This is a genomic window from Paenibacillus sp. 4624 (assembly GCF_050435065.1).
In the GTDB taxonomy this organism is placed as follows: Bacteria; Bacillota; Bacilli; order Paenibacillales; family Paenibacillaceae; genus Paenibacillus; species Paenibacillus amylolyticus_D.
This window is the reverse complement of sequence record NZ_JBNDJR010000017.1, coordinates 1-93327: the sequence shown is the minus strand read 5'-3', so window position 1 is coordinate 93327 and position 93327 is coordinate 1. Positions and strand designations below refer to the sequence as shown.

Annotated in this window: 83 protein-coding genes and 1 riboswitch; of the genes, 66 read left to right on the top strand and 17 right to left on the bottom strand. The window is 46.7% G+C overall.

What is annotated here, in order from left to right:
* The 6 genes from ABIE27_RS27970 to ABIE27_RS27945 all read left to right on the top strand — a co-directional run.
* Positions 1 to 1938 (top strand): S-layer homology domain-containing protein (locus ABIE27_RS27970; RefSeq protein WP_429352054.1); only part of this gene is annotated, 1938 nt, incomplete at its 5' end.
* Between the two features lie 316 nt (positions 1939 to 2254).
* The gene (gene kduI / locus ABIE27_RS27965; RefSeq protein WP_123065889.1) at positions 2255 to 3094 is read left to right on the top strand and encodes a 5-dehydro-4-deoxy-D-glucuronate isomerase; all 840 of its coding nucleotides are present in this window, start codon (positions 2255 to 2257) and stop codon (positions 3092 to 3094) included.
* A 23-nt stretch (positions 3095 to 3117) separates the two neighbouring features.
* Positions 3118 to 3876, top strand: a complete 759-nt coding sequence (locus ABIE27_RS27960) for a DeoR/GlpR family DNA-binding transcription regulator (RefSeq protein WP_123065888.1) — start codon at positions 3118 to 3120, stop codon at positions 3874 to 3876.
* A gap of 80 nt (positions 3877 to 3956) precedes the next feature.
* The gene (gene kduD, locus ABIE27_RS27955; RefSeq protein WP_123065887.1) at positions 3957 to 4709 is read left to right on the top strand and encodes a 2-dehydro-3-deoxy-D-gluconate 5-dehydrogenase KduD; all 753 of its coding nucleotides are present in this window, start codon (positions 3957 to 3959) and stop codon (positions 4707 to 4709) included.
* A gap of 40 nt (positions 4710 to 4749) precedes the next feature.
* Positions 4750 to 5595 (top strand): sugar phosphate isomerase/epimerase family protein, encoded by an 846-nt coding sequence (locus ABIE27_RS27950; RefSeq protein WP_123065886.1) that lies wholly within the window; start codon positions 4750 to 4752, stop codon positions 5593 to 5595.
* A gap of 351 nt (positions 5596 to 5946) precedes the next feature.
* Positions 5947 to 7254, top strand: coding sequence for a homocysteine synthase (locus ABIE27_RS27945; protein WP_123065885.1), 1308 nt, complete (start codon positions 5947 to 5949; stop codon positions 7252 to 7254).
* 164 nt (positions 7255 to 7418) lie between these two features.
* Here the strand turns inward: ABIE27_RS27945 and ABIE27_RS27940 are convergent, their stop codons facing one another.
* The gene (locus ABIE27_RS27940; protein WP_123065884.1) at positions 7419 to 8486 is read right to left on the bottom strand and encodes a LacI family DNA-binding transcriptional regulator; all 1068 of its coding nucleotides are present in this window, start codon (positions 8484 to 8486) and stop codon (positions 7419 to 7421) included.
* 455 nt (positions 8487 to 8941) lie between these two features.
* Between ABIE27_RS27940 and ABIE27_RS27935 the strand changes: the two genes are divergently transcribed.
* From ABIE27_RS27935 to ABIE27_RS27905, 7 genes are all read left to right on the top strand, one after another.
* Positions 8942 to 9877 carry an ABC transporter permease gene (locus tag ABIE27_RS27935; RefSeq protein ID WP_429352056.1) on the top strand — a complete coding sequence of 312 codons (936 nt, stop codon included), beginning with the start codon at positions 8942 to 8944 and terminating at the stop codon, positions 9875 to 9877.
* Positions 9878 to 9892: 15 nt separating this feature from the next.
* Positions 9893 to 10774 carry a carbohydrate ABC transporter permease gene (locus ABIE27_RS27930; RefSeq protein WP_123065883.1) on the top strand — a complete coding sequence of 294 codons (882 nt, stop codon included), beginning with the start codon at positions 9893 to 9895 and terminating at the stop codon, positions 10772 to 10774.
* Between the two features lie 56 nt (positions 10775 to 10830).
* Positions 10831 to 12438: an ABC transporter substrate-binding protein gene (locus ABIE27_RS27925; protein WP_123065882.1), complete on the top strand. Its 1608-nt coding sequence runs from the start codon at positions 10831 to 10833 to the stop codon at positions 12436 to 12438.
* Between the two features lie 93 nt (positions 12439 to 12531).
* A complete protein-coding gene (locus ABIE27_RS27920; RefSeq protein ID WP_123065881.1) occupies positions 12532 to 14013 on the top strand; it encodes a glycoside hydrolase family 32 protein in 1482 nt (493 codons plus the stop codon).
* A 19-nt stretch (positions 14014 to 14032) separates the two neighbouring features.
* Positions 14033 to 14965 (top strand): ROK family protein, encoded by a 933-nt coding sequence (locus tag ABIE27_RS27915; RefSeq protein WP_123065880.1) that lies wholly within the window; start codon positions 14033 to 14035, stop codon positions 14963 to 14965.
* 416 nt (positions 14966 to 15381) lie between these two features.
* Positions 15382 to 17532 carry a heavy metal translocating P-type ATPase gene (locus ABIE27_RS27910; protein WP_429352055.1) on the top strand — a complete coding sequence of 717 codons (2151 nt, stop codon included), beginning with the start codon at positions 15382 to 15384 and terminating at the stop codon, positions 17530 to 17532.
* 181 nt (positions 17533 to 17713) lie between these two features.
* Positions 17714 to 18523 carry an alpha/beta fold hydrolase gene (locus ABIE27_RS27905; RefSeq protein ID WP_429352053.1) on the top strand — a complete coding sequence of 270 codons (810 nt, stop codon included), beginning with the start codon at positions 17714 to 17716 and terminating at the stop codon, positions 18521 to 18523.
* Between the two features lie 215 nt (positions 18524 to 18738).
* On the opposite strand, the gene ABIE27_RS27900 is transcribed toward ABIE27_RS27905, so the two are convergent.
* Positions 18739 to 19470 carry a ZIP family metal transporter gene (locus tag ABIE27_RS27900; protein WP_090924449.1) on the bottom strand — a complete coding sequence of 244 codons (732 nt, stop codon included), beginning with the start codon at positions 19468 to 19470 and terminating at the stop codon, positions 18739 to 18741.
* 257 nt (positions 19471 to 19727) lie between these two features.
* Between ABIE27_RS27900 and trxB the strand changes: the two genes are divergently transcribed.
* Both trxB and ABIE27_RS27890 read left to right on the top strand, forming a co-directional pair.
* The gene (gene trxB / locus ABIE27_RS27895) at positions 19728 to 20669 is read left to right on the top strand and encodes a thioredoxin-disulfide reductase (protein WP_090924450.1); all 942 of its coding nucleotides are present in this window, start codon (positions 19728 to 19730) and stop codon (positions 20667 to 20669) included.
* A gap of 124 nt (positions 20670 to 20793) precedes the next feature.
* The gene (locus ABIE27_RS27890; protein ID WP_056693307.1) at positions 20794 to 21024 is read left to right on the top strand and encodes a glutaredoxin family protein; all 231 of its coding nucleotides are present in this window, start codon (positions 20794 to 20796) and stop codon (positions 21022 to 21024) included.
* Between the two features lie 232 nt (positions 21025 to 21256).
* Here the strand turns inward: ABIE27_RS27890 and ABIE27_RS27885 are convergent, their stop codons facing one another.
* Positions 21257 to 21454, bottom strand: a complete 198-nt coding sequence (locus ABIE27_RS27885) for a hypothetical protein (RefSeq protein WP_123065878.1) — start codon at positions 21452 to 21454, stop codon at positions 21257 to 21259.
* Positions 21455 to 21607: 153 nt separating this feature from the next.
* A complete protein-coding gene (locus ABIE27_RS27880) occupies positions 21608 to 22771 on the bottom strand; it encodes an ROK family protein (RefSeq protein WP_429352052.1) in 1164 nt (387 codons plus the stop codon).
* A gap of 214 nt (positions 22772 to 22985) precedes the next feature.
* Between ABIE27_RS27880 and xylA the strand changes: the two genes are divergently transcribed.
* From xylA to ABIE27_RS27840, 8 genes are all read left to right on the top strand, one after another.
* The gene (gene xylA / locus ABIE27_RS27875; protein ID WP_123065876.1) at positions 22986 to 24302 is read left to right on the top strand and encodes a xylose isomerase; all 1317 of its coding nucleotides are present in this window, start codon (positions 22986 to 22988) and stop codon (positions 24300 to 24302) included.
* Positions 24303 to 24798: 496 nt separating this feature from the next.
* Positions 24799 to 26292, top strand: coding sequence for a xylulokinase (gene xylB / locus ABIE27_RS27870; protein WP_123065874.1), 1494 nt, complete (start codon positions 24799 to 24801; stop codon positions 26290 to 26292).
* A gap of 223 nt (positions 26293 to 26515) precedes the next feature.
* Positions 26516 to 27304 (top strand): glycosyltransferase family 2 protein, encoded by a 789-nt coding sequence (locus ABIE27_RS27865; protein ID WP_240037049.1) that lies wholly within the window; start codon positions 26516 to 26518, stop codon positions 27302 to 27304.
* Positions 27305 to 27327: 23 nt separating this feature from the next.
* Positions 27328 to 29589: a glycosyltransferase gene (locus ABIE27_RS27860; RefSeq protein WP_429352051.1), complete on the top strand. Its 2262-nt coding sequence runs from the start codon at positions 27328 to 27330 to the stop codon at positions 29587 to 29589.
* A gap of 993 nt (positions 29590 to 30582) precedes the next feature.
* Positions 30583 to 31224, top strand: coding sequence for a bifunctional 4-hydroxy-2-oxoglutarate aldolase/2-dehydro-3-deoxy-phosphogluconate aldolase (locus ABIE27_RS27855; protein ID WP_123065976.1), 642 nt, complete (start codon positions 30583 to 30585; stop codon positions 31222 to 31224).
* Positions 31225 to 31428: 204 nt separating this feature from the next.
* Entirely contained in the window at positions 31429 to 32391 is a 963-nt protein-coding gene (locus ABIE27_RS27850; RefSeq protein WP_429352050.1) for an alpha/beta hydrolase, read from the top strand.
* A gap of 211 nt (positions 32392 to 32602) precedes the next feature.
* Positions 32603 to 34987 carry a YcdB/YcdC domain-containing protein gene (locus ABIE27_RS27845; protein ID WP_161556992.1) on the top strand — a complete coding sequence of 795 codons (2385 nt, stop codon included), beginning with the start codon at positions 32603 to 32605 and terminating at the stop codon, positions 34985 to 34987.
* A gap of 442 nt (positions 34988 to 35429) precedes the next feature.
* Positions 35430 to 36557: a transglutaminase domain-containing protein gene (locus ABIE27_RS27840; RefSeq protein WP_429352049.1), complete on the top strand. Its 1128-nt coding sequence runs from the start codon at positions 35430 to 35432 to the stop codon at positions 36555 to 36557.
* A 258-nt stretch (positions 36558 to 36815) separates the two neighbouring features.
* Here the strand turns inward: ABIE27_RS27840 and ABIE27_RS27835 are convergent, their stop codons facing one another.
* Positions 36816 to 38306, bottom strand: a complete 1491-nt coding sequence (locus ABIE27_RS27835) for an amino acid permease (RefSeq protein ID WP_123065870.1) — start codon at positions 38304 to 38306, stop codon at positions 36816 to 36818.
* 113 nt (positions 38307 to 38419) lie between these two features.
* Positions 38420 to 38639, bottom strand: a riboswitch (Lysine riboswitch).
* Positions 38640 to 38809: 170 nt separating this feature from the next.
* The gene (locus ABIE27_RS27830; RefSeq protein WP_429352048.1) at positions 38810 to 39952 is read right to left on the bottom strand and encodes a virulence factor; all 1143 of its coding nucleotides are present in this window, start codon (positions 39950 to 39952) and stop codon (positions 38810 to 38812) included.
* 254 nt (positions 39953 to 40206) lie between these two features.
* On the opposite strand from ABIE27_RS27830, the gene ABIE27_RS27825 reads away from it, so the two are divergent.
* Positions 40207 to 40623 (top strand): hypothetical protein, encoded by a 417-nt coding sequence (locus tag ABIE27_RS27825; RefSeq protein WP_123065868.1) that lies wholly within the window; start codon positions 40207 to 40209, stop codon positions 40621 to 40623.
* Positions 40624 to 40705: 82 nt separating this feature from the next.
* Here the strand turns inward: ABIE27_RS27825 and ABIE27_RS27820 are convergent, their stop codons facing one another.
* Positions 40706 to 41404, bottom strand: a complete 699-nt coding sequence (locus ABIE27_RS27820) for a response regulator transcription factor (protein WP_123065867.1) — start codon at positions 41402 to 41404, stop codon at positions 40706 to 40708.
* Between the two features lie 390 nt (positions 41405 to 41794).
* Here ABIE27_RS27820 and ABIE27_RS27815 point away from each other — a divergent pair, with 390 nt between their 5' ends.
* The 6 genes from ABIE27_RS27815 to ABIE27_RS27790 all read left to right on the top strand — a co-directional run bounded on the left by ABIE27_RS27815 (position 41795) and on the right by ABIE27_RS27790 (position 50659).
* The gene (locus ABIE27_RS27815) at positions 41795 to 44593 is read left to right on the top strand and encodes an ATP-binding protein (RefSeq protein ID WP_429352047.1); all 2799 of its coding nucleotides are present in this window, start codon (positions 41795 to 41797) and stop codon (positions 44591 to 44593) included.
* Between the two features lie 376 nt (positions 44594 to 44969).
* Complete coding sequence (locus tag ABIE27_RS27810) at positions 44970 to 46316, top strand: cytochrome ubiquinol oxidase subunit I (RefSeq protein ID WP_090924468.1); 1347 nt, start codon at positions 44970 to 44972, stop codon at positions 46314 to 46316.
* Positions 46313 to 47347, top strand: coding sequence for a cytochrome d ubiquinol oxidase subunit II (locus tag ABIE27_RS27805; RefSeq protein WP_429352046.1), 1035 nt, complete (start codon positions 46313 to 46315; stop codon positions 47345 to 47347). Before ABIE27_RS27810 ends, ABIE27_RS27805 begins: the two co-directional genes overlap by 4 nt.
* A gap of 7 nt (positions 47348 to 47354) precedes the next feature.
* On the top strand, positions 47355 to 47627 hold the full coding sequence (locus ABIE27_RS27800) for a hypothetical protein (RefSeq protein WP_123065864.1): 273 nt from the start codon (positions 47355 to 47357) through the stop codon (positions 47625 to 47627).
* Between the two features lie 92 nt (positions 47628 to 47719).
* Entirely contained in the window at positions 47720 to 48775 is a 1056-nt protein-coding gene (locus ABIE27_RS27795) for an MBL fold metallo-hydrolase (protein ID WP_123065863.1), read from the top strand.
* Positions 48776 to 49033: 258 nt separating this feature from the next.
* Positions 49034 to 50659: an ABC-F family ATP-binding cassette domain-containing protein gene (locus ABIE27_RS27790; protein ID WP_123065862.1), complete on the top strand. Its 1626-nt coding sequence runs from the start codon at positions 49034 to 49036 to the stop codon at positions 50657 to 50659.
* A gap of 110 nt (positions 50660 to 50769) precedes the next feature.
* Here ABIE27_RS27790 and ABIE27_RS27785 read toward each other — a convergent pair whose 3' ends face one another.
* Complete coding sequence (locus ABIE27_RS27785) at positions 50770 to 50958, bottom strand: hypothetical protein (RefSeq protein ID WP_090924473.1); 189 nt, start codon at positions 50956 to 50958, stop codon at positions 50770 to 50772.
* A 245-nt stretch (positions 50959 to 51203) separates the two neighbouring features.
* On the opposite strand from ABIE27_RS27785, the gene ABIE27_RS27780 reads away from it, so the two are divergent.
* Positions 51204 to 52133, top strand: a complete 930-nt coding sequence (locus tag ABIE27_RS27780) for a cation diffusion facilitator family transporter (RefSeq protein WP_123065861.1) — start codon at positions 51204 to 51206, stop codon at positions 52131 to 52133.
* Positions 52134 to 52237: 104 nt separating this feature from the next.
* On the opposite strand, the gene ABIE27_RS27775 is transcribed toward ABIE27_RS27780, so the two are convergent.
* Both ABIE27_RS27775 and ABIE27_RS27770 read right to left on the bottom strand, forming a co-directional pair.
* The gene (locus ABIE27_RS27775; RefSeq protein WP_123065860.1) at positions 52238 to 52732 is read right to left on the bottom strand and encodes a hypothetical protein; all 495 of its coding nucleotides are present in this window, start codon (positions 52730 to 52732) and stop codon (positions 52238 to 52240) included.
* A 376-nt stretch (positions 52733 to 53108) separates the two neighbouring features.
* Positions 53109 to 53273: a DUF1328 domain-containing protein gene (locus ABIE27_RS27770; protein WP_090924476.1), complete on the bottom strand. Its 165-nt coding sequence runs from the start codon at positions 53271 to 53273 to the stop codon at positions 53109 to 53111.
* 221 nt (positions 53274 to 53494) lie between these two features.
* Between ABIE27_RS27770 and ABIE27_RS27765 the strand changes: the two genes are divergently transcribed.
* The 11 genes from ABIE27_RS27765 (at position 53495) to ABIE27_RS27715 (ending at position 65761) form a co-directional block, all read left to right on the top strand.
* Entirely contained in the window at positions 53495 to 54004 is a 510-nt protein-coding gene (locus ABIE27_RS27765) for a DUF948 domain-containing protein (RefSeq protein WP_123065859.1), read from the top strand.
* Positions 54005 to 54075: 71 nt separating this feature from the next.
* On the top strand, positions 54076 to 54609 hold the full coding sequence (locus ABIE27_RS27760; protein ID WP_429352045.1) for a hypothetical protein: 534 nt from the start codon (positions 54076 to 54078) through the stop codon (positions 54607 to 54609).
* A 93-nt stretch (positions 54610 to 54702) separates the two neighbouring features.
* Positions 54703 to 55047, top strand: coding sequence for a general stress protein (locus ABIE27_RS27755; protein WP_090924479.1), 345 nt, complete (start codon positions 54703 to 54705; stop codon positions 55045 to 55047).
* A 365-nt stretch (positions 55048 to 55412) separates the two neighbouring features.
* Positions 55413 to 56582 (top strand): PP2C family protein-serine/threonine phosphatase, encoded by a 1170-nt coding sequence (locus ABIE27_RS27750; protein ID WP_123065857.1) that lies wholly within the window; start codon positions 55413 to 55415, stop codon positions 56580 to 56582.
* A complete protein-coding gene (locus tag ABIE27_RS27745; RefSeq protein ID WP_429352044.1) occupies positions 56579 to 60304 on the top strand; it encodes a response regulator in 3726 nt (1241 codons plus the stop codon). The genes ABIE27_RS27750 and ABIE27_RS27745 overlap by 4 nt, the downstream gene beginning before the upstream one ends.
* Positions 60305 to 60373: 69 nt before the next feature.
* Entirely contained in the window at positions 60374 to 61246 is an 873-nt protein-coding gene (locus ABIE27_RS27740) for a CheR family methyltransferase (RefSeq protein ID WP_090924482.1), read from the top strand.
* A 16-nt stretch (positions 61247 to 61262) separates the two neighbouring features.
* Positions 61263 to 62939, top strand: a complete 1677-nt coding sequence (locus ABIE27_RS27735; protein WP_123065855.1) for a response regulator — start codon at positions 61263 to 61265, stop codon at positions 62937 to 62939.
* 87 nt (positions 62940 to 63026) lie between these two features.
* On the top strand, positions 63027 to 63365 hold the full coding sequence (locus ABIE27_RS27730) for an STAS domain-containing protein (protein ID WP_090924484.1): 339 nt from the start codon (positions 63027 to 63029) through the stop codon (positions 63363 to 63365).
* An 18-nt stretch (positions 63366 to 63383) separates the two neighbouring features.
* Positions 63384 to 63836, top strand: a complete 453-nt coding sequence (gene rsbW / locus ABIE27_RS27725; RefSeq protein ID WP_123065854.1) for an anti-sigma B factor RsbW — start codon at positions 63384 to 63386, stop codon at positions 63834 to 63836.
* Entirely contained in the window at positions 63833 to 64606 is a 774-nt protein-coding gene (locus ABIE27_RS27720) for a sigma-70 family RNA polymerase sigma factor (protein WP_090924486.1), read from the top strand. Before rsbW ends, ABIE27_RS27720 begins: the two co-directional genes overlap by 4 nt.
* A 135-nt stretch (positions 64607 to 64741) precedes the next feature.
* Positions 64742 to 65761: a magnesium transporter CorA family protein gene (locus ABIE27_RS27715; RefSeq protein WP_429352043.1), complete on the top strand. Its 1020-nt coding sequence runs from the start codon at positions 64742 to 64744 to the stop codon at positions 65759 to 65761.
* A 23-nt stretch (positions 65762 to 65784) separates the two neighbouring features.
* Here the strand turns inward: ABIE27_RS27715 and ABIE27_RS27710 are convergent, their stop codons facing one another.
* The 4 genes from ABIE27_RS27710 to ABIE27_RS27695 form a co-directional block, all read right to left on the bottom strand.
* Complete coding sequence (locus ABIE27_RS27710; protein WP_123065852.1) at positions 65785 to 66150, bottom strand: DUF5665 domain-containing protein; 366 nt, start codon at positions 66148 to 66150, stop codon at positions 65785 to 65787.
* A gap of 83 nt (positions 66151 to 66233) precedes the next feature.
* A complete protein-coding gene (locus ABIE27_RS27705; RefSeq protein ID WP_123065851.1) occupies positions 66234 to 66641 on the bottom strand; it encodes a YtxH domain-containing protein in 408 nt (135 codons plus the stop codon).
* 64 nt (positions 66642 to 66705) lie between these two features.
* Positions 66706 to 66963, bottom strand: a complete 258-nt coding sequence (locus ABIE27_RS27700; protein ID WP_090924488.1) for a GlsB/YeaQ/YmgE family stress response membrane protein — start codon at positions 66961 to 66963, stop codon at positions 66706 to 66708.
* 131 nt (positions 66964 to 67094) lie between these two features.
* Complete coding sequence (locus ABIE27_RS27695; protein WP_429352042.1) at positions 67095 to 67796, bottom strand: phosphatase PAP2 family protein; 702 nt, start codon at positions 67794 to 67796, stop codon at positions 67095 to 67097.
* Between the two features lie 179 nt (positions 67797 to 67975).
* On the opposite strand from ABIE27_RS27695, the gene ABIE27_RS27690 reads away from it, so the two are divergent.
* Positions 67976 to 68980, top strand: a complete 1005-nt coding sequence (locus tag ABIE27_RS27690) for an asparaginase (RefSeq protein WP_123065849.1) — start codon at positions 67976 to 67978, stop codon at positions 68978 to 68980.
* A gap of 150 nt (positions 68981 to 69130) precedes the next feature.
* Positions 69131 to 69868: a pirin family protein gene (locus ABIE27_RS27685; RefSeq protein ID WP_123065848.1), complete on the top strand. Its 738-nt coding sequence runs from the start codon at positions 69131 to 69133 to the stop codon at positions 69866 to 69868.
* 160 nt (positions 69869 to 70028) lie between these two features.
* On the opposite strand, the gene ABIE27_RS27680 is transcribed toward ABIE27_RS27685, so the two are convergent.
* On the bottom strand, positions 70029 to 70250 hold the full coding sequence (locus ABIE27_RS27680; RefSeq protein WP_123065974.1) for a DUF1128 domain-containing protein: 222 nt from the start codon (positions 70248 to 70250) through the stop codon (positions 70029 to 70031).
* A gap of 213 nt (positions 70251 to 70463) precedes the next feature.
* On the opposite strand from ABIE27_RS27680, the gene yyaC reads away from it, so the two are divergent.
* From yyaC to ABIE27_RS27655, 5 genes are all read left to right on the top strand, one after another.
* A complete protein-coding gene (gene yyaC / locus ABIE27_RS27675) occupies positions 70464 to 71021 on the top strand; it encodes a spore protease YyaC (protein ID WP_429352041.1) in 558 nt (185 codons plus the stop codon).
* 60 nt (positions 71022 to 71081) lie between these two features.
* Positions 71082 to 71873, top strand: a complete 792-nt coding sequence (locus tag ABIE27_RS27670) for an alpha/beta fold hydrolase (RefSeq protein ID WP_123065847.1) — start codon at positions 71082 to 71084, stop codon at positions 71871 to 71873.
* Positions 71874 to 72079: 206 nt separating this feature from the next.
* Positions 72080 to 72817 (top strand): DUF6483 family protein, encoded by a 738-nt coding sequence (locus ABIE27_RS27665; RefSeq protein WP_123065846.1) that lies wholly within the window; start codon positions 72080 to 72082, stop codon positions 72815 to 72817.
* Between the two features lie 156 nt (positions 72818 to 72973).
* Entirely contained in the window at positions 72974 to 74215 is a 1242-nt protein-coding gene (locus ABIE27_RS27660; RefSeq protein WP_429352040.1) for a class I SAM-dependent methyltransferase, read from the top strand.
* Positions 74216 to 74587: 372 nt separating this feature from the next.
* Entirely contained in the window at positions 74588 to 77071 is a 2484-nt protein-coding gene (locus ABIE27_RS27655; protein ID WP_429352039.1) for an O-antigen ligase family protein, read from the top strand.
* Here ABIE27_RS27655 and ABIE27_RS27650 read toward each other — a convergent pair.
* Positions 77040 to 77414: a dehydrogenase gene (locus ABIE27_RS27650; RefSeq protein ID WP_429352038.1), complete on the bottom strand. Its 375-nt coding sequence runs from the start codon at positions 77412 to 77414 to the stop codon at positions 77040 to 77042. The genes ABIE27_RS27655 and ABIE27_RS27650 overlap by 32 nt on opposite strands.
* 132 nt (positions 77415 to 77546) lie before the next feature.
* Between ABIE27_RS27650 and ABIE27_RS27645 the strand changes: the two genes are divergently transcribed.
* The 16 genes from ABIE27_RS27645 (at position 77547) to ABIE27_RS27570 (ending at position 91196) form a co-directional block, all read left to right on the top strand.
* Positions 77547 to 78164 (top strand): DedA family protein, encoded by a 618-nt coding sequence (locus ABIE27_RS27645; RefSeq protein ID WP_123065842.1) that lies wholly within the window; start codon positions 77547 to 77549, stop codon positions 78162 to 78164.
* The gene (locus ABIE27_RS27640) at positions 78164 to 78733 is read left to right on the top strand and encodes a thioredoxin family protein (protein ID WP_429352037.1); all 570 of its coding nucleotides are present in this window, start codon (positions 78164 to 78166) and stop codon (positions 78731 to 78733) included. The genes ABIE27_RS27645 and ABIE27_RS27640 overlap by 1 nt, the downstream gene beginning before the upstream one ends.
* A 5-nt stretch (positions 78734 to 78738) precedes the next feature.
* Positions 78739 to 79371: an MBL fold metallo-hydrolase gene (locus ABIE27_RS27635; protein ID WP_429352036.1), complete on the top strand. Its 633-nt coding sequence runs from the start codon at positions 78739 to 78741 to the stop codon at positions 79369 to 79371.
* 769 nt (positions 79372 to 80140) lie between these two features.
* Positions 80141 to 80668, top strand: coding sequence for an RNA polymerase sigma factor SigY (gene sigY, locus ABIE27_RS27630; RefSeq protein ID WP_123065972.1), 528 nt, complete (start codon positions 80141 to 80143; stop codon positions 80666 to 80668).
* A gap of 1 nt (position 80669) precedes the next feature.
* Entirely contained in the window at positions 80670 to 81008 is a 339-nt protein-coding gene (locus ABIE27_RS27625) for a YxlC family protein (protein ID WP_123065838.1), read from the top strand.
* The gene (locus tag ABIE27_RS27620) at positions 81001 to 81225 is read left to right on the top strand and encodes a sigmaY antisigma factor component (protein ID WP_123065837.1); all 225 of its coding nucleotides are present in this window, start codon (positions 81001 to 81003) and stop codon (positions 81223 to 81225) included. The genes ABIE27_RS27625 and ABIE27_RS27620 overlap by 8 nt, the downstream gene beginning before the upstream one ends.
* 162 nt (positions 81226 to 81387) lie before the next feature.
* Positions 81388 to 81771 (top strand): ATPase, encoded by a 384-nt coding sequence (locus ABIE27_RS27615; RefSeq protein WP_090924503.1) that lies wholly within the window; start codon positions 81388 to 81390, stop codon positions 81769 to 81771.
* 173 nt (positions 81772 to 81944) lie between these two features.
* A complete protein-coding gene (gatC, locus tag ABIE27_RS27610) occupies positions 81945 to 82232 on the top strand; it encodes an Asp-tRNA(Asn)/Glu-tRNA(Gln) amidotransferase subunit GatC (RefSeq protein WP_123065836.1) in 288 nt (95 codons plus the stop codon).
* Positions 82233 to 82259: 27 nt separating this feature from the next.
* A complete protein-coding gene (gene gatA, locus ABIE27_RS27605) occupies positions 82260 to 83717 on the top strand; it encodes an Asp-tRNA(Asn)/Glu-tRNA(Gln) amidotransferase subunit GatA (RefSeq protein ID WP_123065835.1) in 1458 nt (485 codons plus the stop codon).
* A gap of 26 nt (positions 83718 to 83743) precedes the next feature.
* Positions 83744 to 85183: an Asp-tRNA(Asn)/Glu-tRNA(Gln) amidotransferase subunit GatB gene (gene gatB / locus ABIE27_RS27600; RefSeq protein ID WP_429352035.1), complete on the top strand. Its 1440-nt coding sequence runs from the start codon at positions 83744 to 83746 to the stop codon at positions 85181 to 85183.
* Between the two features lie 133 nt (positions 85184 to 85316).
* The gene (locus ABIE27_RS27595; RefSeq protein WP_123065833.1) at positions 85317 to 85784 is read left to right on the top strand and encodes a GNAT family N-acetyltransferase; all 468 of its coding nucleotides are present in this window, start codon (positions 85317 to 85319) and stop codon (positions 85782 to 85784) included.
* Between the two features lie 33 nt (positions 85785 to 85817).
* Positions 85818 to 86528: an MgtC/SapB family protein gene (locus tag ABIE27_RS27590; RefSeq protein ID WP_090924508.1), complete on the top strand. Its 711-nt coding sequence runs from the start codon at positions 85818 to 85820 to the stop codon at positions 86526 to 86528.
* 149 nt (positions 86529 to 86677) lie between these two features.
* Positions 86678 to 87280 (top strand): hypothetical protein, encoded by a 603-nt coding sequence (locus ABIE27_RS27585; protein WP_123065832.1) that lies wholly within the window; start codon positions 86678 to 86680, stop codon positions 87278 to 87280.
* A gap of 32 nt (positions 87281 to 87312) precedes the next feature.
* Positions 87313 to 88734, top strand: a complete 1422-nt coding sequence (locus tag ABIE27_RS27580) for a DUF4097 family beta strand repeat-containing protein (RefSeq protein ID WP_429352034.1) — start codon at positions 87313 to 87315, stop codon at positions 88732 to 88734.
* A gap of 159 nt (positions 88735 to 88893) precedes the next feature.
* Entirely contained in the window at positions 88894 to 89319 is a 426-nt protein-coding gene (gene perR / locus ABIE27_RS27575; protein WP_090924521.1) for a peroxide-responsive transcriptional repressor PerR, read from the top strand.
* A 146-nt stretch (positions 89320 to 89465) separates the two neighbouring features.
* Entirely contained in the window at positions 89466 to 91196 is a 1731-nt protein-coding gene (locus ABIE27_RS27570) for a glycosyl hydrolase family 18 protein (protein WP_429352033.1), read from the top strand.
* Positions 91197 to 91440: 244 nt separating this feature from the next.
* On the opposite strand, the gene ABIE27_RS27565 is transcribed toward ABIE27_RS27570, so the two are convergent.
* Positions 91441 to 91818: a DUF2614 family zinc ribbon-containing protein gene (locus tag ABIE27_RS27565; RefSeq protein WP_123065829.1), complete on the bottom strand. Its 378-nt coding sequence runs from the start codon at positions 91816 to 91818 to the stop codon at positions 91441 to 91443.
* 131 nt (positions 91819 to 91949) lie between these two features.
* Between ABIE27_RS27565 and ABIE27_RS27560 the strand changes: the two genes are divergently transcribed.
* Positions 91950 to 92828, top strand: coding sequence for a nucleotidyltransferase-like protein (locus ABIE27_RS27560; RefSeq protein ID WP_240037044.1), 879 nt, complete (start codon positions 91950 to 91952; stop codon positions 92826 to 92828).
* Positions 92829 to 93327: the final 499 nt, after the last annotated feature.

Sequence of the window (93327 nt, the reverse complement as noted above, 5' to 3'; positions counted from 1 at the left end):
AACGTGACGACAGATACCGCACCAAGCGTGCCGCTCACCGACTTTGCGAATACGGCGAAGACGAGTACAACGGCAAGCTTTAGCTGGACAGCAGCCAGCGGGGCAACTGGGATCGTGATCGAACAATCGCCAGCGGGCACGAACACGTGGACAACATCGTCCACAAGCGGAGCCCTTGCGTCCAATGCCACAAGTGCCACGGTAACAGGATTGAACCCGGCCACGTCATACGATTTCCGCCTTGTGGTCACTGGCGGTACGAACGCTGGCACATCGAATGTGGTCTCGAACATCACGACGGATAATGCATCAAGCGTGCCGCTCACGGATTTTGCGAATACGGCGAAGACGAGTACAACGGCAAGTTTTAGCTGGACAGCAGCCAGCGGGGCAACTGGGATCGTGATCGAACAATCCCTAGCGGGCACGAACACGTGGACAACATCGTCCACAAGCGGAGCCCTTGCGGCCAATGCCACAAGTGCCACGGTAACAGGATTGAACCCAGCCACGTCGTATGACTTCCGACTCGTGGTCACTGGCGGTACGAACGCTGGCACATCGAATGTCGTTTCGAACATAACAACGGATAATGCACCGACCGTGCCTAACATCCCTAACGTACCAAGTTCGCCGACTAGTCCGGTAATTAGTGGTTCTGGTAGCAGCGCTCCTTCAAGCGGCACTACTGGGGTAGACATTCTTGTTAACGGAAAAGTGGAGAGCGCAGGTACGGCCACGGCATCGCAACGCAATAACCAAAGCGTAACCACGATATCCGTCGACCAGAACAAGCTGGACAACAAGCTTGCATCGGAAGGCTCTGGAGCCGTAGTGACTCTACCAGTTAATACGAAATCGGATATTGTGATTGGTGAATTGAACGGTCAGATGATTAAAAATCTGGAAAGCTATAGTGCGACATTGGAGATTAGAACAGCCCGAGCAACATATACCTTGCCAGCTCAACAAATAAATATTAATGCCCTATCCGCCCAATTGGGTAAAGAGTTGAACCTGCAAGACATCAAAGTTCGCATTGAAATCGCCGCTCCAATCACGGATATGATGCAAGTGGTAGACCAAGCGGCAGGGAAGAATGGGCTCACGCTCGTTGCTCCACCGACGGATTTCAAGATTAGCGCAACATATGGAAGCACGGCCATTGACGTATCAAAATTTAACGCATATGTTGAAAGAAGCGTTGCTCTTCCGAACGGTATTGATCCGAATAAGATTACAACAGGTTTGGTGGTAGAGCCGGATGGATCGGTAAGGCATGTACCAACCAAAGTGATTTTCAAGGAGGGAATGTATTACGCTCGGATCAACAGTTTAACAAACAGCACTTATACCGTTGTCTGGCACCCGCTAGAATTCAGTGATGTTGCAAAGCACTGGGCTAAAAAAGCTGTGAACGATATGGGTTCCCGAATGATTGTCAACGGTACCGGCAATGAGCAGTTCAGTCCCGACCAAGATATTACACGTGCCGAATTCGCAGCCAGCATTGTTCGAGGACTGGGACTTAAACTTGAGAACGAGACTACGCCTTTCTCGGACGTTAAGTCTTCCGATTGGTATAGCAGTGTAATTAGTACGGCGTATGCATACGAATTGCTTGATGGTTATCCAGATGGTACCTTCCGTCCGATGGATAAGATTACACGTGAACAGGCGATGGTGATCCTTTCCAAGGCAATGATTCTGACCAGATTGAAGGAAAAGCAGCCTGTACAATCGACAGATGGAATACTTCAATCATTTCAAGATGCGTCTAGTGTTTCTCATTGGGCACAAAGTAGCGTTATGGAAAGTGTACAAGCAGGCATCATATCTGGCAGAAGTGCCACAGCACTTGTACCTAAGGCTTATATTACAAGAGCTGAGGTAGCCACGATTATCCAGAAGCTTCTTCAAAAGTCTGAATTGATCTAATGTATATATAGTTCAATTCATCAAGTGATCTTAAAAAAGAGAGTTGACTAAAAAAGGGTGATTTCTGCATCTTGCAGAAATCATCTTTTTTTAGTGGTAAGTTGTGTGTAACTGGAGCCGTAAGTTTTACTCAAAATAGCCAACACGGTCCAATGATTTGGTTGAATCATAAAATAAGGGTACACAAATGATAGGAAATGAACTAAAATGAACTTATATGAACTTTAATAAACATAGTGAACTTCATTGAAAGCCAGAAAGCGACAATGAGCTCAACTCTAAACTTAATTCACAAGACGAAAGGAATGGATTACAAATGGAAAACCGTTATGCAGCCCACCCGAATGAAGTGAAAACGTATGATACAGCTCGTTTGCGTGAGGAATTCCTTATGGAGCAATTGTTTGCCAAAGACGAACTCGTGACTGTGTACTCCCATGTGGATCGTTACATCGTAGGAACTGCGGTGACACAAAGCAAAGACATTACCCTTGAAGTCAACTTGAAAGATATCGGAACAGATTTTTTCCTGGAGCGCCGTGAAATCGGTATAATCAACGTGGGTGGACAAGGTACAGTAACAGCGGACGGAGAAGCGTATGAAATTGGAGCCAAAGAATGCCTCTATATCGGTAAAGGCGTTAAGGAAGTGGTATTCAAGAGCAATGGCACAGAGCAGGCGGCTCAGTTCTACTTTGTTTCTACACCAGCTCACCATACCTATCCAACGGTAAAAGCAACTCAGGAGCAAGCACAGCCGAACCACCTCGGCAGCATCGAAACCTCCAACGAGCGTACGATCTACCGTTACATTCACCAAGGTGAAGGCGGAATCAAGAGCTGTCAATTGGTTATGGGGATTACTGAACTGAACAAAGGTAACATGTGGAACACGATGCCGGCACATACGCATAACCGCCGTTCCGAAGTTTACTTGTACTGGAACCTGCCTGAAGATGGCGTTGTATTTCATATGATGGGCGAGCCAACTGAAACGCGTCACCTCGTTGTACGTGATCGTCAGGCGATCATCTCTCCAAGCTGGTCTATTCACAGCGGTGTGGGCACAAGCAACTACACTTTCTGTTGGGCAATGGCTGGAGAAAACCAAACGTTCGAAGACATGGACGGCGTAGCGATGAAGGATCTGAAATAAGAAAGAAATAGGAAGTTGATTAGATGAATCCATTGAAACGACATGAAAAGATAATGGAGGCTCTGCTGGAGCGCCAGGAGGTCACGGTTAGTGACCTGAGCGAATTGTTGCAGGTGACTGGCAAAACGGTGCGAGAGGATCTCGACAAGCTGGAGAGTATGGGATTGCTTGTGCGTGTACACGGCGGAGCCATGCTGGCCCAGAATGATCAATATGGGATTCTGAACAGCCGCGGGGCACTGGAGAAACACCAGTCCGAGAAAACCGAGATTGCCGAACGAGCACTTGCGTACATTAAGCCCGGAGATATTGTAGCACTGGATGGTGGCAGCACCACGTTAGAGATGGCCAAGCGGCTCGATAATCAGCCGCTGACGGTGATCACAAGTGATTTGTACATCATTGCTGAGCTGACGAAAAAGGAACAGGTGCGACTGGTCGTTCCTGGTGGAGCGCGTGTGCGTAATATGCTGGTAGGTGAAGATACGGCGGCATTTATCTCCGGTCTGAACATTCACAAAGCCTTCATTTCAACAACGGCACTTCATCCTGAATTTGGCCTTTCCATCTATACAGGGGATTTGGTTCCACTGAAAAAAGCAATGATCGCTGCCGCACAGCAGGTGTTTGGCGTAGTGGATCATTACAAATTCGGGCAATTTGCACTCCGTACCTTCGCACAGTGCTCTGAACTGGATTATATTATCAGCGACCGGAATCTGGATGAAGAGACTGCGGCTTTATACAGGCAGAGCGGTGTCGATGTGGATTACAAAAGTTAACTTCATGTATTTTTAACGGAATGAAATAACGAACAATACAGTTGTTGTTTGCATATCAAAGACATGTGGAGGAAATGTTCATGAACCCATTTGATTTAAGCGGACAAGTTGCAATGGTGACAGGTACTTCAGGAGGACTCGGGCAAGGAATGGCAGTTGGCCTCGCTGAAGCGGGGGCAGATGTGGTGCTGGTGTCTTACTCCAAACCGGCAGAGACGGCAAGTGCAATTGAAGCACTGGGACGTAAAGCGTATATCATCGAAGCTGATCTGAGCAAGGAAGAGGAATTGTCAGCTGTGTTTGAAAAAGCACTTGCGTTCCAAGGAAGAATTGATATTCTCGTCAACAATGCGGGTATCATTCGCCGCACTCCAGCAGCGGATCACGGACATCAGGACTGGCATGATGTGATTGCTCTGAACCTGAACAGTGTGTTTTTCCTTAGCCAGCTGGCGGGTAGACATATGATTGAACGTGGAAGCGGCAAAATCATTAACATTGCATCGATGCTTTCTTACCAAGGCGGCATTAATGTTCCAGGGTATACGGCTAGTAAACACGGCGTTGCCGGGTTGACGAAAGCTCTGGCTAACGAATGGGCTGGCAAAGGCATTCAGATTAACGGTATCGCTCCAGGTTATATGGAAACGGATAATACAACCCAAATTCGTGCGGACGAGAACCGTTACCGCGATATTACGGCGCGTATTCCAGCAGGTCGCTGGGGAACACCAGAGGATTTGAAAGGTCCGGTGGTGTTCCTGGCTTCTGCCGCATCGGATTATTTGAATGGTCACGTACTTAATGTGGATGGCGGATGGATGGCACGTTAAACCATCATCTGAGATCCGTTTTGCAGAAGGAGGCAATGAGATGAAACTTGGTGTTCTGGCCCATACGTTTGGTAAACGGCCTACAGCTGAGCTGGCGCAAATCATTGCGGACAACGGATTCAACTCCGTGCAACTGGCTCTTGCCAAAGCATTGTCGGACATGGATTCAGCGAACGGCAAATTGAGTCCTGGATTCGCTAATGAGGTAGGAGAACAATTTGCCAGCCGCGGGGTGAAAATTGCCGTTCTAGGCTGTTATATCAACCCGATTGATCCTGATCCTGTGAGCCGTCGCGCAGACATTAACCGGTTCAAGGAACATCTGCGATATGCCCGGGATTTCGGGTGCAGTATGGTGGCAACAGAAACAGGAGAACGAACGACTTATCGGGATACCTATCCAGACACGTACGATGAAAAGTCATGGAGTGTTCTGAAAGATACGCTGGAGGAAATCACGGAGGAAGCGGAAAAGTGGGGCGTACATGCTGCCATTGAACCCGTGGCGACACATACGCTTCATACGCATGAACATATGACTCGTTTGTTTGAAGAGATTCCGTCATCCAATCTGGGCATGTTGTTTGATCCGTGCAATCTGATTAAACAGCATCATACTGAAGATCAAGGAGCTTTTCTGCGCGAAGTCATGGAGAAACTGTATGAGAAGATTATCGTGATTCATGCAAAGGACGTAGCTTTCAACGCACAGGGTGAGAAGTATAATCCTGTTCCTGGATCGGGCATCCTGGATTATCCGTTGTTCTTCGAATTGCTCAAAACGTATAAACCCCACATTGATATTTCGCTGGAGGGTGTGAATGCAGAGGAGGCTGTGCCTGCTGCCAAGCACCTGCGTGAGGTATGGAACGCCGTGAAGGTTTAATAACAAGAGGGTTGAACGACTATTAGAGAATCGGTCAGCGGTCCGTTCCTCTAGCGGATGAAAAATGTTATGCTGAATGATGAAACTACAAAAATGCAATGAGAGCTTAGTAGAAGTTCTAACGACGAATGAACTGAAAAACCTTTGCTACGGCAAAGGTTTTTTTAATACAGCAAGATTGTATTTTACATATTAATATTTCTTATCGGAAAAATCGGAAATAACTCTTTTCAAAACCGACATCTTGTGAGAGAATATGGAAAACATAAGCTGCCATGAGAAGACATCAAGAAGCCAAAAGTTGAGATCAGGATGCACAAGAATGCATATATCAAGGGAGGATTCAGAATTATGTCAAACGAACGTGAGCTTTCATTTGAAACATTAGCTATTCATGCAGGTCAAGAGATTGACCCAACAACTCAATCTAGAGCTGTACCTTTGTACCAGACAACATCTTATGGATTCCGTGATACGGAGCATGCTGCTAATCTGTTTGGTTTGAAAGAGTTTGGCAACATCTATACACGTCTGATGAATCCAACAACGGATGTATTTGAGCAGCGGATTGCGGCTTTGGAAGGTGGAGCAGGGGCATTGGCTACAGCTTCGGGTCAAGCGGCCATTACGTTCTCTTTGCTGAATATTGCCGGTGCTGGAGATGAGATTGTGTCCTCAGCAAGTCTGTATGGAGGGACATATAACCTGTTCTCAACCACGTTGCCGAAATTAGGCCTTGATGTGAAATTTGTAGATTCCAGTGATCCTGAGAACTTCCGCGCGGCGATTACGGAGAAAACAAAAGCGTTGTACGCTGAAACGATTGGTAACCCGAAAGGTAACGTACTTGATATTGAAGCCGTGGCAGCAATTGCCCATGAGCACGGGATTCCTCTGATCGTGGATAACACGTTCCCAAGCCCGTATCTGCTTCGTCCAATTGAGCATGGAGCGGATATCGTTGTTCACTCAGCGACGAAGTTCATTGGTGGACATGGTACATCCATTGGTGGTGTCATTGTAGACAGCGGTAAATTCGACTGGAAAGCAAGTGGTAAATTCCCGGGACTGACTGAACCAGACCCAAGTTATCATGGGGTTGTGTATACAGAAGCGGTTGGACCAATTGCTTATATTATTAAAGCGCGTGTACAGTTGTTGCGTGATCTGGGTGCGTCGATCTCTCCATTTAACTCATGGTTGTTACTGCAAGGACTGGAAACATTACATCTTCGCGTGGAACGTCACAGCAGTAACGCTCTGGCCGTAGCGGAATATTTGGAGAAACATGAGGATGTTCTTTGGGTGAGCTATGCCGGTCTGCCAAGTCACCCATCTTATGAGCTTGCACAGAAGTATCTTCCAAGAGGGCAGGGTGCAATCTTAACATTTGGAATCAAAGGTGGCGTAGAAGCAGGACGTAAATTGATCGAAAATGTAAAACTATTCTCTCACCTCGCCAACGTGGGCGATTCCAAGTCATTGATCATCCACCCTGCAAGCACAACCCATGCCCAGCTGACAGAGGAAGAGCAAACAGCAGCTGGCGTAAATCCGGAATTGATCCGTCTGTCCATTGGTACGGAGAATGTTCAGGATATCATCTACGACCTGGAGCAAGCGATTAAAGCGAGCCAAGGTGCAAGTGTAGGGGCGTAAAAAGGTTTAAGTTTAATGTGTAGTTTAATCATTGAGGTACAATAAAAGTTGCGAAGAAGTGAGCATCCCTCTGTTGGATGCTCACTTCTTTTTTTATTCCACCAGCTCAAAGAACGCGATATTAAAGGTGGATTGAGTTAAACGAGAGTACATTACGTGTGCCTTTATTGGCTTACAAGCGTCAGTTTGTCCGGCAAAATACCAGGTGTAGATTCTCTCATAATAGGTGTAGTCACAATATGTGAGATCTGGTAAGGCTGCTCGGGGTTGTCGATTCGGGACAACAGCATCTCTGCCGCCTTAATTCCCATCTCGTTGCTGTAGATATGAACCGTCGTTAAAGGAGGCTCAATGATTCTTGATTCAGGCGCGTTATCGAATCCACATACCACAATATCCTGCGGAACCGTCACTTCTCTAGATTTAAAGGCCCTGATTAGCTCAACCGCAATGAAGTCATTGGCACATACATACGCCGAAGGAAATGTCTCCAGTGCAGAAACCCGCTCCTTCATCCAACCGGGTTTTGAGAAGAACAGCTTATCATCATCTGTAATGCAGTGGGAGAGATCTACCTGCAGTCCTGATTCCAGCATCGCACGGTGATATCCTATCCATCGTTCATTAAAGCTTTTACAGTGATTGTAATCCCCAGCAAAGCCGATACTCTTGCAGCCGCTATCAATTAGTTTTTTGGTTAATTGGTAGATACTATGTTCATTCTCCATAAGTAACAGATCGGCATGGAAATCCGGATAACAAATATTGGCTGCACAATCGATAAAGATCGTAGGAATCCCGAGCTCTGTAATAAGGCGGGTGTATTCCAGATTAAATAACTCGATGCAAATGATGCCGTCCACTTTTGAAACATCAAAATTGTTTGGTAATGTCAGGCCATCCTGATCAACTTCACGAACGATATGGATTGAAAGATTATACCCCTCTGCACTGATTCTTTTCTCCAGTCCGCTGATTAACAATGATCCAAAGTGAGACGTATTAGGAAGGTTTTCTGTTAACAGGGCGATATTGCCCGGCGTTTTGCTGAGAATCTGTTCACTCTCCACGTAAGCAAATTGTTTATATTTTAACTCAATCGCCTTTCTAATAACCCGATTCCGTGTCTCTTCTGGAATGTTTCCGCTATCATTAAGGGCTTTGGAAGCTGTATTTCTGGAAATGCCCAAAGCATCCGCGATATCCTGTATCGTCACTTTCTCTTTTGCCATGTCATATCTCACCTCAAATGGTCAATTCATCATCTCAAATATGTTCTAAACCAAATGTATAATATATCAGGGCAAATAGCAATTGTATATTTACAAATGAACAATTTTAATTTTCGTTTGTAAACTTATTTTTGTCGCATTCTGCGAAAGTATCATTTCTTGTTATTGCGATGTAAATCAAAATCAGGCACGGTTATTAGGTATTTAAACACCTCGTACGGTGGGGTTTTTGAGCTATAAATCTGTCTATTATACAATTAGTTTCGCACTGAAAATTGAGCATATGCACATTAAATTTTCACATTATGTATTGACGAAGTAAGGTTTATCCTGATAAATTGTAAAATATAAAAGTTGCAATTGTAAACATTGTAAGCCCTTACTATGAACGATTGTAAATTACATTCATGAACGGAGGTCATGTGTTGGACAAAACAGTGAACACGAATAAAAGGATGGCGAACGGCCTCAAAGAGAGAAACTCTCTTTTTCACCCACTGCAGCAAATGAAAAAGAATTATTTTTTGTATGTATTGCTTGCACCAGCGCTCATCCTGACTTTGATCTTTAAGTACATTCCGATGTATGGAGCTATTATCGCGTTCAAGGACTTCAGTCCGATCAAGGGCATCATGGGTAGTGAGTGGGTGGGTTTTAAGCATTTCGAGAAATTTTTGGCTTCACCCAATTTTGATGTCATTTTTATGAATACGCTTAAACTCAGCTTTTTGGGATTGATTTTCAGTTTCCCTGTACCTATTCTGCTGGCTATCATGCTGAACCAGGTGCGAAAAGCTGCTGTGAAGAAGAATATTCAATTGTTTCTATACGCACCTAATTTCATATCCGTTGTCGTTGTTGTGGGCATGTTGTTTATCTTTTTATCCCCGACAGGTCCCATTAATCAATTAACCACGTGGATTACAGGTCAGCCGGTCATGTTTATGTCCGAACCTGAATATTTCCGCTGGATTTACATTTTGTCCGATATTTGGACTGGAGCAGGCTGGGCCTCGATTATATACGTTGCAGCTCTGGCCAATGTCGATCCAGAGCTTCACAATGCGGCCAATCTGGATGGTGCCAATCTTCTTCAGCGTATTCGCCACATTGACCTCCCGACCATTCGTCCGATTATGGCAATCGTATTTATCCTTGCTGCGGGCGGAATTATGTCCATCGGATTCGAAAAGGCGTACCTGATGCAAACATCCATGAACCTGCCATCCTCCGAAATTATTGCTACCTACGTTTATAAAGTGGGATTGCAATCCGGGGATTATGCCTATTCTGCGGCAGTTGGATTGTTTAACTCTTTCATCAATGTCATTCTGCTTATTACTGTGAATCTGATCGTGAAGAAATTAAACGAAGGTGAAGGACTTTATTAGAATGGAGTGTTAGGCATGACTATTAAACCGACAGGGCTGGATCGATTGATCCTTGCACTGAATGCCATTTTTCTTACGTGTGCTGTACTCGTAGTGGTGGTTCCTCTCATTTATATCGTTATCGCTTCTTTTATGGATCCAACGGTACTGCTTAATCAAGGTTTGTCTTTTAAAGTATCGGACTGGAGTCTGGACGGCTATCAGATGATTTTATCCAATCCGGCCATGATTCGAGGTTTCGCGAATGCGGTGCTATACTCCGTTTCCTTTGCCTTCGTGACCGTTGCGGTCTCAATCTGTGCTGGTTATGCATTGTCTGAGGAAAGACTGGCAGGAAGAGGTTTCTTCATGGTGATATTTATCATCACGATGTTCTTTGGCGGCGGTCTCATTCCCACTTATCTGCTCGTACGCAATCTCGGGATGCTCGATACGATATGGGCGATCATTATTCCTGGAGCGGTTAACGTGTGGAACATCATTCTATCCAGAACGTTTTTCAAAGGTGTCCCAAGGGAACTCAAAGAAGCTGCGAACGTTGATGGTGCTTCGGATATGAAGATTTTCTTCCAGATTGTCATTCCGTTGTCTAAACCCATCATATTTGTCCTCGCCTTGTATGCGTTCGTCGGACAATGGAATTCATATTTCGATGCCATGATTTATCTGGATAATCCCAATCTGCACCCCTTACAGCTTGTTCTGCGTTCCATATTGATCCAGAATCAGGCTGCGCCGGGCATGATCAGTGATCAGCTTGCTATGGCAGAGCTCAAACGGCTTTCCGAGATGATTAAGTACTCTGCGATTGTTATCTCGAGTCTGCCGCTGATTATCATGTATCCGTTTTTTCAAAAGTATTTCGAGAAGGGTGTCATGGTAGGTTCGCTGAAATAGTGAACGGCCTGAGATATCGCTAGTCGGTTTCAATCCTATAAAGTGGAGGTCACGTCATGAAAAAAATGAAAAAGTCCAAAAGAGCCATTACAACGCTTTCCGTTTCGATGTTGTCTGCTATGCTGCTGCTCTCGGCTTGTGGTGGGAGCGGGGGAGGGGCAGCAAGTGAAGCTCAGTCTCCGGATGGGAAAGTGACATTGAATTTTATAACGCAGAGCTCGCCGCTGGCTCCGGCCGATCCCAACGAGAAGCTGATTAACAAAAGGCTTGAGGAAAAGACCAATGTGCATATCAACTGGAAGAACTATACAAGTGATGTGTTTGCCGAAAAAAGAAATCTGGCGGTAGCCAGCGGGGATTTGCCCGATGCCATTTTTGACGCGGGTTACGGGGATTATGATCTCTTGAAGCTGGCCAAAGACGGGGCTATTATTCCGCTTGAAGACTTGATCGATCAATATATGCCCAATCTGCAAAAGGTATTAAAGGAAGCTCCGGAATACAAGAGCATGATCACAGCACCGGATGGACATATTTATTCTTTTCCATGGATCGAGGAGTTGGGAAGCGGCAAGCAACGGATACAAGCGGTGGATAATTTGCCCTGGATCAATGTGGAGTGGTTGAACAAGCTTGGACTGAAGATGCCGACTACCACGGAGGAATTGAAAAAGGTGCTGATCGCATTCAAAACGCAGGATCCGAATGGGAATGGGAAGGCAGACGAAATTCCGTTGTCGTTCATTAACAAGCCGGGCGGTGAAGACCTGACTTTTCTTTTTGCGGCATTTGGACTTGGCGAGAACTGGGACCATACTGTAGTGACGAACGATGGAAAGGTGGTCTTTACCGCAGCGGATGACGGCTACAAGGAAGCCGTGAAATTCATCCATGAGCTTGTGAAGGAAGGCCTTGTTGATGTGGAGGCTTATCAGCAGGATTGGAATACGTATCTAGCCAAGGGCAAGGACCATAAGTATGGCATGTATTTCACTTGGGATAAGGCCAACATTACAGGAATGAATGATGCGTATGGTGTTTTGCCACCGGTTGCCGGTCCCAACGGAGAGAGAAATGTGACAAGAACTAACGGAATCGGACTTGACCGAGGGCGTATGGTCATCACGAGCAGCAATAAAAATCTGGAATCTACAGCAAAGTGGGTGGACCAGCTATACGAACCGCTCCAGTCGATCCAAAATAACTGGGGAACGTACGGAGATGAAACCCAGCAAAATATTTTTGAATTCGATGAAGCCAAAGGCATGCTGAAGCATCTGCCGCTGGAAGGGGCAGCGCCTGTCGAACTGAGACAAAAAACAAGCATTGCCGGACCGCTGGCGATTCTCGACAGTTATTACGGCAAGTATACAACCAAACCGGAAGATGCTGCATGGCGCATGGAGCTTCTTGATCGGGTTATGGTTCCACATATGAAAGCAGATAACGTTTACCCAAGCGTATTTTTCTCCATCGACGAGCTTGACCGACTGTCTACCATTGAAACCGACCTGTTCGCCTATGTACTACGCATGCGCACGGAATGGTATCAAAACGGAAAGATTGAGCAGGAGTGGAGTGCCTATCTGAAAGAGCTGGATCGTCTTGGATTACAGGAATGGCTTCAAATCAAACAAGCAGGATACGACCGCAATACCCAATAAACGAACCGGACACGGAGACTTTGACTTCGAGTGGCAACCTGCTTAGACATCAGAGTCTCTGGCAAACCGGTCTATGTAGAGGAGAGAATCAGCATGTCTACAATTTCAACAACCGATTACCGCAGTACCTATCATTTCTCGCCAAAAGAGAAGTGGATGAATGATCCTAACGGAATGGTTTTCTTCAAAGGTGAGTACCACCTGTTCTATCAATATCACCCGTACGGTAATACATGGGGACCCATGCATTGGGGACACGCTGTGACCAAGGACCTCTTTACCTGGGAAGAGCTGTCTGTGGCTTTGGCGCCCGATGAACATGGCATGATCTTCTCGGGGAGTGCTGTGGTAGATTGGAAAAATACTTCCGGTTTCTTTGATGAGGAGCCAGGACTAGTAGCCATTTTCACTCACCACTTGGAAGTACCGAACGATCAGCCGGTTCAGCGGCAAAGCATTGCGTACAGCAAGGACAATGGCCGCACATGGGACAAATATAAGGGAAATCCGGTACTGCAGCATGAGTCATTCGTAGATTTTCGCGATCCCAAGGTGTTCTGGCATGAGCAGACGAAGGAATGGGTGATGATTATTGCTTGCGGCCAGACCGTGTGCCTGTACCGTTCTCCCAATCTGAAGGAGTGGACTCTCGGGAGTGAATTCGGTGCAGGCATCGGTTCACATGACGGTGTGTGGGAGTGTCCTGATCTGTTTCCGCTAGCAGTGGATGGAAATAATGAGCATATAAAATGGGTTATGCTTGTGAGCATTGGCGCAGATCCTGCGTTTAAGGAAGGTTCGCGAACTCAATACTTTACCGGGGAGTTCGATGGTTCGACCTTTGTCCCGGATGAAGCTTCCCACACTGTGCGCTGGCTTGACCATGGACGGGACAACTACGCGGGGGTCAGTTGGTCCGATATTCCGGCAGAAGACGGCAGGCGGCTGTTTATGGGCTGGATGAGCAATTGGATGTATGCCAACCAAACGCCTACAGAAGGTTACCGCGGCGTCATGACTATAGCCCGTGAACTCAGTTTGGAAACGATAAACGGAAAAATAACGTTGGTTCAGCGCCCTGCCCGTGAGCTTGAACTAGCCCGGAGACCGATATTGTCTTTGCAGAACGTAACAGTCAAAGAGGCTAGAACTCACCTTACTAACCTGCAATTGGAGAGCTATGAAGTCGATGCGAAGTGGATATCCGAGCAATCCGTTCACTTTAAATTGCGAAGCGGCGCAAATCATCAAACCGTCGTTGGAATCGATGCGAGTCGGCAAGAAGTGTACGTTGATCGCGAGCGATCAGGCATCGTCGATTTTCATGAGCATTTCGGGGGACGTCATGCAGCAAGCATTCAGTCAGAGAATGGAGATCATCATCTGCGTATTTATGTAGATTCTTCATCGGTTGAGGTATTTGCCAATGGGGGGCAGGCCGTTATTACCGATCTGATCTATCCGGATGCGGAAGCGAAACGAATCACGGTAGATGCCGGTGACGACAACGTAGTCTTTTCCTCACTTAATATCTACAAGTTGACTCCAGTAAAAGTGGTAATTAATGAAAAATAGAGAGAAGGAGGGCGGGGTGATGCGTATAGGTGCGATTGAAGCAGGCGGAACAAAATTTGTATGTGGAATAGGTAATGAACAAGGACATCTGGAGGACTGGTGTAGTTTTCCGACGGAACATCCCGAGACTACACTCGCCAAGGTTAGGGATTATTTTCGGGGGAAAGGCGTGGCTGCGATCGGCATTGGCTCCTTTGGTCCGCTCGACCTGCAACCGGATAGCCCTTCTTACGGTTGTATTACGACAACCCCAAAGCCGGGATGGAGCAACTGCAATGTGGTTGGCATCTTGAAGCGTGAATTCGGGCTTCCTATCGGGTGGGATACGGATGTGAATGCCGCTGCACTGGGTGAAGTCACATGGGGAGCTGCGCAGGGCCTGGACAACTGTGTGTATTACACAATTGGCACCGGGGTTGGCGTCGGACTCATCGCCGGAGGGAAAAGGGTACATGGGTTATTGCATCCCGAGGGTGGACATATTCGGACTAGGCGTCATCCTCATGATCACTTTGTTGGCCTATGCAACTATCATGGAGATTGTCTGGAAGGGCTGGCCGCAGGACCGGCCATCGAAGCACGCTGGGAGAGGCCCGGCAGTGAGCTGCCGACCGACCACCTGGCGTGGGAGATCGAATCCTTCTACATTGCAGAGTCCATCACAACATCGATCCTGCTGCATTCGCCGCAGAAGGTCATCCTGGGCGGTGGAGTCATGCAGCAAACGCATCTGTTTCCCATGATTCGGGAACGGGTTGTCCAGAATATCAATGGTTATGTGAAGGCATCCGAACTGCTACAAAATATCGATCGATATATTGTTCAACCAGGCTTGGGACAGCAAGCAGGTTTATATGGTGCACTCGTCTTGGGTATGGAGGCGCTGGAACTCGCAACAACGGAATCATCATATTCAGATTCTGAAAAGGACGGATACCTATCCACTTCGTAGTTGGAATAGTGCACCGTTCCGATAAACACCCATTTACAAATGAACGGCACAGGCATATAATTAAGCAAAAGTTGTATTGAGTAAAAATAATTGCATAAGTACAAAAATGATTATCATTCTCACTGGATCTTTGATCCTATGAGAAGACAAAATCATCTCTAAACCATGCTGCTGCGGGATTCCCGCAGCAGCATGTGCCATTTTTAGGGCAATAACAATGGCTCTCATTCTCAATACAATTTGGGTGAAGGCAGCCAAAAAGAAGAAGACAGGAGAACAGCCTAGGCGTTGGAACTAACGAAGTAAAAGCACTTGTAGAAGCGAAAGCAAAGCACTCGTAGAAGTAAAAGCACGAATTGGAGAAAGCTGAAGTGACGTCATTACACTCAAATTCATACGAAGGGAATGTGATTTATATGCAAGCGATACATCAGCCTTTACAAGGAAAACAGCAAGCCAAACAGAAGTCCGCCCAAACTCCTGGCCCCAACCGGGGCAAGAAACCGAACTTCCGCGCGATGCTGCAGAACAAGGAGATGCAGGCGGCGCTGGGCAGCGGCATTATGATGCTCATTGCATGGGGAATGGCTCCTTATTTTTCCACCTTGTCTGTAATACTCTACATCGCCGCTTATGCCATTGGTGGCTGGACAAAGGCCAAGGAAGGCGTCGAAACCTTGGTTAAGGATCGCGATCTGGATGTCAACCTGCTGATGATTGCCGCATCACTCGGGGCAGCAACGATTGGCTACTGGAATGAAGGCGCGATGCTGATCTTTATTTTTGCTCTCAGTGGTGCATTGGAAAGTTACGCGACGGAGCGCAGTCACAAAGACATTTCTTCTTTGATGGCACTGAAACCGGAGACAGCACTGCGGCTCGAGGATGGGCAGATGAATGTGGTGGCTATTGAGGAATTGAAGTCGGGTGATCTGCTGCTGGTAAAACCGGGGGAGCTGATTCCTGCGGATGGTGTAGTCTATCGGGGAAGTTCTTTTATTAACCAATCGTCGATTACCGGTGAATCCATGCCAGTGGATAAAAGTGAAGGCGACGAAGTTTACGCAGGCACCGTGAACGGTGAAGGGGCATTATATATCGAGGTCACGAAGTCGGCTGCAGGATCTTTGTTCGGGAAAATCATCAAATTGGTGGAGGAAGCGCAAGCCGAGGTGCCGGATTCACAGCGTTTTATGGAACGTTTTGAAGGCATCTATGCACGCATTGTAGTAGGGGTTACACTCCTTGTTATTGTAGGAACCCCGCTGCTCTTGGGGTGGACGTGGAATGAGGCTTTCTACAAAGCGATGGTTTTTCTTGTGGTGGCTTCCCCTTGTGCGCTCGTGTCGTCCATCATGCCTGTCATGCTGTCTGCAATGTCCAGCAGTGCCCGCCGCGGTATTTTGTTCAAGGGAGGGGCACATATGGAGAATATCGCTCAAACCAAGGTGGTTGCTTTTGACAAAACAGGTACACTCACTATGGGAACGCCGCAAGTAACGGATATTCTGACCACTTCTAACGTAAGCAGAGAACAATTATTATCTGCGGTGGCGTCCATAGAGAATCTCTCGATGCATCCTCTTGCCCAGGCTATTGTGGAGCGGGCCAACAAGGAGAACTTGCCTCTACAAGAAGCAGAGCAGGTTCAATCCATTACGGGACATGGTATTGAGGGAACCGTAAACGGCGTCGTATGGAAGATTGGCCGACTGGATGGAGCAACGTGGCTTCAATCGATACAAGGTACACAAAAGATGCAAGAGATGCAGGAGAAGCAACATAATCAAGAGAAAAATGGAATGCAAGAGGTACAGGAATCAGAGATGATGCAAACGACGGAAAAGAGAGAAGCTACGGAAACACTGGCTGTAATGCCAGAATCCAAGAGAGAGACTGCCTTGGAGACCACAGTCGATGAAGTAACCGTAAACAGTGCCGCGGACTGGGAAGCGGTATGTACCCAACTGGAGCAGGAAGGGAAAACGATATCTGTTGTAACGCTCAATGGTGAGTTTGCGGGGTTGATTGCGATGCGGGATATGATCCGTCCACAGGCGGCTGCTGCCGTGCAAAAGCTGGAGAGTATGGGCGTCAAAGTAGCGATGTTAACCGGCGACCGCGCTCGTTCAGCCTCGGTCATTGCTCGCGAAACCGGGGTTAGCCTGATCTATGCGGACTTGCTGCCTCAAGATAAGGTCAAACAGGTGCAGGCGCTTCGCGAGCAATATGGTCATGTGCTCATGGTTGGTGACGGGGTCAATGATGCGCCAGCACTTGCAGCAGCAACGGTGGGGATGGGCATGGGATTGTCAGGCAGTGGGACAGCAATCGAGGTAGCTGATGCGGTGCTTATGAATGACAATATCGAAGAGATTGCGTGGGTAATCGGGCAGGCTCGGCGAGCAGAACGCACGGTGAGACACAATATGTGGTTTGCCATTACGGTCATTCTGGCGTTAATCGCAGGCAATTTCCTGCAAGATGTTGCTTTGCCGCTTGGTGTCATTGGTCATGAAGGTAGTACGATTCTGGTAATTTTGAATGGACTTCGGCTGTTGCGTTAAGTTGAGCTGAAAGAGCATAACGAGTATCCGTGTAAAAGCATGAACATGTGAATCACATTGAGGTTTAATTGATACAGTCTGGCAGCTCCGTTTGAACCTGTGGTCAGAGGGTAAATAGTCGAAGAGACAATATAACGTTTCTTATTAACGATCATTACTAATGATAAGGGAGCTGTGAACAATGGACCGTTACGTACAAGTTGAACCAAATGTAAAAGTATATGTTGAAGATATTGGTGAAGGGACTCCGGTACTGTTTTTGCACGGCTGGCCTGTCAATTATAAAATGTTTGAATACCAATTGAATGTGTTGCCGAACCACGGAATTCGCACCATTGCAATGGATTTCAGAGGTTACGGTTTATCCGATAAGCCATCTATTGGATATGACTATGACCGCATGGCAGACGATGTTCGTGCTGTTATTGACGATCTGGGACTGACAGATGCCGTACTCGCTGGTTTCTCCATGGGTGGTGCTATCGCGGCACATTACATGGCGCGTCATGAGGGGCACGGGGTATCGAAGCTGGCTTTGCTATCGGCAGCGGCTCCTGTATTTACACAGCGTGACGGGTATCCGTACGGCTTGACGCCAGATGAGCTGAATGAGCAGATTATTGAGCCGATTTTTACAGATCGGGCGAAGCTGCTGGATACGTTCGGCGGGATGTTTTTTGCAAAAGAACACAGCCAGCCATTCATGCAGTGGTTCCATGCACTCGGCATGGAGGCTTCGTCTTATGGCACGATCAGCAGTGCGATGGCGCTGCGCGATGAGGATTTGCGCGGGGAACTAGAAACAATTCAGGTGCCTACAGCCATTTTCCACGGTAAAAAAGATGAAATCTGCCCGTTCGAATTCGCTGAAGAGATGCAAAAAGCGATTCCTGCGGCCGAATTGGTTGTGTTTGAAGAGAGTGGACACGGTGCATTTTATGATGAATTGGAAAAATACAATGCCGAACTGATTCGATTTATTCAATCTTGATCGTTTGGATAAAAAGAAAATATAAATTGCCTTATAGATGATTTCAGCAATTTCAGCAATTTCATGGAATCTTCATTTGTGGCTAAAAAAAGAACCCAACTTCAGCATGAGCTGTGGTCTGGGTTCTTTTGCTTTACATATTGTATTGCGTAATTTCTTGTTCGCTATCTGCAGAATCTTTTAGCTTTTTTTAGCTGCTCACCTTGTGCACCAATTTAAAATAGCTCGGTTAGTCCGATCATCGTAATCAGACCAAACAGGAAGGAGATTGTTGCTGCGCGTGCATTGCCGTCACCGTGACTCTCAGGGATGAGCTCTTTGTACACGATGAACATCATCGCGCCTGCTGCAAAAGCAAGACCATATGGCACCAGCCCAGCAACGAGACTACTGAGCGTATATCCGATCATGGCCGTTATAATCTCTACAGCCCCAGTCAGTGTTGCGATGCCAAGTGCCTTGAAGCGACCGATGTTCTGATTGACGAGAAAGAGAGCGACCAGAAATCCTTCCGGTGCATTTTGTAATCCTATGGAAAAGGCGATCAGATTTCCTAAGTTCTCATCCGTACTAGCGTAACTTACACCGACGGACAAGCCCTCCGGCAAGTTATGCATCGTAATAGCTGCGATAATCATAAAGGCTTTGCCTTCAATTTTGAAAGGCATCTTTTCGGGATTCTCCAGATCTACGTGCGGAATACGCATCTCCAGCACCAGCAGAACCAAGCTACCGAGCATAATGCCAAAAGCAAGAACAAATAGATTAGATTGTCCCAGTGCTTCGGGAATGAGATTGTACACCGAGGCCGAGGTCATAATACCCGCTGCGTAAGCGAGTAAAATGTCGCGCAGACGATGTGATATTTTACGCATAAATAAGATCGGTACGGCCCCAAGTCCGGTAGACATGGCCGAAATAATACTGCCGAGTAGAGCGTCGTTCATGCTTCCATTTTCCCTCCTGATGAAGACTTCTTCATAATCGCTGCCGAGCATTGACACCGTACATAAAAGAGATCATAATGAACAACAGATTAGAATGATTATAAATTAGAATTCCGTTTCTGCATAGGCAAATCGTCATATTCGCAGGCAGCTCTGATGGACATGATGTGGGCTATCCGTTCTAGTGTATGCAAAGGCTCGCGCTTTTGATGCCGGAGGGCTTGATCTTTTTGCAGAACATGGGGGAGGAACTATACATGTATAAATCAATTATTATTGGAACAGGCCCTGCAGGGCTGACAGCAGCAATCTATCTGGCACGCGCCAACTTGAACCCACTCGTTATTGAAGGACCGCAACCTGGCGGACAGCTGACAACAACGACAGAAGTGGAGAACTTCCCGGGTTTCCCTGATGGCATCATGGGCCCTGAACTGATGGACAATATGCGTAAGCAAGCAGAGCGTTTTGGCGCAGAATTCCGTACGGGCTGGGTAAACAACATCGACATGAGCGAGCGTCCTTTCAAAATTCAAGTCGAAGGTATGGGAGAACTTGTATCCGAAACGTTGATCTTGTCTACAGGCGCATCTGCTAAATATTTGGGTATCCCAGGAGAAGAAACAAACGTGGGCCGCGGTGTCAGCACTTGTGCGACATGTGACGGATTCTTCTTCCGGAACAAAGAGATTATCGTTATCGGCGGCGGCGATTCCGCATTGGAAGAAGCAAGCTTCTTGTCCCGTTTCGGTTCCAAAGTAACGCTGGTGCACCGTCGTGAAGAACTGCGCGGCTCCAAAATCATGCAAGATCGTGCACGCAGCAACGAGAAAGTAGAAATGGCGCTGAACCGCACGCCACTTGAAGTGATTGCTGGCGACAACGGCGTAACTGGCTTGAAAGTGCTCAACAATGCAACCGGTGAAGAAGAAGTGATTCCGGCAAGCGGCGTATTTGTAGCGATTGGTCACACACCAAACACTGGTTTCTTGGGTGGTCAGATTACTACAGACGAGCATGGTTACATTTTGACAACTCCAGGTACTTCTGAAACAAACATCCCAGGCGTATTCGCATGTGGTGACGTTCAGGATACACGCTATAAACAAGCGATTACAGCAGCAGGAAGCGGATGTATGGCTGCGATGGACACCGAGAAATTCATTGAAAGCCTGGAGCACAGCGCAGTAGCGTTGTAATTCGGAGTTGGCATTAAAGGACTTTGGATTAAAAAGCTGTAACTCCAGTGTTTGAACAGTGCTTTTTTAAGCTTATTAATAATTAACGATATAAATCAAATAATCATTATGAGGTGAATCGAACATGGAAAACGTAATTGTATACACATCCACCAACTGCCCGAACTGCAAATCCGTGAAGTCTTTCCTGGCTGATAAAGGCATTGCTTACGAAGAGCGCAACATCGAGACAAGCGACGAGTTCGCACAACAAGTATGGGATATGGGCGTACGCGCAGTTCCTTTGACTGTAATCGGTGAACACCGCATTCTGGGTATGAACAAAACACAATTTGCTAAAGCGTTGGACGCTTAATTCATGCTTGGCTAGCTATGGTTGCTGGCTATGTAGTTTAACAGAATTGAAGCTATTCCGGTTCGCGCGAGCCGTTTGAATATAGAAGTGAAGAGAAGAAAAACCGTACCTGATGAGGTACGGTTTTTCTGTTTTTACATTTTTAGAAGGAATGTAAAAGTAACAAAAAAAGAAGACGCGTAAGGCAACGTCTGAATGTAAGGACATTGCGCATAAGCGTCTTCTTTTTGAGCTAGAAAAAAATACTCATACACGTCTGAAATACGACATACACCAGTAAACCTGACAACATGTACATGAAACCAGCCTTCTTTTTGCTCTGAAAAAATCGAAGTATGCCCAGGCTGAACAGGGGCGCAAGCACAATCAGGAACAGGAGTACGGTGACAAATACTGGCGCCGAGATATCTGATGTATCCACGTAGGTCACGAGTTTTCACTCCGTTTCATTATCGGATAACACGGCAACGAGAACGCTGCCATGACAAAAATCACATAATCTCATTATACCTCTGGATTTCTTTAACAAAAAGGGAGGAAATGGGGCGAAATCTTGTCAATTTTAATGATTTTTAGCTAAATATTAAACAGAAACCCTTACATTTCCTAAAAATTGGGATATTGCTGAATATGCTGCCCCTATTCGAGTTGAACGGCTACCGAGTGCAGCCCATTCGACTTGCAGACTTCGACGGTGATAAGGCAGCGTACGTTCCTCGACCACCTGTTTGAGTGCGGATTCAATCCAAGGTTTAGCCTCCGAAAGCGGCCCTCCAATAATAATACGTTCCGGGTTAAAGCTATTAACGATGTTGGTAATACCCACACCTAGCTTGCGTCCAATGATGTCGTATAAGGCTATCACGTCCTGGTGTCCATTCTGGGCGTGTTCAATCAGTTCTTTGGTCGTATATGCAGGCAGGTGCTGCTGATCCGGGTGTTCGTATACTTTTTCCGAGGCATATAACTCCCAGCATCCCCGATTTCCGCAAGAACAAGGCAGACCCTCTGCTTCAATGGACATATGTCCAGTCTCACCAGCGTATCCCCAAGCACCCTTATATAATTCACCATCAACCATAATGCCTGAACCAATCCCGATCCCTGCACTGATATAGATCAGATGACGCACACCAACACCTGCACCGAAATTCAATTCACCACGCGCTCCCGCGTTGGCCTCGTTATCTATGGTGACAGGCAAGTTGAAGCTTTCTTCCATCATGGCTCGCAAGGGTACCATCTCCCACTTCAAGTTGGGCGCAAACAGCACGGTGCCTTGTTCATCCACCATCCCTGGAACGCCGATGCCAATGCCTATGACGCCGTGTGGAGAGGGGGGAGCCTGCTTCATCAGGTGACTCGCAGCCAGCTTTAATTGTTCAAATACAGACGCTGCGTCATGCTGCTCCAGATTAAGGGCATATTCGGCGACGATATGGCCTTCAAGATCAGTGAGCACACCTTTCAAACGGGTTACGCTCAATTCCAGGCCAACCGCATATCCAGCCGTACCTCGGAAAAGCAACATTAGAGGTTTGCGTCCACCGCTGGATTCTCCGGGTCCAATCTCCTGCACTAACTCATCGCTGATCAAATCCGCCACCAGATTGGAAACCGTTGCTTTGTTGAGGCCGGTCACTTCAGACAATTTGGCCCGGGAAAGGGGGGCGTGACGGCGAATCGTATCCAGTACGATCGACTTGTTTATTTTTTTGACCAGCATCTGGTCTCCGGTAATTTTCATATCGTTAAGGCACTCCTATTCTTTGTAACAAAGGATTTCATGTATATCCGCTAAGAAGCTATTCGACTATTATAGCGTAAACGAACCGGGAAAAAACAATTTTATTTTTACTTTGTTTAACCAATAGACAAAGTAAAATGGATGTGTTAGGATAACGGTGTAAACGATTTCTTAAACAAACTCTTTTTAAAACTTTTGAGGAGGCATTTATCACATGGCCTATTTTGAATCCGTTAATAAGATTGCATTCGAAGGTAAAGATTCCAAGAATCCATTTGCTTTTAAACATTATAATCCACAAGAAGTTGTCGCTGGCAAAACGATGGAAGAACACTTCCGTTTCGGTATGGCTTACTGGCATACATTAACTGCAGGCGGCAGTGACCCGTTCGGTGCTGAAACAGCGGTACGTTCATGGGATAGCTACTCCGGTCTGGATAAAGCGAAAGTTCGTGTAGAAGCGGCTTTTGAATTCATGGAAAAAATGAATCTCCCATACTACTGTTTCCACGATGTAGACGTGGCTCCAGAAGGCGCATCACTGCGTGAATTCTACAGCAACATCGATACGATCGTTGATCTGTTGGAAGAGCACATGAAAGCAAGCGGCAAAAAGCTGCTGTGGAACACGGCTAACATGTTCTCCAACCCACGTTTCATGTTTGGTGCAGCATCCACTTGCAACGCAGATGTATATGCTCACGCAGCAGCACAGATCAAAAAAGGCCTGGAAGTAGGTAAACGTCTCGGTGCAGAAAACTATGTCTTCTGGGGTGGTCGTGAAGGTTACGACACATTGCTGAACACGGATATGCAACTGGAACAAGACAACATTGCTCGTATGTTCCACATGGCTGTTGATTATGCAAAAGAAATCGGCTTTGACGCTCAGTTTCTGATCGAGCCTAAACCTAAAGAGCCAACGAAACACCAATATGACTTTGACGCAGCAACTTCCATTGCATTCTTGCAAAAATATGATCTCGACAAACAGTTCAAGCTGAACCTTGAAGCGAACCATGCAACGCTGGCTGGTCACACATTTGACCATGAAATCCGCGTAGCACGTATCAACGGCATGCTCGGTTCCCTGGATGCAAACCAAGGCGATCTGCTGATTGGCTGGGATACGGACGAGTTCCCGGTTGATATGTATGATGCTACTCTGACCATGTATGAAGTGTTGAAAAACGGCGGTCTGGGCAAAGGTGGCGTAAACTTTGACGCTAAAGTTCGCCGTGGCTCCTTCGAACCTGAGGATCTGTTCCTGGCTCACATCGCAGGTATGGATACGTATGCGAAAGGTCTGAAAGTAGCTTCCAAGCTGATCGAAGACCGTGTATTCGATGAATTCATCGAGCAACGTTACAGCAGCTTCAACGAAGGCATCGGTGCAGATGTTGTTGCAGGTAAAGCTACACTTGCTTCTCTCGCTGAGTATGCACTGAACAACGAAAATCCACGCAAAAACCAATCCGGACGTCAGGAATTGCTGAGAGCAAAACTCAATCAATACATCCTGGCTGACTAATAGCAGTCTTTAATAACAGTCTTAGAGGAAGAGTAGATTCATGTCCGAACGAACTGCCTATGACTAGATCATTGCCGCAGATAAAATAGGAATCATACCTCTTCCTACTCGGTGCAAAAGTATGTTGCACCCTGGACGTTGAATAAGCGTGACATTCAAACCGTCCCCGCTTTCCTCTGGGAAGGCGGGGACGGTTTGTTGTCATTGAAGCCCAATTTGCCGCAAACGAGTACGGTTGTACCGTTTGAAAGCAACGTTACAAGGGGCATGCAGAAACGGAGTGGGCAGAAAAGACCCGGAGAAGCGGAGCTGAAAGCTTTCAGGAGGAAAGCTGACATCGTAAGCATATGCTACGCATTTACAACCGGATTTCACCCTTGAAAAGGGGGAAGTGAGGAAATCCGGGGGTAAGGGAGATCGAAGGGCTTTCTGCACACGGAGTGACCTTCCATGTCCACTAAGGTTTCAATCCTGTATAAACGAAAGGAGTATACTTATGAGTTATGTAATTGGCGTCGATCTCGGAACAAGTGCAGTCAAGACCGTTTTGGTCAATCGAGAAGGTAAAGTGGCATTTGAAGCATCGGAGGCTTATCCGTTGTATCAGCCTAAAGCTGGATATAGTGAACAAAATCCAGAGGATTGGGTGGAGCAGACGATTTTATCGCTTCGCAAGCTATTGGAAGTATCGGGCGTGCAACCTTCCGAGATTGAAGGATTAAGCTTCTCCGGTCAGATGCACGGGCTGGTGCTGGTGGATGCAGAAGGTAAACCACTGCGCAATGCCATCCTGTGGAACGATACCCGAACGACAGCTCAGTGCCGCCGGATTGAGAAGGTGCTTGACAGCAAGTTGCTCAGCATTGCCCGGAACCGTGCATTGGAAGGTTTTACGCTGCCTAAAATCTTGTGGGTGCAGGAAAATGAACCTGAATTGCTGGAACAAGCGTCCTTGTTCTTGTTGCCAAAAGACTACGTCCGTTATCGCCTGACTGGCGATTACGCGATGGATTATTCCGATGCAGCGGGTACGTTGCTGCTGGATGTGGCAGGCAAACAATGGAGCACGGAGATCGCATCGGCATTTAATCTGCCGATGTCACTTTGCCCGCGCCTAGTTGAATCTTTTGACGAAGTCGGCACCTTATTGCCTGAGATTGCAGAGCAAACAGGCTTGGCGTCAGTAACTAAAGTATTTGCTGGCGGTGCCGATAATGCTTGCGGTGCAATTGGCGCAGGCATACTAAGTGAAGGACAGACGATGTGCAGCATCGGTACGTCTGGGGTCGTTCTCTCGTACGAAGAACGTAAGGATCTCGATTTCGAAGGAAAAGTGCACTTTTTTAATCACGGGGAGAAAGATGCCTTCTATATTATGGGTGTAACGCTTGCGGCGGGATACAGTCTCTCCTGGTTCAAAGACACCTTTGCAGCAGACAAATCATTCGATGTGCTTTTGCAGGGAATCGACCAGATTCCGGCAGGAAGCAACGGTCTGCTGTTCACGCCATATATCGTAGGGGAGCGCACACCTCACCCTGATGCGAATATTCGAGGCAGTTTTATCGGCATGGATGCCGGACATAAGCTGGAGCATTTTGGACGTGCTGTAATGGAAGGCATCACCTTCTCGTTACGTGAGTCGATTGATATTTTGCGTGGTGCGGGCAAGACGGTCAATGAGGTGATCTCCATTGGCGGCGGAGCGAAGAACGAAGCTTGGCTGCAGATGCAAGCGGACATTTTCAATGCAACGATTGTGAAGCTGGAGAGTGAGCAAGGTCCGGCGATGGGGGCAGCCATGCTGGCGGCTTATGGCAGTGGCTGGTTCCCGACGTTGCAAGAGTGTGCGGCGGCATTTATTCGTCCAGCGAAGTCCTACGAACCAAATCCGGAGACGGTAGCGGTCTATGACGGATTATTTGCCATTTATCAAGAGGTGTACGGACAGACACGTGGCTTGAATGATCGTTTGGCGGCATATCGTTAAATCGCCATGGAGAAGCAGGAGCAATCCTATTTCCAGAACAAGCCTATAAAAGCATAAGCTGTGATAAAAGAAACATTAGAGAAGCATTCGCGCAGGCGAGTGCTTTTTTGTTTTGTTTACTCTATGGACCTCACATTTGCCCTGCATAACCGGATTCCAGCTTAGCATAGATTGGATATAGAGGGTTTGCGTCTACAAGAACCGGAAGCATGGGGGTGTGGGGTTGGAAGAGCAGGAGCAACAGGAGCAGGAACAGGAACAGGAGCAAGAGCAAGAGCAACAGAATCATGGGCAGGGAAAGGAACAACTGGTAAATCAAAGGCCACATATCACCTTATCCATGATTGTATGCAACGAGGAGAAGCGATATCTTAGGCAGGCACTTGTAACACATCGTCCATGGATTGATCGGGCTGTCATTATTGATGATGGAAGTACGGATGGGACGGCCGCCATGTGCAGAGAGCTTTTACAAGGTATTCCTCTTGTACTAGTGCAGAATCCGGTCTCGCGTTTTTCCGATGAGGTGACTCTGCGAAAACAACAATGGGAGGAGACCCTCTCAACGAACCCGGAGTGGATTCTTAATCTGGATGCGGACGAGGTTTTAACACCGGATTTTGGGATTTTGCGGGATGACATCTTAAGCGGATGGGAAGAAGCTATTTATTTCCGTTTATATGATATGTGGAGTGAGACTGCGTACCGTGAGGATGCATACTGGCAGGCACATATGTATTATCGGCCTTTTCTCATCAAGTATCGTCCCGGGATGGTGTATGAATGGAAGGAAACACCGCAGCATTGCGGACGATTCCCGTTGAGCATTCAGCATCTGCCCTATGCCTGTCATACCCCGCGAGTGAAGCATTATGGCTGGGCAAGAGAAGAAGATCGTGTTCGCAAATATGAGAGATACCAAACACTGGACCCCGAAGCACAGTATGGCTGGAAAGAGCAATATGAATCGATATTGGATGCAGAGCCTCGGCTTATTCCATGGTCTGATTAAGGGGAAGGGAGTGAGCTTCATTGATGAAAGAACCGCTAGACCGTAAAAGCAGTAACAAAAGTATCCAAGATGAACTGCCAGCGGATACCATACCATCCAAGTCTGAGAAGGAGACAGGGCAAACGTTAAGGATAAAACAAGAAAAAAAAAAAGAGCGAGTACACAAACAAGAGCAAACCCCGGAGCAAGAGCAAATCCCGGAACAAGAACAAGAACAAGGACAAGAACAGAAGCAAGTGGAACAGCCCCAACAAATGACAGGTCAGAAGGGAAAACAACAGCCACAGCAAAGCGAAGAGGAAAAGGACAAGAAAATGGAAGAGGAAGAGGACATCCTGCAAAGCACCCGTGAGCGTATCCTGATTGCTAGTCCTGTACGGCAGACAGCTGCTATTCTGAATGAATTTCTGGATTCCTTGCAAAGACTTGAGCGAAAGACGGTGCGTACAGACTGTTTGTTTGTAGATGATAATGAGGAAGCAGCCTCATCCCAAATGTTGCATGATTTTGTACTTCGCCATAACGGTAAGGTGATTCATGCTCGCGATTTGAATGGTACGGAGAGTGGGGACGCGGACGATCCAGGGAACTACAACAAAGATGAAGGTGGTCACTACTGGAGAAACGAACAGGTATGGCGAGTGGCCAGGCTGAAAAATAACATTTTACAGTACGCACGTGAGCATCATTATGATGGTGTGTTTCTGATCGATTCCGATCTGGTGCTGCACCCGCGTACGCTGGAACAATTGGTATCGAGCCAAAATGAGATTGTATCCAATATTTTTTGGACCAGCTGGCAACCGGGAACAAAGGAAATGCCGCAAGTATGGCTTCAGGATGAGTATGCACTCTATCGTCGGGGAGGGTCAGCTCTTGCGGGCATAGAAGCGCAGGATGAAGACGCCCAGGCGAGTGCCTTTCTAAACCAGCTGCGTATTCCGGGTTGTTATGAGGTGGGTGGATTAGGTGCTTGTACTCTAATTCGGCGATCTGTACTTGAAGCGGGAGTGAATTTTGATCGTATCCCGAATGTTTCTTTTTGGGGAGAGGATCGTCATTTCTGCATTCGTGCTCAGGCGTACGGGTTTCAACTGTTTGTGGACACTCACTACCCAGCCTATCATATCTATCGTTTGTCCGACTTGCCGGGGGCAGCGGCCTATAACCGCAGAATTAGACGAGGCGAAGAGAGCATTCGTATTAGCTTATGTATGATTGTGAAAAATGAAGAAACCTCCCTTGCCAGATGTCTGGACTCCGTAAAAGGAATTGCCGATGAGATCGTCATCGTGGACACAGGTTCCACGGATCGCACAAGGCAAATTGCGGCTCAGTACACCGACTGTATTTTCGATTTTGAGTGGGTGGATGATTTTGCTGCGGCACGGAACTTTGCCTTTGATCAGGCCTCCTGCGAATATATATTATGGCTGGATGCGGATGATGTGTTTGAACCAGAGGATCGCGCCAAACTGATTGCATTGAAACAGTCGCTTGATCCGGCAGTGGACAGTGTAACGATGGATTACAACCTTTCCTTCACGCCAGAGGGCAAGGTCGCGTATAGTCTGCGGCGAAATCGTCTGGTGCGGCGGGATCGCCAGTTTCGCTGGATTGGAGCAGTGCATGAATACTTGGCTGTAGCAGGTAATTTGCTGCATAGTGATGTGGCTGTGACGCATAAGAAAGATAAGGTGTATACAGATCGAAACCTAAGAATATATCGCAAACGGGAACAGGCTGGTGAAGACTTCTCACCGCGTGACCTCTATTATTTTGGCAATGAACTGAAAGACCATGCTTATCACGAAGAAGCCATAACCTACTATGAGAAATTTCTGGACACCGGACTGGGATGGGTCGAGGATCGGATTGCAGCCTGCCAGAAAATTGCGGATTGCGAGGCAGTACTGAAACGCCCGGAACGGGAAGCAGCTGCGTTGTTCCGTTCCTTTGCCTATGATTTGCCGAGAGCAGAGGTGTGCTGCCGACTGGGGGGATATTTTGCAGATAGAGAAGACTACCGCCAAGCTATATTCTGGTATGAACAGGCCGTGCAGGCGATCCGTCCAGGTGATCCGATGGTTGTACTGAATGAAGCAGCGTGGACTTGGATGCCGCATCTGCAACTATGTGTATGTTATGATCGGATGGGCAACCGAGCGAAAGCGAAGGAGCACAACGACATTGCCCTAGCTTATCATCCTACTCACCCAAGTATGTTGTACAATGATCGATATTTTAAGGATTTGGCGAAGGAAAGCGTATTGGAGAATGCATAGAGTTTAGCTTAACGGGCTTTAATAGCGATATATGATCAGCACGTTAGTTGCCATAATGCATGTAATGCAAGGAAATTGTTGCATTTGTAGCTCCTCTTATTCAAAAAACTAGGATGAATCCTAAGGTTAACAGAGTCCACCTCTTCGCGATGAAGAGGTTTTTTTGTGTCTATTTTTAAAACCAGAATTAAGGAGACGGGCCCACAGGGGGAGAAAATTGGCAACGTTATAATGAAAAATTCAAGAAACAAACGGTGAAATTTACCCAAGAATCAAACGAAGATGCTTGGGGATCTCGCGGAAGAGCTCAATATTCCGAAAGATAAGTTTGTGGAAAACCATCGCTCTGAGTTTTTTTGGAGAAAATGTGCGCCATTTTAGATGTATCTCGTAGTGGATATTACAATGAGTTCGTGGGATTCATGGCAGGGTAACTGGCTCCGACTTTATTCTAACGATCACAGGAGAGCTTATTTCAAGGTTTTTGAGGGTTTGAGAATTTTAACGATCACCACAGACGCTATTTCGGCAAGAATGCACATAATGGGGCGAAAACATCACTAATCTGAGTAAATAAGCTCTCTGGTGATCGTTAGAAAATAAGTAGTGGCGAATCAGGCCAAATAAGGTTTCTGGTGATCGTTAGAAAATGTGATGTTATGTCTAAACCGCGAATCGGAGCTAATAATTGCAATGACAAAATGGAAATGCCTGATGCCTAATGCCTGATGCCTGATGTCTTGATGCCTTTATACTCTATACCTCTATCTCTTGGTCGTTCTGGCACCGCAGGGAGACTTATTGTTATGTTGTCCACAATCCCTACTTCCACGATCCCTATTATGGATTAATGTATTTCGTTCAATGGAGCATATGCATTACAATAGTTTTTAACGGAAAAGCAGTGAACACCAAGACTTGTCTTCACGGGTTTTTGGCTGCCGAATCTGAACGAAGCAAGGGGAGTGAATGGATATGAATATGGATATGGATATGGATCTGACAGAAGTATTACTCGAATCCAGACTGGTCGCGATCGTACGCGGCATAAGCCGGGAAGAGGCGGTGACAGCTGGTCAGGGCATGACCGACGGTGGCATTCGTTTAATGGAAGTAACGCTGAATACACCGAATGCGCATCAGATCATTGCTGACTGGCGCGAACGTCACGGAGGACAAGCCTATGTCGGCGCAGGCACGGTACTCAATGTGAGCATGGCGAAGGAAGCCGTGTCTGCAGGGGCACAATTTTTGGTATCCCCCAATGTCGATCTGTCTGTTATTGAATATGCTGTAGAACACGGTGTTGAGATTTGGCCTGGGGCGATGACACCAACGGAGATTGTAGCTGCATATGAAGCGGGAGCACGGGCTGTTAAGCTGTTTCCTATGGCTAGTCTGGGTATTCCATACCTGCGTGAAATCAAGGCACCTCTCGATCACATTCCACTGCTTGCAACGGGTGGCGCGACGCTGGAGAATATCGCTGCCTATTATGAGGCAGGTGCAGCCGCAGTAGGCTTGGGAAGTGCACTTTTGCCAAAAGAAGCTCTAGCTTCGAGAGATAGCGCACAGATTGCAGAGCGAGCAAGAGCATTTGTGAAGGCAGCGACTGCGAGAACAGACAGTAGATAGCGTTTAGGTAACGTTAAGAGCAAAGGGACTAGAGTAGAGGGCTTAATTTAAGAAGAAATAAGTAAATTAGGCGTAATGGGGTATATAAAAAGAGTTTACATGGTTAATCGTGATTACTAACAAAAATGGAGATCATTTAACGTGTAGTTGATCCTGTTATCGTATGATAAGCATATGTCAGTAGCCAGAGAGGAGAGAGGCCTTGTGAAAGCGAGAACGATGATTGGCGGTATGTTGGCAGTAGCCGCTGTAACTGCGGGTGGTTTATGGAAGGCAGCGGTAAAAAGCCAGACACCCAAAAAAATTCCGATTACGTTGACACCGCCGATGCCTTTTGAGGATATTACCTTTGAAAGTGGAGGGGGACAGGTGCAAGGTTGGTTCATTCCAGCGAGACCCGATGTTCCTAAGCCTTGGCCGCTCGTGATAATAGCACATGGCTGGGGTTCCAATCGCTCTCGTGTATTACGCTATGCGCGCCCCATCTGGGAAGCCGGGTATGCACTGTTTATGTATGATGTGCGTAGTCATGGAGCCAGTGATCCTGTTCGTGCTGCATCAGCCTATCTGTTTAGGGACGATCTACTGGCTGCGTTGACCTATGTATCAGGCCGGTCCGAGATTTACCCCGAAGCTATCGGAGTGTTGGGGCATTCCTTGGGCGGACTGGGAACGATTCTTGCAATTACAGAAGGCATTCCAGTTTCCGCCGTGGTCACCGACTCCATGCCATCCCAGTTTCAGGTGATCGTCAGTTCGGAACTGAGACGCCGGCGCCTGCCGCTTTTCCCGCTGGCACAGTTGATCCCCCGAATCTGGTTTTGGCGGTTAGGTGAGTCTTTAAAGACGTATCAGCAGAATGATGCAGTAATGATGCTGAATGAGCGGCGAAGAAGCATGCAGTTGCCATTTTTGATGGTACACTCCAAAGGGGATAATTTTATTCCACCGAGTGAACTGGAATATTTTATGTCCAAAGCCGATCCGCCGGTAGAGCATCTATGGGTTAACAGTGAAGGTCACAGCTGCTCTGAGGAAGATCCGGCTTTCTGGGATACGGTCATACCGTTCCTGAAAATGCATGTTCGTTCCGCTCCAGAGAGAGCTGCGCATGACGAAACTACAATTAATCAGGACGCAACAGATCTGCATCATAGCGCAGGTTGATAGCGAAAAACGCCAACTCGATTGGCGTTTTTTTTGTTGTGTCTTTTTATTATACAGAAATTCACAATTGTAAAATTACCCGGAAAACAGCGATTAAAAAGGAAGCTTATGGTATCATAGATTAGAATGGCAAAATTCATGCGAGAGTATTTATCATGCATCTTGCGTGAAATCGAAGGGAGAGGTAACCATTTTGAGTTGGGATTGGAACATGAATGGAAGGCTTAAAACGTTCACAGCCAAAGCCGCAGCAACAGCAATGGCAACTCTGCTGTTTACGACACAGGTACCAGGTTTGACGGGGAGCGCATCCGCTGCTCAGGCGGGAGCTGGCTCAGTGAATGAAGCAGTGTCGGGGGAAAATGATCAACTAGACGTAACAAGCAATGACGTGCCGGAGGGTGCAAAAATTTCATCCAGGCAAGCCGCTGAAAATATATTAAAGCTGTTTCCGCTATTAAAAAAAGCGACGATCTCATCCGCTAATTTCGATGTATCCAATTCTTATCCACCGCCGGATTACAAAGTATGGGATGTCGGATTTCAGTTTGTACAAGGCAATCATTCCATGGGATTCAGCGCAAGTGTGCATGCAGGCACAGGGGAAGTCCTAAGTGTACATCTGCCATCTGAGTTTGTAGAGAGTCAGTTGTCATCCGTATCAGAGGTTCAACTGACCAAGGAAGAAGCCGAAAAAACGGCTTTGGAACTGCTACATCAAGCGATTCCTGAACTTAAGGATGGACAGTATGTACCGCTAGGAGACACGGTTTCACCTGTGGAACAGCAAGCGTTATTTGGCCGCAATGAATATCAATTTGTCTATAACTTGAAACATGATGGTGTTGTGTCGGATGCAGAGACAGTCTACATAACTGTGGATGAGAGAGGTCAGGCCACATCGTATTCACGTTCGACTATCTCGGCAAAATACCCCTCTTCCAAGCCGAAGGCCTCGGAAGAGCAGGCCAGACAGGTGTTTGAAGATGGATTTGATGTAGAGCTTGCATATATCTCCAAAGAACAATTGTCTTCCATACAGGGGCAAAAATATGTTCTTGGTTATTTGCCAAAAGGTGATAGTATGGGGCCGATTAACGCTAACACGTTAGACCGAATTGACGTGATGACAGGAAAAGCCGTGGACAAGAGCAGTTCACAGCAAAATAAAAAAGTAACGGGCAATGGGCCGGCATTTGCCGCAGCGAGCGGTCAGCGCCTAAATGTGCAACAGGCAGTAGAGCGGGTTGCAGCCAATTTTGACATTCCCAAGGATTACAAACTCGAGCACAGCCAATTAACTAAAGGTTACTATGGCAATGCGAACAGCCAGGTATGGAGTCTAAGCTGGAGCAATCGGAATGCAAACATATCCTATATGTTCATGCGTGATATTTCGGCACAGGTCGATGCGGTTACCGGACAGGTCTACAGCTACAATTTGATGCAACGGGTTGGACCAGAGATGGGGCAGGAAAAGCCTTCTCAAGAGAAGGATAAAAAGGCTGTTACTTCAACACAGGCCGAGAAACTTGCGATGAATACGATCATTGCCGCTGTACCACAGGCAAAAGAGCAGTATCAACTGGCCAGAATGATAGAAGCAGACGATGCTCGTACGTTTGTGTTTCAGCGTTATTTGAATGGGATTCGGGTTCAGGATGACACGGCACAGGTGCAGGTAAAGAACAATGGGGATATTACTGAATTCTATACACGCTTGGCGGCATCTTCTGAGCAACTACCGGCAGATATTACACCTGCAATCTCTTACGAAAAAGCTAGGGAACTCTATCTGAAGAAATATACGTTAACGTTGAATTATGCTCGTTACGGTGGGTTCGGTTTGGGTGCTAGTGAACCTGTACCTGTAGGAGTAAATTTGGCTTACGTACCTGTAAGCGGCAAGAAATCTCTATACAATTTGAATGAACTGCTCGATGCCAATACAGGTCAATGGTTCTTCATGTACGGTGTAGACCATGCGGCATCTCAGATCGAACCGACAGATATTGCGGGTCATATTGCTGAATCAGCTTTGCGTAACATGACCAAGCATAAGGTGTTGCTTGCCGATGAGCAGGGACGTGTATTTCCGGATCGGGTCGTTACCCGAGGAGAGTGGTTCAATTATCTGGCAAGAGCAATTAATCCGAACATGGACATGTACTATAACAGCGATAGCAATGAAAAACTTTTTGCTGATTTAACCATAGAAAGTCCGTATTACAAGGCGGTGAAAGTCCTCATAGATCAACGCTGGATCGGTGGAGCTGACCCTGAGAAGCAGCTAAAACCTGAGGAAGAAATGACACGTGAGGAATTGGCAGTCTTGCTGATGCGCATTCTACGTTATGAGAAGCTCGCCGGATTCTATATGCAGCCGTCCGATTTGCCTAACATTGCCGACGCCAGTGCGATCAACAATAAGGGTGCTGTTTCTCTGAGCTTGAAGCTTGGCTTGTTACCTTCTATTGAGGGAAGATTTATGCCTGCGCGCAAAGTAACGGTAGCCGAGGCATCTCAAGTTCTTGAGCGACTTGCCAAGTTACAGGGCAAAACGGACACGTTTATGAAAGGCAGCCGCCTTTATTAATTCCAGGCGGAGCTCACCTGCATTCATTTGTACGAATCTATACGCAGGCAAAGCCACTCATAATCTGCTCCAGGAAAACATAGGATGAAGTGAAGCGGCAAACATGATGACTGCAACTAAAGTTCAAGGGGCCTTCCGAGAAGGTCCCTTTTCCACTTGATTACACTAACATTGGAAAGATATAAGTTGAATTATTCTTTTACACGTTAACGAAGTGGACAGAAAAAACCTGGAAAAGCGAAGCGCTCGCGTTTATCACCGGATTTTCCCCTTTGGAAAAGGGAATTCAAAAAATCTGGGGATAACAGCGATGGGAAGGTTATTCTGTCCTTGGAGTGGACTGTGTAAAATTTTTAGTTCAACTTATATAGAACAATGAAAGCAAGACCTTTTATGATACAATAGGGCATGAGAATGCTACGAAGAAGGGTGGGGTCCTTTCATGGGTAAGAACGGTAAACGAGTGATCACCTTGTTGCTGGCAGGCTGTCTTGTTGCGGCATGGTTGCCGCGTACGGTTGACCTTGATCAATTGTATGCCGCGTCAGGTACGTCCGAACTATCTACAGCGACGGATTTGCGTCAGACACTGTTGAATGCGATGTCGCAGCGTACAGAGAAAGTGGTGTTTACCTATAAGGGGAATGTGAAGGGCCTCAAGAAACAGTTGCAGACCTCTATCGATGAAGCAATGAAGAGTGATCCTTATATTCAATATACAGTGAAAAGTTATGCGTTTAACTATAAAGGCTCCAATACGTCAGCCGAGGTGGATGTGACCCTCTCGTATCGGGAAACGAAAGCGCAGACCGATTATGTGAATCGGAAAGTAGCTAGTGTGCTCAAAGAAATCATTAAACCTGGAATGACGAGCCATGAGAAAGTTAAAGTTATTCATGATTGGATTGTGTTAAACCTTGCTTATGATACCTCATTACAAAAATATACGGCTTATGACGGACTTGCGACAGGCAGTACTGTATGTCAAGGATACTCCTTGCTCACATATCGCATGCTGGAGCGGGTAGGGATTGAAAATCGCATTGTTGAAGGTCAAGCAGGCGGACAACTCCATGCCTGGAATCTGGTGAAGCTGGATGGAAAATGGTATCACCTCGATACAACATGGGATGATCCAACACCTGATCGCAAAGGCGTTGTGAGCCATAATTATTACTTGTTAAGCGATAAAGAGATGGCGCGTGACCATGTCTGGACAGGCAAAAACAGGTACCCTGCAGCCTATGCACCTTACCGTGATGCGCTGCTTAAACTGGCGAAGACGGACGGAAACAAGCAGGAGGTATACCAAAAGCTGTACCACGCACTGGAGTACTCTCTGTACGATGAACAGGATGCGGTCAAGGAACGGGCAGTGCTCAAAACCAAAGTCCAGAGTGTGCTAAATGAGGGCGGAACTTCGCTAACTTTTAGATATAAGGGCACGGAGAGCGGTTTGATCGAAGATTTGCAGGATCTGTACCAGCTAGGTATGAAGTCCATCTCCTATTTTGTCTCCAAGATGGAAGATACAACAGATCTGCGTGTCAAAATCAATTGGACCTTGTAATAGACAGACAGGTTCAGGATTCAGCCCCCGTACAACGGATCAAGTATATGCACAGCAACGTGTCTTTCTAATGATAGGAGCGCCCCGGTAACCTGGGCGCTCTTTTTGATATTCAGTTTTCAGGGGAATTGCACTGAAAAATAAAATCCCCTGTTCTACAAAAAAAGTCTCTGTAGAACAGGGGATTAATGAATCATTATCGTAGGTTTAAACGAAAAGCAGGGTTGAATCAACGACGACTACACTTAGCGACTGACCCTACTCTTTGATACCTGACGATTCGGTAGGCGTGAAGTCACATTCCTGCAGCGGAACAACCTTGGTTTTTTTGATCCATTTGTAACCAAGCCATAGAATGAGGAATAGCGGCACGCTCAGATAAGCAACAAGGGCTCCACTCCAGTCGATCTGGTCACCTGTGAATGCCTGATAGTTCTGTCCCAGAATCACGATGATACAAAGGACAAAAGCAAAGATCGGCCCAAACGGGAACCAACGTGCACGGTAAGGCAAATCCCTTAAATCCCGTCCTTGTGCAACATAAGCTCGCCGGAATCGGTAATGACTGATCGCAATACCCAGCCACGTAATGAATCCACACATGCCGGATGCATTTAGTAACCACGTATACACAATGCCGTCACCGAAGAGAGAAGCCAGAAATGCAAGCATGCCAACAGCGGTTGTGACGAGCAGCGCATTCATCGGAATGCCTCGTTTATTCAGCTTGCCAAGGAAACGCGGAGCTTTGCCATCCCGAGCAAGAGCGTAGAGCACACGGCTTGAAGCGTACATGCCGGAGTTCCCGGCTGAGAGCACGGAAGTCAGGATGACGGCATTCATGACAGAAGCCGCAATCGCAAGTCCTGCTTTTTCAAAGACAAGTGTAAACGGGCTGACCCCGATGTTCTCCAGATCACCCTTGAGCAGATTCGGGTGAGTGTAAGGAATAATTAAACTGATTACAGTAATCGCCAAAATGTAAAAGATCAGAATGCGCCAGAAGACCTGGCGAATGGCACGAGGCACGTTTTCGCGTGGATTCTCGCTTTCACCAGCGGCGACACCGATCAATTCCGTTCCCTGGAAGGAGAAACCCGCGGCCATAAACACGCCAAGGACTGCGAAGAAGCCGCCGTGGAATGGTGCATCGCCGACAGTAAAGTTGCTGAAGCCAACAGCTTCACCGCCCAGAATACCAAAAATCATTAATACGCCGACACTCAGGAAGATAATGACGGTGGCCACTTTGATAATGGCAAACCAATATTCCGATTCCCCGTATCCTTTGACGGACAGGATATTTAGAGCAAAGATCAGTACCAGGAATAGCAGACTCCATAGCATGGATGAGCTGTCCGGAAACCAATATTTAATCAGAACGGTAGCCGCAGCGAGTTCCGCGGCAATCGTTACCGCCCAGTTGTACCAGAAGTTCCAGCCCATGGCGAAGCCGAGAGCGGGGTCTACGAACCGAGCGGCATACGTATTAAAAGAACCGGAGTCCGGCATAAAGGTTGCGAGTTCTCCCAAGCTGGTCATGAGGAAATAAACCATGATTCCAACAGCTGCGTAGGCAAGTAATGCACCACCAGGGCCGGCAGTCGAGATAGCTGTACCACTTGCCAGAAACAGCCCCGTACCGATGGAGCCGCCGAGGGCAATCATGGTCATGTGACGTGCACGCAATCCTTTTTTCAATGTAGGTCCAGTTGTTGTTGTGTGTGATTGGTTGCTGCGGTCTTGCATGAAAACACTCCTTCATTTGTATTGCTAATGCAGATCATAAGCTCCATAAACCAAAAAAGACCACAGGCATGAGCCAGCGGTCTTGATATCTATATCCGCACCATGTCCTAGATGATTAAGATAGCTCAACACAGAAGAAGTCATACCTTTTTTAGAAAAAGATACGAATACTTGCTGTGACAGTTCTGCACCTTTCGGCTGCAGCCCCAGCTCACCGGACCGATAAAGGAACGTCCAGTAAACTTCGGCGGGTACACCTTTCGGCTGATCTCAACAGCGGCTCCTAACGCCTTCTTCAGCTTACTGATCGCACCCGCGACCTCTACCTCACCATGCAATGGATGAGGTGTATCTATTGTTTATGAAATTAGAAATCACGCTTCGAGCAGCGTGTAACCTGTTAATCAAACAGACAACAAGTATACCGCTCATCGATTTACAGTGCAATAACAAATGTTGGAGTTTGCTCTAATGGCTTGGTAAAGAACATGTAGAAGAACAGATTAATCCTGCCTTTTATTCCGTCCTGCCATCTGCTGCCACACCGTTCCGGCGGCCTGTTCACCAGATTCGATACGTTCTAGCGCCATTTTGGCCTGTAAACTCACTTCAAATTCGGGATCTTCCGCGGCGAGACGTAAAGCCTGCTCCGCTTCTTCAGTTCCGACTTCATACAGAAAACGAGCCGCACGCCAGCGCACCAGTTTGCTCTTGTCCGTTAACGTTTCGATCATGGCCGGTGTGGCAGCAGGGTCACCGATGTCTGACAACGTATCCCCGGCAGTACGCCGTACAGCGGGAGAACTGTCGCGAAGCGCTTCGTACAGAAGTTCCATCGCTTCAGGTGTACGAATATCCCCCAGATAGACAACGGCCAAGCGACGAATTTGCATTTTGCTGTCGCGTAGCGCCTGAGCTACCAGAGGCAGTCTTTCTTCTGTTGGCTCCATGCCATCCAGTGCGGCATAGCGTACATTCCAGTCTTCGCTCCGAAGCGCTTCTTCCAGTTCCGTTCCAACCAGCGCACGCCGATGCTCAACGAATTCTTCCGTATTTGTACCATGCGCAATAGCTTGCTGAATGACCTGCTCCAATCGTTCCGGCGGGTAGGCCGCTTCCAGTTCCTGTTCAACTTCACGTGCAATATCCGGAAGCTCACCATACCGTACGCCGTAATCACTCAGTTTACGTTCTTTAATCAACGTAGCGCTGGCTACTTCTGTAACGGCTTTAACAAAACGGTCTGATAGTGAAATTCGCTCTTCTTTCGTTCCGGCTTTGACTCGAATCTGCATCGGCACTCCGCGGAAAAATTGAACAAAAACTTGTGCCTCCCCAAAGTGTTCACCTGTGGCATCTTCCGACTCGATCCAGTCCAGATTCATACTTTCCTGACCCAGACGGCTCTGTACTTCACCAAGAATAACAGACCAGTCTGCATTGCCTTTACGATCCAGTGCGACGAAGTCGGTGGTGTGGAATACACTTTTCACGCCTGGAATGTGGAGCATCTGGCGAATAAACGCCGGGGCTGAACGTTCGTTGTCGAGTGTATAGGTTCTGCGAATCCCGTCTTCCAGACGTTCGTCGAGATGTAACATCATCGTATTTGGACTTGGTGTTGGTTCAATGGAAACGATATTCATGGGTGAAACCTCCTATAATACCAGATTGATACATAACCTTCCGCAAAATAAATCACACGGGTACCTTTATTTTAACGGATATCTCTATTCTACATGAAATCAGGAAAACTGCGAAATTACATGCCGAGAAGAGGTATCTGCGTAGGGATGTGAAGAAGTACGAAGATTGTTAACACTTCTTTCATGTTCGTGCACAAACATTTTTAAATGAATCCTGACACAATATAGGTAAGAAGCTATTGGAGGTCATATCTATGGAGCCTGTTACTGTGCTAACGGATGGAGAGCGTTGTATTAACTTTGAGGAGATCAAACCTTTGTTTGAGGATTGGATTGCTTCTGCGCCATCAGATTCAGTAAAGGAAACAGGAAGAGGGGATTGGGAAAATTCCCGTTTTTGCATTGTAGATTACAGGAACGCTGAACAGGCAGTATCCGCAGCGAAAGCCATTCGTGCTTTTGTACCGGATGTGCCGCTACTGGTCATTACCGATTTTACATCCTTGGTTCGTAAGCGTCATCTGCAACAGATAACAGGTAATGGTGTTATGAAGTTGATGCTCTGGAATGAACAAGACCCCGATCAATTGGTTAGCGGCATTAAGAAGTGGCTGCAAACTTTCGGGTATGAAGCACCAATAACCATGCCTTCCGCTCTACACATCAGGTAAAACGAAAGAAGCATGGTGCGTGAAACCGTTTTTATACAGCTTTGTCATGTTTATGTTTGGTGACGTCTTTATCGAAGACTAACTAGACCATATATTTATAGCCTGTACCCCATACCGTTTTAATATAACGGGGATTTTTGGGGTCGGGCTCTATTTTTTTGCGAAGACTAGAGATATGTACGTCGATGGTTCGATCCAGATAGGCGCGTTCAGAGCCTTTGATGCGGTCCATCAGTTCATTACGGGTAAACACTTTGCCCGGATTGCGATACAATTCCTTCATAATCTCAAATTCAATATGGGTTACATCGATTTCAACACCATCTACAAATAACGTTCTCCTGTATTCATTGACATGAATGTGACCTGTCACTTCAGCTGGCTGATTCTCCTTAACAGGTTTATCCTGATAGGTGATAATCGACCTGCGTAGCAATGCTTTAATTCTGGCGTCCAACTCCTTCAGACTAAACGGCTTACAGAGGAAATCGTCAGCACCATTATGTAAGGCACGAAGTCGATCATTTAACATGGTACTTGCAGATATCATCAGTACAGGAACGGTGGAATTTTGACGAAAAGCATCAACAAGTTCGTTACCGTCAATCTCGGGCAACATCAAGTCCGTCACCACAATATCAGGTTGAAACTGGGGAAATAAATGAAGTGCTTCACGGGGGTGATGAACCCGCTCGGTTATGTATCCTTCCTCCTCAAGAAAAAAAGCGATCATGTCCGCTAAATTCTTTTCATCTTCTATAAGAAGTACTTTGATTGACATAGCTTCACACTCCTGGTGAACAAGGATTTGTTAAGAAAATACAATAAAATGATTAAAAATAACGCAAAAAATTTAATGGTTCTATTCCAGAATATAGAAAGTAGCACCAACTTGCAAAATGACTTTACCTTAATAATGTAGTTTATCATGAGTTTACTTTTTTTGCTGAATCATAAATTTTGCCATACGTACATTGAATGTTAATTAAAGTATAATGGATCAGAGTGGTTTGAGGGGGGAAATGTTCAAAGTTATCGCCAGCTATTAGGGGGAACAGATGTTGTTAGAGAGACCAAAGAGAGCAGGCATACAACGAATCCATGGTGAGGATAGATATATATGTATGGGATAACGGAAGTAAGGAACCTGTTGGAACGGATTCAATTGCACTTGAGAAGACCCTGGATTGGAACAGGTCTCCTAGTGATCTTTGGTTCATTAAGTGCCATTTTTCCGTTTACATTGTTCTATGGTGTGCAATTTGTAGTCATTAGTGCCGCGGCATTGGTTGCCCTTCGCTTGTATGGGGGGATATACGGTTTTGTATCACTTACGTTAATCTATCTATTGAAAAGCCTGATCGTTGGGCTGGATTCCCATAACCTTTATGTCATGGCAGGACATTTTATAGAACTGATCTGGATGCTGGGGTGGCAGAGATACTATAAAAAAGGCAGTCTGATCAAAGCTAACGGGGTGTTCTGGGTTGCGATGTTGCTTCCTGTAATTGGTTACGGATATTACGTATTAGGTCTGAGTGTTGAAGTGACCAAATATGAATATATGTACATGGCTGTCGTGAGCATGGTAAACGCCCTGATTGCAGGCATTGTGGTTGATTTTTGGATCACGCTCGGGGAACATCAGGCGAAACGAGCAGGCACGATTCCCTTATCCAGAATTGCATTTAAATATGTGGTTGCTTTTGTTGTGTTTGTATCTCTTGTTCTGTTGTCCGTGGATAGCCGCAGACAATTGAGCCAGATGAACGAATCCATCTTATGGGATATGAGACATGCGGCGAATGCTGTTGTTCAGGATTTGGATCAGCATTATGTAACACCGAGTAACCTTGCAGAAAATGTAGAGCGTTATCATCATTTGCTGGGGATGAATGTGGTTTTGCTAGATCAGCGCAAAGCGGTCGTTGTTTCTGGACTGCCAGAATATCAGCCGGGGGAGTTCATAAATATGGATCAGTATCAGGTGATTACATCGGCGAGCGGTCCAATTTTATTAAATTCGGAGAAAGCTCATTACAGTGATATCCTGGATCATTGGAGGCAGGCTTCTTTCATTTATGAGGCTGAGGAAACGGCAGAAACGCCTTACGAGGTTTTGGTTGAAACCAATTCGTCCCAGTATTACACGCAGATTGAAAAGATCTATTTGACGACGTTACAATCTTTATTCGTTATTATCGTTACATCAATGATTGCAGCAGCTCCATTGAGCAGCAAAGTGGTTAGTCCTTTACTTCGCTTGACCCGGCTAACAGGTTCTCTTCCACGTCTACTGTTTCGAAACGGAGGTATGGATTGGCCTAGCAGTCATGTGACCGAAGTCCAGATCCTCATTGGAAACTTACGCAAGATGGCGGATGTGTTACTCGAACAATTCGAACAGATTCGACTCGATAAGTTAACACTGGAGGACAGGGTCGTTGCCCGCACGAAGGAACTTAAAAATAGTGAAGGAATTAAACGTGCGATCATCGAGTCCTCCATTGATGCGATTATCTCGGTTGATTCCCAAGGGGTGATCATTGAGTTTAACCCTGAGGCCGAAAGGATGTTTGGATTGGGTCGGGAAGAGGTCGTGTTGCAGAAGGAGGCACCTTCTCTTTTTCAGGGGATTGGTTTTCAGGAAATTAAGTTGATGTTAGAACAATATGAGTATGTCGAAGGCAAAAGGTATATAACGGTTGATGAAATATTAGGTGTTCGTAATGACGGCTCCGTATTTCCGATTGAGTATAAAATTGTAGAGATTCAATTGGGGAAAAACGAGACGCTGTACAATCTGTTCATTAAAGATATTACAGAACGTACTCGTGCTGAAGAAGATCGGGTGCGTCATGCCCTTGTGTTGGAGCACCTTAACCTGGAACTGTTCCAAGAGAAGGCAGCGATTCAGGAACAGCGCGATATCAGTGAACAATTTATTGAATCGGTTCGTGAAGGACTTGTCATGTCTGACCGTTCGGGGACGATTACGATTGTGAATCGCCGAATAGAAGAGATGTTTGGACTGGGTAATTTCCTAGGAGAATCGATAACTGACTTGGCTCAAGCCATCGATTCAATGGTGCAGACTGAAAACTTCAATCTGACAGAACAGACAAGAGCATTCCTGGATGGAGAACAAGCATTTATCGAGACCAATTTCTATTTTGACAATGTGGAACAAAGCGTATTTTCATTGTATATGAAACAGATGGACGTGCCGGGGAAAAATCATGGATTCCTGCTCGTATTTCGTGACTTAACGGGTGAAGAGCGGCTCAACCGGATGAAAAACGAGTTGATCAGCGTTGTTTCTCATGAACTTCGGACACCTGTGGCTACCATCATGGGATATGTTGAACTGATGTTAATGTATGACCTTCCGGCATCCCAACGTAAAGAGTTCATGGAGACTATTGCGTCTGAAGGCAAACGTCTGAGCAGCTTGCTGGATGATGTGCTTGATATCCAACGTCTCGATAATGAGGGCATGACGTATCATATGACCTACGTTCCTCTCGTGGACCTTGTTGAAGGTGTAGCAGAGCAGTGGAACATGAAGTCTTCTCAGCGAATCTATGTGCATGTCTTTAATGGTGATCTCTTTGCTTATGCGGATCAGAACCGGATGGTTCAAGTATTGCATAATCTTATAGGCAACGCGGTAAAGTACTCTCCAGGAGCAGAACGAATCGATGTAACACTATGGGAAGAAGAGGGAGCCCTATGCATCGATGTACGGGATTATGGCATAGGGATTGCCGAGAGTGAGAAGGATCTGCTGTTTAACAAATTCTATCGTGTAGATAATTCGGATCATCGTCAGATTGGTGGCACGGGCCTCGGTTTGTATATCTCCCGCAAAATTGTGGAGGATCATCAAGGAAGTCTGACCTTCATGTCGGCTCCAGGGAAAGGCAGTACGTTCAAAGTCAGGTTGCCCAAACAGGACGTTGTCCTCTAGTGTGTTTACCGAAAGTTGATATGGAATGGAGAGCTTTTATCTTTTGGCACGTAACCGTGCGGAAAGGTAAAGGCTTTTTTTTATCGTTCTAACTTTGTTTTTTCGTCATCTGGGATAAAAAAACGGGAACTTTTGCACACTGTATATAGAGCCATAATTTGCATTCTGTGCAAAAGGAGGGCACCACGTATATGTTTCGCAAACAAGAGAAAACGCTTATCATCGTTTGTCTGGTGGCGGCTGTAGTTGTACTCTACGCCGTGGTCAAAAGCATCATCCGTATTATGAGTTATTAAAAATCCGTTCAGGCATGTACATAACCCATAACGAAACAACCAAACAACGATAACGATTACGCTGAAAGAGGAGTGTACCCATGTCATCTCTGGACCCTGTACTGCTCAGCCGGATTCTAACCGGTCTGACCCTGTTTGTGCATATTATCTTTGCTTCCATTGGTGTCGGTGTTCCGCTCATGATTGCTTTGGCTGAATGGCGGGGGCTGCGTACCAATGACATACATTACACCTTGCTAGCTCGTCGGTGGGCGAGAGGTTTTGTGATTACGGTGGCTGTGGGTGTAGTCACAGGCACATCGATCGGTTTACAGCTCAGCTTGCTGTGGCCCATGTTCATGCGTGTGGCTGGTCAGGCGATTGCGTTACCTCTTTTTATGGAGACATTTGCCTTTTTTGTGGAAGCCATCTTCCTCGGGATTTACCTCTACACCTGGGACCGTTTCAAAAAGAAATATACGCATATGCTGCTGCTCATTCCGGTGGCTCTTGGCTCATCCGCTTCTGCCATCTTCATCACAACTGTGAACTCGTTCATGAACCAGCCGCAAGGATTCACCTTGATTAACGGCATCATGAAAGACATTGATCCGATTGCCGCGATGCTGAACCCGGCAACACCAACGAAAGTGTCCCACGTGCTCGCTTCGTCCTACACGTTGAGCGCAGGCGTGCTGGCAGGTATTGCGGCGTTCAGTCTGTTGCGTGGACGTGATCATGTGTACTACAAAAAAGCGCTTAAGCTCACAACCGTATCTGCGCTTGTGTTTGCGATCAGCACCGTCATGATCGGTGATTCTTCAGGTAAATTTCTGGCGAAATATCAGCCGGAGAAGCTGGCCGCTGCCGAGTGGCATTTCAAAACGATGAAGGAAGCACCGCTCGTCTATGGCGGTATTCTGGATGAAAACAACGAGGTCAAATATGCCATTGAAATTCCTTATGCGCTAAGCATTTTGGCTGGCAATCGACCAGATACAGAAGTGAAGGGGCTGGAAGAATATCCAGCCGATCTCAGGCCCCCGTTGTCCATCCATTACATGTTCGACCTGAAAGTGACAACAGGAGTCATTATTCTGCTGATACCTGTGCTTTACGTGTTACGCCGCTGGTTGCCAGGACGCAAACCTTATCCCAAATGGCTGCTGCTTGGCATCGTGCTCCTGGGCCCACTGGCGATGATTGCGATTGAACTTGGCTGGATGTTTGCCGAGGTGGGCAGACAGCCCTGGATTTTGCGCGGATATATGAAGGTGTCTGAGGCGGCGACGACCTCGACTTCGGTTGGCTGGATGCTTGTGCTGTTCATCCTGCTGTATCTGGTGCTGTGTTTCTCGTGTATTCGCGTGATCAGCAAGTTGTTCCGTAACAAGGAAGCGGAGAAGGAACTGGATTCGCTTGGTCTGGAAGGAGGCATCGTGCATTGAGCTTTGAAATTGCGGGCATAGCGATTTTGTGGACGTTTCTGTTCGGTTATCTGATCGTAGCGTCGATTGACTTCGGCGCGGGTTTTTTCAGCTTTTACAGCATATTGACCGGACATGAAAACAAAATTCATAACATTATCCAACGTTACCTGTCACCGGTGTGGGAAGTGACCAATGTGTTTCTTATTTTCTTTGTGGTGGGGCTGGTCGGCTTCTACCCGGATAGTGCGTTCTTTTACGGTACGGCTCTGCTTGTTCCGGGTTCGCTGGCGATTGTGCTACTAGCGATTCGGGGGGTGTATTATGCCTACAATACTTATGGCAACCACGGGGAAAATAGCAGAATCTATCTGGCACTTTACGGGGCAACGGGATTGCTTATCCCGGCAGTGTTCTCCACCATTTTAGCGATATCCGAAGGCGGAATTATCGAACAGGTAGGCGAAAAGGTGTTTTTTCGCTGGCGTGAATTTTTGACAAATCCCTATACGTGGTCCGTTGTTTTGCTGGCTTTGGTGAGTGTGCTGTACATCTCCGCGATGTTCCTGTCCTATTACGCGAAGCGGGCCGGGGATGAGCCGGCCTTTGGCGTACTTCGGGAGTATGCGCTGCTGTGGAGCTTGCCCACGATTTTTGCGAGTTTTCTGGCTTTTCTGCAAATTAACAAACAAAATCCGGCTCACTTTGAACGTATGGTGGACATGTCATGGATGTTTATCGCATCCTTTATCTGTTTTGTTATCGCAGTGTCACTTGTGTGGAAGGAGAAATACCTGGGCTGGTGTTTTATCGCGGTTATGCTCCAATTTGCCTTTGCATGGTACGGTTACGGTCGCTCACATCTGCCCTATATTCTGTACCCGTACATCAATATTTACGATAACTTTACAAACCGAACGATGGGGATTGCGCTGATTACCGCATTCAGTCTTGGGTTGCTGGTGCTCATTCCATCGCTGGTGCTAATTATGAAGCTGTTCCTGTTTGATGCCAATTATGTACGCGGTAACGCCGGGAAAAAGAAAGGATGACTTCGCCATGTTTGCAACGACGATTTCGAATATTCTCTATACGCTGTCTGCTCTGCTGCCCCGGCATCTTTCAGTGTTGAGATCTGCATGGCCCACGGGCATTTATCCGGGATTGCACTTGCATCCGCTTTTGGAAGAAGGGGTGAAAGGCATACCGGGAATCACGGGGCTTAGCTTTTTTGAGACGTTTACGATCATGTATGCTCCGCCTCTGATTATGGTGGTTGCGATCGTTTTTCTCTTTGTATATATGGCGGTGTGTAAAAATCCAAAAGATTGATTGGATTGCCGTTGTACTTATGTCAGGTGGTACGTCCACTCCCGATACGGGTAATCTGATGTTAAGAACTGAGGAAGGGAGGAGGCCCCTTCATGCCCAAAATTCGTTACAACAATATTGACAATGTCAGTACAGACAAAACGCTGAAGGAGTTCAAGCAGTGGAGAGAACAGCGCCGCCGCAAAGTAAAGGACTATTCCTACAAAGTTCCGAAGCATGAGCCAGAGCTCGATTACTTGCATGCTAACCGGGAAGAAACCACGATCACGTGGATCGGACACTCCACCTTTTTCATCCAATATTATGGACTGAACATCGTAACCGACCCGGTGTGGGCGGAAAAAATGGGGTTTCAACGCAGACTTGGTGCCCCCGGCATTCCGATTCAGGATATTCCGCCGCTTGACGTCATCCTTATCTCTCACTCACACTATGATCACTTGCACTTGGCTTCCCTGCGTAAGCTGATTACATCGAAGACATTGCTTATTGTGCCGGATGGCCTGAAACGCAAGATGATCCGTAAGGGATTCCATCGCTGTCAGGAGATGAAATGGTGGGAACATACGGTGCTTGGTGGAGTGAAGATTACGTTTGTGCCTGCTCAGCATTGGACACGTCGAACGTTATTTGATACCAATACGTCTCATTGGGGCGGTTATGTATTGGAGCCAAACCATGTTTTGCATACCACAGAAGAGAGCGCAGCAACAAAAGAAGTGCCAGACCAGTCTGCTTCAGTGAATTCTGAATCGCAGCAAGCTCACGATGACAAACAAGTAGCAGGTTATCCACCTGTTCTATATTTTGTGGGAGATACCGGGTATTTCAAGGAGTTCAAAACGATTGGTGAACGCTTCGATATAGATGTAACGCTGATGCCGATTGGCGCGTATGACCCCGAATGGTTCATGACCTCGCAGCATGTTACCCCAGAGGAGGCTTTACAGGGGTTCGTAGAAACAGGCTCACAGCTTATGGTGCCTATGCATTATGGAACCTTCAAGCTGGCTGACGACACACCCAAGGAAGCACTGGATCGGCTTGAGGCGGAGCGAGAACGGCTCGGTATCGCCAAGGAACGCATTCGGGTGCTGGGGCATGGTGAGACTCTTCGCATCCGGCATGAAGCTGATGAGACCCAGTGAGTAGTAATTAAAAAAGTCCATGAAAAGTACGTTAAGTGGGCTAACAAAAGCCAGCCAGATATGGTAATCTATAAACATACGTGCATGAACAGCATATTTACCAAAACTTTAATCCGTAAAAAGCGGCTGATTTTCGAATTTGCCGCTTTTTTGTGTTATAATATGGTGCCAGAATAGGCATCGGATATTGAATCCATGATTTACGCAGGTTGCTATTCATGCAGTATGCAGATTAACCAATAAAGGATGGTATGCTTAATGATCAGTACAAGCGGCATCACGCTCCGCTACGGAAAACGTGCACTTTTTGAAGATGTGAATATCAAATTCACGCCAGGTAACTGTTACGGCCTGATCGGTGCGAACGGAGCCGGCAAATCAACATTTTTGAAAATTTTGTCCGGCGAGATTGAAGCCAACTCGGGAGAGGTGCACATCACCCCGGGCGAACGTATGGCCGTATTGAAGCAAAACCACTTCGAATATGATGAGTACCCGGTTCTCGAAACCGTCATTATGGGTCACTCCCGTTTGTATTCCATCATGAAAGAGAAGGATGCTTTGTATGCGAAGGCAGATTTCACGGAAGAAGATGGATTACGTGCAGGTGAGCTTGAAGGTGAGTTTGCTGAACTGAACGGCTGGGACGCTGAGCCGGATGCAGCAGCACTCCTGATCGGTCTCGGAATTGATCGCGATATGCACGACAAAAAAATGGTAGAGCTTAGCGGTAACGAAAAAGTCCGCGTATTGCTTGCGCAAGCGTTGTTTGGCCGTCCAAACAACTTATTGCTCGATGAGCCTACCAACCACTTGGACCTCGAATCCATTCAATGGCTCGAGAACTTCCTGATGGATTATGAAGGTACTGTCATCGTAGTATCCCATGACCGTCACTTCCTGAACAAAGTATGTACGCATATTGCAGACATCGACTTTGGTAAAATCCAGCTGTACGTAGGTAACTACGACTTCTGGTACGAGTCCAGCCAATTGGCGCTTGCGTTGCAGCGGGATGCCAACAAGAAAAAAGAAGAGAAGATTAAAGAGCTGCAAGCCTTTATTCAACGTTTCTCCGCGAACGCTTCGAAATCCAAACAGGCGACTTCCCGGAAGAAACAACTCGACAAAATTACGCTGGATGATCTTCGTCCATCCAACCGTAAATATCCGTTCATTAACTTCAAGCCTGAACGTGAAGCGGGTAAACAGCTGCTTACGGTTGACCGTGTAAGTAAAGCTGTTGAAGGCGAAAATATGCTAAACGATATCAGCTTCGTGGTGAACAAGGGAGACAAAATTGCTTTTGTTGGCCCGAACGGTAATGCTAAATCGTTACTGTTTGATGTCGTGATGGGTGAAACGGAAGCAGACAGTGGTGAGTACACTTGGGGTGTAACCACAACTCAAGCGTATTTCCCGAAGGATAACTCGAAATACTTTGACGGTGTAGAGATGAGCCTTGTGGATTGGCTTCGTCAGTACTCCAAAGATCAGGATGAAACGTATCTGCGTGGCTTCCTGGGCCGTATGTTGTTCTCCGGGGAAGAAGCTTTGAAAAAAGCGAGTGTATTGTCCGGAGGAGAGAAAGTACGCTGTATGCTCGCGAAAATGATGCAGACTGGCGCGAACGTTCTCATTCTGGATGAGCCAACGAACCACTTGGATCTCGAATCCATTACGGCGCTGAATAACGGCTTGATCGATTTTGATGGCACGATGCTGTTCACTTCCCATGACCATCAGTTCATCCAGACGATTGCAAACCGTATCATCGAAATTACGCCTACGGGTCTCATCGATCGTCAGATGAGCTATGATGAATATCTGGAAAGCGAAGAAGTGAAAGAGCTGCGGAACAAGATGTATCCTGTTGAAGCTTAATCTCGTTTTCGAATAAGAACACACAAAAAAACCGCTAGGTCCTCCATGAGGGCCTGCGGTTTTTTGTGTGTTGTTATACTGCGGCTGAATGGCTCCAGTAAACCTTAAACCTAAGATCCGCCTGTACGACGACGCTGGTTGTTCGGCTTTTTGTTGTTCTGGCTCTTCATGGCTTTAGGGCCGCCCTCAAAGTAAGCACCGGATTGGTTGCCGGAGTTTTGTTGCTCTTTCTTTTGTGCCAGCTTTTGACGGATCGCGTCTTGCAAGCTAACCTTTTTCGGTTCATTATTTTCGCTCATAATATATCCCTCCCGGTCTTACAGTAAGCCGTCCAATTTGGACGGGATGTACTCATTTTATACGTTTTATAAAGGCGTCACAAGGGCAACCTGATAAAATGCCGCTTTCCACCAGTTTTACCTGAACCAACATTGTTTCTTCATCACTAAAGCCATGCCTCTTGGAAACTTTGTTTCGGCTTGCCTACAGCCCTGCCACCCGGCAACACTGTTTCTATAGACCCACACGGCTTGCATTTGGTACTATGGAAAAACTAGTTATTGGAATCGTGAAAAGGAGTGTCGTCCCCTTGAACGCTTATGAAGAAATACGTAAAGGAGAGCGGGGAGCCTGGATCAGCATCGCGGCGTACCTCGTTTTGTCTGCATTTAAGCTGATCTGTGGATATTTGTTTGCTTCCAGCGCTCTGGTTGCGGATGGTATCAATAATGCTACGGACATTGTGGCGTCTGTCGCAGTATTAGTCGGCCTGCGCATCTCGCAAAAACCGCCGGATTCGGATCACGCCTATGGTCATTTTCGGGCCGAAACGATCGCGGCATTACTTGCCTCATTTATTATGGCGGTTGTAGGACTTCAGGTATTGGTTGAGGCAGTCCGATCCTGGTATGCAGGTGATTACACTGCTCCGAACCTCTGGGCGGCCGGCGTAGCTTTGATCTGTGCTGTGGTTATGCTGGGGGTGTACCGCTACAACTCGCGTCTAGCCCAAAAAATCAATAGCCAGGCATTGCTCGCGGCGGCTAAAGATAACCGTTCTGATGCTTGGGTGAGTATCGGTGCTGCCATTGGCATCGTTGGTTCACAATTCGGACTCCCTTGGCTGGATAAAGTAGCTGCCATCCTTGTAGGTCTGCTGATTTGTAAGACAGCCTGGGAAATTTTCCGTGATTCGACGCATCTGCTTACCGATGGCTTTGATCAAAAGCAATTAACGGATCTGAGATCAGCCGTTGCCCGGGTTCCTGGTGTAGAAACGATAAAAGATGTGAAGGCACGAGTACATGGCAGCCATGTTCTGGTGGATGTGGTCATCGAAGTGGACGGGGGATTAACGCTGGTGGAAGGACATGAAATCTGTAATCAGGTAGAGGAACGACTGAAACGTTCGCATAATATTATGCATGTTCATGTACATGTCGAGCCACGATCTGGAGAAGCTCACCGGTCATAATTCAATTGAAGCGGGCGTTTTCACAAAATAGATACATCAAAAAGAGGACAGACGCGATGTCGCGTACTGTCCTCTTTACTTATGTTAGAAACGATTATACGATGTTATTGAATTGCAACGTGAATCCAGGCTTTACCTTTCCAAGTGTAAACTTGAACCCATTCGCCGCCGTCGAATCCGTCAACAATTTCACCTGTTGTATCAACGACTTGCGCACTCAGAGCACCGATCGGTTTACCGTTTGGCGCATCATAGAACCATGTGCGTTCCAGCAAGTTGAGCAGCATGGTTGGCATTACAACTTCGTCACCCGGTTTTACAAGCGGCTCTTCGAACATTAAGTCAGACCCAGGAACAGGATTATTACCATTTACACTGTAAGTACTACCTGTTACGGTTTCTACCTTGCCTTCAACAGTCTGAACAGCAGGTTTGTTTACTTCTACAGCCGGTTTTGTTGTTGCCGGTGTAGTCGTAGTCGCTTCAGTACCGGAAGTTGTTGGTGTTACCGTGCCGGTAACCGCTTCCTCCGCACCTGCAGCGGCAGCCATGGAACCCATCAATGTTAAAGCAGCGGCAAAACTTACGATTTTTTTCATTTGTTTTTCCTCCTCGGTTAAATATGTAGTTTTGGTGTCCTGTGTTAAAAGTAACCAAGCAAGCTCACCTATGAATCACAAATTATAACAATTTTTTCTTGGTTCCTCCAGAGTCAACTGGCGCATATGTGGGTATATAGAAAGCCTGTAAAAATCAGACTTACGAGGCATAAAATCGGGCTGACTATATCATTAAAGTCCTGTTTTTTAAGAACTCTTCGGCGGTTTATCTTGGAATAAAGCAGGAGGGAGTGTAATACATAAATATAGAAAAATAGGTAGGTGTACCTGTATTGGAACGCAACAAAAGCCGACATGCCTAGAGGCATCATCGGCTTTCGTATGTAGTGCAATCATCAGATTCAGACATCCGCATTCATCGCATTCGGCTTCGTCCCGTAATAAGGGAAATGACAAAGAGTACAACAAAGATGAAGAACAATACTTTTGCAATTGAAGCAGCTGCTTCAACAATTCCGAAGAATCCAAAGATTCCGGCGACAAGCGCGATAATCAGAAAAATGACTGACCATTTTAACATGAGAATTCATCCTTTCGTATTTAGGGATACGGCGTGAACGATGTGTCTCACTGCCCTGTGTAGTCTAACCTTAACCGAGGTCAAATGACTTGAAACATGGTGTTTTTTTCTTCTTCTATACGTCGCTGGAGGACCATTTTTATTTTGTTTCGCCCGGGAAAGCGACGGGTAACTATAGCAATAACAAAACCGAACGCAACCATGGAAAGAGAGGTTCTTTTATGATCTATCAACTGAGCGTGGCCCTAATTGCAGTGGCATTTGCTGTACTGGTTTTCTTTTTGATTCGCACATTAAAATCTGCCCAGAGCTCACTGGACAATGTTTCTCAGACACTGCAGGAAGTGCAAAAAACGATTGATGAACTCAGTTATGAAGTAAAACAGACGGTACGACATGCCAATGACATTACGGCTGATGTACAGCACAAAATGAAGAAGATTGACCCGGTAATGGAATCCGTTGAGAATCTGGGAGAAGTTCTGAGTGAAGTAACGGCAGCAGCCAAGCAGGTGTCAACCACACTGATGACCCGATTTCAGACGAGACCAACCAAAGCAAAAGCAGGCAAACCGTCTGAATCCAATCAGGTAACTGCTCCGCCTGCGACGCCTGCGGAGCGCACCGTGCAATCCTATGAAGCTACATATCAGGATAAAACAAAGGGCGGGAAGAACTGGATGAATTATATTGATCTTGCCGCTAATGTGTGGCAACGGATGCGTAAATAACATGACTGCTTTCTGAAAATGGGTGAAGCCTTCAGGGCGGTGATGAACTTGATGAAAGGGTGAGAATCATGATGAAACTACTGCTAGTAACCATGTTTAGCGTAATTTCTCCCTTTTCCGTTCAACCGGCAGCAACACCAGCTGCTCACGACATGCAGTGGACGGTAATGGAGGAGCAGCAGCCACAGATGACTCTGGCTGCGGATCGTTCCGAGACGTTCGAGCAGTTTCGGACTCTGAATGGCGTTTCACTAGAGGATGGAAAGCATGAATTATTTACCGAGTTAGGTCAGCCAGTTGCCATCGAAGAAGATCCTTATATGGGATGCCCGGAATATCATTTTCGTCATGTGAATGTGGGGATTTGTGAAGATACAGACATGATTCAGTTCATCCATGTCGATGGTTCGCATGATGACTTGAACTTGAATGGAAATTCTATCCCAATGCAGATTGATGCAATTCATCAAGTCTTGGGCGAGCCTTATACTGTTGCTGAGGATGGCGAGGTGTTTCTTCGGGGCCATTACGCAATCAAAGTGTATATGAAACCGGGTTCTGACCAGATTGAAGGTGTTGACTTTTTCGACGATACGGTTTTCTGAGATTCTAATCCAACCTACGTTTCAACGTAAAATAGTATGGTTATATACTATAAGAGCTCGATAAAGAAGATTAATCAGAGGAGAGTGGAAACGATGAATTCAACCAATGCACAGGCGTATGCCAAAGTGGTAGAAAACGGAGTTCAAGCAGTAGAAGCGGTGAAAGAGTTGCAGACTACTGGATACTTAGCTGATCATATCTTCGTTCTTGCCCATGAGAAGGATCGTACAGATCGTATTGCTGATACCGCAGATGCTAACGAGATTGGCATCAAGGAGGAAGGTTTATTTGATTCCATGGCGAATCTGTTCCGTTCACGCGGTGACGAACTTCGGGCCAAAATCGTATCGATGGGCTTTACCGAAGCCGAGGCTGATTTCTATGAAAGTGAATTGGATAAAGGCAAGGTACTGATCATTGCCAAAAAGAAAGACTAATATGTACATCCTGAACGCAGGAGTGTTATATCGAGATAAGGCCCTGCGATGAACCGGGACAGGCTTAATCAAAAACATAGATAAGGAATGGGGTTAACCCCATTCCTTATCTATGTTTTTGCAAGTTCTGCCCCCGTCATGGGCAAAAGCCCCCGGTATAAACCGTTGCAAAAACCATAAAATCAAGGGAAAGCTACCTCTAATGGTTTGATTTGCTGATAGTCATTTTCTGGATTTATCATTATAGTTAGACTAGGAATTGTTATGTCTACTGCCCGCTCTGGATGCAAATTTTGTATAAATAAGGTTGTTCGTTGAATAGATAACTATCGACAAACCCGGACGCCAAAGATAAGGAGATAGAAATGAGAATACTTATTGTTGACGACAATCCGACGAATGTCATTATCATTCGAGAAATTTTGAAAAAAGAAAATTACCGCGATATTGTGACAGCAAGCTCAGCTATGGAGATGTTCGAAGTATTGGGAATTGGTGAAGATAACAGCGAACTGCGTCCCAAGCCGTCGGATATTGACCTGATCTTGCTAGATATGATGATGCCTGAAATGGATGGCATCGAAGCTTGCAGTATTGTACAGAAATATGAAAATCTGAAAGATATCCCGATTATTATGGTAACTGCGATTGGTGATTCCAAGAAGCTGGCAGAGGCACTCGATGCAGGTGCATCGGACTATGTAACGAAGCCGATCAATAAAGTGGAATTGATGGCCCGAATTCGGCTGGCGCTACGTCTGAAACAGGAGAAAGACTGGCACAAGGAGCGTGACCAGCGAATTCAGGATGAGCTTAAACTGGCAGCGATGGTGCAAAGTGCTGTGCTGAGTCATGCCATCGAAGATCCGTTGTTCCAGGTGCACGCTATCTATAAACCATCTTTCGAGCTCGCAGGTGATCTTTACTCCTGGTTCCCGCTTGGAGAGGGACGTTACGGGGTTCTGCTTCTGGATATGATGGGGCATGGCATATCTTCATCGCTGTTTACAATGTTTATCGCGTCTGTGCTTAAGGATACGGTGACGACATATGTAGACCCAGAGAAGGTTATCCAGGAGTTAAATCGACGCTTTAACCAGTTGAATCTGGGAAAACAACTGGTGCAGTACTACTTTACAGCAATCTATTTAGTTGTAGACACGCGTATGAAACGGATTGATTATGTAAATGCCGGGCATCCTCCAGCTCTATTTTTCCGTAATGACGGCAGTGTAACTTCGTTTGACAGCGTATGCTGCCCAGTCGGATTATTCGACAAAATGGATATTGAACCGCAGACCATTCATTACGAAGGCGATGGACATATTGCGATGTATACGGATGGCTTGCTTGAAGCCGTTCAGGGGGATCAGGAGCAACAGTTGGAATTCCTGAAAGAGCAATTAAAAGGCTCCCATGCATGGAATGAAGAGGCAATGCAGGCGTTATTCTTCAATGATGAATTGAATCCGGAACGGGACGATGACAAGTGTCTCGTGTGGATTACGCTAGATAAAGGGGCGGTAACGGAATGAAAATCAGAAATAAACTGCTGATTGGTTTTACCGCCTTGATGGCCATTATGATTGCCCTTACTTTTGTAAGCTATGAGCGGCTTAACAGCAGTAATAAACAGATCGATCAGATGTATCAGGAACGTTATCTTAAGGTGCGATTTACTTCCGCGGCGCGTGGAGAAGTCAATGATATTGCTAAAGTGGTAGCTAACTTGTTGTTAAACCCGAGCAATTCGGTCAGCGCGACAGAAGCAAATCTGAAGGAAATGAAGGAAAAAGGTGTCCGTTATCTGGAGCAGGTAAGGGATCGCGCAGATACAGCCACGGAGCATCAACTTGTGGATCGTGTGAATAATGCTTGGGATGCTTATACGAATTATGCGACAAGAGTCATCAATCTGATGTCCCAGAGCCGGGTGGAGGATGCTAACAACTATCGCAACTCTACTGGACTTGCCGTTCAGAAGGAGGCGGTGGATAGTCTGAATGCCCTGTCTCGTTATCAGGATCAGGAGATTGACGCCGAGATCAAAGATGCCAACGCTGCATATACCAGAGCGGTTCAGATAACGATTAGCATTATGGTCGCGGGATTACTGCTTGCCTTGGGAGTCATCCTGTGGGTGCTTCCTAGTATTACGCGTGGGCTGAATACAGTGTCGATGATGATTACGAGTTTTGGCAAAGGTCGATATAAAACCATCCGCCGGATTCAAATCAAGTCCACCGATGAGATCGGTCAAATTGCCAATGTGTTCAAAGAAGTCTCTAACGACCTGGAAGAGAAGCTGGAGATCGAGAAAGCCTATGTGCAGGCTCAGCAGGATCAAAACTGGATGAGTTCCAACATTGCGAGAGTGCCTGAACTTCTGCGGGGCATCGGCTCCATTCGTCAAATTTCCCAGATGTTTATCAGTGAATTTACACCTGTGCTTGGTGCACAGCTGGGTGTGGTGTATTTGATTGACGAAGAGAAGCATCCGGATGAACTGAGACGTTATGGTTCATATGCTTTTGAAGAGAATGGAGAGCTTGGTAAAGAAATGTATCGGATCGGGGAAGGCATGATTGGTCAAGCTGCACTGGATATGAGCCCAATTGTGCTGGATCATACACCTGACCAATATGTGAGCATCGGTTCTGCTTCTGGATCGGCACGGGCTGCAGGAATTATGATCTATCCGGTTGTGTTCGAAGACGAATTGATCGGTGTGGTGGAGCTGGCTTCCTTCGAAGGTTTTAATGAGATGCACAAGCAGTTGTTTGGTCAGTTGATTATGAATTTGGGCGTCATTCTCAATAATGTTCGGCGACGTCTTCGTGTGGAAGAATTGCTGCGGGAGTCCCAGGCGCTTACGGAAGAGTTACAGGTGCAATCCGAGGAACTGCAGACACAACAGGAGGAATTGCGCCGTTCCAATGAAAATTTGGAAGAACAGACGGATGCGCTTAAACGTTCGGAGGAACTGTTGCAACGTCAGCAGGAGGAATTGGAACATTTCAATACCGAACTGATTGCGAAAACGCGTGCGCTTGAAGAGCAGGTACGTGAAGTGGAAGAGAAAAATGATGAAATTGAGAAAACGAAGACACAATTGGAACAACAGGCGATGCAATTGTCGATGACCAGTAAGTACAAGTCAGAATTTTTGGCGAATATGTCGCATGAACTTCGTACTCCATTGAACAGTCTGCTCATATTGTCTCAGTTATTGTCGGAGAACAAGGATGGCAATCTCAGCAGCAAACAGCAGGAATATGCACAAACCATTTATATGTCAGGTGCAGATTTGCTGAAGATGATTGATGAGATTCTTGATCTGTCGAAAGTAGATGCAGGCAAGATGGATATCAACTACGAAACCGTCCGATTGGATGAGTTAACCAGCTTTGTCACCCAGAACTTTGGCCCGATGGCCAACAAGAAGGAACTGGATCTGAATATTGATTTTGATCGCTCACTTCCGGAATGGATTTATACAGACAGTCATCGGGTGAAACAAATTTTAAGAAACCTGTTGTCCAACGCATTCAAGTTTACAAACCGTGGCTCGGTGAGTCTGATTGCCAAGCGTATGAAGCCAGAGGAATTGCCGGGATATCTGAATACGAACCAGGAATACCTTGGATTCAGCATCAAAGATACCGGCATTGGCATTCCACCTGACAAGACGGATCTGATCTTCGAAGCGTTCCAACAGGTAGACGGTACGACAAGTCGTAAATATGGCGGTACGGGTCTTGGTTTATCGATTAGCCGAGAATTGGCACGTCTGCTTGGTGGCGCAATACAGGTGAAATCCTCAGAAGGAGTGGGAAGCACCTTTACCCTGTTCCTGCCGGATAATCATGAAGAGGCCGAATTGGCAGAGGAAAAAGCAACACAAGAAGCAGCGGTATCTTCAGAACAACAGCAAGCGCTGGTGCACGACATTAAACCTGTCCGTACTCCGCAACAATCCATTCTTGCGTCTGACCCGGAAGGAAGTCGTGTGGCTGAATTATCGCCTGCCCGCAGTGCAGAGCTGACACGTATAGAAGACGATGTTAACACCATCACAGAAGGTGACAAAACGTTGTTGATCATCGAAGATGATGTGAAGTTTGCCCATATTCTGATGGATATGGCGAGAGGCCGGGGCTTCAAGGCATTGGTTGCCCTTCAGGGAGATACTGGACTGGAGATGGCTCGTGAATACTTGCCTGATGCGATCATCCTGGATATTCAGCTGCCTGTAATGGATGGTTGGACGATCTTGGGTGAGCTGAAGAGCAGCTCCGTAACACGTCACATCCCGGTGCATGTTATTACGGTTGTCGATGATATGAAACAAGGGTTGATGATGGGGGCCATTGCGTATCTTAAAAAACCATCCAGCAAAGATTCGCTGGATAAAGCATTCTCCCATATCGAATCCTATATGGAAAATCAATTAAAACGATTGCTCATCGTTGAAGATGATGAGACTCAGCGCAAAGCAATCATTGAATTGATCGGTCATGATGATGTTGCTATCACCGCTGTTTCTACAGGGCAAGAGGCTCTGAATGAATTGCACAGCCAGCGTTACGATTGTATGGTACTGGATCTGATGCTGACGGATATGACAGGTTTCGAACTGCTTGATCAGATTCGGGATGATGAATATCTGAATGATCTGCCAATCATCATTTATACCGGAAAAGAGCTGGATTCCAAGGAAGAGCTGAAACTTCGTAAATATGCGGAATCGATCATTATCAAAGACGTGAAGTCACCGGAGCGATTATTGGACGAAACGACTTTGTTCCTGCATCGGGTAGAAGCCAATCTGCCAGAGGACAAACGCCGTATTTTGCAGAAGCTTCATAATAAAGAGACCTTGTTCGAAGGTAAAAAAATATTGCTTGTCGATGATGATATCCGGAATGTGTTTGCATTATCCAGTGTGCTTGAAGGGTACCGCATGGATGTTACATTTGCTGAGAACGGTCGTGAGGCGCTGGAGGCACTCGAGAAAAATCCGGAGTTTGATCTGGTGCTGATGGATATGATGATGCCAGAGATGGACGGATACGAAGCGATGACACGGATCAGACAGAACCCGAAATTTGATAAATTGCCGATTATTGCGCTCACAGCCAAGGCGATGAAGGAGGATCGTGGGAAATGTATCGAAGCTGGAGCATCCGATTATGTGAAAAAACCGATTCAAACCGATCAATTGTTATCATTAATGCGGGTATGGCTGTATTCGTAAGCGTATGGTTTGGGTAATGAAGGACAATAACGCATACGCAAGTAACCAAAGATGAAGTGGAGAGAAGTTATGACACCGTGGGAACCTAACGAGACGGGAGCAGATACGATCCGTATACCGCAAGATGAAGAACGGGAATTGATCGAGATTGAATTGCTGCTGGAAGGAATGCATCGTTTGTATGGGTATGACTTCAGAAATTATGCGTTGCCATCCCTAAGACGAAGAATATGGCATTATGCGCATGCGGAAGGAGTGAAAAGCATATCCGGGCTGCAGGAAAAGGTACTGCACAACCGTTCATCGTTTGAACGGTTCGTACAGAATTTATCCATTCCGGTAACGGAAATGTTCCGCGACCCATCGCTTTTTCGTATGTTTCGGGAAAAGATCATTCCTATTCTGAGAACCTATCCTTATATTCGGATATGGCATGCAGGCTGCTCTACGGGTGAAGAAGTGTATTCCATGGCGATTATGCTGCATGAGGAAGGTCTGTATGACAAGGCACGAATCTATGCAACAGATATGAATGACCGCTCGCTGCAACAGGCCAAGGAAGGCGTATACGGAATCGAGAAAATGAAGTTGTTTACAACAAATTATCTGGAGGCAGGGGGCACAAAAGCCTTCTCCGAATACTATACAGCGAAATATAATTCTGTTATATTTCACCCGTTTCTTCAGAAAAATATTATCTTTGCCGAGCATAATCTGGCAACGGACCGATCATTTAATGAGTTTAACGTTATTTTTTGCCGCAATGTCATGATCTATTTCAACGATGAGCTGCGGAATCATGTGCACGGGCTGTTTCATGAGAGCTTGAGCCACTTCGGCATACTAGTTCTAGGATCGAAAGAATCCATTCATTTTACAGAATATAGTGATGCCTATGAGCCGTTAGACCGGACCGAAAAAATATACCGGAAGATCAAATAGGGGGTTAGGCTTAGCTATGGGGCTCAATGAACCAATCCACATATTGTTGGTAGATGACCGCCCTGAGAACCTGCTTGCGCTCGAAGCGGTTCTGGAATCAGAGCAATATAAACTCGTCAAGGCAAATTCCGGAGAGGAGGCACTCCGTTGTCTGCTCAAAGACGAATTTGCGGTCATTGTACTTGATGTACAGATGCCTGGGATGGACGGAATTGAAACGGCAAAATTAATCAAGGCGCGAGACAAATCCAAGGATGTACCCATCATCTTTATTTCTGCGAATAGCAGAGAGGCTGAGCATTTATTTGCCGGATACTCAGCCGGAGCCATTGATTATATGGTCAAACCGTTTATTCCCCAGATTTTGAAGTCCAAAATCGAGGGCTTTGTGGAGATGTTTATCTCAAACAAAAGACTAAAAACACAGACCATGTTGCTTCATCAGAAGACGCAGGAACTGGAGAAGATGAATCAGCAGCTCGTGCAGGCCAAAGAAGAAGCCGAGATTGCGGCTAATGCCAAAACGGAGTTTTTGGCAATGATGAGCCACGAGATCCGTACGCCGATGAACGGAGTCATTGGTATGGTCGACCTGTTGATGGAAACCGAGTTGAAGGAAGATCAGAAGGAATATGTGGATATCGTTCGCCGCAGTGCCGATGCACTCGTCACGGTAATTAATGACATTCTTGATTTTACCAAGATGGAGTCTGGCAAAATGGAGCTTGAGGAGCATCCATTTGAATTGGTTTCCTGTATACGTGAAGTGCTTGGTTTGTTCGCTGCAGAAGCAGGTAAGAAAAGTCTGGAACTGGATTTTTTCCTTGAAGATGCTGTGCCGGAGTTAATCTATGGAGATATGGCACGCCTCCGTCAGGTGTTACTGAACTTGATCGCCAACGCAGTGAAGTTTACGGATCAGGGCGGTGTGTATCTCATTGTCTCCGTCAACGAAGAGAAGGACGGAAACATGTCTTTGGAGTTTGCTGTCAAGGATACAGGTATAGGCATCGCACCTGAGAAAGTGGATCGCTTGTTCCAGCCTTTCTCTCAGCTCGATACGTCCATGACTCGAAAGTATGGTGGAACTGGCCTTGGTCTTGCGATCTGTAAAACACTGGTCGAAATGATGGGTGGGCAGATTTATCTGGATACCTCTGAAAAGCGGGGGGCTACCTTCGTGTTTACCATTCAGGCCAAGCGTTACATTGAAACGGAACTGGTTCAGGGCAGCGGCGAAGAGAAGCTGACAGACGTTAATCATGAAGACAAACATGCAACTGTATTAATCGTGGATGACCATCCGATCAATCAGAAGTTGATGGCCATCATGTTGCACAAACTTGGACTTCTTTCAGATATAGCGGAAGATGGGCAGAAAGCACTGAACATGGTGATGGAAAATCCGTCGCCATATGACTTTATTTTTATGGATCTACAGATGCCAGTGATGGACGGTCTGGAATGCACGAGAAGAATACGAGCAAGCGTGCCTCAGAAGCAACAACCTGTCATTATAGCCATGACAGCTAACGTAATGGAAGGCATACAGCAACGCTGCACTGAGGCGGGAATGGATGATTATATCAGCAAGCCGGTAAAAATGGGTAGTGTCAAACAGAAACTTTCCCATTTCCAGAAGAAACGCCAGGTTATCCATCCGGGTAGTTCAGCGATGAATCAGGCGAATTGAAATTTTTACTAGTTATGTTTCCTGTTTCACTCGTGCGTAAGTTGGGTTATAAGGTAAGGAAACCATTGATCAGGAGAGAGATGTCTAATGAATACAAATAAAAATGAAAAATTCAACGCAAGAACCGAGACACATGACGGTGTATGCACAGTGTATCTGACTGGCGAACTCGATTTGTCGGTTGCTCCTGACTTCCGTTTGGTAATGGAACCGCTCGTGGACAACAAGGAGCAGGATCTGATTATTAACATGAAAGATCTAAAGTACATTGATAGCACAGGGATTGGTATCCTGTTATCTGTTCTCAAGGCTAGACATGGAATGGAAGCTCGCTTTGAAGTACAGGAAGTTCCTGCGCAAATTCAGAAACTTTTTGATATGACGGGTATAGCCAAATTCTTTGTTACACAGAAGAATTCCCAATAGGAAAGGATCGAAAAAGGAATGAATGCAGAAGTCCAAAGAATTACGCTGAATTTACCGGCGACAGCTGAATATGTGGATATTGTAAGACTTAATCTATATGGTGTTGCGTCCAAAATGGGATTCTCTTATGAAGACATTGAGGATATGAAGGTTGCTGTGTCCGAAGCCTGCAACAATTCCGTATTGTATGCCTACTCTCATGAAGGCGGCATGGTGGAAGTCGTTTTTGAAGTAGATGGTGAGATGCTCGCGATCACTGTCAAAGACGAGGGTTCCAGCTTCGAGAATGTGAACCCAGCCGCATTACGTTCCGGACTTCATGACAAAGAACTGACAGACGCTCAGATTGGCGGACTTGGGTTCTACCTGATGCAAGCCTTGATGGATGATGTCAGTGTTGAAAGTGAGACGGGCAAAGGTACGAAAGTAGTACTCGTAAAACGTCTTGCAAAAAGTGAGGAGAAAGTATGAATGAGAAAGTGACTCCCCCAGAGTCCATGTCTGAAGCGATTGGTTTGATCTGGGAATACCAACAAACACAGGACAATGAAATCGCTACGGTTCTTATCCGCAAGTACGAACCGATGGTCAAAATGGCTGCGGGTAAAATTGCCCGAAATCGACCGGATCTATATGAGGATCTGTACCAGACGGGGCAAATGGCTTTGATCCGATTGTTGAAGCAATACGATATCAATCTGGGGATTCCATTTGAACCGTATGCGATGAAAAGTATGATCGGTCATATGAAAAATTATCTACGGGATAAGTCATGGTACATTCAAGTACCGAGAAGAATCAAAGAAAAAGGGGCATTGGTGCAACATGCCATTGATGAGCTGACGGTAAAGCTGGAACGTTCACCCGGGGTTAATGAGATTGCTGAGTACCTGGATCTTACACCGGAGGAAACGATTGAAGTTCTGGCTGGCCGGGAGTGCTACCACTATGTTTCACTGGATTCTCCATTATCTCAGGATGACAGTGCTGCGACACTTGGTGAACTAATCAGCGCGGACGTGAATGACTTTGATTCGGTGGAAAAACGAATGGATTTACAGCAGGCATTAGGTCAGCTTAAGGAGCAAGAACAAAAAGTACTTATTTTAGCCTTTCAGGATGGACAGTCACAGCGGGCTATAGCCCAGAAACTGGGTGTTTCGCAGATGAGTGTCTCCCGGATTCAGAAAAGGGCTACGGAGAAACTGAAGCAGATTATGTCTAACGCTTCTTTGCTATGAACCATTATTCCAATTGTTGCCCCAATACGGATTGACGAGGACACGGTATTGCACTGGATTGCATACGTGTCCTTTTTGAATTCATTGAGGGGTAGACTTGGCGGAATGGAACAAATATGTCAGGAGGAATGTCAGGTGGATCAAATCAAACTGGAAGCTCGGCGTGATCAGTTATCCTGCTCCGAAGATTGGCAATGGTGGGATTGGGTAGCTCCGGATTCTAGTAGTATGAACAGTGCACTGCGTGATCTGGAACAGGCATTTCCAGAGATGCAATACTGGCTAAGCAAAATACCGGAAGCTGAATCGAACTACTTGTCCGTTCGTTATTTTAATGGCACAGATGCGGTTATTTTTGGCTCCTTCTTATATGCTGTCAAAAATGAGAGAGAAGATCAACGAAGAGATAATCAGATGTTTTTTTATGTTGATAAGTTCAATTTGGTCACGCTCAATTTGGACGACAATACAAGGGGCATTATGAAATCGGGTGAACGAATGCAAATGCTGCAACAATGTACACAGGCCAGAGAAGGCATGTTTGTGCTTTTTCGGGCCATATTGCATTATTATCATGTGGGAATGGATCATTTTGAGATGAATTTGCGTGATCTGGAACGGAGAATGGAATCACGGAATGCGCGGACATTAATGGATCAGATTCTGGCAGCGCGCTTCGAATTGCTGTACTGGAGTAATCTGTTTATTCCTTACACCGAATTAATGGCCGCTTCCCGGGAAGCTTATCTCCAAGAGATTACAGAGAATCGCTTCTATCAGCAACTTCAGTACCGTGTTGAACGAATGGAGTGCCTGTTCCAGCATTATGAAAAGGAGATTGATACCTTAATCTCGATAGACAACGCGATTTCAGGCGTTCGCGGCAACGAAATTATGAAGACGCTGACGATTGTGACATCCGTGTTTACACCAGCAACAGCCGCCGGTGCTATATGGGGGATGAACTTCGAGAATTTGCCTCTGATCGACAAGACATGGGGAGTCGTGCTTGTTATTACACTGATCATCTGCAGCATGATCAGCATGTATATATGGATGATGATGAAAGGATGGACAGGGGATTTGTTAAAAGTGAAATCTGCACAGTCCTCCGCTCGGGAAAAACGGGACAGAGGAAAAGAGGAACCGCGATAGTCACAGACTGGGCGGTTCCTCTTTTATTTTTTGTAATCCTCAATGTAACCGAGCAAGTCGGCGATATACTGGCCCACGATAGGCATATTGACGAATTGGCTAAGGATGAAGGCAAGCAAACCGAGCACAACAAACGTACCAACGGTCAATCCAAGTCCACGAGCCATACCTGCTGTAAAGTTGGTAATGATTCGTTTCTTGGGACTGCTATAATTTTCAATGATGTCTTTGATCTGAGCCCTCTCCAGACTGTCAGCAATCTGGTCGAGCCGTGTGTTCAGCCGTTTGACCTCGTGACGCAATTCAAAAGGATGTTCACTGGTGTCATACTGCTGTGCAGGCGTTCCTCCAGTCACTGGCGTATTCCCATTGATCGTAACCTTACTCATATTGGTGATTCCTCCATTCACTTGGATAAAAAATAGCCAGCTGTATATGCAGCTGGCTATTCATCGCTCGAACTCGTCAGCTTTTACAGGCTGGTCGAGTTCAATTCTTTGCGTGCGTCTTCCTTGGCTTCTGCGGAAGCGGCAGCCACTTCTTCAGATGCACGTGTTGCTTCCTCAGCAATATCTGCTGATGCTTTTTTCACGGAATCCATAACGTCATTGCGACCTTGGTTTACTGTTCTTGCCAGATCAGACGTTTTGGATGATACCGTTTTGGCAATTTCAGAAGCTTTGTCACCAACAACAGTGGCCACTTCCTTTGTACGGTCAGTCACCATGCCTACCTTTTCGGAAAGATCACCACGCAATTCGCGTCCTGGTTTAGGGGCGAATAACAGGGCAGCTGCCGCACCCAGCAAACCTCCGATGAAAATGCCTTTGGCGAAAGTTGAACCACTTTGTACAGGATATTGCTCTTCTGCTTTATTCATGTCTAATCACTCCTTCGTTAATTTAAGAAACAGATACGAAACAACGAACACCATCTAACCCGAATCAGGCAGCCTGTCTTAGCAGTCTGGACACAAGCCCCAGCAAGAATACAAAGAGCGCTGTACCAATGATGGCGGGAATGACGGCAAAGTTACCGATAACCGGTCCCCAGTTACCAAGCAAAAGTGCTCCCAGCCAGGCTCCGGCGAATCCGGCAATCATCGCACCAATCACGCCTCCCGGCATGTTATGACCGGCAAGTGCATCTCCAATCAAACCGATAATGATCGCCATGACAATGCTGATAATAATGCCCCACATAACAACCGCCTCCTTTCAACTTGATGCAGGATGTTGTCTGTTCGCGTTTGCTTACTTCGTATATAAACGCCGTGCAACATGGTGAAACAACTAACTGCCCTTTGAATAAAATGGAAATTGAAGGAAATGAATCACGGAGCGAATCGTTTTATTCCCGGAACCATGCATAAGATCCAGACAAATCCGGCGGCAAATCCGGCAAAGACATCGGTAGGATAATGAACCCCGAGCATAACCCGACTTACGCCGATCAACAGAATAAACAGAATACCGCAAATGACAGGAAGCCATCTTCTAAGTACATCCCGTTCCTTCCATTCGATGGCCCAGATGACAAAAAGCATACCGTAAAAACCCATCGAAATCATGGCATGACCACTGGGATAACTATATCCGTGCACAACGAGAAGATGATCCAGCTCAGGTCTGCTACGTCTGAAGATCTCCTTCAATAGCGTATTCAAAATCCACATCATTCCAAAACTTGCGCAGATGACATAACCATACATCGTCGTTCTGGAATGACGCTGCAGGAAACATAACAGTGCGAAACCTGCTGCGGCGAGTGCTGATATTTTAAATGAACCCAGTGCCGTAATGAAGGAGGTATATGGCAGCAAAGACAGACGGGATTGCGAATGGAGATAAAATATTTGCTGAACTTGAGTGTCCAGTCGAATTAAACGTTCCAGACCCAGCCAGGCTCCGATACCAGCTAATAATAATACAGTAGCCGAACTTAGCAGTGAACCAATCAGGATGTATTTCAGCAGAGATTGCAAAGACATCACATGAGATGGTCCAGATGAGAGATGTTGAGAATTGCGCAACATAAGCGGTATCTCCTTCAAGAAATTGTATTGTTTCAGTGAGGCTGATAAATCTTTACCCGAAACAACTGTCGAAAAAACTGTAAAAACGTCGTTTTTGTACTATACTAATGAGGATATCCCATGCGGCGCCGTGAAGCAAAGCAGAGATGAATTTGGGAGTATGAAGGAGAGAAACACGCATGGAGAGTGCCCTGTTAGTTAAAGAATACCGTGCAGGCGTGATGGAATGCGCTCACTACGGACACATATGTATTACGGATGAGCATGGCCGGGTTGTATATTCGGCTGGTGATCCTCATTTCAGAGCGTTTACACGTTCATCGGCCAAACCGTTTCAAGCGATTCCAGGGATTCGGGCTGGAATAGGCGAACATTATAGTCTTAAACCACAAGAGATTGCGATCATGGCTTCATCACATCGCTCTGAGCCGGAGCATATTCAAGTGTTGGAGCATTTGGCTCATAAAATCGGAGTTGGTGAGGAATGTCTGATCTGTGCGCCAAGCTATCCGCTTAATGAAGAAAGCCGCAATAACTGGTTGCGGGCGCAAGGAGAGAAACGCAGAATACTGCATAACTGTTCGGGTAAACATCTGGGCATTCTGGGCTATAGTCAGATGAGAAAACTGGATTTGGGAAGCTATGCCGAGCCAGATCATCCAGTGCAACGGGAAATCCTTGAAACACTGGCAGGTCTCGCAGGCATTGAAGAAAAAGAGATTCAATTAGGAACGGATGGCTGTGGTTTCCCAGTATTTTCGCTGCCTCTGTCTGCACTGGCCAATGCATATCTCAAACTTGCATGTCCTGACCTCATTGAGGATGAATCCACACGCATCGCTGTGGAGACCATTACTGCTGCGATGAATCAGTACCCTCTTATGGTCGGTGGCACGAATCGCGTGGATTCGGTGTTGCTGGAGGACGACAATATTGTCGCTAAGGGCGGATTTAAGGGTGTATTTGGTTTTGCGCTGAAGAAAGAAAGACTGGGCATCACCTTTAAAGTGCTGGATGGCTCTGAGGAAGAATGGGCTTCCATTGCACAATCGATATTGAAGCAACTGAACTATTCCAACCCGAAAACGATTGCCCGCCTGGCAGAAGTATTTCCTTCAGACATACGTAATGATGCAGGGACTCTTGTCGGACGGATGGATAGTGAATTCGTGCTCCACTCATGAAAATATAGTGTATAACCTTTAGAAGGAACGTGATTAAAATGGCCGGACCCCGGGTAAAGATCACATACCAACTGGTATTGACCTATATCATTTTGAACACGCATGGATTATTGCCATAAGGCAGTTCCAATCCTCTGGAGGTGGATGAATATGATTAAAGTAGTGACATCGGAAGAAAGACACACGTCGGATCGCGGTTGGATACACAGCGAATTCAGCTTTTCCTTTGCGGATTATGAGGACCCAAGCAATGCTCACTTTGGCTGTCTGTTAGCCCACAACGACAACATACTGATGCCGCAAGAAGGCTTTAAGAAACATCCACATCACGACCTTGAAATTGTCAGTTATGTGATATCAGGTACGCTTAAACATACAGACAGTATGGGCACAGAACAGTTGCTGGAAGCCGGGACAGTTCAGGTGATGAGTGCAGGTACAGGCGTAGAGCACTCTGAAACCAATCCAGCCACGGATGAACCGGTACGTTTCCTGCAAATGTGGTTTTTGCCCTCTCAGCGAATGCTGAAACCATCTTATGCTTATCGAAAAATAGAAGAGTCTGCCCATCTCAACCGACTTTGTCCAGTTGTGTCAGCTGCCTCTGGTCCATCGGATGAATCCATAGACGAAGACCCACTCCGCATCGCTCAGGATGTAACCTGTTATCTGTCCAAGCTGGAGTCGGGAAAGAAGCTAATGTTTCCGCAACATGAGGAGCGTCGTACGCATTTGTTCCTGATCAACGGACATCTGGAAATTCAGTGTTCCGATGGAAACTTTAATCTCAAGCCCGGAGACGCGGCTCGCATCCGTAAAAGCTGTGATTTACAAATGACCAGTACAGGCAGCGAGCCTGCCGAGTTTGTACTTGTGGATCTTCCTTGACGGAGATGACATGAACAAGGTCTGAACAAGCCAATGTGTAAACTTAAAAAGTAGACTAACAATACAAAAGGACTTGTCCTGCATCAGTGTTCTGATGTAAGACAGGTCCTTTTTTTTGCTCATTTTGTGTCAGGTGTGAAGATAAAACTTAGAGAGAAGTTTATTTGCGGAGTTTGCCGAGTTCAGAAGCGACCGCTTCTACTTCGGAGATGCTCAAATGTTCTTTGCTCATCACCATTTCGTACAAATCCTGCAAATCTTCATATTTCTCAAGTGGGAACGCTGAAGCCTGCATCGCGGCACCACTGGCCATCCGCAGCTTGGTTTTGATTGCTTCAATCATATATTCCATATTTTCTGCTGTTGCTTGTGTTAAATCCATCGTTAACTTCATCCTTTCCATCTCCGGAGATGGGTTACTCGCTTGTCCACACGGAACTTCTGTTATTGTAGCATGAGTGGAAGGGGACAAGCCAATGATTTTGCGGGAGAATGGAGCATCGGTTACAATATGAGAATAGATCACAACGACTGGAAATAAAGATAACACTAGGATTGTCCAATATATTCGTGTGTAACAAGGAGGGAATTCAGTTTGACCTTATACAAACGGGAACTTGTCCGGCAACAGAGTCGAGGTATACGCAAAGGCGTGCCTGGAGACAAGATGGCCCTTTTTTTCAAGGAGATCTCCAAGCTTCATAAGCTGGACGAGCTTACGTTCCTATGTATCGGTACAGATCGCTCGACCGGGGATGCACTTGGACCGATGACGGGGACTTTGCTGGAGGAGTGCGGCATACCTCATGTCATCGGTACACTGGCAGCTCCTTGTGATGCAGACACTCTCGAAAAGAGAGTGGCCCAGATTCCGGCACACCATACGGTTATAGCAATAGATGCATGTTTGGGCCCAAAAGATGCTGCCGGGACATACTATGTATCGGGAACATCTTTGCGCCCTGCCCAATCCGTTGGTGGTAATTTGCCGCCTGTTGGAGAATACAGTGTAGCAGCGGTAGTGAATGTCAACGGCCCAAGACCCTATTCGATTTTGCAGATGACTTCGCTGTACTTGGTCATGGGCATGTCTCAAACCATTGCCGATGCGGTAACGGAGGCATGGAAAACAAAAGAAACGTTTCATTCATGAGATGAATGCTTAATAATATACAACCTGAAATATTACATTCGCGCAGAGAGAGGGATTAATATGGAAAAAGTGATGTGTGATGGAACAACGATTTGTTATGCTGAGCAGGGTAAGGGAGAAACGCTTGTACTGCTTCACGGTTACTGCGGTAGTTCATCCTATTGGGATGAAGTAGTGCCGGAGCTGGCCCGTAGCTATCGTTGTATCGTACCTGATCTGCGTGGGCACGGCAAAACGGATGCACCTGTAGGCAGTTACACGATTGAACAGATGGGCAATGATGTGCTGCAATTGCTGGATGAGTTAGACGTGGAAAAAGCAGTAATTCTGGGACATTCCATGGGCGGATATATTGCACTTTCCATTGCGCAGCACCATCCGGAGCGACTTAACGCGTTCGGTTTGATCCATTCAACAGCGTATCCGGACGGTGAGGAAGCGAAGGAGAAACGTTTACGTGCAGTATCTACGATTCAGACTGAAGGCATTGTGAATTTTGTGGACGGGCTGGTACCGGGTCTGTTCGCTCCAGAGCATATTGAATCAATGTCGACACATGTGAATCGTGTGAAGGAAATTGGTTATCAAACTGCTCCTCAAGGTGCGGTTGGTGCGGCACTGGCTATGCGTGAACGTCCAGATCGCCGTGATGTGTTGTCTGCCACACCGCTTCCAGTATTACTTGTGGCTGGAGAGAAGGATGGGCTGATTCCACCGGAGCGAACCTTCACAAGTGACAAGCCTCATATTGTGCAGGCCACCATTGCGGGCGCAGGACATATGAGTATGTATGAAGCGCCGGAACAATTGATTCAGGTGATTCAACAGTTTATGACGGGATTGTCCGACTAACCATAAGATCACTCAATCGAGTTTGTATATGAAGCCCCTGTGTGTCCATGTGGACAGGCAGGGGCTTTGAGGTGTTTGCTGAACGGCTTCGGGAGTATGGGGAAGCCGGATTTTCGCTTTTTTTTACGGCATGAATTAAAATAAATCATATGAATACGCGATATAAAGTATGCGATAAATGAGTGAAGATATAAGGGGGCGCACCGATGTTCAGGAAGGATTATCTGCTCCGCATGATGGAGGAAATGACAGAGGCAATTGGCAAGGCTTTTACGCTTAGACAGCAACGTAAACATACGGAGGCTTTGTCTGAACTGGATGAGTTGATGCGCAGGCAATTTGGCATGAATCTCAATTTGCTTAACTCTCTCCCAGCAGAGGATGTGATCGAGATGTTCCGTTTTCGCGGCGTCATTGAGGTAGACAATCTGCAGCAAGCGGCGAGACTGATTGAGGAAGAAGCATATATCTATCACGAGAAAGCCAGAGTCGAAGGCATAGATGATGAGGAAAAACTGGATGCAGAGGATGCGGCGCTTGTTCGTTTAATGCGAGCGTTACATTTTTACCTGTATGCCCAGAATCATGGTGCTAATCGCGAGTTGTTACAGGTACCTGACCGTATAGAAGGAATCATAGAGCAAATTAAGGGATATGAGCTTCCTGCGCGAACGGAGAAGCAACTTGCGTTATACCGGGAGCAACAGGGCAGATATGATGCGGCCGAGAATGGCTGGTACAGATTGATGCATCTTGATACGGATTATCCGGTACAGTATGAAGAAGACGCGAGAGCTTTTTATCAGAGGTTGACGGAACTTACAGATGAGCAACTTGAACAGGGCGGTTTGCCGCGGGATGAGGTCGAAGAGGGGCTGGCACAGATTACAGCGCTGGAAACCAAACGTCAGCAAGTGAACGATGAAGAACGTAAAAATATATAATTCAACTTACTGCTTATCTGTAACAGAAGAATAACCGAACGGATCGCTGAACTTATAAAATATCTGATGACTGAACCAATGGAGAGTAGCTCTTCACTTGGAGAGGGAACAGAATTATGGTATGGTAACGGTTGACCAAACCAAACCGAAAGTGAGATGTACCCCGTGGATTCGTTGCGAAAGCTTATACAAGATGTTTTTGAACAGAACTCGCTGATTACGGCGACCTGGAGTCAGCTGCGCAGACGGGACAATGTCTCGTTTACCAAAGTGCAGGTGAAGCCGGTTACGTTGAAGAATCAGCTTCATTATCAGTTTGCTTTTCATTATGCGAATAAAGTGTTGCATGAGAATTTGACCCCGGCTGAAGCGCTGGAACGTATGACTTTGTTGTGTGAAGAGACGTTCCGTCAGGGAATGCTCTGTACGGCAGATGCAGATTATCAAATTTTGATCAGCAAAAAATATAAAGTATCGATTCTGACCAAATCCCCCTCCAAAACAGCGGTCGATCTGTCCCATAATCGCAAAAAGCAATATGTACTTGAAGAGGGCGTTCCGGTTTCTTTCCTCGTTGAACTTGGAATTATGAATGACGAAGGACGTGTGCTTGCACGCAAGTATGACAAGTTCAGACAGATCAATCGTTTTTTGGAGATGGTGCAGGATGTTATTGCCCATTTGCCAGAAGGACGTCCGCTGACTATTGTGGATTTTGGCTGCGGCAAGTCGTATCTGACTTTTGCCCTGTATCATTATTTATCCGTACAACAGCGCCGTTCGATTAACATCATCGGTCTGGATTTAAAGGCGGATGTTATCGCACACTGTAATGATCTGGCCAGACGTTTGCATTACGGTGATCTGAAATTCCTTGTAGGTGACATTGCGGATTATGATGAACTGAACGAAGTGGATATGGTCGTTACTCTCCATGCTTGTGATACGGCTACGGATGCGGCACTGGAGAAAGCAGTGCGCTGGGGAGCTTCTGTCATTTTGTCGGTTCCTTGCTGTCAGCATGAGCTGTATGATCAGGTCGAATCTTCGGTGATGAATCCGCTTCTGTCCCATGGCATTCTGAAGGAGCGTTTCTCGGCACTGGCAACAGATGCGATTCGCGCTAAACTGCTGGACATTATGGGATATAAAACACAGTTGCTTGAATTCATTGATCTGGAGAATACACCAAAAAATATACTGATTCGCGCCGTTCGTGGACAGGCGGGTCAAGTGAAGGACATGTGGGCTGAATACACCGCATTCCGTGATTTCATTCATGCGGATCCATATCTGGAGCGTGCTTGTGCGGATCTGCTACCGGTTGAAGGAAGCATAACTGGTGGAAAAGTGGACAGGGAAAACTTAGAGCGGACTGCGAAGTGTAATCTTCACTAATTTTTGCATGAAGGTAATGGATGAGAAAAATTCAATTGATATTATAAGAAGAACCAAAGCAGGGATGTTTCGTGCACGGCTGGTCTGCATACGTGAAGAAGAGGACATACTGGTACCAGGGTCGCTTCACTTGATGTGCAAGATATAGAATGCCAATGATGTCCGCATATGCGTGAACAAGTTCATAATGGTTAAGGGAATGAATGATTCCAATAAGTCTGTGCGTATGCATCCGAATCCCGTTAAGTTACGGTTGCCGATCTAGATTATACCGATCTGACGGCGAGGACGTAAACCAAGGCAGAAGGACCCGAAGAGGGGCTCTTCTGCCTTTTTTGTATTTTTAAATCGTGAAGGAAGGAGGAGACATGGGTGAAGGACAGAGAGCTACATACAGATCAGGATGCAAGGGAGGTAAAACAGAATGGGGAAGTAGGAAATACCGATCCAGATCAGAACTTTCAGAATGAGAGGAATGAGATCAGAGAGCGAGCTTCTGACCGATCCGAATTTATGGGTGTGAGTATGAATGTGAGCACAAGTAACCTTCTCAAAAATGGGTGCTATTTCAGAGTTCATCACAATACATATAACGATATAGCCAGTCCACGCCGTTTCTTGATCTCCGGGCATTGGGGGGCATCAGCGCCTAGTTGTGAGATTGAAATGGGGAATAAGGGTTGTGAGAAGCGTAATAGTGAATTCAGCTGGTGGATTGTAGTCTTAGGTTTAAGCATGGTAGCTATATTGCTGACAGGGTGCTTGCGAAGAGGATTGTTTCATTCAACTGACCTGTACCCCGTTATTCTGATGACCGGTGTTGTCGTGCTGTTCTCGCTTGTGATGTATGTCCGTGGCGTCCTGAAAAGGGAAAATGATGGCTTGGCCTCCGTTCGGGCAGAAACCATTCGGCTGCGCGTCGGGGATTTAGTGCATGTTGGGTTCCCTTTGGCAATCATGGTGTGTTATGCCGTGCATGCTTGGGCAGGCTCGGTGAGTACGCAAGGCAGTATCCTTGAGATGCTGCGCTGGAGCTTGCTCGCGATGTTTGCCCTGCTCGCTGTGTTGCTGGCAGCGAGCAAGGATGGTATGCGCTGGCTTGCCTTTGGCTGGCAGCTGGCAGGCGGTGTGCTTGTGCTAAGCGGCATTTTAGCCGTGTGCGGTGTGCTGCCGCTGCCCTACGGGGTCATGCGGACAGCCGATCCCGAGATCAGCTCCGCCGGTGCCCGGCTCGGCGGATTGCTGCAGTACCCCAATGCGTACGGTGCCGTTGTTGGCATGTACGCATTGGAGCGGCTTACGGCCGCTGCGGGCGTGCTGGCCGGGCGAGCCGTCCCGGCGCGCCGTCTCTTCGCGGCGGTGCTGCCGCTCATGCCCGCGCAAGCCGCGCTCCTGCTGAGCGAGTCGCGCGGCGCCTGGCTAGCGGCCGGCTGTGCCGCGGCCGCCGCCTTCTTGCAGCGGCGCGGTGCCCGCCTGCCGCTGCTGCTGGCCTTGGCCGCGCCTCTGGCGTGCGCGGCCTGGCTGTACCGCCAGCTGGCTGATGCCCAGCTGGCGCCTGCACCCGTGCCCGGCCTGCTCGCACTGGCCGGGGCGTGGGCAGCTGCGCTGCTCGGCACGCTGCTGCTGTGCCGTCTCTGGCACAGCGGCGGCCCAGCCGGGCGCGCCTCTGCTTTGGCGGCCACCGTGCTGGCGTGCATCGCCGCCGCACTTATGGCCGCAGCCTCCACCGCCGAACGCTTCGCGGCAGGTGTCGGCACAGGGGCATCCCGCCTGCAGCTGTGGCGGGATGCCCTGCGGTTATGGACCGAGGCCGCATGGCTCGGCCACGGGGGGGATACATGGCGCAACATGTTCCGCGCCATCCAGTCCTCGCCGTATGTTGGCGGCGAGGTTCACAGCGGGCTGCTGGACCTGGCCCTGGATACGGGCCTGCTCGGCAGCGCGCTGATTGCAGGGTGGATGCTCTTCACCCTGCGCAGCATCCGCCGCTTCGCACCGCGGCTGCTGCCGCCATTGCTTGTCTTCGTCCTGCATGGAATCGTGGACTTCGACTGGAGCTATGCGCTCAGCTGGATGCTCTTCATCTGGCTTGCGGCATGGGCGGTCGCGCTGAGAAAAGAAGCGGAGCCAGTCTCATCGCATCATCACCGGCCAGGCCACATCAAACGATATGCAGTCGTACTCATGCTTACATGCTGGCTCGGGGGCACCGGCTGGATCACAGCACGGTACTCCGGGGCGGACATGCAATATCGTCACGCACTGACTGAGCCAATGGGGACAACAGCGAGTGTCCAGTATCTTCGATCGGCATATCGTTTGAATCCATATCGGCCTGATTTGGCGATTTCTCTTGCGCGTACGCTGCCTCAAGCGGAAGCCAAACTCATCTTATTGAACAGCTTGTCCCATTCGCCCAGTAATCCTGACCTCTATGTAGAGCTTGGCCGATTGGAAGCCAAATCTGGAGAGGGGAAGCAAGCGGGGGTATATTTCATTTCAGCCATCGCCCGGAATCGTTATGATGTTATACCCCAGAGGACGGCGCTCTACTGGATGGAACAGGCGACGATGCGTGAGATTTCAGAAGTAAAAGTCCGACAAGCCCAAAAGACTGCGGCGATCGGGATAGAAATATATGAACGTTACAAAGAATTAGCATCGCAGGTAAATATAGAACGGATGCGTAACGATCGTCGTTTTCAATTGCATCCTTCATCTTCGTTGACTGCAGAGAATTTGCACAGAATTGCTGCGGGTTGCTTTTCTCCACAGGTCCTGAACAGGCGGACGAGAATGCTTTCGCCTGCCTGTTCAAACTTTTCTACAGACGGTAACCACCAAAAGCATGTTTGAATGCTTCTTTCAACGGTTCAACCTCAACGTCCCAGAGCGCAGCAATATCTGCGCTGACTTCGGTATTCCACCATTCGCACAGTTTTTTGCGGTCATTGCGGTTTTCTCCAATCCAGAGCAGATTCGCAATAACTTTGGCGTAGTATTTTTCCTCGGCCTGCTCCATGCGTTCTGGAGAGATGTACAGTTTCAGCCTCTTGGCTGTCCGATATAATTCCTTGCTGCAGGCACGGCGAATACCGCGGGCAGAGGGCAGCTGTTGTCCGGATTGCTTATGCTTGACCGGGGGAGACCCGGGCGTGGATTTAAATGACACGTTCCCACACTCCTCTCTCCATACCATATGCGGAGCAGTGCCTGCGGGATACTGTCCCGTTCTCGCAAGTAGCCACGTTCAGGGGGGTGTGATAAAATAAGGACGAACATCCAAGGTGCAGCAAGGCACCGCCATTCAGGAAAAAGAAAGAGGGTTGAGATGGACGTTATTCATAACATTGTCAGCCAATTATTCGACTGGATTCAAAGTCTCGGATACTTTGGCATCATGCTCGGGTTAATGCTGGAAGTTATCCCAAGTGAAATTGTGCTGGCATATGGTGGTTTTCTCGTTTCTCAGCATAACATTAACTTCTTCGGTGCGATGATTTTTGGTACAGTGGGCGGAGTGCTGGCTCAGCTGTTTATTTACTGGATTGGCCGTTATGGTGGCAGACCTGTACTTGAGCGCTACGGTAAATACATATTGATCCAGAAAAAACACATCGATCATTCCGAAGAATGGTTCCGCAAGTATGGGACAGGTGTTATTTTCACTGCGCGATTTGTTCCGGTCGTAAGGCATGCGATTTCCATTCCGGCTGGCATCACGAAAATGCACACAGGCAAATTCATTCTGCTGACCACACTCGCTGTTATACCTTGGACTGCATTGTTTATATATTTAGGGATGATTCTCGGAGACCAGTGGAAGCATGTAGATGAGAAAGCGGCACCGTTTATTACGCCGATCTTGCTTGTCGCGCTCGCTCTTATGATTATTTATGTTGTTATCAAATGGATGAATGTACGTAAAAAGAGAGGAAGTGTGAAGTAATGTCCAAACCTAACTTGTCTCACAAATTCGGTAAAGGCTTGCCTCCGAAGGAATTTATCGCAAGTATGACCAAAAATCAAAGTGAATTTCAGGCGAACTATGACAGCTTTGTCTGGGCAAGCGAAGAGGATCGTGAGTTTTTCGAAAGTTTGAACTATCGTGACGACCTTCGTGTGCTCATTCTGGCAGCAGATTGGTGTGGTGACGTAGTACGTAATATTCCGGTTGTGTTTCAGGCGCTGGAGATTTCAGGCATCCCGACTGAGGTTCTGATTATGGAAAATCATCCGGATGTGATGGATGAATTCCTGACGATGGGCGGCCGTTCTGTGCCGATTGTGATCGTAGCAGATACAGGCGGACATGTGCTTGGTCAATGGGGGCCGCGTCCGCAACACGTACAAGAGGTCATGGTCGAGTTCAAACGACTGAATCCTGACCGTGAAGCTGCAGACTACCAGGATAACATGGCCGAAGCGCGCAAAGAGATTATGAAACGTTATGGGGAAGGAACGGAGTCCCATGCAGTGATCATTCGTGAGTTGCGTGAACTGATTTCGGGTTTTTAATTCATATGCTTAACATTCGTACATTTACGCTCGGGCCGATGCAAACCAATGCCTACCTGTTACAGGGTGAGGACCCGGGTAAAGCTGTTGTAGTTGACCCAGGCATGAATCCTGGCCCGTTGCTCAAGGCTATTCAGGATCTGGAGATTGAAGCGATTCTTCTGACCCATGCTCATTTCGATCACATCGGCGGTCTGGAGGAGATTCGTAAGCTGAAGGGCTGTCCCGTCTACTTGCATGATCTGGAAAGTGACTGGCTGACTACGGCCAAGCTGAACGGGTCGCTGAACTGGCCGCAAGTAACACCACCGATTACAGCGAAACCGGCAGAGTTTGCCTTGGATGAAGGTCAGAAGCTGCAATTGATTGGCCACACGTTTCAGGTATACCATACGCCAGGCCATTCTCCAGGCAGTGTCAGTCTCCTATGCGAAAATGATCTGTTTGCCGGGGATGTGTTGTTCCGAATGGGCGTAGGCAGAACGGACCTCACAGGTGGACGTGAACGTGATCTGGTGGACTCTATTCAGAATAAGTTGTATCGTTTCCCCGATGAGGTTAAGGTATATCCGGGACACGGTCCCAAAACAACGATAGGATATGAGAAACAGAATAATCCTTACGTTCCTGCAAGATAATTCGACAGAATATATGAATTAAGTCTGGACAAGTGTCAGCTTTTTCATTAGAATAGCAATTAGTTGTTACAAGCGTTAAGGCATCACTTAACTAAAGCGTTGAATAGAAATACCCTAACTTGCGAAGCACGCAGACTGTGGTCTATACCCGGTTTGCGTTCTTTTTTTTGTTTTCAGCCTTTTTTAGCTGGATTTAGAAGAATATAAGAAATATGTATTCAGAAGAGAGAGTGAGGGAGAATGATGTGGAGAAAATAAACATGTTTCAGCCGCAGCAACCAGAATACACATGTCTTGATGATCGACGACGTGAGTTACATTCCGTCATGAATTCGGTTATTAAGGAAGCAGTTCATCAGAAAGCATACATACCTAATAGCAGTTTGAATCCAATTTATAGAAATAAACATCCCCATTGGAGTGTAGGTCATCCTTATACTGACTCAGATCATTCCATTTTAAAAAAAGCAAAGCAATCGCGCTCTGATCAGAGGCATTCTAAGTTAGATCGTACTAAACCAGACCTCATATTTCAGCAAAATATATGGACCAGTCGTGTGTTGCAGAAAGGAGCCCGTGATCAGCGGTGGTTCGACAAACTGCAAGATTACCGAAATGGAGTCTGATTGCCCGGGAAATTGTCGTATTCATATTACCCGGAAATTTTCGAAAATAAAGTTCCTTAAAAAACATCTCATTTTGCGTTGAACGTTTGAGCGTAGTCTATCGTATTACCTTTAGATTGAACAGGAAGCGGGTGATTATCATGATGAGAACAGCTGAATTGGAGGAAGTGCGTAGAGCGGCGGAGGGCGATGACAGTGCACTTGCATCACTACTACAGCGACATTACTCGTTTGTTTATAAATATCTTGTGAAAGTTACGATGGATCCTAATCTCGCTGAAGAGATTGTGCAGGACACGATGGTACGCTGTATGGAAAATATTCGGCGTTATGATGGCACATCAGCATTTTCATCATGGATGATCACTATCGGAACCCGTATCTACATTGACAGAACCAGACGAAAGAAGCGGGAGCAGAGCTGGATTGACTTGATTCGCCATCAGGGCATCCGTCGTTTTCGCTGGCAACTCGAAAGTCGAAACGAGGAATGGACAGACGTCATGGACGCGATGACGAGGCTAACCCCTGAGCATCGCATTACTGTGCTTCTGAAACATTATTATGGTTATAGTTACGATGAGATCGGCGATATGTTGGGCATACCTGCTGGAACAGCAAAGTCTCGGACAGCATATGGTCTCCGTCAATTAAGAAAGGAGCTGGAATAAAATGAGCAGATCGAATGAGTCACAGGATCAGGAAATCGTACGGCGATTACAGCAATCTATGAGAGCGCTGGATGATGTCTGTGAACCTGCTGATATTCCATCCTTGGCAACACTTGAATCCCGTGTAAGGGAACAAAGACGTATTAAGCGCAGAGCCAATCTGGTTGAAATCATCTGCTTCTGGCTCGTCGCTCTGATGGTAATTACACTGGCAACGTTATTGTTTGTTTCTTCTCCTGCCGTGTACTTGGGTATACAAGTTCTGGGTACAGTCATTGCTGTTATTGTAGCTGCATTATGGTTGGTCCGGCACAGGAAGGAGACGATGCATCATGAATAGATTGCATTATTCATTAGAAGAGATTCCTCCGGTTCTGCTTGTATTCCTTGCGCTTCTGCTGTTGTTTCAAGGAACATGGATCTTTCTGGATGCACGTAAACGAGGCCGTTTTCCTTGGTTATGGGGATTGTGGGGGATAACTAGCGTTCCAGGTCCACTGCTAATATACTGGTTAGTTGTGATTCGTACAGACATGAAACGACGCAGCAAGAAGTAAACATAACAGATGATATGGGAACGATCGGGGTTATCTTGAGAAAAACTCGAAAAAGATTTTGCACAAATATGTTGTTTAAATCTAGTATTCCTAGACATCGTTATTCTTTTCTAGTAGACTATACAAATAAATATGAATGATAGACTACCAGGAGGTTAGACGATGCTACGATTAGGAGAGAAGGTTGTCATCGTCGCGGATGCGTTTGAGCAGAATCTTCCTGTGGGGGAATATGGATACATCATCGCTTATGACCGGAATCCGGACAATGCGTTCGATTACGTGCTTCGAGTGCCGCTGGTTAATCGGAACTTTTTTGTTCCATCCGGCGACATCGATCTGGAAGAGGTTCTGCTGAAGCAGGAAGCTGAGCGGGTCGAGCGAGAAGCGTTGATAGATTACGCCCTTGCGACACATAATGAGAAGCTGTTTCATCAACTGATGAACGGGGAGCCTCAAGCTGTGGAAGAGGAAGAAGAAACCGCGATTGATGTAATGTCTCAGGCGGATTTTATAAAGCAGGTTAATCTGCGTGCGTGGATTTAAGGACTAGTATTTCAGGAGTCGGCTGATGCCGGCTCCTTTTTTGCTTTTGCATTGAATTGTCGACCTATCTCACCTATAATTAGAAAAGTTATCTTGGGACTTTAGCCCGTTAAACGAACGCTTCGTTTGCAGGTTTGTCTTAGGCACAGAACGATTGAAGGAGGCATCCGGTAATGAGTATTTCGAACAATGACGTTCAGCATGTGGCCAAGCTGGCTCGGCTTAATCTAACTGCTGAAGAAGAACAGACGCTGACAGGTCAACTGAACGCGATCTTAAAATATGCAGAGAAGCTGAACGAGCTGGACACGGAAAATATTGAGCCAACAACTCACGTTTTGCATGTCAGCAACGTGATGCGTGAGGATGAAACCAAGGAAAGCCTGTCCATAGAACAGGTGATGCACAACGCACCAGATGAAGAAGACGGGCAGTTTAAAGTGCCTGCTGTGATGGAATAACGGATAATTGGAAGGAGGACAAGCACTGTGAGTTTATTTGAACAATCGTTGCCTGAGTTACATAACAAGCTGCACGCCAAAGAACTATCGGTCAGTGATCTGGTCGATCAGGCGTATCAGAATATCGGCGCGCATGATGACAAAGTGAAGGCTTATTTGACACTGGACGAGGAGAACGCACGCGCACGCGCTCGTCAGCTGGATGACCGACTTGTCAGTGGTGAAGAGAAAGGTTTGCTGTTTGGCTTACCGGTTGGTATCAAAGATAACATCGTGACGAACGGACTGCGTACGACTTGCGGAAGTCAGTTCCTTCGCAATTTCGACCCGGTGTATGATGCAACGGTTGTCGAGAAGCTTAAGGCAGCGGATACAGTAACCCTGGGTAAACTTAATATGGACGAATTTGCCATGGGCGGTTCCAACGAGAATTCCAGCTTCTCCCCTGTGCATAATCCTTGGGCACTTGATCGTGTCCCAGGTGGTTCCTCAGGTGGATCTGCTGCAGCGGTTGCTGCGGGAGAAGCGTACTTCACACTTGGATCAGACACGGGCGGTTCTATTCGTCAGCCTGCTTCCTATTGCGGAATCGTCGGTTTAAAGCCTACTTATGGACTGGTTTCCCGTTTTGGCTTGGTGGCCTTTGCATCATCCCTCGACCAAATCGGACCACTGACCAAAAATGTAGAAGATTCTGCTTATGTGTTGCAAGCCATTGCCGGTTATGATGCTAAAGATTCGACATCTGCCAAGGTAGATATTCCGGATTACTTGAGCGGACTGACAGGGGATGTCAAAGGATTGCGTATTGCCGTACCGAAGGAATACATCGGTGAAGGTGTAGACCCGCAAGTAAAAGAGAAAGTTCTTGCCGCACTGAACGTGCTGGAGGGACTTGGAGCGACATGGGAAGAGGTATCCTTGCCGCATACCGAATATGCAGTAGCTACCTATTATCTGCTCGCTTCTTCTGAGGCGTCTTCCAACTTGGCTCGTTTTGACGGTGTACGTTACGGTGTACGTGCGGACAATCCGGAGAATCTGCTGGATCTGTATCATCAGTCCAGAAGTCAGGGCTTTGGTCCGGAAGTGAAACGTCGTATTATGCTTGGAACCTACGCACTCAGCTCCGGTTATTATGATGCGTATTATTTGAAAGCTCAAAAAGTGCGCACGCTGATCAAACAGGACTTCGATGATGTTTTTGCCAAATATGACGTAATTATTGGGCCTACTGCGCCTACAACGGCATTTAAATTGGGTTCTCAGGTAGACAATCCACTTACGATGTATCTGAATGACATTCTGACGATCCCAGTCAGTTTGGCGGGTGTTCCAGCAGTCAGCATTCCTTGCGGATTCGCAGATGGTTTACCTGTTGGATTGCAGATTATCGGTAAAGCTTTCGATGAAACAACCGTACTGCGCGTAGCGCATGCGTATGAACAAAATACAGCATTCCACAAGCAGCGTCCGCAGCTGTAGACTGCCCGGAACGGAGGTAATAAGAAATGTCCGCATCTAAATACGAAACGGTCGTTGGACTTGAAGTCCACGTGGAGTTGCATACCAACTCCAAAATTTTCTGTGGCTGCTCCACTGCTTTTGGAGCTCCGCCTAATACACACACCTGTCCGGTCTGTCTCGGACACCCGGGCGTATTGCCTGTGCTGAACCGTCAGGCCGTTGACTATGCGATGAAAGCCGCAATGGCTCTCAATTGTACAATCGCCGATGTCAGCAAGTTTGACCGTAAAAACTACTTCTACCCGGATTCACCTAAAGCGTATCAGATTTCACAATTTGATCAGCCGATTGGTGAGAATGGCTGGATTGATATCGAAGTCAACGGCGAAACAAAACGAATCGGTATCACACGTCTGCATCTGGAAGAGGATGCAGGAAAGCTCACACACGTAGATGGTGGTTATGCCTCTCTCGTGGACTTTAACCGTGTCGGAACTCCGCTGGTAGAGATTGTATCCGAACCTGAGATTTCTTCTCCCGAAGAAGCGCGTGCGTATTTGGAAAAACTTCGTGCGATCATGCAGTACTGTGATGTTTCTGATGTGAAGATGGAAGAGGGGTCACTTCGTTGTGATGCCAACATCAGCTTGCGTCCACATGGTCAGGAGAAGTTGGGCACTCGGGCGGAGCTCAAAAACATGAACTCCTTCCGTGGTGTACAGCGTGGTCTGGAATATGAACAATATCGTCTGGCCGAAATTCTCGATGACGGCGGAGAAGTTGTTCAAGAGACACGCCGCTGGGATGAGGCTCAGGGCAAAACCTTGTCAATGCGTGGCAAAGAGCAGGCGCATGACTATCGTTATTTCCCAGACCCGGATCTGGTAAAACTGCATATTGATGTCGAATGGAAGGAACGCATCAGAGCGTCCATTCCTGAACTGCCGGATCAGCGTAAAGCCCGGTACACTGCGGATTACAGTCTGCCAAGTTATGATGCCGAGGTTATCACCTCCTCCAAGGCAATTGCAGATCTGTTTGAAGACAGCCTGAAATATACCCAGGATGCCAAATCCGTTTCCAACTGGATTATGGGTGATCTGCTCGGTTACCTCAACACCAATAACCTTGAGGTAACGCAAGTTCCGCTGACGGGGCAAGGACTCGGTGAGATGATCGGATTGCTGGAGAAAGGCACCATCAACAGCAAAATCGCTAAGACTGTATTCAAGGAAATGCTGGAGAGCGGCAAGCTTCCACAGCAGATCGTCGAAGAAAAAGGACTTGTGCAAATCAGTGACGAAGGAGCGATCCTCGCCATTGTAGAGCAGGTCGTTGCGAACAATCCGCAATCTGTCGAAGATTACAAGGCTGGCAAACAAAAGGCCATCGGTTTCCTCGTAGGTCAGGTTATGAAAGAAAGTAAAGGCAAGGCGAATCCAGCCCTTGCCAACCAACTGCTCGCAGATGTATTGAACCGCTAATCCTTCCAGTGAGGTCGGACAGAAAGAGGCTCGTCCCTGTGACAGCCTCTTTTTTTGGTATAAAGAATTCTGACGCACTGCCTTATTTTGCTTTAACGGTTTATGAAGTCTGATATGGAGGAGTTGCTTGACCATGAGAATTCAAACATTGTCACTGCGTGATGAGGAAATGTTGGCTCAATTGTGGAGGCTGCAGCATATGGCTTACCGATTGGAAGCAAAGATTATCGGATTTCAAGACATCCCACCTTTGCTGGATACGATGGAAACATTACAGAACTGCGGGGAAACATTTTACGGATGTGTTGATGAGCAGGATGGAGAGTTGCTTGGCGCAGTGGCTGTGATGGAGGAAGAACGGGACACACTAACCATTACACGTATGATGGTACATCCGAGCCACTTTCGAAAAGGAATTGCCGCTTCTTTAATGAAGCATGTCTTCGAACTACATCCCGATCTGCCTCGCTACATCGTATGCACAGGAACGCTGAATACAGCCGCGGTGAATCTATATATGAAGTTTGGATTTAAGCCTGTCGATGCTGCAGAGATCGCACCTGGAGTGGAATTAACGACATTTCATAAGAATAAGCTTTAAGCATGTGAACAACTTAGAGGAGGAACTAGAACGTTGAGCAATCCTTGGTTTATTGATGAATGGCATATTTTGCTTCGTTTATTGCTGGCAATGCTGCTTGGTGGACTTGTCGGTCTGGAACGTGAGCGTTCCAATCATGCTGCTGGACTACGAACTCATATTTTGGTTTGTCTTGGATCGGCGCTGATTATGATGCTGTCTATTTATGGTTTTAAAGATTTTGCACATGAATTAAACGTGCGGATTGATCCTGCGCGTCTGGCTACAGCGGTAATTACCGGTGTCGGTTTTTTAGGCGCAGGTACGATTCTTTTCACAGGTAAGTCCATAACGGGACTCACAACCGCAGCGTCGATCTGGGTGGTTGCCGCGATAGGTCTTGCCTCAGGGGCCGGGTTCTTTTTTGCCTCCATCGTTTCCACCGTGCTGGTACTCTTAAATCTTTGGGTATTCAACAAATTAGAGCTGAGGTATTTGCGCGGCAATAAGCTCCATGTCATTACCCTCCATACCTTGTCCGAACCAGGGACATTAGAGAAGGTCTCGTCTTTTATGGAACAGGAAAAGATCAGAGTTCGTAAAATTACCGTGAATGAACCAGATTTGGCTTTTGCAGAAGTCGTATCCGTTGAGCGGAAAATAGAAATTGTACTGCATGTGCAAGTGCCGCATGACTTTAAAACGATACAAATTGTCTCCAAGTTAAGACAGTGGGAACACATGACCAAAGTGTCGATTGAATAAAGGAAATTCCAACCCTCTGAGCACAGGTACGGCGGAGGGTTTTTCTTGATATCCATTTTTCTTCCAGTTACTCTTCGGGCGCTTTAGGGTACTATCTAACCAAATGCATGATGAGAGGTAACGGTTATTTTCGAAGAAAGGAGCATGTTATGAAGAAGGGGAAAGGGCGTATAGATCGCGTAAGAACGGGAAAGACTCGAAAACCCAAGAAGGTACGGAATAAAACACATAAGTTTATTGCGGGGCTGTTAAGTGCTATTATTCCGGGCTTGGGACATATTTATTTGCGTCTGTACATGCGTGGATTGACTTTTATTTTGCTTGTTTTGCTTGATTTGTCCGCTTTATTATACTTCTCGTCCATCGGCATACAGATCAATGTGCCTTTACTGATCTTGCTGGCTCTTTGTATTCCGGTAATTTATTTCTACAACGTATATGATGTATTGCAATCGGCTGATTGGGTCATGCTGCGCAGACGCCGGGCTGTAACGCAAGGCAATTTGGACAAGCCGCAAGCTGGCGAACGCTCTGAACGGGAGCGAATGATGGTATGGGAACGTGGCATTTCGTTTGGACTCCTGTTAATTGTGGGGGGGTCACTGATGGTGCTGTTCTTCCGCAAACCACGCTGGTTTCAAGAGTTGATTGCCATGTACGGTGGATATTCGTTTGCTATTCTGATGATCGCAGGCGGCTTGTTGCTATTCGGCCGGGAATTTTGGGTTATGCTGCGTAAGAAAAAAATATAGAGAACGAATATGGACGGAAGGAGGGAAAAAGAATGAACCGTAAAGTCCGGGTTGGGCGTTATACGGCTGCTGCTCTAATCGTTGCTGTCGGTGTACTGCTCATTATGGATAAACAGTGGGGGACAGACTACCTCTACGAATTCGTGGATTGGTGGCCGTTTTTGCTTGTGGCTCTAGGTGTGGAATGGGTTGTATTGTTCCTGTGGACACGCATCAGAAGTAAACGAGAGTTAGATTGTTTGTCCTCGCCCGATGAGCGCCAAAAAGCACGTTTTAGACCGGATGCCAAAGGCATTCTGGCCTCTTTGATTTTAACCGCGTCTGTGTTTATTGTGACAGAACAGGATCACTACATGCATCTGTGGAACCGCGTCAGTCTTAATCTCGGAGCTGCCTCAATGGACTACAGTCAGGCTGCCGGATACAAGGAAGATAAGGGCATGATCGCAGTTCCTGTCCGTATGGATACTTCGGATATTGTGGTCGAAGGTGTGAACGGAGATATAACGCTCCAGCGGGGAGATACGGATGAGGTTCAAGTGAATACCGTTGTCTGGGTCGATCAAGCATCTGAAGTCCAGGCCAAGGCAGTAGCGGCGGCTTCTTTTGTGGAAGCGGAAGGAGATAAGGTCATTCATATTAAAGCAACAGGTAAAGCGTATGGTGAAAATGAAAAAACGCAACCACGCATGAATATGACGATCATCATTCCAGACGACCGCCGTTTCAATCTGGATATCCGCACCTCGAATGGTGCCATTTTGTTGAACCGCCCTGAAGCAATCAAGACCATTTTTGCCGAGACAGGCAATGGGCGGATTCGGATTACGAATGCGGTTGGCGATATCTCGGGGAAAACGCTAAACGGGGACGTAATCGTAGCGAATGCAATAGGTAACGTGGATATGGACAGCAACCGTGGCGATATGAAAGCACGCGGTGTTTCGGGGGATGTGGACTTGACCACGCAAATGGGGAATGTCAGTATCACAGACTCTGTTGGTGTATTTACAGCTGAAACCCGGAATGGCAATATTACACTGGATGGCGCTAATTTGAGTGTGAAAGCTCAGTCTCTCAATGGCAGTATTAACATCGTTTCGACCAAAGTTGGTGGAGATTGGGATGTATATAGCGCAGTGGGAGCCATTAACGTTATGATCCCTGAACGCGGTGACTACAGTCTCACAGGTTCCAGCAGTTACGGTGATTTGAAGACGGATATGCCATTCAACGTCAAAAACAAAACGATTGAAGGGCAGCTGGGTGAGGGAGAATACAGGATCAAAATCGAAGGGAACAGTGATCTTACGGTAGAGCGTAATCCGGAAGTTCCTACACCAGAATCGATATTGCAAGAGTCAGTGGAAACGAATGTGGATGGACAGCAGACGACAGATGAAGGTCCAAATTCCCAAGAGGATACAACCGAAGTTCCTGCATCGTCGCGTTGACAATAAACTTGCAATCGCCGTACAATAAATGTACACTGGCAAGGTTACATGACGTGAAAGAGCGTTTTTCGTTGTGTATAGCCGGTAAATTATACTTTGTATGAGGGCGAAGGTTTATTTTTCTTCAAACAGAGAATGAAAGGTAAGGCGGTGGGCTTTATGGCAACACGTGTCCAACATGCGTTGGAGCAGCTCAAAACGACCGGTGTCCGTATTACACCCCAGCGTCATGCCATATTAAACTATTTGATGGAATCGATGGGGCATCCGACAGCCGATGAGATTTACAAGGCACTTGAACCCCAATTTCCTAGTATGAGCGTGGCGACCGTATATAACAATTTGAAAATGTTTCTGGAAGCCGGTATGGTTCGGGAACTGACTTACGGAGATAATTCAAGCCGTTTTGATGCCAATGTGACGGATCATTATCATGTGATATGTGACCAGTGTGGCAAGATTGAAGACTTCAGCTATCCATCGTTAAAGAGTGTGGAGCTTCAAGCTGAGTCAAGCACGGGATTTGAAGTACATGGTCACCGATTGGAAGTATATGGTGTGTGCAAAAGTTGCAGGCATCAATAGAGATGAATTACAATATTAACGTGTGGAATTCAGTATGGATTCTTCACGTTTTTTATTTATACAGGTTTTTGAGAAAATCATGCGTGTGATATATCTATTATTTTTGGATGTTTACCAGCATCTAAGGAATTAACGGAGGTAGTCGTTTGGGTAGAAATAGCAAATATACACGTCGTAAACGACGTTCATTTTGGCCAGGGTTACTTGGTGCTTGTCTGGTGGCAGGTGGTGCCTATTGGCTTATTACTAGCGTATGGTTGAATAAGGTCTATGAGGACCCGGAGTGGCTCGGGAGAAATCAGCCTATTTTTGTAGATGGACAGCTTATGGATGAGGAAGCTTCTGGCACAGGTGGTCAGCTTAAACTGCCCGTGAAGGTGTTGCAAGAAACGGTAGATCCGGGAATACGATACGAACCTGATTCGGGGGATATCATTATCGCTTCTCCGCAGAGAGTGCTTCATATGAAAGAGGGCAGTACCCAGGCTGAACTGAATCATCAAGATTATCCGCTCAAAGTAAAGCCGGAGGTAAAGTCTAATGAGGCGTACATTCCTCTTCAACCGTTGAAGGAGGTATACGGGCTGGCCGTTCAGGAAGATCCGACAACAGGAGCCATTATTTTGATGCGCGGCGGAGACACGATCCAATATGCTGCGATTGATACGTTGTCATCCAAAGAAGATGAGACCGTTCCTCTGTATAAAAGCGGAGAAGAGTCTTCCCCCATTCTCACGGATATGAAGCAGAATACAAGAGTGCGTGTGTGGCAGACGGGAAAAGATCAGAGCTTTGTGCAGATGGATAACGGTTATGCCGGTTATGTAGATAACGATCATCTTGTTCTAGGTGAGAAAAAGACGCTGGACACGCCGAAGTTTACACCCACTGCGGCGGAGAAAAAGTGGAAAAACAAACCGGTGAATCTCGTATGGGAGGCTGTCTACAATCGTCAGCCTGACGTGGGCTCCATTGGCAAGATGCCTGGGGTAAACGTAGTGAGCCCGACATGGTTCCATATTACCGATGGCAATGGCTCAGTGAAAAGCAAAGCAGATCAAGCCTATGTGAACTGGGCGAAGCGTTCAGGGATGGAAGTTTGGGGATTGATGGATAACAGTTTTGATCCGGACATCACGAAGGAGGCACTGTCTACCTACGCCAAGCGTACACACATCATTGAACAAATGCTGGACTATGCTAAAACGTTCCGGCTGGATGGTATTAATATCGACTTTGAAAATGTGCATACCAAGGATGGAGCGAATGTTACCCAGTTTGTACGTGAAATGAAGGCAATGGCTCGTATTCACGGACTGATGTTATCGGTGGATGTTACGCCAAAATCAAACAGTGAAATGTGGTCTGCGTTTTTGGATCGTCGTGGATTAGGAACTTTTGCCGATTATATTGTCGTGATGGCGTATGACGAGCACTGGGCAGCCAGTCCGAAAGCAGGTTCTGTTGCCTCACTGCCATGGACCGAATCCTCCATGCGTCGCATACTGGAAGAAGATGAAGTCCCTGCGGACAAGCTTATTATGGCCGTTCCTTTATATACACGGATTTGGACTGAAAAAGCGAATGAGCAGGGGGAAATTAAAGTTTCTTCCAAAGCCGTAGGTATGAACGCCGTGCAGGAGTTAATTAAAGAGAAGAAGCTCAAGCCTGTTCTGGATCAAGCAAGTGGACAAAACTATGTAGAGTATAAGGAAGACGGCGCTGTCAAAAAAATCTGGATCGAAGATGCGGTATCCCTGCAAGCACGGGTAGATCTGATTTCTTCGTTGAAACTGGGCGGAGTGGCTGCATGGAATAGAAGCTTTGCTAATTCATCAGCCTGGGAAACACTTAAAGAGGCTGGTTATTCCAAATGAATTATAATAAATCGAACTCATCATTTTCATGTGCCATATCAAAAAAGACCCGGTAAAGATACCGGGTCTTTTTGTTGGGACGAATACCGTTTCAGAACTTGTTAACAACAAGTACACCTTCAACTATGCGGTGTAAACCCCTGGATAGCGTGTACCCACCTTGTCGGTAAAGTACAGAATTCAAGTGTGCACGGTGAATGTTTATAGACAAAGTGCATTAATGGATTTCGGGCCGCTTTGTGAGTTACTTGGAAGGCGCGGCGGGTGGAGTAGATGGTTCAACAGGCGGACTCATCGTATTGGCTTTGTTTGGGTCCATCGTCAGAATCGTATGGCAGAACATACAACGATCTGTTTTACCCAGCATCTTCGTTAATTTGCCGCATTCTGGACAATCGACCTGCACAGCACTGGTTGAGAGCATGCCTGCCCAGAAATAAATGATCAAACTGCCCAGCATGGCAACGAGGCCAATTACAAGCCCGACCGCTGCGATGACCTTTCCGGCATGTCCCCAGAACACAATTCCGGCTGTGCCAAGTATCATTAGGCCCATTCCTAGCATGGTTAACAGCAATCCCCAAGTGCGAAAAGCATTAATTTTTGCTGATTTAAAAATCATAAAAAATGCTCCTATCGTATGAGTAGTATCGGACCTGAAAAAGAAGGAAACATTGTATATCATGTCGAATTACATTATAACTGACTTGGCGCTAAACTGCCATGAATTGTATAAATTGTATGGAGGGAATCGTGGAATTAAAGAACCTTGCTTTTTTGTCCGAGCAGTCGGAAGAGACAGGGGCAGTTGGGGCTATCGCTTATTCCCACCCGGGAGAGCGATTCCACGGCTCCCTGATCCAGGATTTTGACTTGATGGTACTGATCGTGCATAACACAGATCAATCGATGTCTACGGTCGAACATTACAGATATGGAGATCTTCGTTATCAGTTGATCTATGTCGGCCAGTCTGATTTACAGATTACTGCGGTTACGGGGGAACATGATAATCTCATGCAATGCCTGATTGAAGGGGAGATTATCTGGGAAACGGGCAATCAGATTAGCAACTTGCGAGAAGAGTTATCTTCGTTTGGGAATGAGTTGCGTGAGCAAAAACTGTTTCACGAGTTCACCAGTTTTCTAAGGATGTATGTTGAGGCGAAGCGTCATATCCAGCAGGGGCATGTTGTGGATGCCTATTATAATGCATTGGAAGCACTGGGAAGTTGGGCAAGGATCGTGCTGATTGAACAGGGCATCTACCCTGATCATGCCGTCTGGACTCATGTACAGCAATTAGATCGTGCATTATGGAAGCTATATCAGGAGCTAACGGTAAGTTCTGAGACTTTGGAACAGCGTGTGGAGCTTGTATTGCTTGCTTGCGAATTTTCTGTCATGTCGAAAATGGGAGAATGCTCTGAACTTCTGCTCCGTGTGATTAGAAGCCGGAAAGAGCCATGGAGTATTAATGAACTTGTTCATCATCCTCAATTAAGATTTGTTCGCAAGGACCTGCCATTGGTACTTCGTAAACTTGTGTTTCGTTCTATAGTAAAAGAATCAGCTGGATGGCCCTCTCTGGAAGGGGAAGGCCGGGAAATTCGCTATTGGATCGAGACCTGATCTGTTTGAATAATCTGCTGTTGAGAAGGGATGTATAAAGGAGGGGAAACCTTCCTTTTTTGTTTGTTAATAATTTATATATTTAGGTGTTGACTCTAAGCTGGAGATTATGGTACATTATATTTCGTTCCCCAAATGAGTGAATCGTGAGAAAATGACGAATTCAGTTGAGGAAAAGTGAAGAACATGAAGTGTTAAAAAAGAATCTCGAAAAAAGTTCTTGACGAAAATGAACGAAATGTGTTACATTATTCAAGTCGCCGCCGAAACTTGGCGAAGACGAGAATGAGTGAAATAATTGTGTTTGATCTTTGAAAACTGAACAACGAGTGAGTAAACATTCTGCTTGCAGAATGACGTGAAGGTTTTTGGTACATGCCATCTGGCCGTATGAGAACTGGAACACAAATGAGATTTTTAATCTCGTCAGATTCAAAATGAGCTTATCGCTCTTTTCAATAACTTTATTGGAGAGTTTGATCCTGGCTCAGGACGAACG

Bases quoted from the DNA above. Each gene is read 5' to 3' on its own strand.
- kduI (WP_123065889.1), top strand. From the start codon at position 2,255: ATGGAAAACCGTTATGCAGCCCACCCGAATGAAGTGAAAACGTATGAT.
- ABIE27_RS27960 (WP_123065888.1), top strand. From the start codon at position 3,118: ATGAATCCATTGAAACGACATGAAAAGATAATGGAGGCTCTGCTGGAG.
- kduD (WP_123065887.1), top strand. From the start codon at position 3,957: ATGAACCCATTTGATTTAAGCGGACAAGTTGCAATGGTGACAGGTACT.
- ABIE27_RS27950 (WP_123065886.1), top strand. From the start codon at position 4,750: ATGAAACTTGGTGTTCTGGCCCATACGTTTGGTAAACGGCCTACAGCT.
- ABIE27_RS27945 (WP_123065885.1), top strand. From the start codon at position 5,947: ATGTCAAACGAACGTGAGCTTTCATTTGAAACATTAGCTATTCATGCA.
- ABIE27_RS27940 (WP_123065884.1), bottom strand. From the start codon at position 8,486: ATGGCAAAAGAGAAAGTGACGATACAGGATATCGCGGATGCTTTGGGC.
- ABIE27_RS27935 (WP_429352056.1), top strand. From the start codon at position 8,942: ATGGCGAACGGCCTCAAAGAGAGAAACTCTCTTTTTCACCCACTGCAG.
- ABIE27_RS27930 (WP_123065883.1), top strand. From the start codon at position 9,893: ATGACTATTAAACCGACAGGGCTGGATCGATTGATCCTTGCACTGAAT.
- ABIE27_RS27925 (WP_123065882.1), top strand. From the start codon at position 10,831: ATGAAAAAAATGAAAAAGTCCAAAAGAGCCATTACAACGCTTTCCGTT.
- ABIE27_RS27920 (WP_123065881.1), top strand. From the start codon at position 12,532: ATGTCTACAATTTCAACAACCGATTACCGCAGTACCTATCATTTCTCG.
- ABIE27_RS27915 (WP_123065880.1), top strand. From the start codon at position 14,033: ATGCGTATAGGTGCGATTGAAGCAGGCGGAACAAAATTTGTATGTGGA.
- ABIE27_RS27910 (WP_429352055.1), top strand. From the start codon at position 15,382: ATGCAAGCGATACATCAGCCTTTACAAGGAAAACAGCAAGCCAAACAG.
- ABIE27_RS27905 (WP_429352053.1), top strand. From the start codon at position 17,714: ATGGACCGTTACGTACAAGTTGAACCAAATGTAAAAGTATATGTTGAA.
- ABIE27_RS27900 (WP_090924449.1), bottom strand. From the start codon at position 19,470: ATGAACGACGCTCTACTCGGCAGTATTATTTCGGCCATGTCTACCGGA.
- trxB (WP_090924450.1), top strand. From the start codon at position 19,728: ATGTATAAATCAATTATTATTGGAACAGGCCCTGCAGGGCTGACAGCA.
- ABIE27_RS27890 (WP_056693307.1), top strand. From the start codon at position 20,794: ATGGAAAACGTAATTGTATACACATCCACCAACTGCCCGAACTGCAAA.
- ABIE27_RS27880 (WP_429352052.1), bottom strand. From the start codon at position 22,771: ATGAAAATTACCGGAGACCAGATGCTGGTCAAAAAAATAAACAAGTCG.
- xylA (WP_123065876.1), top strand. From the start codon at position 22,986: ATGGCCTATTTTGAATCCGTTAATAAGATTGCATTCGAAGGTAAAGAT.
- xylB (WP_123065874.1), top strand. From the start codon at position 24,799: ATGAGTTATGTAATTGGCGTCGATCTCGGAACAAGTGCAGTCAAGACC.
- ABIE27_RS27860 (WP_429352051.1), top strand. From the start codon at position 27,328: ATGAAAGAACCGCTAGACCGTAAAAGCAGTAACAAAAGTATCCAAGAT.
- ABIE27_RS27855 (WP_123065976.1), top strand. From the start codon at position 30,583: ATGGATCTGACAGAAGTATTACTCGAATCCAGACTGGTCGCGATCGTA.
- ABIE27_RS27845 (WP_161556992.1), top strand. From the start codon at position 32,603: ATGAATGGAAGGCTTAAAACGTTCACAGCCAAAGCCGCAGCAACAGCA.
- ABIE27_RS27840 (WP_429352049.1), top strand. From the start codon at position 35,430: ATGGGTAAGAACGGTAAACGAGTGATCACCTTGTTGCTGGCAGGCTGT.
- ABIE27_RS27835 (WP_123065870.1), bottom strand. From the start codon at position 38,306: ATGCAAGACCGCAGCAACCAATCACACACAACAACAACTGGACCTACA.
- ABIE27_RS27830 (WP_429352048.1), bottom strand. From the start codon at position 39,952: ATGAATATCGTTTCCATTGAACCAACACCAAGTCCAAATACGATGATG.
- ABIE27_RS27825 (WP_123065868.1), top strand. From the start codon at position 40,207: ATGGAGCCTGTTACTGTGCTAACGGATGGAGAGCGTTGTATTAACTTT.
- ABIE27_RS27820 (WP_123065867.1), bottom strand. From the start codon at position 41,404: ATGTCAATCAAAGTACTTCTTATAGAAGATGAAAAGAATTTAGCGGAC.
- ABIE27_RS27810 (WP_090924468.1), top strand. From the start codon at position 44,970: ATGTCATCTCTGGACCCTGTACTGCTCAGCCGGATTCTAACCGGTCTG.
- ABIE27_RS27800 (WP_123065864.1), top strand. From the start codon at position 47,355: ATGTTTGCAACGACGATTTCGAATATTCTCTATACGCTGTCTGCTCTG.
- ABIE27_RS27795 (WP_123065863.1), top strand. From the start codon at position 47,720: ATGCCCAAAATTCGTTACAACAATATTGACAATGTCAGTACAGACAAA.
- ABIE27_RS27790 (WP_123065862.1), top strand. From the start codon at position 49,034: ATGATCAGTACAAGCGGCATCACGCTCCGCTACGGAAAACGTGCACTT.
- ABIE27_RS27785 (WP_090924473.1), bottom strand. From the start codon at position 50,958: ATGAGCGAAAATAATGAACCGAAAAAGGTTAGCTTGCAAGACGCGATC.
- ABIE27_RS27780 (WP_123065861.1), top strand. From the start codon at position 51,204: ATGGAAAAACTAGTTATTGGAATCGTGAAAAGGAGTGTCGTCCCCTTG.
- ABIE27_RS27775 (WP_123065860.1), bottom strand. From the start codon at position 52,732: ATGAAAAAAATCGTAAGTTTTGCCGCTGCTTTAACATTGATGGGTTCC.
- ABIE27_RS27770 (WP_090924476.1), bottom strand. From the start codon at position 53,273: ATGTTAAAATGGTCAGTCATTTTTCTGATTATCGCGCTTGTCGCCGGA.
- ABIE27_RS27765 (WP_123065859.1), top strand. From the start codon at position 53,495: ATGATCTATCAACTGAGCGTGGCCCTAATTGCAGTGGCATTTGCTGTA.
- ABIE27_RS27760 (WP_429352045.1), top strand. From the start codon at position 54,076: ATGAAACTACTGCTAGTAACCATGTTTAGCGTAATTTCTCCCTTTTCC.
- ABIE27_RS27755 (WP_090924479.1), top strand. From the start codon at position 54,703: ATGAATTCAACCAATGCACAGGCGTATGCCAAAGTGGTAGAAAACGGA.
- ABIE27_RS27750 (WP_123065857.1), top strand. From the start codon at position 55,413: ATGAGAATACTTATTGTTGACGACAATCCGACGAATGTCATTATCATT.
- ABIE27_RS27745 (WP_429352044.1), top strand. From the start codon at position 56,579: ATGAAAATCAGAAATAAACTGCTGATTGGTTTTACCGCCTTGATGGCC.
- ABIE27_RS27740 (WP_090924482.1), top strand. From the start codon at position 60,374: ATGACACCGTGGGAACCTAACGAGACGGGAGCAGATACGATCCGTATA.
- ABIE27_RS27735 (WP_123065855.1), top strand. From the start codon at position 61,263: ATGGGGCTCAATGAACCAATCCACATATTGTTGGTAGATGACCGCCCT.
- ABIE27_RS27730 (WP_090924484.1), top strand. From the start codon at position 63,027: ATGAATACAAATAAAAATGAAAAATTCAACGCAAGAACCGAGACACAT.
- rsbW (WP_123065854.1), top strand. From the start codon at position 63,384: ATGAATGCAGAAGTCCAAAGAATTACGCTGAATTTACCGGCGACAGCT.
- ABIE27_RS27720 (WP_090924486.1), top strand. From the start codon at position 63,833: ATGAATGAGAAAGTGACTCCCCCAGAGTCCATGTCTGAAGCGATTGGT.
- ABIE27_RS27710 (WP_123065852.1), bottom strand. From the start codon at position 66,150: ATGAGTAAGGTTACGATCAATGGGAATACGCCAGTGACTGGAGGAACG.
- ABIE27_RS27705 (WP_123065851.1), bottom strand. From the start codon at position 66,641: ATGAATAAAGCAGAAGAGCAATATCCTGTACAAAGTGGTTCAACTTTC.
- ABIE27_RS27700 (WP_090924488.1), bottom strand. From the start codon at position 66,963: ATGTGGGGCATTATTATCAGCATTGTCATGGCGATCATTATCGGTTTG.
- ABIE27_RS27695 (WP_429352042.1), bottom strand. From the start codon at position 67,796: ATGTTGCGCAATTCTCAACATCTCTCATCTGGACCATCTCATGTGATG.
- ABIE27_RS27690 (WP_123065849.1), top strand. From the start codon at position 67,976: ATGGAGAGTGCCCTGTTAGTTAAAGAATACCGTGCAGGCGTGATGGAA.
- ABIE27_RS27685 (WP_123065848.1), top strand. From the start codon at position 69,131: ATGATTAAAGTAGTGACATCGGAAGAAAGACACACGTCGGATCGCGGT.
- ABIE27_RS27680 (WP_123065974.1), bottom strand. From the start codon at position 70,250: ATGGATTTAACACAAGCAACAGCAGAAAATATGGAATATATGATTGAA.
- ABIE27_RS27670 (WP_123065847.1), top strand. From the start codon at position 71,082: ATGGAAAAAGTGATGTGTGATGGAACAACGATTTGTTATGCTGAGCAG.
- ABIE27_RS27665 (WP_123065846.1), top strand. From the start codon at position 72,080: ATGTTCAGGAAGGATTATCTGCTCCGCATGATGGAGGAAATGACAGAG.
- ABIE27_RS27660 (WP_429352040.1), top strand. From the start codon at position 72,974: ATGTACCCCGTGGATTCGTTGCGAAAGCTTATACAAGATGTTTTTGAA.
- ABIE27_RS27650 (WP_429352038.1), bottom strand. From the start codon at position 77,414: ATGGTATGGAGAGAGGAGTGTGGGAACGTGTCATTTAAATCCACGCCC.
- ABIE27_RS27645 (WP_123065842.1), top strand. From the start codon at position 77,547: ATGGACGTTATTCATAACATTGTCAGCCAATTATTCGACTGGATTCAA.
- ABIE27_RS27640 (WP_429352037.1), top strand. From the start codon at position 78,164: ATGTCCAAACCTAACTTGTCTCACAAATTCGGTAAAGGCTTGCCTCCG.
- ABIE27_RS27635 (WP_429352036.1), top strand. From the start codon at position 78,739: ATGCTTAACATTCGTACATTTACGCTCGGGCCGATGCAAACCAATGCC.
- sigY (WP_123065972.1), top strand. From the start codon at position 80,141: ATGAGAACAGCTGAATTGGAGGAAGTGCGTAGAGCGGCGGAGGGCGAT.
- ABIE27_RS27625 (WP_123065838.1), top strand. From the start codon at position 80,670: ATGAGCAGATCGAATGAGTCACAGGATCAGGAAATCGTACGGCGATTA.
- ABIE27_RS27620 (WP_123065837.1), top strand. From the start codon at position 81,001: ATGAATAGATTGCATTATTCATTAGAAGAGATTCCTCCGGTTCTGCTT.
- ABIE27_RS27615 (WP_090924503.1), top strand. From the start codon at position 81,388: ATGCTACGATTAGGAGAGAAGGTTGTCATCGTCGCGGATGCGTTTGAG.
- gatC (WP_123065836.1), top strand. From the start codon at position 81,945: ATGAGTATTTCGAACAATGACGTTCAGCATGTGGCCAAGCTGGCTCGG.
- gatB (WP_429352035.1), top strand. From the start codon at position 83,744: ATGTCCGCATCTAAATACGAAACGGTCGTTGGACTTGAAGTCCACGTG.
- ABIE27_RS27595 (WP_123065833.1), top strand. From the start codon at position 85,317: ATGAGAATTCAAACATTGTCACTGCGTGATGAGGAAATGTTGGCTCAA.
- ABIE27_RS27585 (WP_123065832.1), top strand. From the start codon at position 86,678: ATGAAGAAGGGGAAAGGGCGTATAGATCGCGTAAGAACGGGAAAGACT.
- ABIE27_RS27580 (WP_429352034.1), top strand. From the start codon at position 87,313: ATGAACCGTAAAGTCCGGGTTGGGCGTTATACGGCTGCTGCTCTAATC.
- perR (WP_090924521.1), top strand. From the start codon at position 88,894: ATGGCAACACGTGTCCAACATGCGTTGGAGCAGCTCAAAACGACCGGT.
- ABIE27_RS27565 (WP_123065829.1), bottom strand. From the start codon at position 91,818: ATGATTTTTAAATCAGCAAAAATTAATGCTTTTCGCACTTGGGGATTG.